Annotated in this window: 88 protein-coding genes, 6 tRNA genes and 2 pseudogenes (2 of these 96 cut by a window edge); 38 read left to right on the top strand and 58 right to left on the bottom strand. The window is 65.6% G+C overall.

All coding sequences use genetic code 11. The features are described 5' to 3' along the window. The 3 genes in view from guaB to MF609_RS11070 are tightly spaced (at most 37 nt apart) and all read right to left on the bottom strand, a layout consistent with a single transcriptional unit that may run on beyond the window. Positions 1-456, bottom strand: the 5' portion of a protein-coding gene (guaB, locus tag MF609_RS11060; RefSeq protein WP_242416378.1) for an IMP dehydrogenase. It extends 1,002 nt beyond the left edge of the window; only the first 456 of its 1,458 coding nucleotides appear in the window; it begins with the start codon at positions 454-456; its stop codon lies beyond the left edge, outside the window. 18 nt (positions 457-474) lie between these two features. After that, positions 475-1,923, bottom strand: coding sequence for a M28 family peptidase (locus tag MF609_RS11065; protein ID WP_242416379.1), 1,449 nt, complete (start codon positions 1,921-1,923; stop codon positions 475-477). A 37-nt stretch (positions 1,924-1,960) separates the two neighbouring features. Next, positions 1,961-2,761: an HpcH/HpaI aldolase/citrate lyase family protein gene (locus tag MF609_RS11070; protein ID WP_277991191.1), complete on the bottom strand. Its 801-nt coding sequence runs from the start codon at positions 2,759-2,761 to the stop codon at positions 1,961-1,963. Positions 2,762-2,812: 51 nt separating this feature from the next. On the opposite strand from MF609_RS11070, the gene MF609_RS11075 reads away from it, so the two are divergent. From MF609_RS11075 to MF609_RS11085, 3 genes are read left to right on the top strand one after another with little or no spacing between them, the layout of a single operon-like run. Beyond that, the gene (locus tag MF609_RS11075; RefSeq protein ID WP_242416381.1) at positions 2,813-3,796 is read left to right on the top strand and encodes an SPFH domain-containing protein; all 984 of its coding nucleotides are present in this window, start codon (positions 2,813-2,815) and stop codon (positions 3,794-3,796) included. Continuing rightward, positions 3,793-4,227: an NfeD family protein gene (locus tag MF609_RS11080; RefSeq protein ID WP_242416382.1), complete on the top strand. Its 435-nt coding sequence runs from the start codon at positions 3,793-3,795 to the stop codon at positions 4,225-4,227. The genes MF609_RS11075 and MF609_RS11080 overlap by 4 nt, the downstream gene beginning before the upstream one ends. Before the next feature lie 57 nt (positions 4,228-4,284). Next, positions 4,285-6,105: a DUF885 domain-containing protein gene (locus tag MF609_RS11085; protein ID WP_242416383.1), complete on the top strand. Its 1,821-nt coding sequence runs from the start codon at positions 4,285-4,287 to the stop codon at positions 6,103-6,105. Between the two features lie 34 nt (positions 6,106-6,139). Here MF609_RS11085 and MF609_RS11090 read toward each other — a convergent pair whose 3' ends face one another. Next, positions 6,140-7,270, bottom strand: coding sequence for a mechanosensitive ion channel family protein (locus MF609_RS11090; RefSeq protein ID WP_419723097.1), 1,131 nt, complete (start codon positions 7,268-7,270; stop codon positions 6,140-6,142). A gap of 98 nt (positions 7,271-7,368) precedes the next feature. Here MF609_RS11090 and gyrA point away from each other — a divergent pair, with 98 nt between their 5' ends. Next, complete coding sequence (gyrA, locus tag MF609_RS11095; protein ID WP_277991192.1) at positions 7,369-10,152, top strand: DNA gyrase subunit A; 2,784 nt, start codon at positions 7,369-7,371, stop codon at positions 10,150-10,152. Continuing rightward, complete coding sequence (locus tag MF609_RS11100) at positions 10,149-10,496, top strand: DUF952 domain-containing protein (RefSeq protein WP_242416384.1); 348 nt, start codon at positions 10,149-10,151, stop codon at positions 10,494-10,496. The genes gyrA and MF609_RS11100 overlap by 4 nt, the downstream gene beginning before the upstream one ends. A gap of 24 nt (positions 10,497-10,520) precedes the next feature. On the opposite strand, the gene MF609_RS11105 is transcribed toward MF609_RS11100, so the two are convergent. Next, a complete protein-coding gene (locus MF609_RS11105; protein ID WP_242416385.1) occupies positions 10,521-10,952 on the bottom strand; it encodes a DUF488 domain-containing protein in 432 nt (143 codons plus the stop codon). A gap of 95 nt (positions 10,953-11,047) precedes the next feature. Here MF609_RS11105 and trmFO point away from each other — a divergent pair, with 95 nt between their 5' ends. Next, positions 11,048-12,367 carry a methylenetetrahydrofolate--tRNA-(uracil(54)-C(5))-methyltransferase (FADH(2)-oxidizing) TrmFO gene (trmFO, locus tag MF609_RS11110; RefSeq protein WP_242416386.1) on the top strand — a complete coding sequence of 440 codons (1,320 nt, stop codon included), beginning with the start codon at positions 11,048-11,050 and terminating at the stop codon, positions 12,365-12,367. Here the strand turns inward: trmFO and MF609_RS11115 are convergent. From MF609_RS11115 to MF609_RS11130, 4 genes are read right to left on the bottom strand one after another with little or no spacing between them, the layout of a single operon-like run. Further along, positions 12,364-12,615, bottom strand: coding sequence for a DUF3325 family protein (locus MF609_RS11115; RefSeq protein WP_242416387.1), 252 nt, complete (start codon positions 12,613-12,615; stop codon positions 12,364-12,366). The two genes, trmFO and MF609_RS11115, sit on opposite strands and share 4 nt — an antisense overlap. Continuing rightward, positions 12,612-14,198 carry a PepSY-associated TM helix domain-containing protein gene (locus MF609_RS11120; RefSeq protein ID WP_242416388.1) on the bottom strand — a complete coding sequence of 529 codons (1,587 nt, stop codon included), beginning with the start codon at positions 14,196-14,198 and terminating at the stop codon, positions 12,612-12,614. Before MF609_RS11120 ends, MF609_RS11115 begins: the two co-directional genes overlap by 4 nt. Continuing rightward, the gene (locus MF609_RS11125; protein WP_242416389.1) at positions 14,195-14,491 is read right to left on the bottom strand and encodes a hypothetical protein; all 297 of its coding nucleotides are present in this window, start codon (positions 14,489-14,491) and stop codon (positions 14,195-14,197) included. The genes MF609_RS11120 and MF609_RS11125 overlap by 4 nt, the downstream gene beginning before the upstream one ends. Positions 14,492-14,505: 14 nt before the next feature. After that, complete coding sequence (locus MF609_RS11130) at positions 14,506-16,674, bottom strand: TonB-dependent siderophore receptor (protein ID WP_242416390.1); 2,169 nt, start codon at positions 16,672-16,674, stop codon at positions 14,506-14,508. Between the two features lie 194 nt (positions 16,675-16,868). Here MF609_RS11130 and MF609_RS11135 point away from each other — a divergent pair, with 194 nt between their 5' ends. Then, entirely contained in the window at positions 16,869-17,495 is a 627-nt protein-coding gene (locus MF609_RS11135; RefSeq protein ID WP_242416391.1) for a DUF4198 domain-containing protein, read from the top strand. Positions 17,496-17,533: 38 nt separating this feature from the next. Here the strand turns inward: MF609_RS11135 and MF609_RS11140 are convergent, their stop codons facing one another. Both MF609_RS11140 and MF609_RS11145 read right to left on the bottom strand, forming a co-directional pair. Further along, the gene (locus MF609_RS11140) at positions 17,534-19,492 is read right to left on the bottom strand and encodes a sialate O-acetylesterase (protein WP_242416392.1); all 1,959 of its coding nucleotides are present in this window, start codon (positions 19,490-19,492) and stop codon (positions 17,534-17,536) included. 89 nt (positions 19,493-19,581) lie between these two features. After that, the gene (locus tag MF609_RS11145) at positions 19,582-20,331 is read right to left on the bottom strand and encodes a FadR/GntR family transcriptional regulator (RefSeq protein ID WP_242416596.1); all 750 of its coding nucleotides are present in this window, start codon (positions 20,329-20,331) and stop codon (positions 19,582-19,584) included. A gap of 318 nt (positions 20,332-20,649) precedes the next feature. On the opposite strand from MF609_RS11145, the gene MF609_RS11150 reads away from it, so the two are divergent. Genes MF609_RS11150 through MF609_RS11160 form a run of 3 tightly spaced genes read left to right on the top strand, consistent with a single transcriptional unit; the run spans position 20,650 to position 25,258 of the window. After that, positions 20,650-22,233 (top strand): glycoside hydrolase family 43 protein, encoded by a 1,584-nt coding sequence (locus MF609_RS11150; RefSeq protein WP_242416393.1) that lies wholly within the window; start codon positions 20,650-20,652, stop codon positions 22,231-22,233. Position 22,234: 1 nt separating this feature from the next. Beyond that, positions 22,235-23,584: a glycoside hydrolase family 27 protein gene (locus MF609_RS11155; RefSeq protein ID WP_242416394.1), complete on the top strand. Its 1,350-nt coding sequence runs from the start codon at positions 22,235-22,237 to the stop codon at positions 23,582-23,584. A gap of 33 nt (positions 23,585-23,617) precedes the next feature. Further along, positions 23,618-25,258, top strand: a complete 1,641-nt coding sequence (locus tag MF609_RS11160; RefSeq protein WP_242416395.1) for a glycoside hydrolase family 43 protein — start codon at positions 23,618-23,620, stop codon at positions 25,256-25,258. Between the two features lie 58 nt (positions 25,259-25,316). Here the strand turns inward: MF609_RS11160 and MF609_RS11165 are convergent. Further along, positions 25,317-25,393, bottom strand: a tRNA-Arg gene (locus MF609_RS11165). 135 nt (positions 25,394-25,528) lie between these two features. After that, positions 25,529-25,605 (bottom strand) — tRNA-Arg (locus tag MF609_RS11170). Positions 25,606-25,688: 83 nt separating this feature from the next. Between MF609_RS11170 and MF609_RS11175 the strand changes: the two genes are divergently transcribed. Then, positions 25,689-26,183: a hypothetical protein gene (locus MF609_RS11175; RefSeq protein ID WP_242416396.1), complete on the top strand. Its 495-nt coding sequence runs from the start codon at positions 25,689-25,691 to the stop codon at positions 26,181-26,183. A gap of 3 nt (positions 26,184-26,186) precedes the next feature. Here MF609_RS11175 and MF609_RS11180 read toward each other — a convergent pair whose 3' ends face one another. The 3 genes from MF609_RS11180 to hemB are packed head-to-tail and all read right to left on the bottom strand — an operon-like array spanning position 26,187 to position 29,892. Beyond that, positions 26,187-28,382, bottom strand: coding sequence for a spermidine synthase (locus MF609_RS11180; protein WP_242416397.1), 2,196 nt, complete (start codon positions 28,380-28,382; stop codon positions 26,187-26,189). Next, entirely contained in the window at positions 28,379-28,909 is a 531-nt protein-coding gene (locus MF609_RS11185; protein WP_242416398.1) for a GNAT family N-acetyltransferase, read from the bottom strand. The genes MF609_RS11180 and MF609_RS11185 overlap by 4 nt, the downstream gene beginning before the upstream one ends. Next, positions 28,906-29,892, bottom strand: a complete 987-nt coding sequence (hemB, locus tag MF609_RS11190; protein ID WP_242416399.1) for a porphobilinogen synthase — start codon at positions 29,890-29,892, stop codon at positions 28,906-28,908. The genes MF609_RS11185 and hemB overlap by 4 nt, the downstream gene beginning before the upstream one ends. Before the next feature lie 83 nt (positions 29,893-29,975). On the opposite strand from hemB, the gene MF609_RS11195 reads away from it, so the two are divergent. After that, entirely contained in the window at positions 29,976-30,860 is an 885-nt protein-coding gene (locus tag MF609_RS11195; protein ID WP_242416400.1) for a diacylglycerol/lipid kinase family protein, read from the top strand. A gap of 16 nt (positions 30,861-30,876) precedes the next feature. Here the strand turns inward: MF609_RS11195 and MF609_RS11200 are convergent, their stop codons facing one another. Both MF609_RS11200 and MF609_RS11205 read right to left on the bottom strand, forming a co-directional pair. Beyond that, a complete protein-coding gene (locus MF609_RS11200; protein ID WP_242416401.1) occupies positions 30,877-31,926 on the bottom strand; it encodes a Glu/Leu/Phe/Val family dehydrogenase in 1,050 nt (349 codons plus the stop codon). Positions 31,927-31,952: 26 nt separating this feature from the next. Further along, positions 31,953-32,029: transfer RNA gene (locus MF609_RS11205), tRNA-His, on the bottom strand. A gap of 81 nt (positions 32,030-32,110) precedes the next feature. On the opposite strand from MF609_RS11205, the gene MF609_RS11210 reads away from it, so the two are divergent. Further along, positions 32,111-32,782, top strand: a complete 672-nt coding sequence (locus tag MF609_RS11210; protein ID WP_242416402.1) for a prolyl hydroxylase family protein — start codon at positions 32,111-32,113, stop codon at positions 32,780-32,782. Between the two features lie 55 nt (positions 32,783-32,837). On the opposite strand, the gene MF609_RS11215 is transcribed toward MF609_RS11210, so the two are convergent. The 5 genes from MF609_RS11215 to lon all read right to left on the bottom strand — a co-directional run bounded on the left by MF609_RS11215 (position 32,838) and on the right by lon (position 40,731). Continuing rightward, complete coding sequence (locus tag MF609_RS11215; protein ID WP_242416403.1) at positions 32,838-35,645, bottom strand: TonB-dependent receptor domain-containing protein; 2,808 nt, start codon at positions 35,643-35,645, stop codon at positions 32,838-32,840. A 105-nt stretch (positions 35,646-35,750) separates the two neighbouring features. Continuing rightward, positions 35,751-37,400 (bottom strand): hypothetical protein, encoded by a 1,650-nt coding sequence (locus MF609_RS11220; protein ID WP_242416404.1) that lies wholly within the window; start codon positions 37,398-37,400, stop codon positions 35,751-35,753. 265 nt (positions 37,401-37,665) lie between these two features. Beyond that, positions 37,666-37,740, bottom strand: a tRNA-Val gene (locus tag MF609_RS11225). A gap of 52 nt (positions 37,741-37,792) precedes the next feature. Continuing rightward, on the bottom strand, positions 37,793-38,065 hold the full coding sequence (locus MF609_RS11230) for an HU family DNA-binding protein (RefSeq protein WP_055756411.1): 273 nt from the start codon (positions 38,063-38,065) through the stop codon (positions 37,793-37,795). A gap of 182 nt (positions 38,066-38,247) precedes the next feature. Further along, positions 38,248-40,731 carry an endopeptidase La gene (gene lon / locus MF609_RS11235; protein WP_242416405.1) on the bottom strand — a complete coding sequence of 828 codons (2,484 nt, stop codon included), beginning with the start codon at positions 40,729-40,731 and terminating at the stop codon, positions 38,248-38,250. A 94-nt stretch (positions 40,732-40,825) separates the two neighbouring features. On the opposite strand from lon, the gene MF609_RS11240 reads away from it, so the two are divergent. Continuing rightward, complete coding sequence (locus MF609_RS11240) at positions 40,826-42,505, top strand: M1 family metallopeptidase (protein WP_242416406.1); 1,680 nt, start codon at positions 40,826-40,828, stop codon at positions 42,503-42,505. Beyond that, positions 42,502-42,747 (top strand): hypothetical protein, encoded by a 246-nt coding sequence (locus MF609_RS11245; protein ID WP_242416407.1) that lies wholly within the window; start codon positions 42,502-42,504, stop codon positions 42,745-42,747. Before MF609_RS11240 ends, MF609_RS11245 begins: the two co-directional genes overlap by 4 nt. Here MF609_RS11245 and MF609_RS11250 read toward each other — a convergent pair. From MF609_RS11250 to MF609_RS11280, 7 genes are all read right to left on the bottom strand, one after another. Next, positions 42,731-43,897, bottom strand: a complete 1,167-nt coding sequence (locus MF609_RS11250) for a calcium:cation antiporter (RefSeq protein ID WP_242416408.1) — start codon at positions 43,895-43,897, stop codon at positions 42,731-42,733. The two genes, MF609_RS11245 and MF609_RS11250, sit on opposite strands and share 17 nt — an antisense overlap. Positions 43,898-43,956: 59 nt before the next feature. Then, positions 43,957-44,652, bottom strand: coding sequence for an HAD family hydrolase (locus MF609_RS11255; protein ID WP_242416409.1), 696 nt, complete (start codon positions 44,650-44,652; stop codon positions 43,957-43,959). Positions 44,653-44,795: 143 nt separating this feature from the next. After that, on the bottom strand, positions 44,796-46,061 hold the full coding sequence (gene clpX / locus MF609_RS11260) for an ATP-dependent Clp protease ATP-binding subunit ClpX (protein ID WP_055756400.1): 1,266 nt from the start codon (positions 46,059-46,061) through the stop codon (positions 44,796-44,798). Positions 46,062-46,190: 129 nt separating this feature from the next. After that, the gene (locus MF609_RS11265) at positions 46,191-46,820 is read right to left on the bottom strand and encodes an ATP-dependent Clp protease proteolytic subunit (RefSeq protein ID WP_242416410.1); all 630 of its coding nucleotides are present in this window, start codon (positions 46,818-46,820) and stop codon (positions 46,191-46,193) included. A gap of 94 nt (positions 46,821-46,914) precedes the next feature. After that, the gene (locus MF609_RS11270) at positions 46,915-47,853 is read right to left on the bottom strand and encodes a glycosyltransferase family 2 protein (protein WP_242416411.1); all 939 of its coding nucleotides are present in this window, start codon (positions 47,851-47,853) and stop codon (positions 46,915-46,917) included. Between the two features lie 105 nt (positions 47,854-47,958). Then, positions 47,959-49,569 carry a trigger factor gene (gene tig, locus MF609_RS11275; protein WP_242416412.1) on the bottom strand — a complete coding sequence of 537 codons (1,611 nt, stop codon included), beginning with the start codon at positions 49,567-49,569 and terminating at the stop codon, positions 47,959-47,961. Between the two features lie 67 nt (positions 49,570-49,636). Beyond that, a tRNA-Leu gene (locus MF609_RS11280) sits at positions 49,637-49,721 on the bottom strand. A gap of 137 nt (positions 49,722-49,858) precedes the next feature. On the opposite strand from MF609_RS11280, the gene MF609_RS11285 reads away from it, so the two are divergent. Then, a complete protein-coding gene (locus tag MF609_RS11285; protein ID WP_242416413.1) occupies positions 49,859-50,098 on the top strand; it encodes a hypothetical protein in 240 nt (79 codons plus the stop codon). Then, positions 50,091-50,309 carry a hypothetical protein gene (locus MF609_RS11290; protein WP_242416414.1) on the top strand — a complete coding sequence of 73 codons (219 nt, stop codon included), beginning with the start codon at positions 50,091-50,093 and terminating at the stop codon, positions 50,307-50,309. The genes MF609_RS11285 and MF609_RS11290 overlap by 8 nt, the downstream gene beginning before the upstream one ends. 49 nt (positions 50,310-50,358) lie before the next feature. Here the strand turns inward: MF609_RS11290 and MF609_RS11295 are convergent, their stop codons facing one another. The 4 genes from MF609_RS11295 to gatC all read right to left on the bottom strand — a co-directional run bounded on the left by MF609_RS11295 (position 50,359) and on the right by gatC (position 54,390). Next, positions 50,359-50,988, bottom strand: coding sequence for a peptidylprolyl isomerase (locus MF609_RS11295; RefSeq protein ID WP_242416415.1), 630 nt, complete (start codon positions 50,986-50,988; stop codon positions 50,359-50,361). Beyond that, positions 50,985-52,469 carry an Asp-tRNA(Asn)/Glu-tRNA(Gln) amidotransferase subunit GatB gene (gene gatB, locus MF609_RS11300; RefSeq protein ID WP_242416416.1) on the bottom strand — a complete coding sequence of 495 codons (1,485 nt, stop codon included), beginning with the start codon at positions 52,467-52,469 and terminating at the stop codon, positions 50,985-50,987. The genes MF609_RS11295 and gatB overlap by 4 nt, the downstream gene beginning before the upstream one ends. Positions 52,470-52,621: 152 nt before the next feature. After that, the gene (gene gatA / locus MF609_RS11305) at positions 52,622-54,103 is read right to left on the bottom strand and encodes an Asp-tRNA(Asn)/Glu-tRNA(Gln) amidotransferase subunit GatA (RefSeq protein WP_242416417.1); all 1,482 of its coding nucleotides are present in this window, start codon (positions 54,101-54,103) and stop codon (positions 52,622-52,624) included. After that, on the bottom strand, positions 54,103-54,390 hold the full coding sequence (gene gatC, locus MF609_RS11310) for an Asp-tRNA(Asn)/Glu-tRNA(Gln) amidotransferase subunit GatC (RefSeq protein WP_242416418.1): 288 nt from the start codon (positions 54,388-54,390) through the stop codon (positions 54,103-54,105). Before gatC ends, gatA begins: the two co-directional genes overlap by 1 nt. A 108-nt stretch (positions 54,391-54,498) precedes the next feature. Here gatC and MF609_RS11315 point away from each other — a divergent pair, with 108 nt between their 5' ends. The 5 genes from MF609_RS11315 (at position 54,499) to MF609_RS11335 (ending at position 60,035) form a co-directional block, all read left to right on the top strand. Further along, positions 54,499-55,608 carry a DUF3089 domain-containing protein gene (locus MF609_RS11315; RefSeq protein WP_242416419.1) on the top strand — a complete coding sequence of 370 codons (1,110 nt, stop codon included), beginning with the start codon at positions 54,499-54,501 and terminating at the stop codon, positions 55,606-55,608. Beyond that, positions 55,605-56,075, top strand: a complete 471-nt coding sequence (ruvX, locus tag MF609_RS11320) for a Holliday junction resolvase RuvX (protein WP_242416420.1) — start codon at positions 55,605-55,607, stop codon at positions 56,073-56,075. The genes MF609_RS11315 and ruvX overlap by 4 nt, the downstream gene beginning before the upstream one ends. Positions 56,076-56,181: 106 nt before the next feature. Then, positions 56,182-57,762 (top strand): outer membrane protein assembly factor BamB family protein, encoded by a 1,581-nt coding sequence (locus MF609_RS11325; RefSeq protein ID WP_242416421.1) that lies wholly within the window; start codon positions 56,182-56,184, stop codon positions 57,760-57,762. 84 nt (positions 57,763-57,846) lie between these two features. Further along, a complete protein-coding gene (locus MF609_RS11330) occupies positions 57,847-58,836 on the top strand; it encodes an aspartate carbamoyltransferase catalytic subunit (protein ID WP_242416422.1) in 990 nt (329 codons plus the stop codon). Next, positions 58,833-60,035: a dihydroorotase gene (locus MF609_RS11335; protein ID WP_242416423.1), complete on the top strand. Its 1,203-nt coding sequence runs from the start codon at positions 58,833-58,835 to the stop codon at positions 60,033-60,035. Before MF609_RS11330 ends, MF609_RS11335 begins: the two co-directional genes overlap by 4 nt. Positions 60,036-60,076: 41 nt before the next feature. Here MF609_RS11335 and MF609_RS11340 read toward each other — a convergent pair whose 3' ends face one another. From MF609_RS11340 to MF609_RS11350, 3 genes are read right to left on the bottom strand one after another with little or no spacing between them, the layout of a single operon-like run. Continuing rightward, positions 60,077-61,387, bottom strand: coding sequence for an SPOR domain-containing protein (locus MF609_RS11340; protein WP_242416424.1), 1,311 nt, complete (start codon positions 61,385-61,387; stop codon positions 60,077-60,079). After that, on the bottom strand, positions 61,384-61,779 hold the full coding sequence (locus MF609_RS11345) for a hypothetical protein (protein WP_242416425.1): 396 nt from the start codon (positions 61,777-61,779) through the stop codon (positions 61,384-61,386). The genes MF609_RS11340 and MF609_RS11345 overlap by 4 nt, the downstream gene beginning before the upstream one ends. A 4-nt stretch (positions 61,780-61,783) precedes the next feature. Continuing rightward, a complete protein-coding gene (locus tag MF609_RS11350; RefSeq protein WP_242416426.1) occupies positions 61,784-62,491 on the bottom strand; it encodes a ParA family protein in 708 nt (235 codons plus the stop codon). Positions 62,492-62,646: 155 nt separating this feature from the next. Between MF609_RS11350 and MF609_RS11355 the strand changes: the two genes are divergently transcribed. Beyond that, positions 62,647-63,561 carry an SPOR domain-containing protein gene (locus tag MF609_RS11355; RefSeq protein ID WP_242416427.1) on the top strand — a complete coding sequence of 305 codons (915 nt, stop codon included), beginning with the start codon at positions 62,647-62,649 and terminating at the stop codon, positions 63,559-63,561. A gap of 4 nt (positions 63,562-63,565) precedes the next feature. Here MF609_RS11355 and serB read toward each other — a convergent pair whose 3' ends face one another. Further along, complete coding sequence (gene serB / locus MF609_RS11360) at positions 63,566-64,447, bottom strand: phosphoserine phosphatase SerB (RefSeq protein WP_242416428.1); 882 nt, start codon at positions 64,445-64,447, stop codon at positions 63,566-63,568. Here serB and miaA point away from each other — a divergent pair. The 5 genes and pseudogenes from miaA (at position 64,446) to MF609_RS11385 (ending at position 69,879) form a co-directional block, all read left to right on the top strand. Continuing rightward, positions 64,446-65,378: a tRNA (adenosine(37)-N6)-dimethylallyltransferase MiaA gene (gene miaA / locus MF609_RS11365; protein ID WP_242416429.1), complete on the top strand. Its 933-nt coding sequence runs from the start codon at positions 64,446-64,448 to the stop codon at positions 65,376-65,378. The two genes, serB and miaA, sit on opposite strands and share 2 nt — an antisense overlap. Positions 65,379-65,462: 84 nt before the next feature. After that, a complete protein-coding gene (locus MF609_RS11370) occupies positions 65,463-67,208 on the top strand; it encodes an acetolactate synthase 3 large subunit (protein WP_242416430.1) in 1,746 nt (581 codons plus the stop codon). 110 nt (positions 67,209-67,318) lie between these two features. Next, on the top strand, positions 67,319-67,834 hold the full coding sequence (gene ilvN, locus MF609_RS11375; RefSeq protein WP_242416431.1) for an acetolactate synthase small subunit: 516 nt from the start codon (positions 67,319-67,321) through the stop codon (positions 67,832-67,834). Between the two features lie 30 nt (positions 67,835-67,864). Beyond that, positions 67,865-68,911, top strand: a pseudogene (ilvC, locus tag MF609_RS11380) (ketol-acid reductoisomerase); the annotation flags it as partial. 362 nt (positions 68,912-69,273) lie between these two features. Beyond that, complete coding sequence (locus MF609_RS11385; RefSeq protein WP_242416432.1) at positions 69,274-69,879, top strand: YceI family protein; 606 nt, start codon at positions 69,274-69,276, stop codon at positions 69,877-69,879. A 19-nt stretch (positions 69,880-69,898) separates the two neighbouring features. Here MF609_RS11385 and MF609_RS11390 read toward each other — a convergent pair whose 3' ends face one another. After that, positions 69,899-70,282 carry a BLUF domain-containing protein gene (locus MF609_RS11390; protein ID WP_242416433.1) on the bottom strand — a complete coding sequence of 128 codons (384 nt, stop codon included), beginning with the start codon at positions 70,280-70,282 and terminating at the stop codon, positions 69,899-69,901. Between the two features lie 258 nt (positions 70,283-70,540). On the opposite strand from MF609_RS11390, the gene leuA reads away from it, so the two are divergent. After that, positions 70,541-72,217: a 2-isopropylmalate synthase gene (gene leuA, locus MF609_RS11395; protein WP_242416434.1), complete on the top strand. Its 1,677-nt coding sequence runs from the start codon at positions 70,541-70,543 to the stop codon at positions 72,215-72,217. 217 nt (positions 72,218-72,434) lie between these two features. Here the strand turns inward: leuA and MF609_RS11400 are convergent, their stop codons facing one another. Genes MF609_RS11400 through MF609_RS11415 form a run of 4 tightly spaced genes read right to left on the bottom strand, consistent with a single transcriptional unit; the run spans position 72,435 to position 77,966 of the window. Continuing rightward, a complete protein-coding gene (locus MF609_RS11400; RefSeq protein ID WP_242416435.1) occupies positions 72,435-75,110 on the bottom strand; it encodes a valine--tRNA ligase in 2,676 nt (891 codons plus the stop codon). Positions 75,111-75,156: 46 nt separating this feature from the next. Then, positions 75,157-75,696, bottom strand: coding sequence for a DUF2497 domain-containing protein (locus tag MF609_RS11405; protein ID WP_242416436.1), 540 nt, complete (start codon positions 75,694-75,696; stop codon positions 75,157-75,159). Positions 75,697-75,716: 20 nt separating this feature from the next. Continuing rightward, on the bottom strand, positions 75,717-77,288 hold the full coding sequence (locus tag MF609_RS11410; RefSeq protein WP_242416437.1) for a TolC family outer membrane protein: 1,572 nt from the start codon (positions 77,286-77,288) through the stop codon (positions 75,717-75,719). Positions 77,289-77,294: 6 nt separating this feature from the next. Further along, complete coding sequence (locus MF609_RS11415; RefSeq protein WP_242416438.1) at positions 77,295-77,966, bottom strand: protein-L-isoaspartate O-methyltransferase family protein; 672 nt, start codon at positions 77,964-77,966, stop codon at positions 77,295-77,297. Positions 77,967-78,310: 344 nt separating this feature from the next. On the opposite strand from MF609_RS11415, the gene MF609_RS11420 reads away from it, so the two are divergent. Together MF609_RS11420 and MF609_RS11425 are read left to right on the top strand one after the other, a co-directional pair. Further along, complete coding sequence (locus tag MF609_RS11420; protein ID WP_242416439.1) at positions 78,311-79,441, top strand: acyltransferase family protein; 1,131 nt, start codon at positions 78,311-78,313, stop codon at positions 79,439-79,441. Positions 79,442-79,594: 153 nt separating this feature from the next. Further along, a tRNA-Cys gene (locus MF609_RS11425) sits at positions 79,595-79,668 on the top strand. Between the two features lie 1,051 nt (positions 79,669-80,719). Here the strand turns inward: MF609_RS11425 and MF609_RS11430 are convergent. The 9 genes from MF609_RS11430 to MF609_RS11470 form a co-directional block, all read right to left on the bottom strand. Further along, a complete protein-coding gene (locus MF609_RS11430; RefSeq protein ID WP_242416440.1) occupies positions 80,720-81,574 on the bottom strand; it encodes an HNH endonuclease family protein in 855 nt (284 codons plus the stop codon). 56 nt (positions 81,575-81,630) lie between these two features. Beyond that, entirely contained in the window at positions 81,631-83,679 is a 2,049-nt protein-coding gene (locus MF609_RS11435; RefSeq protein WP_242416441.1) for an AAA family ATPase, read from the bottom strand. A gap of 202 nt (positions 83,680-83,881) precedes the next feature. Further along, positions 83,882-85,030: a cysteine desulfurase family protein gene (locus MF609_RS11440; protein ID WP_242416442.1), complete on the bottom strand. Its 1,149-nt coding sequence runs from the start codon at positions 85,028-85,030 to the stop codon at positions 83,882-83,884. Next, positions 85,027-90,246, bottom strand: coding sequence for an FtsK/SpoIIIE domain-containing protein (locus MF609_RS11445; RefSeq protein WP_242416443.1), 5,220 nt, complete (start codon positions 90,244-90,246; stop codon positions 85,027-85,029). Before MF609_RS11445 ends, MF609_RS11440 begins: the two co-directional genes overlap by 4 nt. Positions 90,247-90,284: 38 nt before the next feature. Further along, the gene (locus MF609_RS11450; RefSeq protein ID WP_242416444.1) at positions 90,285-91,844 is read right to left on the bottom strand and encodes a hypothetical protein; all 1,560 of its coding nucleotides are present in this window, start codon (positions 91,842-91,844) and stop codon (positions 90,285-90,287) included. Further along, the gene (locus tag MF609_RS11455) at positions 91,841-93,718 is read right to left on the bottom strand and encodes a hypothetical protein (RefSeq protein ID WP_242416445.1); all 1,878 of its coding nucleotides are present in this window, start codon (positions 93,716-93,718) and stop codon (positions 91,841-91,843) included. The genes MF609_RS11450 and MF609_RS11455 overlap by 4 nt, the downstream gene beginning before the upstream one ends. Before the next feature lie 8 nt (positions 93,719-93,726). Beyond that, positions 93,727-94,536 carry a phosphoadenosine phosphosulfate reductase family protein gene (locus MF609_RS11460; RefSeq protein WP_242416446.1) on the bottom strand — a complete coding sequence of 270 codons (810 nt, stop codon included), beginning with the start codon at positions 94,534-94,536 and terminating at the stop codon, positions 93,727-93,729. A gap of 49 nt (positions 94,537-94,585) precedes the next feature. Continuing rightward, entirely contained in the window at positions 94,586-98,017 is a 3,432-nt protein-coding gene (locus MF609_RS11465; protein WP_242416447.1) for an ATP-binding protein, read from the bottom strand. Then, positions 98,010-98,969: a DUF4007 family protein gene (locus MF609_RS11470; protein ID WP_242416448.1), complete on the bottom strand. Its 960-nt coding sequence runs from the start codon at positions 98,967-98,969 to the stop codon at positions 98,010-98,012. The genes MF609_RS11465 and MF609_RS11470 overlap by 8 nt, the downstream gene beginning before the upstream one ends. A gap of 155 nt (positions 98,970-99,124) precedes the next feature. Here MF609_RS11470 and MF609_RS11475 point away from each other — a divergent pair, with 155 nt between their 5' ends. After that, positions 99,125-99,418, top strand: a complete 294-nt coding sequence (locus MF609_RS11475; RefSeq protein ID WP_242416449.1) for a DUF736 family protein — start codon at positions 99,125-99,127, stop codon at positions 99,416-99,418. Between the two features lie 492 nt (positions 99,419-99,910). On the opposite strand, the gene MF609_RS11480 is transcribed toward MF609_RS11475, so the two are convergent. Both MF609_RS11480 and MF609_RS11485 read right to left on the bottom strand, forming a co-directional pair. Then, a complete protein-coding gene (locus MF609_RS11480; RefSeq protein WP_242416450.1) occupies positions 99,911-101,074 on the bottom strand; it encodes an acetyl-CoA C-acyltransferase in 1,164 nt (387 codons plus the stop codon). Between the two features lie 55 nt (positions 101,075-101,129). Further along, positions 101,130-101,330: pseudogene (locus MF609_RS11485) on the bottom strand (3-hydroxyacyl-CoA dehydrogenase); the annotation flags it as partial. Between MF609_RS11485 and MF609_RS11490 the strand changes: the two are divergent. The 5 genes from MF609_RS11490 to MF609_RS11510 all read left to right on the top strand — a co-directional run bounded on the left by MF609_RS11490 (position 101,320) and on the right by MF609_RS11510 (position 107,890). Continuing rightward, complete coding sequence (locus MF609_RS11490; RefSeq protein WP_242416451.1) at positions 101,320-101,556, top strand: hypothetical protein; 237 nt, start codon at positions 101,320-101,322, stop codon at positions 101,554-101,556. The pseudogene MF609_RS11485 and the gene MF609_RS11490 sit on opposite strands and share 11 nt — an antisense overlap. A 388-nt stretch (positions 101,557-101,944) precedes the next feature. Beyond that, the gene (locus tag MF609_RS11495; protein WP_242416452.1) at positions 101,945-103,207 is read left to right on the top strand and encodes a nitrilase-related carbon-nitrogen hydrolase; all 1,263 of its coding nucleotides are present in this window, start codon (positions 101,945-101,947) and stop codon (positions 103,205-103,207) included. A gap of 43 nt (positions 103,208-103,250) precedes the next feature. Next, positions 103,251-104,090 carry a hypothetical protein gene (locus MF609_RS11500; protein ID WP_242416453.1) on the top strand — a complete coding sequence of 280 codons (840 nt, stop codon included), beginning with the start codon at positions 103,251-103,253 and terminating at the stop codon, positions 104,088-104,090. 53 nt (positions 104,091-104,143) lie between these two features. Then, the gene (locus MF609_RS11505; RefSeq protein ID WP_242416454.1) at positions 104,144-104,632 is read left to right on the top strand and encodes a hypothetical protein; all 489 of its coding nucleotides are present in this window, start codon (positions 104,144-104,146) and stop codon (positions 104,630-104,632) included. A 1,398-nt stretch (positions 104,633-106,030) separates the two neighbouring features. Further along, entirely contained in the window at positions 106,031-107,890 is a 1,860-nt protein-coding gene (locus MF609_RS11510; RefSeq protein WP_242416455.1) for a hypothetical protein, read from the top strand. 977 nt (positions 107,891-108,867) lie between these two features. Here the strand turns inward: MF609_RS11510 and MF609_RS11515 are convergent. Beyond that, on the bottom strand, positions 108,868-109,425 hold the full coding sequence (locus tag MF609_RS11515; protein ID WP_242416597.1) for a nucleoside deaminase: 558 nt from the start codon (positions 109,423-109,425) through the stop codon (positions 108,868-108,870). Between the two features lie 259 nt (positions 109,426-109,684). On the opposite strand from MF609_RS11515, the gene MF609_RS11520 reads away from it, so the two are divergent. Then, a complete protein-coding gene (locus MF609_RS11520; protein ID WP_242416456.1) occupies positions 109,685-110,017 on the top strand; it encodes a hypothetical protein in 333 nt (110 codons plus the stop codon). A gap of 426 nt (positions 110,018-110,443) precedes the next feature. Here the strand turns inward: MF609_RS11520 and MF609_RS11525 are convergent, their stop codons facing one another. The 3 genes in view from MF609_RS11525 to MF609_RS11535 are tightly spaced (at most 3 nt apart) and all read right to left on the bottom strand, a layout consistent with a single transcriptional unit that may run on beyond the window. Further along, positions 110,444-110,731 (bottom strand): hypothetical protein, encoded by a 288-nt coding sequence (locus MF609_RS11525; RefSeq protein WP_242416457.1) that lies wholly within the window; start codon positions 110,729-110,731, stop codon positions 110,444-110,446. 3 nt (positions 110,732-110,734) lie between these two features. Then, positions 110,735-113,983, bottom strand: coding sequence for an error-prone DNA polymerase (locus MF609_RS11530; RefSeq protein ID WP_242416458.1), 3,249 nt, complete (start codon positions 113,981-113,983; stop codon positions 110,735-110,737). After that, positions 113,980-115,343 carry the 3' portion of a DNA polymerase Y family protein gene (locus tag MF609_RS11535; protein ID WP_242416459.1) on the bottom strand. Its footprint extends 427 nt past the window's final position, so only the last 1,364 of its 1,791 coding nucleotides appear in the window; its start codon lies off the right edge, out of view — the gene reads right to left on this strand; the stop codon is at positions 113,980-113,982. The genes MF609_RS11530 and MF609_RS11535 overlap by 4 nt, the downstream gene beginning before the upstream one ends.

The raw sequence follows: 115,343 nt of genomic DNA on the forward strand, positions 1-115,343 counted from the left end.
CGTCATCAGTTCGGCGACCGGCTGGTTCGGGTTTTCGGCGAACCGGACGTCGCGATTGGTCAGGATGCCGACCAGCTTGCCCGACGCCTCGACCACCGGGATGCCGCTGATCCGATGCCGCTCCATCAGCGCGCGGGCGGCGCTGAGCGGCCCGTCGGCGGTGATGGTGATCGGGTTGACGACCATGCCGCTCTCGAAGCGCTTGACCGCGCGGACCGCAGCGCATTGTTCCTCGATGGTCAGGTTCCGGTGCAGCACGCCGATACCGCCCAGCTGGGCCATGACGATCGCCATGTCGGCTTCGGTTACCGTGTCCATTGCCGAGGACAGGAACGGGATGTTGAGCGCCAGGTTACGGGCGACGCGGGTGCGCGGGTCGGCCTGGCTGGGGAGCACGTCCGATTCCTGCGGAACCAGCAGCACGTCGTCGAAGGTCAGGCCGAGGGTGATATCCATGGGAAGCGTCGTCTCGTATCAGTTGGCGGGGTAGCGGGCGGGATCGGCAAGCGCACGGGCGAGCGCCACGTGCAGGTCGGCGTCCTCGGCAGCACCCGAAAGGTCGATGTGCGCGAGGTCGTCATTCGGTTTGTGGTAGGGACCGTCGAGATAGGCGAACAGCCGCTTCATGTCGCTGACCGATCCGGTCGCCATGACGGCGGGGATACCGCGCTTGCCGAACGCCCAGCCGTCCTGCCGCTGGATCATGATGTTGGCTTCGGTGTCGGTATCGACCTTGCGACCGATGGAACGGGCGGTGGCGTCGACGATCGCGTCGATCTGCGGATGCAGTCCGCGCCCGACCATCGCCACCGGCATACCGGTCGGGACGATCGCCGCGGTATCGATGTTGAGGTTCGCGACGACCTTCAACGGGGTGTCGGCGATGGCGGCGGCATAGGCATCGGCGCCGAGCAGCCCCTTCTCCTCCGCCGTGGTGGCGACGAAGTAGATGCTTCGTGCGGGCCGCGGCCCCTTCGCAAGGATTTTGGCGACTTCGATCAGGATGGCGGTGCCGCTGGCATTGTCCGCCGCGCCGTTGCAGATGCGGTCGGGCGCACCCTCTGGACGGCATATGCCGATATGGTCCCAATGCGCCGACAGCAGGACGGCTTCGTTCGACCGCTGCGCGCCCGGAATCATGCCGACGATGTTGGCGGTGGTGTAGCGGCGGGTGGTGCCGGTCGCGGCGATGTCGATCGTCGCCTTGGCCCGAAACGGACGGAAGTCGGGCGCGATCGCCGCCTTGCGCAGATCGGCGGCAGAGCGACCCAACAGCGTCTCGGCCAGACTGGCGGGCACGACGCCGCTAAAGTCCGGCCGGCGCGGCGTGCCGGCGATGGTCGCCGAATCATAGCTGTGCGCGACGTCGGTCCATGGTGCCGTGGGCGGCGCGATCAGCAGGACGCCGACGGCGCCTGCCGCGAGCAGTGCGGCGTTGCGATCGGCGGCCGGCACCTGCGGCGCTTCGGGCGCAGTCCCGCCGATGACGACCGCGACCGCGCCGTTCAGCTTCGTGCCCTGCATCTGCGCGGGGTCGCCGCGTCCGACGAAGACCAGCGGTGCGCGCTGGATCGCGGTGGTGGAGGACAGGCCGAGACCGGCAATCTGTTCGGGGGACAGCGACGTGCTGCGCCCGCCCTGTCGCACGGTTGCGCTGATCGTCCCGGCGCGATGGTCCGCCATCGCCACTTCCTGCCGCCAGCGGCCATCGGGCGCGCCCGGCTGCAATCCGGCATCGGCGAACGCCTGCAGCACATAGGCTTCGGCACGGTCGCCGCCTGCGGTGCCGGGTTCGCGGCCCTCATAGGCATCACTGGCAAGGACGGCGACATGGTCGCGCAGCATCTGCGGCGTGATCGACTGGGCAAGGACCGACGTGCTGCACAGCAGGGCGGCGAGTCCGAGGATCGGGCGGAGCGTCATGCGCCCCACTATCGACCCGAACCGTTACGGGCAAGCGTCAACGCGCGCGTTGCAGCACCCTGCGCGCCATTTCGACGTGCATATCCTCGATCATCCGGTCCTGAAACCGTTCGGCCCCGCCCCGCGCGGCCGTGATGATGGCATTGGCGTCCGCGACTTCGGCGGCACTGGGCGAGAAGGCGGTATTGGCGATGGCGACCTGGTCGGGATGAATTAGCGACTTGCCGTCGAACCCCAGCATCCGGCCTTCGCTGCATTCGCGCGAGAACCCTGCCGCGTCGTTCAGCGCATTATACACGCCGTCGATCGCCCAGCCGCCAGCCGCCCTTGCTGCAAGGACGACCGCCTGTAACGCATGGGACATGGAGGCACGGCCAGCGCCGGGCGGCAGCCGGAGCGATGCCGCGAGGTCATTGGTGCCGACCATCAGCCCGACCACGCCGGGTGTTGCCGCAATTCGCGCCGCCGCAAGCACACCTTCCGGCGTTTCGATCATCGCCAGCACCGGATAGCCGGCAAGCGGGGCCAGATCGTCCGGCGATTGGACCTTGGGCACTACCGCCAGCGCGACACCGGCCGACCCGATCATTGCGACGTCGTCAGCGAAATATATGGTGTCGGGCGCATTGATCCGCACTGCCGCACAACGGCCGTGCAGCAGTTCGAGCGATACCGGTAGCGCTTCCCGCGCGGCCGCCTTGTCGCCGTCCCGGACCGAATCCTCCAGATCGAGGACGATCAGGTCGGCCGCCAATCCGGCCGCTTTCGCGATCATGCTGGGCCGGATCGCCGGCACGAACAAAAGGCTTCGCGGGGCGAGAGTTACTGCTGCTTCCATGATCCGCCCATGCTAGACAACGATGGACAAAACACAAGCAGGGGACGACCGATGCTCTTGGGCCTGATTGCGGCGATCGTATTGATGGTCGTGCTGTACCTGTTCGCAAGCGTGAAAATCGTCACGCAGGGCCATCAGTATACTATCGAGCATTTCGGACGGTTCACGGCAGTCGCGAAGCCGGGGTTCAACTTTTACCCCGCCTTCTTCTATCGCGTCGGCCGCAAGGTGAACATGATGGAGCAGGTGATCGACATTCCCGGGCAGGAGATCATCACCCGCGACAACGCCATGGTATCGACCGATGGCGTCGTCTTCTTCCAGGTACTGGACCCCGCCAAGGCGGCCTATGAGGTGTCCGACCTGTACGTCGCCCTGCAACAGATCACGATGACCAACCTGCGCACCGTGATGGGGTCGATGGACCTGGACGAGACGCTGTCCAAGCGCGACGAGATCAATGCACGCCTGCTGGGCGTCGTCGATCATGCCACCAACCCATGGGGCGTGAAAATCACCCGCGTCGAGATCAAGGACATCCGCCCGCCCGCCGATATCGTCAACGCGATGGGCCGACAGATGAAGGCCGAGCGCGAGAAGCGGGCCAACATCCTCGAGGCCGAAGGCGCCCGCGCGTCCGAAATCCTGCGCGCCGAGGGGCAGAAGCAGGCGCGCATCCTGGAGGCCGAAGGGCGGCGTGAATCCGCCTTTCGCGATTCCGAGGCCCGGGAACGTGCAGCCGAGGCAGAGGCCAAGGCGACGCAGGTCGTCAGCGACGCGATCGAAGCCGGCGGTACGCAGGCGATTAACTATTTCATCGCGCAGAAATATGTCGAGGCGGTCGGCAAATTCGCGACCAGTCCCAATGCGAAAACGATCCTGTTCCCGGTCGAGGCGACACAGCTGATCGGCACGCTGGGCGGTATCGGGCAACTGGCCAAGGAAGCGCTGGGTGAGAGCAAGACTCCTGCCCCCACCCCTGCCCAACCGGCACGCGAACGCCCCGCCGGACCGTTCGAGCCGCCCGCGCGATGATCGACAGCGGCTATGCCTGGCTGTTGCTGGCAGTCGCGCTGGGCGTGGCGGAGCTGGCGGTGCCGGGCGTGTTCCTGGTGTTCATCGCCCTTGCGGCGGGGATCACCGGATTGCTGACGCTGTTGTTCCCCGCGCTGACCCTCCCGGCGGAACTGGCGGTGTTCGGCGCGTGGAGCGTGGTGACGGTGCTGGTCGGGCGGCGCTGGTACACCGACTATCCGGTCGACAGCGACGATCCGCTGCTGAACGATCGCGGCGCGCGGCTGATCGGGCAGACGGTGACCGTAGTAGAACCGATCGCGGGTGGCACGGGCCGGGTACGGGTCGGCGATAGCGAGTGGATCGCGCGCGGTCCCGACCTGGCCGTCGGAACGCGGGTGCGGATCGTCGGCGTGTCCGGTGCGGTGCTGAGCGTCGTCGCCGACGATTGACGGGGCGGGCATGGCGCGGGACACAGGCGGCTTGTCGTTCGCTTATAGGATGTCCCCATGGAACTCACCCGCCGCGACTGGATCGCCGGTGCCGCCGCCTCGACCTTCGTCACCGCGCTGCCGGTTCGTGCGCAAAGCCAGGTCGGCCCGACGGACAAGGCCGCCGAGGCGACGCTGTCGAAGATCGCCGACGCGATGCTGCTCGATTCGCCGGAGACGGCCAGCGGGCTGGGCATCGACACGGGCGCGCGGGCGGCGCTGAAGTCGCGGCTGGGCGACCGGTCGGCAGCAGGGCAGCGCGCCATTGCCGACCACCTGCGCGGGCATGTCGCGACGCTCAAGCGGATCGATACCGCACCGCTGTCACCCGCAACACGTACCAATATCGATGTGGTCCGAACCGCGTTCGAAACCGCGCTGGACGGCTTCGCCCTGCCGTACGGTGACGTCGCGGTCGGCGGGTGGCGCAACACGCCCTATGTCGTCATCCAGAATGTCGGCGCGTATCTCGACGTGCCGCGTTTCCTCGACAGTGACCACAGCATCGCGAACCGTGCCGACGCGGAGGCCTATCTCGCCCGGCTGGAGAGCTATGCCACGCAGCTGGATGGCGAGACGCAGCGGGTGCGCGGGGCACTCGCGCTGGGGGTAGTGCCGCCGGACTTCCTGCTCGATAAGACGATCCGCCAGCTCGAACAATCGGTATCGGGCGACCCGGCCGGATGGGACATCGTGACCTCGCTGTCGCGCCGGACGAAGACCATCCCAGGCGACTGGGCGGCGAAGGCGACCGCCATTGCCCGCGACCGGGTGAAGCCCGCGCTCGAACGGCAGCTGGCGACGATCCGCGACAGCCGAAAACAGGCGAAGTCCGATGCGGGCATGTGGGCGCGGCCCGATGGCGATGCGTGGTATGCCTGGGGCCTGCGGGCCTCGACCACCACGACGATGACCCCGGACGAGGTCCACGCGCGCGGCAAGGAGGAACTGGCCGCATTGCAGGCGCAGATGGACATGATCCTCAAGTCGATCGGCTACACCAAAGGCAGCGTGGGAGAGCGGATGACGGCCCTGGGCAAGGACCCGCGCTACACGTTTCCCGACAACGATGCCGGTCGTGCGCAGATCATGGCGCTGGTCCAGAACCGTCTGACCGACATCCGCGCCCGGATGCCGCGGGCGTTCAACACGCTGGCACCCGGTAACGTGGAGGTGAAGCGCATCCCGGCGGTCGAGGAAGCCGGTGCGCCGGGCGCATATGGCGGCGCGGGATCGATCGACGGCAAGGTGCCGGGCAAGATGTGGATCAACCTGCGCACCACCGAACTATGGACCCGCTATTCGCTGCCGACCCTGGTCTATCACGAGGCGATTCCGGGCCATGTCTGGCAGGGCGAATATAGCTTCCGCCTGCCGCTGATCCGTTCGCTGTTGCAGTTCAACGCCTTTTCGGAAGGTTGGGCGCTCTATTCGGAGCAGCTGGGCGACGAATTGGGGGCGTATGACGGCGATCCGGTCGGGCGGCTGGGCTATCTCCAGTCGATCGCGTTCCGCGCGTGCCGGATGGTCGTCGACACCGGCCTGCACGCCAAACGCTGGACCCGCGAACAGGCCGTGCAGTGGTTCGCCACCACCAACGGATCGAGCGTCGAGGAAGTGTCGGGCGAGGTCGACCGTTATTGCTCATGGCCCGGCCAGGCCTGCGGCTACAAGGTCGGCCATTCGGAAATCAACCGCCTGCGCGACCGGACAAAGGCGGCGCTGGGAGGGCGCTACGACTTCAAGGCGTTCAACGACATGGTCGTGCAGGGCGGCGGGGTGCCGATGACGGTGCTGGGGCGGAACGTCGATGCGTTCGTTGCGAGGCGGAAGGCCTGACGCTCCACCCCGTCTCCGCGAACGTCATGCCAGCCTATGCTGGCGTGACGTTCGTGGCTGACGCGACCGAGTGGTCTGAAGCGTCCACCGCCACCCGCCGTCGCGGCAGCGCTTCGGGCATTTCGTCGCGAATATAGGCCAGCATCCCTTCGCGGAGCGAACAGCGCAGGTCGAAGGCACGGGCGGCGTCGGCGGCGGTGGCGAGGATGCGAACCTCGATCGCATCGGGCTTGGTATCGGTCACCTGCAGCACATAGGCGCGGCCGTCCCACAGCGGATCGGCCTTCACCAGTTCCTCGAATTTTGCGCGTAGCCGGGGGATATTGGTCGTGGGGTCGAGCCAGAAGAATGCCGACCCCAGCAGGCCGCTGGTCGTTCGGGTCCAGTTCTGGAAGCTGGATTCGAGGAATTTCGATACCGGCACGACCAGACGCCGCTCGTCCCACAGGCGTACCACGACATAGGTCAGGCGAATTTCCTCGATCCGGCCCCATTCATTCTCGATGATGACGACATCGTCGATGCGGATCGGTTCGGTGAATGCCATCTGCACACCGGCGATGATGTTCTTCAGCGCCGGTTGCGCGGCGGCACCGACCGCGAGGCCGGCGAGACCGGCGGACGCCATCAGCGTCACGCCGATCGACCGGATGCTCGGGATCGACAGCAGCATCAGGCAGACGGTGATGAAGCCGATGGCGATGATCGCGATCCGACCCAAAATCGCGCTACGCGTCCGGCGGCGACGTGCGCGAAGATTGTCCGCGACGGTGATATCGGTCGCGACCTCTACCGCCTTCACCGACGCACGGATCATGGCGATCGCCAGCCAACCCATGAGCAGCGGCACGATCAATCCCGCCATCTGCGTCCACAGATCGTCCCAGCGGTCGGGCAGCCGCAGCGGCCGGCGGACGCTCGCCAGTGCCATCGCGACCAGGATCCACCGCATCGGTCGCCACGCATGCTCGACATACACATCGTCGACCGACCCCGGTGTCCGCGCGGCGAAGCGACGCAATACCCGAAAGGCAGCGGCATGAAGCAGGAGCGCGGCCAGCACCGACAGGGCGATGGTGCCAAGGTCGACGGCGGCCGGCGGCAGGCTGTTCAGGAGACGTTGAAGATCGCGCATCGCCTTTGCCAACACGCTGCGCCGCACCATGTTCCGAACCGTGCCAAACCCGGCGGCGAGACTTGGCTTTCGCCCCCCGACCGGCTAGGTTGTCGCCCAACCGAAACATTCCCCGAAAGCATCGAACTTTGACAGACGCGACGCTGATCGCCGACCCATCCGACATCGCCCCCATCTCGATCGTGGACGAGATGCGGTCGAGCTATCTCGACTATGCCATGAGCGTCATCGTCGCCCGCGCGCTGCCCGATGTGCGCGACGGGTTGAAGCCGGTGCATCGCCGCATTCTCTATTCGGCGCAGGAAAGCGGTTTCGTACCGGGCAAGGCCTATCGCAAGTCGGCCCGCATCGTCGGTGACGTGATGGGTAAATATCACCCGCACGGCGACATCGCGATCTATGACGCCCTGGCGCGCATGGCGCAGCCCTGGTCGATGCGGCTGCCGCTGATCGATGGTCAGGGCAACTTCGGATCGATGGACCCCGATCCGCCTGCGGCGATGCGCTATACCGAGGCGCGTCTGGCGAAGTCTGCAATGGCGCTGCTCGACGATCTGGAAAAGGATACGGTCGACTTCGTGCCGAACTATGACGGGTCGGAACGCGAACCCGCCGTGTTGCCGGCGCGTTTCCCGAACCTGCTGGTCAACGGCGCGGGCGGGATCGCGGTCGGCATGGCGACCAACGTGCCGCCGCACAATCTGGGCGAAGTCGTCGACGCCTGCCTTGCCACGATCGACCGCCGGGTCGAAGGCGGCGAGCCACTGACCCACGACGAACTGTGCGAGATTGTGCCCGGACCGGATTTCCCGACCGGCGCGCTGATGCTCGGCCGGGCCGGTGCGCGCGCCGCCTATGCCGGCGGCCGCGGGTCGATCATCCTGCGTTCGCGCCATATGGTCGAGGCACGCGGCGAGCGCCGCTCGATCGTCCTAACCGAAATTCCGTTCCAGGTCGGCAAGTCCGGGCTGGTCGAGAAGATCGCCGAAGCCGCCAAGGACAAGCGGATCGAGGGCGTAAGCGACATTCGCGACGAATCGAACCGCGAAGGCGTGCGGATCGTCATCGACCTGAAGCGCGATGCGACCCCCGACGTCGTGCTGAACCAGTTGTGGCGGCACACCCCGGCGCAGTCGAGCTTTGCCGCGAACATGCTGGCGATCCGCGGCGGCCGGCCCGAACTGCTCAACCTCAGCCAAATCATCGACGCCTTTGTCGGTTTCCGTGAGGAGGTCATCACCCGCCGATCGAAATACGAACTGGCCAAGGCGCGCGAGCGGGCGCATCTGTTGCTGGGTCTGGTGATTGCGGTCACCAACCTCGACGAGGTCGTGCGGATCATTCGCGGGTCGGAAAGCCCCGCCGCCGCCCGTGCAGCCCTGCTGGCGCGCGAATGGCCGGTGGCGGAGATCGCGCCCTATCTGAAACTGGTCGAGGCGGTCGAATCCGACACCACCGGCGATTACTACCGCCTGTCGGACCTGCAGGTTCGCGCGATCCTTGACCTGCGCCTGCATCGCCTGACCGCGCTCGGCCGGGACGAGATTGGCGAGGAGCTGAAGGAGCTGGCCGGATCGATCGGCTATCTGCTCGACATCCTTGCCAACCGTGCCAAGCTCTATGCCGTCATGCGGCAGGAACTGGTCGACGTCCGCGCCGAGTTCGCGACGCCGCGCCGCACCGAGATCGCTGGTGCCGCCGACGGCATCGACGACGAGGACCTGATCGAGCGCGAGGACATGGTCGTCACCGTCACGGTGCAGGGCTATATCAAGCGCACCCCGCTCGACGCGTTCCGCGCGCAGAAGCGTGGCGGCAAGGGCCGCGCCGGCATGGCGACTAAGGATGAGGATGCGATCACGAACCTGTTCGTGACCAGCACCCATACTCCGGTGCTGTTCTTCTCGACCGCCGGCAAGGTGTACCGCATGAAGGTGTGGCGCCTGCCCGAAGGCGGTCCCGCCACGCGCGGTCGTCCGATGGTCAACCTGCTGCCGCTGGCCGCCGGAGAGACGATTTCGACCGTCCTGCCGCTGCCCGAGGACGAGGAACGGTGGAGCGACCTGCATGTCATGTTCGCCACCGCCAACGGCACCGTCCGCCGCAACTCCATGGATGCGTTCGCGAATATCCCGACGGCGGGCAAGATCGCGATGCGGTTCGACGACGACAGCGACGATCGCCTGATCGGTGTGGCGCTGCTGACCGAGACGGACGACGTGTTGCTGGCGACCAAGGCGGGCAAGGCGATCCGTTTCGCGGCCACCGATGTGCGCGAGTTCCAGAGCCGTACTTCGACCGGTGTGCGCGGCATTTCGCTGGGCAAGGACGACGAGGTGATCTCGCTGTCGATCCTGGGCGGTTTCGAAGCGACGGCGGAAGAGCGCGAGCAGTATCTGAAGGCCGCACCGTGGAAGGAAGGCGACCGCGAAGTGACGCTTTCGCCGGAACGCATGGCCGAGTTCGAGGCGGCGGAGGAATTCATCCTGACCGTCACCGCCAACGGCTTCGGCAAGCGCACCTCAGCCTATGAATATCGCCGCACCGGGCGCGGAGGTCAGGGGATCACGAACATCGTGACGTCGGATCGCAACGGATCGGTCGTCGCGAGCTTCCCGGCGCATAACGGGCAGCAGCTGATGCTGGTGACCGATCAGGCCAAGCTGATCCGCACGACCGTAGGGGATATTCGCGTCGCCGGCCGCAATACGCAGGGGATCACCATCTTCCGCGTGGGCTTCGGCGAGCAGGTCGTCTCGGCCGCGAAAATCGACGAGGACGAGACGCCCGAGAACGAGGCCGAAGCGATCGTCGCCGAGGAACGCGCCGCGATGCCCGCCGCCGAGGGCGATATCGTTCTGGACGACGGCACCGGCCCCGACACGATCAGCGAGGGGGATGTCGAGGAATGACTCCGACGACCGCGTTCAAAGTGCTGACCGGAGAACAGATGGCGGCGCTGGAGAAGGACGGCAGCTTCGCCGGTGCCCCGGTCGATCTGGCGGACGGCTATATCCATCTGTCGACCTTCGAGCAGCTGACCGAGACGGTGGACAAGCATTTCGCCGGGCATGACGATCTGCATGTGGTGGAGGTCGACCTCGAAGCGCTTGGCGACGCGGTGAAGTGGGAGGAGTCGCGGGGCGGGCAGTTGTTCCCGCATCTGTACGGGCCGCTGACACTGGACGTGGTAGTCGCCTATGGCCCGCTGCATCGGGATGGAACGGGACAGGTGCAGCGGCCGATAACCGGCTGAGGCTCTTCCCCGGCACGGGGGGATTTAGGCGTACAACTCCACTATCTCCGCCCCCTGCCCCACTGCTTCGAGCAGCAGCGTCCGGTGGCAATGCGCCGGCTCCCGTTCGAAGCACAGCAGCGCGGACGGCATCTCCGCCGCCAGCCCAAGCATGATCGCCGCCTGCGCCTGCGCTTCGGGCAGTTCCAGCTGTTCGTCATAGACGGCGCGCAGCGTCGCGACGTCGCCCTTCTTGGCCGCATCTCGTCCGCGCTTCGGCGTGCCGAGCGCCTTGAGATGCACATAGTCGATGCCGTGCGTCGCGAGTTCGGCCGCCAGCGAGGATTTGGAAAAGCCCGGGCGGCGCGACAGCGGCAAGGCGCGGACGTCGATCACCCGCCGCACGCCCGCCGCATGCAGCGCCGCGACGAATTCGGCCATGGTTACCGCCTCATATCCGATCGTGTAGATTTTCATGCGTTCGTCCTGTCGTCCCGCCATTCCGTCCCTAAAACGTCGGTCCGTTGCGGACGTTCATTGCCCGTTGTCGTTCGGCCCCCTAGACGCCTGCCATGCGATACGACGTTCACATCATCGGCGGTGGCCTCGCCGGTTCCGAGGCTGCATGGCAATTGGCACAGGCGGGCGCGAAGGTGCGCCTGTCCGAAATGCGCGGCGGTGGCGACACTACGCCGGCGCATCAGGGCGACGACCTGGCCGAGCTGGTCTGTTCGAACAGCTTCCGTTCCGACGATGCCGAATCGAATGCGGTCGGGCTGCTCCATGCGGAAATGCGGGCGCTGGGATCGCTCATCATGGCGAAGGGCGACGAACACAAAGTGCCAGCAGGATCGGCACTGGCCGTCGATCGCGACGGGTTCTCCGCCGGCGTCACCGCCGCGCTGGAGGCACATCCTAACATCACCATCGTCCGCGAACGCGTCGACACCCTGCCCGATGCCGGCCTGACCATCGTCGCGACCGGCCCGCTGACCGCCCCGGCCCTAGCCGGCGATATCGGCGGTGCGACCGGCGCGGAAGCGCTGGCGTTCTTCGATGCCATCGCCCCGATCGTCCATTTCGATTCGATCGACATGGAACAGGCATGGTTCCAGAGCCGGTGGAACAAAGGTGACGGCAAGGATTACATCAATTGCGCGATGAACCGCGAGCAATATGAGGCTTTCCATGCCGGACTGATCGCCGGTGAAAAGGCCGAGTTCCGCGAATGGGAGAATGTCCCCTATTTCGAAGGCTGTATGCCGATCGAGGTCATGGCGGAGCGCGGGCTGGACACGCTGCGCTTCGGCCCGATGAAACCGGTCGGGCTGGACGATCCGCGCACCGGGCGCTGGCCGCACGCGGTGGTGCAGCTGCGCCAGGACAATGCGTCGGGCACGCTGTGGAACATCGTCGGGTTCCAGACCAAGCTGAAGCATGGCGAACAGGTGCGCCTGTTCCGCACCATTCCGGGCCTGGAGAATGCCGAATTCGCGCGGCTGGGCGGGCTGCATCGCAACACCTTCATCCGCTCGCCCGAACTGCTCGACCCGACGCTGCGGCTGAAGGCTCGGCCGCATCTGCGCTTTGCCGGGCAGATGACCGGGTGCGAGGGCTATGTCGAAAGCGCCGCCGTCGGCCTGATGGCGGGTCGTTTCGCCGTCGCCGAACTGGCGGGCAGGGAACTGACCCCGCCGCCGGTCGAAACGGCGCTGGGCGCGTTGCTGCACCACATCACGGGGGCGGCGGTGGCCGAGACCTATCAGCCGATGAACGTCAATTTCGGCCTGATGCCGCCCATTCCCGGCCGGACGAAGAAGACCGACCGCAAGAAGATGTACACCGCACGGGCGCGCGATGCGTTCGGGGAGTGGACGGCTGCCGCGCTCTAACGCTGGGTGAGGTTGAGGGCGAGGAAACTCGCCCCCGCCCCCAGCATCAGCAGCCCCATGCCACCGATCGCGCCATAGACCGGCCCCCACGCGGCGAAGGCGGCGACGACCGTGAGCGCAACCAGCGCCCAACCGCCGCGCCGCCGCCACGCGACGTCGACTCCGGTCCAGCGGTGGCGGTGTCGGTCGCTGGCCAGCGCTAGAAGGGCGAACGCGCCGAGGGCGCTCAACAGTGCAAGGACGATCATTCGGCGGGTGCCAGGTTGGAGGAAACGATACGTGCGCTGCGGGCGGGGCGTCGCGCCTTGGGACGGAAGCGGTGGACGCGCCATGCGGCGAACCCGAACCCGGCGCCGAGCGCGAGGAACGTCAGGTCTGCCCCGGCCAACACCCAGTCGCCCGCCGCCATGGTCGCGAACAGGCCGGTAGGCAGCGCCATAAGGTTGTACAGCGGCAGGGCGAGCAGCAGCACCGCCTGTACCGCCAGCAACTCGACCCAGGCGCGTGCCGGTCGCCGGGCAAGCGCGTAGAGGAAGATCGCAGCCCAGCCGGCGAACAGCGCGTTGATCTCCGCATCGGCACGGGCCGCAAGCCCGGTCGGCAACAGACGATTGGCCCAGAGATAGAGTGTCATCGCAAGCGGGAAGCCGGCGACGAAGCCAATGTTCAACCGTTCCACCACCCGGAACCCGAAGGGCGGCCGTGTCGGGTCAGGCAGGCGCTCGCGCCGCTTGACGGTCCACAGGACCAATCCGCTTGCGACCATCAGCGATCCCGCAATACCGCACAGGAAATACAGCCAGCGCATCGGATAATCGCCGAACCGACCGGCGTGCAGGCCGACCATCACCCCCTGCGTTTCGACCGCGCCGCCGGGCGGCGCGGCCTGCCACAACATACGCCCGGTCACCCCATCATAGGCGATGCTGGGGCTGCGCGCCGACAGCATCGAAGTGCCCGACCGGGTAAGTGTGATCCGTGCCGCCGCATCGCCGGGATTGAACACCGTGACATAGCCCGCGGTCCCGCCCATGCGCCGTTCGGCATCGTGCATTACCGCCACCAGATCGGTCAGCGGTGCCGGCCGCCCCGTCCGCTCGACGGCGGGCGCTTCGGGGAACATCGCCGCATAAAGCTTCGACTCGTCGCTGTAATTCGCCACGATCGCCCATGGCATCAGCATCGCGATCAACGTGACGAGGCCGGTATAGGTGATCATCAGGTGGAACGGCAGCGCCAGCACCGCCGTCGCGTTATGCCCGTCCAGCCAAGAGCGCTGCCCCTTGCCGCGACGGAGCGTAAAGAAATCGCGGAAGATCTTCTTATGGGTCACGATGCCGGTAAAGATCGCGACCAGCATGAACATGGCCGCGATCCCGACGATCCAGCGCGCCCAGAAGACCGGCATGTAATGCAGGTCGAAATGGAAGCGGTAGAAGAAGTCGCCGCCGCGCGTCTCCCGTGCAGTGCCCTGTTGGCCGTCACTACCGATAAATGCCCGCGTATCGCTGCGTCCCCGTCGACCGCGGCGCTCCTCGCCCGGTTTCTCCTGCGGTACCCAGAACAGGTCGGCACCGGCACTGGCGGTCGTGGGAACGGTGATGAACCAGCTTTGCGCATCCGGCGCCTTGCGGGAAAGGAACGCCACCGCCCCTTCGATCACGCGGTCGGGATTTTCGATCCGGGCCAGTTCGGGCCGCGCCCAGCGGTTCAATCCCTCGCGCCAATAGGCGGCCGTTCCGGCGACGAACACCGCGAACAGCAACCAGCCGAGCAGCAGTCCCGACCATGTGTGCAGCGTCGACTGCGACTGGCGAAATCCCTTGCTCATATCCGGCCCCAGATCGCGATCGATCCCCAACAGATGCCGGCGGCGACCGCCCCGGCTACGACCAGCGTCCACAGCGCGCGCCAACCGCTGCGCGCGGCATATGCCCACATCGCCGCCGCCGCGCAGATCACCAGGGCAATCAGCGCCGCCGCGACCGTCGTCTGCACCGGATCGCCGGGCAGGATACGCGCAAGCGCCATCGACCACAGGCTGGCGACCGCATAGCCGAGCGGCAACGCCGCGATCAGCCGCAGCGCGTTATCGCCGACCCGCCGCCACAGCACGTGGCGCACCTGCCCGTTCCCACTCATGGCAACGTTACGCGGATGCTGGCGAACACGGTGCGCGGCGCTCCATAATAATTGCCCCGCCCGGTCGACGAGATACGGGCATAATAGCTGCGATCAAACAGATTGTTGACGTTGAGCGCCAGCGAAAGATTGTCCGTCAGCCGGTAACCGGCACGCAGGTCGGCCACGGCATAGGCTCCCTGCCGGACGATCGACGACCGGGTGCGCAGGGTGCCATCGGCATTGAGAATCGCCGGATTGCCGCTCCAGGTCGAATCGAACCACGTCACGCCGGCACCGATGCTGGCACCGGCAAGCGACCCGTCCGATACCTCGTAGTTGGAATACAGCTTGACCATATGTTCCGGGATTACCGGCAACAGGCTCAGCCCTTCCAGTACCGGATTGGCGTCCTCCAGATATTTCGTCCGGGTGAAGCTGTACCCGCCATTGACCCGCCAGCCGGGCAGGATTTCGCCGCTGGCCTCCGCCTCGACACCACGCGCGCGGACCTTGCCGGCCTGATAGACCAGAGTCGGTAGGTTCGGATCGTTGATGGTGCGGTTAGTCTGCGTGATCTGGTACAGCGCCGCTGATAGCAGCAGCCGCTTGTCCATCAGCGACAGCTTCGTCCCGGCTTCATATTGCTCGCCGATCAGCGGTTCCAGCTTGCGTCCGTCGGGGCGGACCCGGCCGGGTGAGGATTGCGGCGTGAAGCTGTCGGCATAGCTGGCATAGACGTTCAGGTCGGGGGTCACGTCCCAGACCACCCCGGCATAGGGCGTGAAGCGTTCGTCGAAGCCGTACCGCGTCGGCAGCGGGATCGCGCCGCTCGCGACGCGGGTCGTAATGATGGTCGTGTCCCACCAGGTCATGCGACCACCGCCAACTAGTGTAAGACCCGCCAGCGGGCTCAGGCGCAATTGACCGTAGATGCCATATTGTTCGACGTCCGTCGCCGACCCGCCATAGACTTGCCGAACGAGGCCGTTCGGCCCCTGATAAGCAGGCAACGGGCCATAGGGATCGAGCGGCGGTTCCGCCGGCGAGACCGGGTTCAGGACGTCGATCTGCGCATAGTTGGACAAGCGGGTATAGTCCGACGTCGCGGAACTCGCCTGATAGTCGGCGCCGACGATCAACGTTTGTTCCCGCCCGAAGGCAGGAAAGCTGCCTACCCCGTTGAAATCGAACGACCGGGTCTGCATCCGGGTGTCGCCGCGATAGGCGATATGGTTGGTACGGCCGTTTGTCGGCGTGATCGGCTGATTGCCGATATAGCTGTATATGTCGGTGCGGCCGACCTCGGTCAGCATGGCCGTTCCCCGCAGGGTCCAGCGATCGCCGATCCGGTGTGCTACCTCGACAAAGCCGTTCCAGCTTTCGGCCCGGAAGCGATTCCAGTCGGCACCGAGATAGGTCGAGCGTCGCACGTCGAGCAAGCGGCCTTCGCTCCCGTCCGCCCCGCCGATATAGCCGGGCAGACCGGACTGTATCGCAGGCTTGAACAAGTCGTAGTTCCCGCCGACCGTGATCGTGGTGCTGTCGCCGATTTCGGTATCGGCAACGCCGAACGCGCCGAAGCGATAGCGATGGGCGACGTCGAAGAACTGATCCTCATCGAGCAGCATCGCGCCCAACCGGACACCGGACCGATCGTCCAGTGGTGTCGACACGTCGACCTCGCCGCGAAACTTCTGATAGCTGCCATAGCCGGCCATGGCAGCGACCCGGCGCGTGTCCAGCGGCCGTTTACGCACCAGATTGATGCTTCCGGCCGGATTGCCTGCCCCGCTGAACAATCCTGCGGGACCGCGCAGCACCTCTACCCGGTCATAGATGAACAGGTCCGGCAGCACAGAAGGCAAGGACAGCGTCGGAACGCCATCGACCAGATAGTTGCTGATGGTGAAGCCGCGCGACAGAAAGGACGGATCCTCGCTGCTGATACCGGTGATCGTGACACCGTTGGTGATCGTCAAGGCGTCTTCGAGCGTGAACAGGTTCCACTGCTGCAACTGTTCCTGAGCGATCACAGTGATCGTATTGGGCACATCCTTAAGCGGCGTCACCGTCTTGCCCACGGCTTGGCCATAGCTCTTGCCCACGACGACGATGTCATCGGCGCGCTGTTCTTCCGTCACCTCTTCCGTCGCCGGTTCGGCGAAGGCCGGTGCGACTGGCATAACACACGCTCCGAAACCCGCCAGCAACTTGCAACGAACCGAATGCTTCACCCCAACCCCTTTTGCGAATCGCTTTCAATATCAACGGCACTTAACGGGGGTCGCTGTTGAATGCAACGCTATTGCGAGCTACTCTCATTATTACTACTATCGGATGATCGGGCGGTTCGGTTTGCCCGTTGCAGGAGAATAATATGCGACGTTTGGCTGCGGTGATCGCGCTGGCAGTGCCGGCGACGGCAAATGCGCATGAGGTATGGGTCGAACGCGATGGCGCGGGGCCTGCGCGAATCTATCTCGGCGAACCGGCCGAAATCATGCCGACCGGTGGCGATCCCGAGTTCAGGAACCTTGTCGCGCCCCGGATCGTCGGTCAAACTGCGACTAGGCAGGTACGTCGAGCGGGATTTATCGAGGTCGAAGTCGCGCCGGGCGATGTGCGCGTAACGGACGATTCCGTGTTCAAACCATGGGGCGATCCCGGCCCGAAGGAAGGCGTGGTCTATTACGCCCGCGCCGGGCGCAGTGAACCGGCTACGAAAATGGCGTATGAGATCGCGCCGCTAGCGGCCGGATCGAACCGTTTCGCCTTGCACCGCAACGGCAAGCCGGCCGGCGGGGCGAAGCTGACCCTGGTGACGCCGGAGCGCCGCAGCGTCGAACTGACCGCCGACGCCGACGGCAGCGTGGATGTGCCGGTGGCGGGAAAGGGCCGCTACCTGCTGACGGCGGCGCAGGTCGAAACCGGGAAATTGCGGGTCGCAGGTGGTGCGGTGGACAAGCTCCACCATATCGCCACCACGACGTTCGTCGTGGACTGACGGCGGGGCGGCGGGGCTGACACCCCGCCGCCCGACAATCAGCGCACTGGCAGCGTGAACGGTGCAGCCGGCAGGTCGGCACCGTCGAACAGGTTCACGAACGGCGCATCGGACCACGCATAGCGGATCGCCGTCACCTCCGGCCAATTGGCACCGGGCAAGACGACCGTATCGCCCTGAACCGTCCCGTCGACGAAGCTGCAGGTTGTTCCCGTACACCGTTCGAAACCGATCGCCGACGCGCCGCCATAGCGCTGCAGCCCGTTCGTGACATTGCGAAAGCGAACGACGATATCGCTTCCCTGTCGTACCGCGTCGGCCGCTTCCGGGCCGCTGCGCAGGCCGGGGTGGCGATAGGCGACGACCCGTGCCAGCCGGGCGAGGCGTTCGCCCACCACCTTTTTCTGTGCGGGGTGAATGTCGAACCGATCGCCGATATCGAGCGTCACGGCCAGCCCGGCATGGGCGTCGGCTGCGACTGCCTCTGCCTCCGCCTGACGCAGGGCCGCCCAGCCGGAATCGATGGGTACCGTCTGCGGCTTGCCGAACGCGGTCAGCTGCACGACGAAAAAGGGCAGATCGGGCTGCGCGAAGTTACGCCGCCAGTCGGCCATCAGGTTGGTCAGCAAACCGCGATAGGCCCCCGCCTCCCCGGTATTCGACTCGCCCTGATACCATGCCGCGAGCTTCAGACCGTATCCGGAAAGCGGGGCGATCATGCCGTTGTACAGGGTCGTGAGGCTGTTGGGCACTTCCCACGGTGCGGGCGCGATCTGGGCATCCTTGATGGGGCTGCCGAGGCGATAGCGCCATGGGCCGTTCAACGGGACCGAGCGGCCATCGTTCAGGCCGATCGCGCGGTTGGTCGTGTTGGTGAACGCCATGCGCCCATTCGCCCCGACCGCACGGATCGCGACTACGTTGCGTCCCGGTTTCAGAACGCCGGCCGGAAATTCGTAATTGCGCCAGACCCAATCGACGCTGCCACCACCGACATAGCGCCCGTTGATATAGGTTTCGTCGAACTTCCCGATCGGCCCAAGCTGAATGCGCTTCGCCGCGGCAACCTGTTCAGATGTCAGGTCGACGACGGTCCGCAGCCAGACCACGCCGTCCAGCCCGGTGCGGTCGGCGGCGGGTAGCTGGCCGTCATCGGCGGGCAGCGTCGTCCAGCTTCGGTCGTCGAAGGTCGCGGCACGGAACGCCAGCTCCTGCTTCGCCGCCGGGTCATAGGCTTCCCACGCCCGTTCGCGGCGCGCGCCTTCCCGTGCGATCGCCTCGGCCGGGTTGGAGCCATAGGTAGCGACGGTGGCCAAGCGATCGGCGAAGCCCGGCAGCTTGCCGAGCGAAGGCGCGCTGATCCAGCTTTCGATCCGGGTGCCGCCCCATTCCGACGCGATGAACCCCATCGGCACCTGTTCGGTCGCGCGGAGTGAGCGCGCCATGAAGTAGCAGACCGCCGACGCATCGCCGACGGTTTCCGGCGTCACCGCCTTCCACTCCGCCCGCGTCGGCAGGTCGGCGGCGGGCGCCGGAACACTCGTGTCGGGGATCGTCACGAAGCGGAGTTGTGCATCGTTCGACGACGGTACGACCTCCAGTCCGGTGGCATGACGAATCTGGAATTCCATGTTCGACTGCCCGCCGCACAGGAATACGTCGCCGACCAGCACGTCCGATATCTGCTGCGTGGGCGCACCCGTCGCGCCGCCGATCGACAGGGTATAGGGGCCGCCCGCCGTCATCGCCGGCAACGTCGCGCGCCATTTGCCATCGCTTGCCGCGCGCGCCGTGACGCTGCGTTCGCCAAGCTTCACCGTCACCGTCTCTCCCGGCGCGGCGGTGCCCCAGAGGGTGATCGGCCGGTCGCGTTGCAGCACGGCGTGGTCGCCAAAGATATTGGCAAAGGCGGGCACGGTCGACTGCGCCAGTGCGGGCGCGCTTCCCGCCAACAGTGCGGCGGTCAACCCTGCCGCCCATACCGTGAACGAACGCATATCCTCTCCCCGATTCGCTGTGAGCGCTACCATGGCAAAGGCTGCGTGCCGGCGCCAGTCGGGGCACGTACCCAAGCGGGGAATGGCGCTCAGCCCATGGCGGATCGCGTATCGTCGAGCGCGAGCGACACCAGTGCGGTCATCGCCTCTTCCGCCGCGCGCGGATCGCCTGCCACCACTGCGTCGAACACCCGCGCATGGTCGGGCACCGGATCCCGCGGCAAGGCGCGTTGGCGCTGCTTGAACTGGGTCGTCCAGTTGACCGCCGCGCCGATACTGGCGCTGAGCGCGACGAACGTCTCGTTATGGGTGGCATAAATCAGCGCGTCGTGGAAATCGCGGTCCGCCGCCCGTCCGGCTTCGGTCGCCAGCGTGTGGCGACGCATCCCGGCAAGCGCGGTCTTCAACGCCTTGATGTCGTCCTTGTCCCGCCGTTCCGCCGCGAGCCGGGCCACTGCCGGTTCGACCACCGAGCGCAATTCGAACAGTCCGCGCACGAATGCGATGTTCGGTTCCCCTTCGAATGCCCAGGCGAGAACCGTCGGGTCGAGGAAATTCCAGCGTCGCCGCGGCAGGACGCGGGTACCGATCTTCGGACGGCTTTCGACCAAGCCCTTTGCCGTCAATACCTGCACCGCCTCACGATACGCACTGCGCGATACGTCGAGCGCCTCGGCATTGGCGACCTCTCCGGTCAGCAATTCGCCTGGTGCGATCCGACCGGACACGATGGCCGTGCCCAGATAGTGCGCGACTGCGCCACGCAGACGACGACCGGACCCCTTGCGCGATGATCCGGCATGGTCGCCCAGCGCGCCAGTGGTTTCCGAATCCGCCATGGCGGCGTCGTCCAGTGCGTCGTCCGTGTTCACGAAGCTTCCCTCACCCTTGGTCCCGATCAACGCGAAACGCCGTCACCGAATTGTACAACTAAAGTCACGCTGCCGTCCGACGGGACGGTGGCATCGGCACGCTAGGCACGCGAACCGCCGCCGTCAAACGTCAGGCCAGTGCAGCACCACTAACCGACGGAAAGATCGATCATCGGTTGGGCAAATCTCAGCCGGAACCGCCCGACAAAAGGCGTTGACCGATGGATGCGACCCAAATACCCAGACTAATAGCGAGCGTCAGACATCGCTGTCAGGGGGGATGCAATGCGGGGTTCGACTGCAGCGGGCATGGCGTTGGCGACACTCGCGCTGCTGGCGGGCGGCTCAAGTTCGGCCCAAATGTGGCGAGCGGATCAGGGCGACGGCACCTATCGCAACCCGTTACTGTTTGCCGACTATCCCGATCCCGACATCATCCGCGTCGGCAACGACTATTATTTCGTCACCACGACCTTCGCCAATGCGCCCGGGCTGACGTTGCTGCGTTCGAAGGATCTGGTGAACTGGCAGATTTTCAGCCATGTCGTGCCGCGATTGGACGACCGGCCCGAATATTGGCTGGCCGAGGGCAAGGATGCGTATCGCCGCGGTCTGTTCGCCGCCAGCCTGCGCTTCCATGGCGATATGTTCTATGTCGTGGTTACCCCGGTCGGACAGAACACCCGCATCTATCGCGCCCGCGACCCACGCGGTCCGTGGGTAATGAACGAGTTGGACCGGGAAGCATTCGATCCCGGCCTGTTCATCGAAGGCGACGGGACCGGCTATATCGCCACGTCGATCGGATCGGACGGTACGATCCGCCTGCTGAAACTGGACCCCGCCTTTCGGCGGGTCGTCGACGATCGCAAGGTGCATTATATTGCCGGCGCGGAAGGGTCGAAGATCGTCCGGCGCGGCAGCTATTATTATCTGTTCAACGCCATTCCCCGTCGGCTGGGGCTGACGGTATCGCGTGCCCGAAGCCTCTATGGCCCATGGGAGACGCGGCCGCAGATCGACGACCGGAGTGGCGGGCATCAGGGCGCGCTGGTCGATACCGCCGATGGTAGATGGGTCGGCTTCGTCATGCTCGATGCCGGCGCGATCGGGCGAACGACGAATTTGAGTCCAATCTTTTGGCAGGACGACTGGCCCGTGTGGGGCACGCCCGACGCGCCGAACCGGGTACCCGTCCGTGCGGCGAAGCCGATTGACGGCTTCCCCTTCGCCGAGCCGGCGACATCCGACGATTTCTCCGCCCGGCAGCTGGGCAGTCAGTGGCAGTGGAACCATAACCCGGACGACGCCCGCTGGTCACTGCGTGAACGACCGGGCTTTCTGAGGCTCCGGCCGACCCGTGCCGAGGGCCTCTGGTCCGCGCGCAACACGCTGACGCAAAAGGCACAGGGACCGCGCAGTCGGGCGGAGGTCAAGCTGGACATCGGACATGTCGCACCCGGCGATCGCTGCGGCTTCGGTACGTTCGGCCAATATAGCGCAACGTTGGCAGTCACCCGCGACGCAGCGGGCAGGCCAAGCCTGTCGATGGACGTGATCGAAAGTACCGACAAGGGACCTTCGATCGACCGTCGTGTCACGGCGGTGCCATTTGCCGGCAGGACGCTGTGGATCGGTCTCGACCTCGACTTTACCACCGACCGCGGTCGGCTGTCCTATAGTGGCGACGGGGTAGAGTGGCAGGCTGCGGGTGGCGACTTCCCGCTCGCCTTCGCATGGCGCACCGGCACCTTTCAGGGACAGCAGATGGCGCTGTCCTGCTACAATCCTGCACCGGGCAAGGGCTATCTCGACGTGGACAGCTTCCGCTTGCGGGCACTGCCGGACAGCAAATCGGGGAACAAGTGACGTGACCGCAGACATTACCCGCCGGACCCTGATCGCCGGGGCTGCGATCGCACCCGCCATTGCCGGCCCCGCCCGTGCAGCGCCGCGCACCCGGCCACAGCTCGCCCCGACGCCACCGATGGGTTGGAACAGCTGGAACAGTTTCGCGACGACCATCACCGAAGCACAGGCGATGGAGACGGCGGCGATCATGCGCGACCGGCTGCTGCCCGCCGGCTATTCGATCTTCACCATCGATATCCAGTGGTATGAGCCGGGCGCGACTGGATATGCCTATCGCGCCGATGCCGTGCCGGTTCTGGACGATCATGGCCGGTTGCAACCCGATTCCGTTCGCTTCCCGTCCGCCGCCAATGGCAAGGGCTTTCGCGCCATCGCCGACCGGGTCCATGCGATGGGCCTGCAATTCGGCATCCATCTGATGCGCGGTATCCCGCGCGAAGCGGTGCGGCGCAACCTGCCCGTCCTCGGCACCCGTTACCGTGCGCAGGACATCGCCGACCGGACCAGCATCTGTTCGTGGAACAGCGACATGTATGGCGTCGACATGCGCCATCCCGGAGCGCAGGCCTATTACGACAGCGTGTTCGCGCAATATGCCGATTGGGGCGTCGACCTGGTGAAGATGGACGATATGAGCCGCCCCTATGACGCCCATGCGCCGGAGATCGAGGCGGCGAGCAAGGCGATCGCCAACTCCGGCCGCCCCATCCTGCTGAGCCTGTCGCCCGGCGAGACCCCGCTGGCCAGCGCCGACCATGTCCGGGCGCACGCGCAGATGTGGCGGATCAGCGACGATTTCTGGGACGAATGGCCGCTGCTCGACGCGCAGTTCGTCCGGCTCGAAAATTGGCAGCGCTTCGCTGGTCCCGGTGGCTGGCCCGACGCCGACATGCTGCCGCTGGGTCGGCTGGCGCTGGGCCAGCGCGATACGAAGTTCACCCCCGCCGAACAACGGACGCTGATGACGCTGTGGTCGATCGCGCGCTCGCCGCTCATCATGGGGGGAGACCTGCGCCATCTCGACACGGCGACGCTCGACCTGCTGACCAACCCGGAAGTCATTGCGGTCAACCAGACTAGCTCGGCGAACCGCCCGCTGTATGTGCAGGACGGGATGCGGGCGTGGACCGCGCGCAGCCCCGGCGGGTCGACCTATCTGGCGCTATTCAATCCGGGCGACAAGCCGTCGCGACCCGGCGTCGATCTACGCTGGCTGAAGCTGCGCGGGCCGGTCCGGGTACGCGACCTGTGGGCACGCCACGACATCGGTACCGTGGCGAACCGGGTCGAAGCCGATGTAGCACCGCACGGCGCGGCACTGTTCCGCCTCGACGGTGCCAGTGCCTGATCCTTTCCGAAGATCGAATCGAAAGACCTGCCGATGCTGCGCACCCTGATGACCGGCCTGCTCCTTACCACCAGCCTGGGCACGGCGTCCGGCGAACCCGCCCGGTTCAGTCGCTTCACCTATGACGGGCACAGCGTCGAACGGGCCACGCCCGGCCCCGACCAGTATCGCAACCCGATACTGTCGGGCTATTACCCCGACCCGTCGGTCATCGGGGTGGGCGAGGACTATTATCTCGTCCTGTCGTCCTTCGCCCATTATCCGGGCCTGCCCATCTTCCATTCGCGTGATTTGGTGAATTGGACCCAGATCGCCAATGCGATCGACCGACCCGAACAGCTGGATTTCAGCGGACGTCGCGTGTCGGAAGCGGTGTTCGCGCCCGACATCAGCTTTCATGACGGCACCTTCTACATCGTCAACACCTGCGTCCAGTGTCGCGGCAACTTCGTCATCACTGCGAAGGATCCGAAAGGTCCGTGGTCGAACCCGATCTGGCTACCGTTCGAAGGGATCGATCCGTCAATCTATTGGGAGGGCGACCGGGCCTATATCGTCAATAACCGCGCGCCCGACGAAACCCTGCGCTATGACGGGCATCGCGCGATCTGGATCCAGGAATATGACTGGCGTGCGGGCAAGATGGTCGGCCCATCGACCCAGATCGTCAACGGCGGCGTCGACCTGTCGAAAAAGCCGGTCTGGATCGAAGGGCCGCACATCTTCCGCAAGGACGGCTGGTATTATCTGACGGCGGCCGAAGGGGGCACCAGCGTCAACCATTCGCAGGTTGTATTCCGGTCGAAAAGCCTGCGGGGACCGTTCGTGCCGTGGAGTGGCAACCCGATCCTGACGCAGCGCGACCTGCCGAACGATCGCGTCGATCCCGTCTCGGCAGCGGGGCATGCCGAACTGGTCCAGACCCAGAAGGGCGACTGGTGGGCGACCTTCCTCGCCGTCCGACCCTATGGTGACGATTATTACAATATCGGGCGCGAGACGTTCCTGCTGCCGGTGACGTGGAAGGATGGCTGGCCGACGATCCTGCCCGCCGGACAGCGGGTGCCGTTCGTCGCACAGCGCCCGAAGCTGCCACGCCAACCGGCCCCCAAACTGCCGACCAATGGCGACTTCGGCTATGTCGACGAGTTTGACGGCACCAAGCTGGCGATGCAGTGGATCGGCGTCCGCACCCCGAAGTCGCCGGTGTATCGACTGGCGAAGGGGGAACTGCTGATCGATGGCGCTGCTGCGATCGGCGACCAGAACGGCGTGCCCGGTTTCGTCGGGCGGCGGCAACAGCATCATATCGCGAACATCGCTACCACCGTTCGCTTCACCCCTCGCACGGACGGCGACCGCGCCGGACTGGTCGCGATGCAGAGCGACGACAGCTATCTGTTCTTTGGCTTGACGAGTATTGTCGGAAAGCCGGTCGTCGCGCTCTACACCCGCGCCAAGGGGGCGGAGCAGTTGGTGGCCAGCGCACCGGTCGACGGCAACGCGCCGGTGACGCTGACCCTGCGGGCGGATCGCGGCAAGATGGCGGTGGACTATGCAGTCGGCGGAAAGGCGCGCACCCTTGCCAAGGATGTCGATATCCGCTTCCTCAGCACGCGCATGGCGGGCGGTTTCACCGGTACCGTCGTTGGCCCCTACGCCTATCGACGCTGACGGCGGAGCGCGCACAAAGAAAACCCCGCCAAGTCAGCCGACCTGGCGGGGTTTTCCATGGCGCACCCGGAACGATTCGAACGTCCGACCCTCAGATTCGTAGTCTGATGCTCTATCCAGCTGAGCTACGGGTGCCCGGTGGAGGCCGCCTGTTAGAGAGGCTTTCGCGATCTTGCAAGTCGTTACGGCAGAGAATTTTCACCGCGCCAACGCCCTGCCAGCCACACAAAGAAAACCCCGCCCAGTCAGCTGACCCGGCGGGGTTTTCCATGGCGCACCCGGAACGATTCGAACGTCCGACCCTCAGATTCGTAGTCTGATGCTCTATCCAGCTGAGCTACGGGTGCCCGGTGGAGGCCGCCTGCTACAGGCCGCTTTCCCGGCTGGCAACCCCGTTGTGTCAATTTTTTTGCATGGGTATCGGTGGCGCATGACCCGCTCCGCGATCCCGCTCATCCTGCCCGCCGCTCTGTTATCGGCCTGTGCCGCACCGGCCGGGGATTACCCGTCGCTCCTCCCGCGCCCGATCGAGAAGATCAGCCTGGCCGAACCGGTCCGGCCGGTACCGGTGGCAACGCCCGATGCGACGCTGGACGCGAAGATCGTGACGCTGGCGCGCGAAGCGGCAGCGGCGAAGGCAGCGTTCGACGCTGCCGCCGCGCGTGTCGGCAAGACCGTCAATGCAGCATCGGGCAGTGCGGAAGGGAGCGAACGCTGGCTGGGCGCGCAAGTGGCGCTGGCCGAGCTGGACGTCGCACGCACCGCTATCGACGTCCCGCTCGCCGAACTCGAACGGCTGGCGGTCGATCGCGCGACGGCAGGCCAGCCGCCCTACCCCACGCTCGACGCGACGCTGGCAAAGGCCAATGCCGACGCGGCTGCTCAGCGGACGACGATCGCCACGCTGAACAGCCGGTTGAAATAGCCGCTATTTCAGCGCGCGCAGTACCGGCAGGATCGACGCATAGTCGTCGGTCCACGGTGCGGTGTCGGTGACGGGCAGCGGTTCCCAGTGACCGCCCGACGCAAGCAATCCGCCCAACACCTCCGGATCACGGGTCAGCGCGATCCAGACCGAACCGGTTTCCGTCGGATCGGCGGTGGCGGGCTGGTACGGCAACTGCGCCGCCGTCCACCCGCTCGCCGTGCGCGCGACGACGGGCGGCAGGTCGAGATAGCGGTTCGACACATGCACCAGCAGCAGGCCCCGCCGCCCCAGCACGCGGCCATAGGTTGCGAACGCCTCCCGCGTCATCAAATGCATCGGCACTGCGTCGGAGGAAAATGCGTCCAGTGCCAGCAGGTCGAGGCTGCCAGCCGGCTCCTCCGACAGGGTCAGCCGCGCATCGCCGATCGCGATCTGGGCATCGGGAGCGCAACGACGCAGGAAGGTGAACGCGCCCGAATCGCGCGCGATCCGCACGACGACCGGATCGATCTCATAGAAGCGCCAATGCTGGCCCGGGCGGGCGTAGCAGGCGAGCGTACCCGTACCCAACCCGACGATCCCGACCCGTGCCGCTGGCCCGTACAGCGATGGCACGGCCTGCAACGCCTGCCCCACCCCCGAGTTCGGCACATAATAGGTGGTCGGCGTCCGCTCCCGCTTCGGCGTGCCGGTCAGCTGGATGCCGTGCAGGGTCGTGCCGTGCTGCAGTTCGTTGACGTCCTGCCCGCGCATGATGGTGTAGACGCCGAAATAGCTGCGGGTCCGCGCACCCGGCTCCAGTGAGAGGGCGATCGCGCGATAGCCGCCGAACAGGAATAGGGCCGATATCAGAGCGAAGACATAGGGCGCACGCGCACCGATGGCGAACAGTCCGACCGTCACGATGGCGAAGAAGGCGACGGCATCGGGCTTCGCTCCCAACACAGCGCCGGGATTCGCCATGCCGATGGCGACCAACGCGGCGATGACGAGGATCGTCGCGACTCGCAGCTTCACGCCCCCCGCAACCCATAGCCGCTCGGTCACCGGCAGCAGGAACGGCAGCGGTGCCAGCATCCCGGCGGCGAGGATCAGCAGCGGATATTCATAGGTCCAGTCGAACAGTACCGGCGCGACCAGCCCGGCAAAGGCACCACCAAGCGCCCCGCCCACGGACATCGCAAGGTAGAAGCCGGTCAGCCGCCCGGGAGCCGGACGCAGCGCATACATATGCGCGTGCAACGTCACCGAAACCGCGAACAGCAGGATCAGCGCCGCCAGCGCGCTCAGCAGCGGAAATTCGTGATGGCCGCCGATCATCATTCCCCCGAAGACGAGGATCGTGATCGGCGCATAACGCGTGATCGCGTCGGCCATCGTACGCCGGGCGGAAAACGCTACGGTAAAGCTCAACAGATACAGCCCGAGCGGCAGCACCCACAGCAATGGCACGGCGACGATATCGGTCGTGAGGAAGGTGGAGGTCGCGAGCATCAACCCCGAAGGGACCAGCGCCAGTACGATCCAGTGCAGCACCCGCCGCGCGCCGGGCGCTTCCCCCTTCTCAAGCGGCATCGCCTGTTCGCGCCGATGCGGCAACAGCCAGCCGCAACCGATGACCAGCACGAACACGACCGCGTAACCGACGCTCCAGCCCCAGCTTTGCGCCCGCAACGGCAGCAGCGGCTCGACGAGCAATGGGTAGGCGAGCAGCCCGGCGAAACTGCCGACGTTCGACGCGGCATAGAGTGCGTAGGGGTCGCGGCCCGGACAGATGCAGGCGAACCAGCGCTGCAACAGCGGTGCCTGCGCCGACACCGCGAAGAACAGCGGTCCGATCGATGCGGTGAGCAACCAGGGCGTCCATAACGCCGGTTCGATCCCGGTCGGCGTCGGTGTGCTGTTGACGCCGATCGGCAGCCATACCGCGGCGCACAGCAGCACGAGGATATGCACCGCCGCCTGCGCCTTCGGCATCAGCTTGCCCAGCAGATGCGCATAGGCATAGCCGCCGAGCAGCAACGCCTGATACACCAGCATCGCCGAGTTCCACACCGCCGGCGCCCCGCCCAGCTGCGGCAGGGCCATGCGCGCGACCATCGGCTGAACCAGAAACAGCAGAAACGATCCGGCGAGGATCGTCGACACGAAGATCCAGCGGATCGGCCAGCCGGCAGTCCGTTCGGGTGTCGTCACGGACGCGCTTTCCAATAGGTGATGTGCGGGTTCAGCGGGCTGTCGGCGGGAATGGCCGGGTGGATGAAATCCTCATCGACCGACCGGACCATGCCGATCCGCTCCATCAGGCCCCAGCTGCGGGAGTTGGCTAGGACGGTGATCGCGCCGATCCGATCGACCGGCAGGTTGGCGAACCCCCAGGCGAGTGACGCCTCCGCCGCCTCGCGGGCGAAACCCTGCCCCCAATTCTCCTTGCCGAACCGCCAGCCGATCTCGACGCCACCTTCCAACGGCGTACCCTCGGCACCGGGCTTCAAGCCACAGAAGCCGAGCATCCGCCCGGTCGCCCGCTCCTCCGCGACCCAGAAGCAATAGCCATGGGTCGTGGCATAGCCATCCTGTCGCGCGATTGCCGCGTCGACTTCGGCGCGAGTCATCAAGGCCGGGAAGTAGCGCATCACGTCGGGATCGGCGCAGTGCGTGTAGAAGGTTTCGCGGTCAGCATCCTGCCAGCGCCGCAGGACCAGCCGTTCGGTTTCGATCATGCGCCCAGCAGCCGCGCGGCATGGGCGGCGTGATAGGTCAGCACGCCGGAACATCCCGCCCGCTTGAACGCCAACAGCGTTTCCAGCACCATCGCGTCGCGATCCGCCACGCCCGCCGCGACACCCGCCTCGATCAGCGCATATTCGCCCGACACCTGGTAAGCGAAGACCGGTACCTCGAACGCCGCCTTCACCCGGGTGATGATATCGAGATAGGGCATCCCCGGCTTGACCATCACGCTGTCCGCTCCCTCGGCCAGGTCCAGCGCGACTTCACGCAGCGCTTCCTCGCTGTTGGCGGGGTCCATCTGATAGGTCTTCTTGTCGCCTTTCAGCAGGCCATGCGTGCCGACCGCGTCGCGGAACGGGCCGTAAAAGGCGCTGGCGTATTTCGCGGCATAGGCCATGATCTGCACGTTATGATGGCTGTCGGCCTCCAGCGCGTTACGGATCGCGGCAACGCGGCCATCCATCATGTCCGACGGCGCGACGATGTCGCTGCCCGCCGCTGCTTGTACCAGCGCCTGTCGCACCAGCGCATCCGACGTCACGTCGTTCAGGACATAGCCGGCCGCATCAACGATGCCGTCATGGCCGTGCGAGGTGTAGGGGTCGAGCGCGACATCGGTCAGCACGCCGATCTCCGGCACCGCATCCTTGATCGCGCGGATCGCACGGCACATCAGGTTGTCTGGGTTGAACGCCTCAGCCCCATCGTCGCTGCGCAGTTCACGCGGCGTGTTGGGGAACAGCGCGACGACCGGAATGCCGAGATCGCGCGCCTCTCTCGCGCGCTCGACGATGCCGGCGAGGTTCCAGCGCGATACGCCGGGCAGTGCCTTGACCGGTTCGCCATCGCCTTCGGTCACGAACAGCGGCCAGATCAGGTCGGCCGGCGTCAGGATGGTTTCGGCGTGAAGCCGGCGGCTCCAGGCGGTGGCGCGGGTGCGGCGAAGGCGCAGCGCGGGATAAGCAGCGGACATGGCGCGACTTGTGGGCCATGCGGTTCGGCCGATCAACCGAAAGTCGCGTGGGTCCATTTTCGTTACGGAACGTTACCGACGCCATGAACCGCATCCGTAGTGCCGCTATGATCGTCAACGCCCGGTCGCGCAGCGGGCAGGACCAGTTCGCGCAGGCGTGCAGTGCGCTGCAAGGCGCTGCGTTCGAGGTGGACGCACATGCCGTCGAGGACCCCGACCAGCTCGTCCCGACGCTGAAGCGCGCACTGGAAGCAAAACCCGATCTCGTCATCCTTGGTGGCGGCGATGGCACGATCAGCAGCTTGGTCGACTATCTGCTGGGGCATGACGTCATCCTGGGCGTGCTGCCGTTCGGTACCGCCAACAGCTTTTGCCGGACGCTCGGCATCCCACTCGATATTCCCGGTGCGGTCAAGGTGCTGAAGACCGGGCAGCCACGGCGAATCGACCTGGGCATGATCGACGGGGACTATTTCGCGAACTGCGCCGCGATCGGCCTGTCGCCGCAGATCGCCAAGACCGTGCCGCACGGCGTCAAGAAGCTGTTCGGCCGGGTCGGATATCTCGCATGGGCAACGCTGCAATTCGCGAAGTTCCACCCTTTCGAACTGATCGTCGGACAGGGGGATACCGCCAAGCGGATGATGGCGACCGAAGTACGCATTTCGAACGGTCGCTTCCATGGCGGCACCGAACTGGTCGAGGAAGCCCGGCTCGACAGCGGGGAGATCATCGTTCAGGTCGTGGCCGGCAAGGGCAAACGCAGTCTGGTGCGCAACTGGGCGGCCGGCTTCTTTCGGCTCGACTCGCGACGCGTCGATACGGTCACCTTCCACGGCCAATCGCTGCGCATTGAAACCAACCCGCCGCTGCCGATCTCGATCGACGGCGAAGTGCTGGCGAAGACGCCGGTAATGGCGAAGATCGCCGCAGGCGTTATCGAGGTGATGGCACCGGTCGAGCGCTGACGCCCGACCGGCCGGATCAGCCGCGACCGATCAGGCGGCGGGCGATGGCGTCGGCGACGTCCGAATGCGGCTTGCCGCTGGCGTCGCTTTCGTCCCAAACCTGCACCAGCCGGTCAGGAATGCGCGCGATCCGCGCCTCGACCTCGGCACGGTCGCCTTGCCCGAGATATTCGAGCGCGACGTTGATGATGCCGCCGGCGTTGATGACGTAATCGGGTGCATAGAGGATGCCGCGATCCTGCAGGCGCTTGCCCTCCGCCGCCGTCGCCAGCTGGTTGTTGGCACCGCCGGCCACCGCCTTGCACTTCAGCGCCGCGATCGTCGCTTCGTCCAGCACCGCGCCCAGCGCATTGGGGCTGACGATGTCGGCCTCCAGCGTCAGGACGGTCGCCGGATCGGCGGTGGTCGCGCCCAGTTCGCTCGCCAATGCCTCGGCGCGCGCTTCGTTTACATCGGCCAGGGTCAGCACCGCGCCGTCCTTCGCCAGCAGGCGGGCAAGGCCGCCGCCGACCGAACCGACGCCCTGCACCGCGACGCGCACGCCGCGCATGTCGTCGCTGCCCAGTGCACGCTTCGCTGCCGCACGCACGCCCAGATAGACGCCCATCGCGGTGAACGGCCCCGGATCGCCCCCGGCATTGCCCGCCGCGACCGGCAAGCCCGAGACATATTTGGTCGAACCGGAAATGGTGATCATGTCGGCTTCGGACATGCCGACATCCTCGGCCGTCACATAACGACCGCCAAGCGATTCGACCGCACGGCCGAACGCAGCGAGCAGTTCCGGCGTCTTGGCGCCGCCTTCGGGTGCCAGCACCACGCCCTTGCCACCGCCCATGGGCAGTCCGGCCATCGCATTCTTGAAGCTCATGCCGCGCGACAGGCGCAGCGCATCGGTCACCGCCGCGTCGCTATTGGCATAGCGCCAGAAACGAACACCGCCCGCCGCCGGGCCGAGCGCAGTCGAATGGACCGCGATGACGCAGCGCAAGCCGGTCTGGTGATCGGAAAAGAGGTGGATGCCCTCGTGTTCGTCGAAGTCGGGATAACCCCAATCGGTCTGCACGGCGGCGGCTCCAGCGCTGTAAGGGATGGGGCGACCGACGGGACTTGAACCCGCAACTTCCGGCATCACAAGCCGGCGCTCTAACCAATTGAACTACGGTCGCCGTGGAGTGGCGCGCTTAGCGGGGTGCCGCGCATCGGTCAAGCAGTGGCGTAACGATAATCGTTCTGGCAGGAAATTCTCCATGCAAACGCCCCCTGCCCCCGCCCCGCCGAACCTCGGCTCCGGCCATCCGTCCGAACCGGTCGTCGCCCATATCATGGCCCAGAGCGGCGTGCAGCGCGTGCCGAGCGCGAAACTGTCGCTGTTTATCCGTCGCGGATTGATTCCGACCGAACTGTGCGCCGCGCTGATCGACCGGATCGACGCGAAGCATCGGCCATCGACGATCGCCGACGCGAATGGCGACCCGACCTTCCGGACGAGCGAAACCTGCGACCTCGATTCGTCCGATCCGGTGGTGGCGGCGGCCGAAGCGCTGATCCTCGATTTCTGCGGATTGGACCCGGCCCATGGCGAACCGCTACAGGGGCAGCGCTATGCCGTGGGTCAGGAGTTCAAGGCGCATACCGACTATTTCGACCCGCAGGGCGGCGACTTTGCGAAATATTGCTCGGTCGCGGGCAATCGGACCTGGACGGTGATGCTGTACCTGAACGAACCGGGCGCTGGTGGTGCAACGCGGTTCAAGGCGATCGACAAGATCGTGCAGCCCGAAACCGGCAAGCTCCTCGCTTGGAACAATCTGCGCGCAGACGGTACGCCCAATCCCGCGACGCTGCACCACGGGATGAAGGTGCGCGACGGCACCAAATATGTGCTGACGAAGTGGTTTCGCGAACGCCCCTGGGGATAAGCGAACGGGCCGCCGGCATCGCTGCCGACGGCCCGTCCGATCGCTCCGAACCGGATCAGAACTGGGCGGTGATGCCCAGCGAGAACATCCGGCCGAGATCGTAGCGGTTGATGTACACCGGATTGCCGCCGAAATTCTGGCTTTCCGAATAACGCTGGCCCGTCAGGTTGCGCGCTTCCGCTTTCACTTCGAGATTGGCGCCGGCCACTTCGAAGCCCTGCCGCGCGACGAGGTCTAGGCGGATGCCCGGACGCTCAACGATATCGGGCTGGAACCCCTGCCCCGACAGGTTCGACGGACCACGATTGGTCACGCGGTCGCTGGCATAGTTGAACAGCAAGGTCAGCTGCGAAAGGTTGGCAGTGTCCTCCAACCCGACCTGGACGTTCACCAGATGGTCCGACTGCCCGGTCAGCGGCGCACCGTCGCGGAACAACAGGTTCGCGCGACCGAAGCCCGCCCCGCAACCGCCGATGCCCGGCGATCCCAATGCCGCCGCCGGATTGGGCACGCAGCTGCCGTCCGCGGTGATCTGCGACTGGGTATAGGTATAGTTGGCCAGTAGCAGCAGACGACGCGTCGCGAAGAAATTGCCGAGGCTTTCCAGCGGAATGTACTTCTGCGCCTCGATTTCCCCGCCCCACAAAGTCGCCTTGGGCAGATAGGTGAAGCCGGTCTGCAGCGTCGCGTCGGGGCTGGGGTAGAAACCGGCCTGTTCGATCGGGCGATCGATCCGCTTGTAGAAACCGGCTGCAGTGAAGCGCTGATCGCGACCGAAGAACCATTCGTAGCGCGCTTCGAGGTTCCACAGTTCGGAATCGCGCAGGTTCGGGTTACCGAAGAACAGACGGTCGGAGTCGGGATCGCGGAACTGCTGCGGGGCCAGTTCGCGGAACTGCGGCCGCGAGATCGTCTTCGCCCCGCTCAGCCGCGCCTGCATGTCCGACGCGAAGTTCCACGTCAGCGTACCCGCCGGCAGCCAATAGCCGTTCTTCAGGATCGTCGACGGGTTGCCGATCGGCGTCACGATCTCGCGCGCCGTTTCGTACCGCACGCCCGCCACCGCGCGCAGGCCGTCGCTGACCTCCGCCTCGGCCTGGACATAGCCGGCATGGATTTCCAGGCCCGCGTCATAGGCATAGGCACCATTCTGCGTATTGAACTGCAGCTGGATCGTACAAGCGCCCCTACCGCGCTGCGGGCAGGCGTTGAACAGCGAATCCGGCGAAAGCAGATAGTCGGGCCGCAACAGGTTGTTGGGGAAGCCCGGCGCGGTGCCGGCACCATCGCTGGTCTGGTAATTGAACTGCAGCCGGCGCGAATTGCGGTCGGTGTTCGAATAGAAATAACCGGTCGACAGCGTCAGCGGCCGATCGGTCGGCAGCTTGTACGACAGGTCCGCCTGCCCGGTGTACAGGTTCTCGTTCAGCTCGCTGAACACCACGCTGGCGAACGGCGAGAAGCGCTGCGTCACCTGATACGCACCGTTGCAGTTGAACCCGCGCGAGAAGGGCGCGCCGTCGCTGGTGATCGGATAGCCGTTGGTGGTGCGGTTCGAACAGAGATAGTCGAACTGCCGCTCGTACGGCGCGTTGCGCTTCGAATTGGCATAGGCACCGCGCGCATCGAACTTCAGCGCATCGGTCAGCTTGAACTCGCCGACCAGCTGGCTTTCGATCAGCTGGCGTTCGAACCAGTTGGTGTTCTGTTGCAGGCGCAAACCGCTGAAATTGTTATATGCATCCGATCCGGCCAGACGGCCCTGCTTCAGCGTGTCGTGGATGTAGACGTTGGTCCAGCGCAGGGTGTTGTCGTTGAACTCATAGCCCAGGCCGACGAGCGCGTTGGCGACGATGCGGTTGTCGGTCAACACCGTGCGGAAATCGTTGCGGACGGTGCCGTCCTCGCTGACACTGTCCTGCTGGATGGCATCGCGGGTGCGGAAGGTGTTCGACAGGCCCAGCGAGGCGATGACGCCCAGCCGATCGCTGCCGATATCGAACACCGATCCACCGGCGATCTCGCCCGACAGGTTGGCGGGCAGCTGGTTATTGACCTGCAGCAGGGTCGTGCGTGCGTTGTTCAGCTGCGCGACCTGGTCGGCGGTGAAGATGCCCGATCCCTTGTCCGCGTTGCGGATGAACGTCGGAATGCCACGCGTGCCGTCGTCATAGCCCAGCCAGTCGGCCTTGCCGCCGGCATAGACATAACCCAGCTCGCTGGTCGTGACCGTATCGGCCGCGATCGAGCCGCCGATCGACAAAAAGTTCTTCTTCGGGATCGCCTTCGACGTCAGGTTGATGACGCCGCCGCCGAATTCACCGGGGAAATTGACCGAATAGGTCTTCTGCACCAGCGCCGAGCCGACGATCGAGGTCGGGAAGATGTCGAGCGGGACCGAGCGGCGCAGCGGTTCCGGGCTGGGCAGTGGCGATCCGTTGAGCAGCGACGACGAATAGCGATCGCCGAGGCCCCGGACATAGACGAAGCCGCCGCCGACGACCGACAGACCGGTCACGCGGGTCAGCGCGCCGGCGATGTCGCCATCGCCGGTGCGGGCGATGTCGGCTTCCGACAGCACCGACACGATCTGCGGCGTGGCACGCACGACGTTCGGGATGTTGCGGCCGACGACGACGATTTCCTCCGCCGCCGATTCGTCGAAACCGGGCGAGGAAACTTCGGCGGGTGCGTCGGCGGTCGTGCCGTCCTGCGGCGCGGTCCCCGCGTCGGGCTGGGTCCCGGTCTGCACGACCGGCGGGGTCGCGGCCGATGGCGCGGGTGCGGTCTGCGCCAGCACGGCCGGCGCGACCAGTTGCGATGTCAGGAGAAGAAGCGTTGCATAGGCGCGGCGGTGCTGCATGACCGTGGATCCACCTGTTAAATCGTAAAGAGCGAATGCCGGGACGGGCGTATCGGCCCGCCCCGGCATCGGCGTGTCATCGCTTGGTTGCGATGGTGTCGCGGATCAGCGCCCGTTGCAGGCGAAGTAGACCGAGCTGAACGACGGCGGGCCGAACTCCTGCGGACCGCCATTGTCGGTCGGGCCGGTGTTCGCCGCGCGGATCGTCGAGCGATCGCTGGTCGATGCCACGAGGTTGAGGCAGGGCACGTTCGACGCCGACTTCACGATACCGTTGACGTAGCGCATGTCCGATCCGCCGCGCTGACGGATCGCCGCGGGCGCAGCAGCGGTCTGGATGAAAGTGAAGTTGGCATAGGTAGAGAAGGTGCGCGGCAGCAGATCTTCGGCGCCGTTCGAGTCGATCTCGGTCGAGAACGAGTCGGCGGTCGCGCCGAGTACGCGCTGTGCAGCGATCATGAACTGCATGAACCCGCGATAGCCATTGTCGATGTCGAAACCGTCATCGTCGGCACCGGTGATCGCGATATATTTCAGGTTGGTCGTGCCACCGAAGATTTCGATGCCGTCATCGGCCGAGTTGTGGCTCTGGATATGGTCCAGCACCGTGCCCGAACCGGTGCCGCCCAGCGTCAGGCCCTGCAATTCGTTGCCGTCGGTGATTGCGATGCCGGAATAGCGGATCTGGACATAGGACATCTGGCCCGAGCTGTCGGTCGCGTTGGGCCCGCCATAGAAGCGGCCGGTAACGCCTTCGATCGCCTGCTGGCAGGTCGTCGACGAACCGGCGGCGTTGTTCGGGCCGGTACCGGTCGCACAGACTGCGGTCGGCGCACGGCCGAGCAGGATGATGCCGCCCCACTGACCCTGGGTCGCGTCCGACACGCCGTTATTGGCGAGGTTCTGCTGCGAGGTGAAGATGATCGGGGCATCGCGCGTGCCGATGGCAACCAGCTTCGAACCGCGATTGACGAGCAGCAGGTCGTTGGTGGCTTCGGTCGAGTCAGCGGCCACGACGGCGCCCGCCGCGATGGTCAGCGTCGCACCGGCGCCGCCGGTCGAGCCCAGGTCGGTGCCGACCTCGGTCTGGCCGCGCAGGCGATAGACGACACCGGCGATCTTCGGCAACGAAAGGTCGGTGGTGATGGCTCCCGGCAGGCGGCAGAGGCGATAGGAGGGTGCCGATGCGCCGCTCGGCGTCACGGTGCCGTCATCCAGCGTGCCGGTCGGGCAGACCGACGTAGCGGCAGCATAGGTGCCGATCGACGGCACCGCCGTGCAGCGCGCGCCCGAGCCGCCGAATTCGGCCGAGGTCGAGTTGCAGGTCCACCCCTGGAATGCGGTATCGGTCGGACCGTTGAGCGCGCCGACATAGTTGGTGCTGGTGAAGAAACGGTCGATCGTCGACGGATCGATCGCGGTGGTCAGCGAAGCGCTGCCGACCGGATAGACGCCGTTCATCGTCGAACCGACGCCGCTTACATTGTTGTTCGCGCCGGCATTGACAATCGCCAGCTGTTCTTCCGACGTGATCGTCACGCCGCTCTGCGTCGTCGCCGTCGCGAACTGCGCGGCGGTGATCGCGCTGGGCGTGGCCGACGGCGTCGGGGTGGGCGTGGGGGCCGGTGCGGGGACGGTCACGTTGATGCTGCCGGCACCCGGCGAGGCGACGCCATCGGCGCCGCTGCACCCGGCGAGCGCGGCGCAGGCCGTCGATGCCATGAGAATAAAGCCGATGCGCTTGCTGCTGGCCATCACCGAAAAACTCCCGAGAACCTGGTTGTCGTTGTGCGGGCGCTGTGGCCCGGCGATCGTCCGAGGTTCCCCCCCCGGTCGATCCACGACTGCCCCGTTAGGCGCGCCGGATGACGGGACCGTGCGATTTCGGTGAAGTTTCGGAGACGTTACGGTTTCGTTTTTATGACAGCACTTTGCCCCAAACGAAGTCGGCCAGAATCAGAAACGGCCGCCCGGCACGACACCTCTGATACGAGGTCGAAGTGCCGGACGGCCGTTGATCTGGTGGGCGCGACAGGGATTGAACCTGTGACCCCACCCGTGTGAAGGGTGTGCTCTACCGCTGAGCTACGCGCCCGGAAACCCGGAGGCCGGCTCCCTAGATGGGTACGGCCACCGTGTCCAGAGGTTTAATTCACCGAATCCTTCAGGCCCTTGCCGGCCTTGAACTTCGGCTGCGACGACGCCTTGATCGTCATCGGCTCGCCGGTACGCGGATTGCGGCCGGTCGATGCCTTGCGCTTCGATACAGAAAACGTGCCGAATCCGACCAGACGAACTTCGTCACCCTTTTTGAGCGCCGCCGAGATGACGTCGAACACCGCTTCGACCGCCTTCATCGCATCGCCGCGGGTAAGCCCCGAATGGTCGGCGACCTGCCCGATCAGCTCCTGCTTGTTCATCCCGTGGAACCCCCTTCATCCGTATGCCAATATTGAAAACTCAAGCGCGGCACTAAGGCCGCGCAAACGCGCGCTGTCAAAGCAAATTGGGCGAACCGATGCAATCCAATGCTTTGCACCCGGCCGCCCGCGCAATCCGAACCGTCGCGGAAGGGGACAGCCGGCCGCTCCCCCCTCCCCGATCAATGCGGTCGCGACTCGGCGATGCCCGGCACCGGGACCGGTGGCTGTGCCGCCAGGTCATCCGCCTCGGTCCAGTCGATCGCGGTCAGCGGTTCGGTCAGCGCCAGCCGCAGCACCTCGTCGACATGGGACACCGGCACGATTTCCAGCCCCGCACGGATATTGGCCGGGATTTCCGCCAGATCCTTTTCATTCTCGACCGGGATCAGCACCGTCTTGATCCCACCGCGAAGCGCCGCCAGCAGTTTCTCCTTCAAGCCCCCGATCGGCAGGACCCGGCCGCGCAGCGTCACCTCGCCGGTCATCGCCACCTCGCGGCGTACGGGCACACCGGTCAGCGTCGAGACGATCGACGTCACCAGCCCGATGCCGGCCGACGGACCGTCCTTCGGCACCGCACCTTCGGGCAAATGGATATGGACGTCCTTGCGATGGAACAGGCTCGGCTTGATGCCATAGCCGGGAGAACGCGCCTTGACGTAGCTCCACGCCGCCTCGACCGATTCCTTCATGACGTCGCCGAGCTTGCCGGTCGTCTTGACCGAACCCTTGCCCGGTACCGTCACGCTTTCGATCGTCAGCAGTTCGCCGCCGACTTCGGTCCAGGCGAGGCCGGTGACGGCACCGATCTGATGCTCCTCCTCGCCCACGCCGAAGCGATATTTGCGAACCCCCGCGAACTCGGACAGGTTATCCGGCGTGACCACAACAGACGTCGCCTTGCCCTCGAGGATGCGCCGCAGCGCCTTGCGGGCGAGCTTTGCAATCTCGCGCTCCAGCGTGCGGACGCCGGCTTCGCGCGTGTAGAAGCGGATCAGGTCGCGCAGGCCGTCCTGCGTCAGTTCGAACTCGCCCGGCTTCAATCCGTGCGCATCGATCTGTTTGGCGACCAGATGCCGTTCGGCGATCTCGACCTTCTCGTCCTCGGTATAGCCCTCCAGCCGGATGATCTCCATCCGGTCGAGCAGCGGCTGCGGCAGGTTCAGCGTGTTCGCGGTGCAGACGAACATCACATCCGACAGATCGATATCGATCTCCAGATAGTGATCGTTGAACTTCGCATTCTGTTCGGGGTCGAGCACTTCCAGCAGCGCCGACGCCGGGTCACCCCGGAAATCCTGACCCAGCTTATCGATCTCGTCGAGCAGGAACAGCGGGTTCGATGCGCCGGCCTTTTTCAGGTTGGTGACGATCTTACCCGGCAGCGACCCGATATAGGTGCGGCGATGGCCGCGAATCTCGGCCTCGTCGCGCACGCCGCCCAGCGACTGGCGGATGAACTCGCGGCCGGTCGCCTTGGCGATCGACTTGCCTAGACTCGTCTTGCCCACACCCGGCGGGCCGACGAGGCACAGGATCGGACCCTTCAGCTTGTTGGTCCGCGCCTGCACCGCCAGATATTCGACGATCCGGTCCTTGACCTTTTCCAGCGCATAATGGTCCTGGTCCAGCACGCCCTGTGCGACCGCGATGTCCTTCTTCAGCTTCGACTTCTTGCCCCAAGGCAGGCCCAGCAGCACGTCGAGATAGTTGCGTACGACGGTCGCCTCGGCACTCATCGGCGCCATGGTCTTGAGCTTCTTCAGCTCCGCCGTAGCCTTCGTCCGCGCTTCCTTGCTGAGCTTGAGCGTCGCGATCTTCTGCGTCAGCTCGGCGACCTCGTCGCCCTCGCCATCCTCGCCCTCGTTGCCGAGTTCGCGCTGAATCGCCTTCAGTTGCTCGTTCAGATAATATTCGCGCTGCGTCTTTTCCATCTGCCGCTTCACGCGGCTGCGGATCTTCTTCTCGACCTGAAGGACGCCCAGTTCGCCTTCCATGAAAGCGAACACCATCTCCAGACGCTTCGACGGATCGGCTTCGACCAGCAGCGCCTGCTTATCGGCGACCTTCACCGAAATGTTGCCGGCGACCGCGTCCGCCAGACGCGACGGATCGTCCAGTTCGGACAGCTGCACCGCCGTTTCGGCCGGCAGCTTCTTGTTGAGCTTGGCGTAATTCTCGAACTGGTCGACGACCGAACGCATCAGCGCCTTGAGTTCGGGGCTGGGCTGCGCGACTGCTTCGGCGACGCGCTCCTCCATACCCTCTTCGGCATCTTCCAGAGTCGTGTCACCCGCTTCGGTGGGCGTCACCGTCGCGACCAAATAATTGTCGACCGATTCGAGTTCGGTCAGCGTTGCGCGCGCCTTGCCCGACACCAGCACCCGGACGGTGCCGTCCGGCAGCTTCAACATCTGCATGACTTCGGCCGACACGCCGACATCGTACAGGTCGTCGCGCGACGGATCGTCCTCACCGGGATCGAGCTGCGCCACGAGGAAGATTTCCTTCGATCCCGCCATCGCCGCTTCGAGCGCGGCGACCGACTTGTCGCGCCCGACGAACAGGGGCACGATCATATGCGGAAACACGACAATATCGCGCAGCGGCAATACCGGCAGCTTCAGCGGCTCGGACGAAACGGAATTGGTAATCTCGGACATGGACACTCCACGACCCGGCCGAAGCGCCGGACCCAGCACCTTATATGGTGGTGATTGCCGCGCCATCAATCTCCGTTCGACGGCACGCTGACCCATGATGGCATCCTTCGCGCTGCTACTTGCCGCCGCGTTGCAGGCGACACCCGTCGATGCGGGGCCGCCGGTCCATCCGATGACGCTGCGGTCGGGCGGACCGGTTTCCGCCGATCGTGCGGCATTACGGCTCGCTCATGCCGATCTCGCCATCGAAGCGCTGCCCGACCGGCGGATGCTGTCAGCCCGCGCGACGCTGACGCTGACCGCCCACGCGACGACGCCGCGCATTCCGATCGACCTCGACGACGCGCTGCAGGTACGTTCGATCCGACTTGACGGACAGGTGGTTGCGCAAACCCGCTGGCGACAGGCGGGCGGACAGGTCGTGATCGACGCGCCGCTTGCTTCTGGCCAGCGCGCCGTTGTGGAGATCGTGTATGCCGGTAGCCCGCACGTCGCAAAGCGCGCGCCGTGGGACGATGGTTTCGTCTGGAGCGAGTGGCAGGGCAAGCCTTGGTTCGGCACCACCGCACAGGACAGTGGCTGTGACCTGTGGTGGCCGTGCCTCGACTTTCCGGCCGGCGAACCGGCCAGCGTCGATCTTCACCTGACCGTACCCGCCGGCCTTTCGGCGCCCACCAATGGCGTACTGCGCGGGATCGACACCCTGCCCGATGGCCGCACGACCTGGCACTGGCACGCCGGGCCGACCAACCCCTACGCCTTGGCGATCAGCGTCGGACCTTATCGCGAGATAAAAGGCAGCTATCGTAGCCGATTCGGCAACGTGATCCCGCTGCATTTCTGGCATCTGGCGGGCAAGGAAGCACAGGCACGGCAGTTGTTCGACGAATTCGCGCCGACGCTCGACTTCTTCGAATCGACCATCGGCCCCTACCCCTTCGGCAACGAAAAGGTCGGCGTGGTCGAGACACCCTATCTCGGCATGGAGCATCAGACGATCAACGCTTACGGCAACGGCTACAAGGCCGCGCCGGAGGGGTTCGACTGGCTGTTCCAGCATGAGTTCAGCCATGAATGGTTCGGCAACCAGATGACGGCAGCCGATTGGGACGATTTCTGGCTGCACGAGGCGTTCGCCTCCTACATGCAGCCGTTGTACGGCAAATGGCGGGAGGGCGATGCCCGCTATATTGCGATGCTGCTGATCCAGCGACAACGGGTCGCCAATCGCGCGCCGATCGTGTCGGGCAAGTCGCTGACGACGCGTGAGGTGAATGGCGATACCGGCCCCGGCACCGACGTGTATTTCAAGGGCGCGTGGATGCTGCATAGCCTGCGCCACCTGATCGGCGACCGCGCCTTCTTCGCCGCTACCCGGCGGGTCGTGTATGGCCGACCCGATCCACGGCCGGGCAACTTCACGCCGCGCTTCGCCACGACCCGCGACTTCGAAACCGCAGTTGCGCAGGAATCCGGGCAGGATTTCGGCTGGTTCTTCGACGTGTATCTCCGGCAGGCGGCACTGCCCGACCTGATCGAACGGCGCAGCGACACCGGCCTCACCCTGCGATGGCAGGTCCCGGGCGACGGGCCGTTTCCATTGCCTGTCGAAGTTGAGGTAGACGGCGTGCGCCGGACGGTGCCGATGACTGACGGTACCGGCACCGTCCCTGCTCCTCGCAGCGCCCATATCGTCGTCGATCCGATGGCATGGCTGCTACGTCGATCGCGGGCGATCGAACGGATGCAGACGCCGCGCGTTGCCACCCCATGACCCAGCTTTCCAGACGTGCCGCCGAAATGGCGGCGACCTTCATGATCGGCGACGGACTTCTCGGCCTGCTCCAGCCCGATCGCCATGTCGCGCTGTGGCAGGAGCGGGCGGGCGGCGCGGAATGGCTGGTGCGACCGTTCATCGGTCGTCCTAATCTGCGCCGGGCCTATGCCATGGTGCAGATCGCCGCCGGACTGGCACTGGCTGCCCGGCAACGACCGACGCTTACGGAACGACCGTGATGAACAGATAGGCCGCGAAGATTGTCAGGTGGACGATCCCGGAAAGGACCGTCGTCCGCCCGTTGCCCAGCGTCAGGGTCGACACCAGCAGCGACAGCGCGAACAGCACCATCGACTTGGCATCGATGCCGAGCGACAGTGGCCAGCCCATCACCAGCGACACGATCGCAACGCTCGGGATCGTCAGGCCGATCGTCGCCAGCGCCGACCCCATGGCGAGATTGAGGCTGGTTTGCAGCCGGTCCTTCCGCGCCGCCTTGACGGCCGCAAGGCTCTCAGGGGCAAGGACCAGTCCGGCGATCAGGATACCGACCACGGCTAGGGGCAGTCCCGCACCCAGCACGGCCCCTTCGATTGTCGGCGACAAATCCTTCGCGAGCAACACGACGCCGACCAGCGCGACCAGCAGCACTGCGAACGCGATCCACGCCGTACCAACGCTCGGAGGTTCGGCATGGGCGTCCTTGGGCAACGACCCGTCAACTGCCGGCAGGAAATAGTCGCGGTGCCGTACCGTCTGCACCATCACGAACGTCGCGTAGAGAATCACGGAAATGATCGCGACGAAGGTGAGCTGTGATGGCGACAATGTCGGCCCGGCGACCGTGGAAGTATAGTTGGGCAGGACCAGCGACATGACCGCCATCGCCGCCAGAACCGACAGCGCGGCGCTCACCCCACGCAGCACGAACCGCTGCTCATGATGGCGAATGCCGCCGACCAGCAGGCAGATGCCGACGATGAAGTTCAGGATAATCATGATCGCCGCGAACACCGTATCGCGCGCCAGTGTAGCCACGTCGCCCGATCCCGACAGCATCAACGAGACGATCAGCGAAACCTCGATGACGGTCACGGCGACTGCTAGCACCAGCGTCCCGAACGGCTCGCCAACCTTGTGCGCGACCACTTCGGCGTGATGGACCGCCGCAATCACGCAACCGATCATGACCGCTGCCGCCAGGCCTGCCCCGACTCCGCTCGACTTCGCGAGGTTCAGCAGGATCGCGACCAGTCCGAGGAGGGGCACGACCAGCGACCACCATGGCAAGGCGGTCCGGTCGAGTAGTGCCCGTTTCGTTCCGGGAGTAACCAAGGCTTCGCCTTGTTCCGCCGCCGCCATCGCTTCCTGATCTCTCGCCGCCGACATCATCACTCCCTGATCGTTACGGAAAGCCAATGCTTGGGAGGCCATGATGTTTCCATCGGTCAACCGATCGCGTCGACCCAGTCGGGCAACGCCGCCAGATCCGGCAATTGGCGAAAGCGGGGATGGTCGCTCGGTGTCGCCGCCGCCTCATGCGACCAAGCCAAAGCCTGCGGGACATAGGCGGCCCAGGCACCGGCTGCGAGCGCGGGCAGCACATCGGACCGCATCGAATCACCCGCCATCACGGCGCGGTCTGGTGCGACACCATAGCGTTCGAACAGCCGGGCAAAGGTCTCGCTCGTCTTGTCGCTGACGATCTCGATCCCGGCAAAGCGGTCACCCAGCCCCGACGCGGCAAGCTTCGCCTCCTGGTGCAACAGGTCACCCTTCGTCACCAGCACGAGCCGGCCTCGCTCCGACAGCGCGTCCAGCGTCGCTTCGATGCCGTGGAGCAGTTCGACAGGATGCGCCAGCAGGCGTCGTCCTGCCGCCAACAGGTCGGCAATGACGCCGCTCGGCAATCTTTCGCCGCCCAGTTCCAGCGCGGTCTCTATCATCGACAGCGTGAACCCCTTGGCACCGTAGCCATAGAGCTTCAGGTTCCGCGCCTCGCACGCATCCAGCGTTTCCAGCGCAACGTCGGCCGCCGCAAAGGGGCGGAGCATCGCCGTGAAGGCATGATGCACCTCCTCGAAATGGCGCATATTGTGCCACAACGTGTCGTCGGCATCGAGGCAGATGAGATCGATCGGCATGGACGCTGCATAGCGGTCGGGAGTTGGCGAGGAAAGTCATCGCCCCCTTCGTCATTCCGGCGAAGAGGGCGAGTGCCCGAAACGCAAAACGGGCGCCGGTTGCCCGACGCCCGCTCGCTAGACGTAGAAGACCTGTCCGCGGCTTACGCCGCGTCGCCCGCCTTCTTCTTCTCGGCATAGACGCGCACCGGTTCCTTGCGGCCCTCGATCACGTCCTTGTCGACCACGACCTCGTCTACGCCGTCCATCGACGGCAGGTCGAACATCGTGTCGAGCAGAATGCCCTCAAGGATCGACCGCAGCCCGCGCGCGCCGGTCTTGCGTTCGATCGCCCGCTTGGACACCGACACCAGTGCCTCGTCGTTGAAGCCGAGTTTCACGCCCTCCATGTCGAACAGCTTCTGATACTGCTTGACCAAAGCGTTCTTCGGCTCCGTCAGGATCTTGATGAGCGCGGCCACATCGAGATCCTCGAGCGTCGCGATCACCGGCAGACGGCCGACGAATTCGGGGATCAGCCCGAACTTCAGCAAATCTTCCGGCTCGGTCTGACGCAGCACTTCGCCGGTGCGGCGTTCCTCCGGCGCGGCGACATAGGCGCCGAAGCCGATCGACTTGCCCTGCAAGCGATCCGCAATGATCTTTTCGAGACCCGCGAACGCGCCGCCGCAGATGAACAGGATGTTCGTCGTGTCGACCTGCAGAAATTCCTGCTGCGGATGCTTGCGGCCACCCTGCGGCGGAACGCTGGCGGTCGTGCCTTCCATCAGCTTGAGCAGCGCCTGCTGCACGCCCTCACCCGACACGTCGCGCGTGATCGACGGATTTTCGGCCTTGCGGCTGATCTTGTCGATTTCGTCGATATACACGATGCCGCGCTGCGCCCGCTCGACGTTGTAGTCGGATGCCTGGAGCAGCTTCAGAATGATGTTCTCGACATCCTCACCGACATAGCCGGCCTCGGTCAGCGTCGTCGCATCGGCCATGGTGAACGGCACGTCGAGGATGCGCGCCAGCGTCTGCGCCAGCAACGTCTTCCCGCAACCGGTCGGACCGACCAGCAGGATGTTCGACTTCGCCAGTTCGACGTCGGCACCCTTCTGGCCATGGTTCAACCGCTTATAGTGGTTGTGGACCGCGACCGACAGCACGCGCTTGGCCTGCTTCTGACCGATGACATAATCGTCGAGGACGTTGCAGATTTCCTGCGGCGTGGGCACGCCACCGTCCTTCTTGGCGACCAGTGCCGACTTCGTCTCCTCACGGATGATGTCGTTGCACAATTCGACGCATTCGTCGCAGATGAACACGGTCGGACCCGCGATCAGCTTGCGTACCTCATGCTGCGACTTGCCGCAGAACGAGCAGTACAGGGTGCTCTTGGAGTCGCCGCCGCTGAGCTTCGTCATTCAATTCATCTCCCGCGCCGCCGTGACGCGTCTTTGCGCCTGTCAGGATACACACAGGCTTGTATCCGGCAATGCATTAAAACTTTGCCCGCCCGAGCCGCCGGATGGGGCGTCGGGCGGGACGACCGCTTACGCGGCCGGGGTCGCCTCTTCGGGCGCGCCCGGACGCTTGTCGAACACCTGATCGACCAGGCCGAACGCCTTGGCTTCGTCCGCTTCGAGGAAGGTGTCGCGGTCCATCGCCCGCTCGATCTCCTCCAGCGGCTTGCCGGTGTACTTCACGTACAGCGCGTTCATGCGATCCTTGATACGCTGGATTTCCTTGGCCTGGATCTGGATGTCCGACGCCATGCCCTGCGCCCCGCCTGACGGCTGGTGGATCATGATGCGGGCGTTGGTCAGCGCGACACGCATCCCCGGTTCGCCCGCGGCCAGCAGGAAGCTGCCCATCGATGCCGCCTGCCCGATGCACACCGTGCCGACGCGCGGACGGATATACTGCATCGTGTCGTGGATCGCCATGCCGGCCGTCACCACCCCACCCGGCGAGTTGATGTACATCCAGATGTCCTTCTTCGGATTTTCCGATTCGAGGAACAGCAGCTGCGCGGTGATGAGCGAGGCCATATGATCCTCGACGCCGCCGGTCACGAACACGATGCGTTCGCGCAGCAGGCGCGAATAGATGTCGAAGCTGCGCTCGCCGCGGCTCGATTGTTCGATGACGATGGGGACGAGGCCGTCGTGGATATCTAGCATTGGGTTCCCGCTGAGTAGGTTTCGACGCCCTACATCGGCGCTCCCGCCTGACCGCGCAAGAGGCGAGCGCATCGCTACGCGCCCGGAATGATGGTTATCGCGCCGTCCTGGTGCCGCCCGGTGCCGGATAGGCAAGATATGCCAGCCGCCGGACCTCCCGCCGCCCGCGCACCACCGTGTCGAGGATCAGGCCGGAAAACAGGCAGAGCGATGCGAGGATGACCAGGCCGGTCGCGAGGATTGCGGTAGGAAATCGTGGTACCAGCCCGGTATTCAGGTAGGTTATGGCAAGCGGCACCGCCAGGATCACAGCGGCGAGTGCCAGCAACAGTCCGATCGCGCCGAAGAACCAGAGTGGACGCTCGATCCGGTACAATGTGGCGATGGTCCGTGCGATGCGGAAGCCATCGCCATAGGTCGAAAGCTTCGACGCGGACCCTTCCGGCCGTGCGAAATAGCGAGTCGACACCTCCGCGACCGGCATCCGCAATTCAAGCGCATGGACGCTGATCTCGGTCTCGATCTCGAACCCGGCCGACAACGACGGAAAGCTCTTCACGAACCGTCGCGAAAAGACGCGGTAGCCCGACAGGATATCGGTAAAGCTGCGCCCGAACAGCCGCGCCAGCATTCCCGTCAGCATCGCGTTGCCGAAGCGATGCCCCCGGCGATACGCCAGCGCGGCATCGCTCACCCGCTGCCCCACCACCATGTCGAGCTGCTCGTCCAGCAGTCGCGCAACCAGTTCCGGCGCAGCCTCGGCGTCATAGGTCGCGTCGCCATCGGCCATGACATAGATATCGGCATCTACATCGGCGAACATCCGCCGGACCACCGCGCCCTTGCCCTGGATGCGTTCGCTGCGCACCACTGCACCCGCGGCTCTCGCAACCTCGATCGTGCGGTCCGACGAATTATTGTCGTACACATAGATGGTCGCATCGGGCAGCGCCGCGCGGAACCCCGCGACGGTCGCGCCGATCGCGGCTTCTTCATTGTAGCAGGGCAGCAGGACGGCGACGGTCGTGGACATGGTCCGCGTACAACACCGGATGCGGACGAAAGCAAGCGCCGGACATGCAAAGGCCGTCCGCTCCCCGTGGAAGCGGACGGCCCATTGCCTTTCGGGATCGGACAATCAGCCTTCGCTGGCTTCGGTCTCGACCTTCTTCTTGGCGCGCGGCTTCTTGGCCGGAGCCGGGGCGGCCTCGCCCTCGGCGGCTTCGGCCGGCGCGGCTTCAGCCTTCTTTGCCGGAGCCTTCTTGGCCGGCGCCTTCTTCTTCGGCGCTTCTACCTCACCCGCCGCTTCCGCCGGGGCGTCGGCAGCCGGCTCGGCCTTGGCGGCCTTCTTCGCCGGCTTGGCGTGGTCATGGTCATGATCGTGGTTGCAATCGGGGCCATGCACATGCGGCACGGCGCCTTCTTCGCTCTCGATCTCAGCTTCGAGTTCCTCGCGCGTCACTTCGCGGTCGGTGATCTCGGCCTTGCCGAACAGGAAGTCGACGACCTTGTCCTCGTACAGCGGCGCACGCAGCTGCGCGGCGGCCATCGGCTCCTGCTGCACATACTGCATGAAGCGCTGCCGGTCCTGCGGGCCGTACTGCTGCGCGGCCTGCATGATAAGGCGCTGCATTTCCTGCTGCGTCACTTCGATGCCGTTCTGCTGGCCGATTTCCGACAGCAGCAGGCCGAGGCGAACGCGGCGGATGGCGATCTGACGATAATCGTCACGCTCGGCTTCCAGCTCGGCGCGCGCCGCTTCCGGGTCGGCTTCGTGGCCGGCTTCATGCTGCAGCTGTGCCCAGATCTGCTCGAACTCGGCTTCGACCATCGATGGCGGAACGTCGAAATTGTGACCGGCGGCGAGCTGGTCGAGCAGCTTGCGCTTCATGTGGGTGCGGGTCAGGCCGTTCAGTTCCTGCTCGACCTGCCCCTTGATGAGGCCGCGCAGCTGCTCGAGGCTCTCGAGGCCGAGCGACTTGGCGAACTCGTCGTCCGGGCCGCCTTCGGCCGGAACCTTCACGTCGGTGATCTTCAGGTCGAAGGTCGCTGCCTTGCCCTTCAGGTTTTCGGCCTGATAATCGTCGGGGAAGGTTACGTTGATCGTCTTCTCGTCGCCCTTCTTGACGCCGACCAGCTGGTCTTCGAAGCCGGGAATCAGACGGCCCGAGCCGATTTCGATCGCCATGCCTTCGCCGGTGCCACCGTCGAACGCCACGTCGTCGACCTTGCCGACGAAATCCATCACGACCAGGTCACCGGTCGCGGCTTCATGACCTTCCTCGGCGTCGTTGTGACGCTTGTTGTTGCTGGCGAGCTGCTCCAGCTGCTCGTCGACCACCTTTTCATCGGCCGGAACGGTCAGCCGCTCCAGCTTCAGCGCGTCGATCGCCGGGGTCGGCACGTCGGGCAGCACTTCGAGCGATACGGTGACGGCGGCGTCCTTGCCCGGGGCATATTCGCCTTCGAGCGACACCTGCGGCGCGGTTGCCGGCCGCAGCTTCTGCTCGGCGATCAGCGTCTGGATACCGTCCTGGATCGAGCTGTTCAGCGCGTCCTGCGACAGCGCTTCGCCGTGCATCTTGCGGATCAGGTTCGCGGGCACCTTGCCGGGGCGGAAGCCGGGCATCTTGATCGTCGGCGCAACCCGCTTCACTTCGGCGTCGACCTTGGCGTCGACCTCCGCAGCGGTGATGGTCAGCGTGTAGGCGCGCTTCAGGCCCTCGTTCAACGTCTCGACAGTCTGCATTCTCACGGCTTTCGTCAAAAGAATCGAATGGAGCGGCTCCAGCTTCGACAGGCGCTGGCGGCGTCACTGGTGCGGGCGAAGGGAGTCGAACCCCCACATCTTTCGATACTGGAACCTAAATCCAGCGCGTCTACCAGTTCCGCCACGCCCGCCGAGCGGACGCCGCCGGCACGGGCGCGTCTATAGCAGTCGTGCGCGTCGGGGCAAGTCGCCAAGCTTCGCAGAGTTGCATCGGGTCCGCAACCCGGCCGCGTGGCGGACGTTGGGAGGTGTGAAGGAGAGATCAATCATGCCCGTCGAACCCCCGATCCCCGCCGAAACCCCTGCACCCGAACCCGGCGTCGCGCCGATTACGCCGCCGCCCGAGCATCCGGCACCGCAGAGCGAACCCGGCCAGCCGACCGCGCCGCCGCCGGAAATCGACGTGCCCGGTCCCGATATCGACGTGCCTAGCCCGATGCCGGGCGGTGATCCCGGCGTAACGCCGGTCCCCGGCCAACCCGTGATGGAAGGAAACCGACATGAGTGACCGCGATCGGAGCATGCATCCCGACAGCGCACCGCAGGACGATACGGATCGCCGCAGCGATATCGAACGTGCGGTCGACGCTGTAAACGGCGACGTCGAGCGTGGCGGCACCGGCAGTGGCGCGACGTCACCGACCGAACCAACCGTATCGCCGGATACCGCAGGAGGTTCCGGCGGCGTCGTGCGCAATCAGGAGGGCGACGGGCAATAGGCTTGTCCCGTCCGGCTCCCCTGCTGCATATGGCAGGGGAGCGGTTCGGCTATTTCGCGATCCGCCGCGCGGTGATGACCTTCACCGGCGCGGCGGGCATCTCCCCTTTGAACGCGCCGTTGCTGGCCTTGACCGGATCGACAGGCGTATCGAGGATCTTCAACAGCACATCCCGACCGCCGACGATCCGCGCGAACGCCGCATAGCCCTGCCCGTCCGCCGGAACGCCCGGGGCTGCGTCCAGCGCGCGCCGCTGGTCACCCACCGAAATCGTGAATTCGCCACGCGCAGTCCCGACGCCCAGACGCGCTACCGAAAGCGTGCCATCGGTATGCGACAAACCGGTCTGGGTAGTCGGTTCGTGCTTGATCGGGGGCAGCATCTTCTTCGCATCGGTGTGCGGCCCGAACTGGACGAACCCGAATTCCGGCCCGACCTTCACGATGCGGTAGAAGCTTGTGCCGTCCAGCCGCTTCTGGTCGACATAACGCAGGAAATTGGCTGCCGTGATCGGCGCACGCTTTACTTCGACCTCTACGGTCAGCGTGCCGGCGGTGGTGACGATCGCGACGCGCGGCAGGGGCGCTTCGTCTACAGGCTGCGGAGCCGGTACCTGCGCCAGCGCCGGACCGGCGAAGGCCAGCGCAACCAGCAGCGCGCGTCGCGTCGTCTTCATCATCCCAACGCCTTTTTCAGCAGGTCGTTGACCACGCCCGGATTGGCCTTGCCGCCCATAGCCTTCATCGTCTGTCCGACGAAGAAGCCGAACAGCTTGTCCTTGCCGCCACGATAGTCGGCGACCTTGTCGGCGTTCTTTTCCATGACGTCGGCGATCACCGCCTCGATCGCGCCGGTGTCGCTGGTCTGCTTGAGGCCGCGTTCCTCGACGATGGCGTTCGCGCCCTGCCCGGTTTCGAGCATGATTTCGAACACCTGCTTCGACAGCGTCCCCGACAGCGTGCCATCGGCTACCAGCTTCAGCAGTTGCGCGCCCTGCGCCGGTGATACCGGGCTGTCACCGATGCTCTTGCCGAGGCGGTTGAGCGCGCCATAGAGATCCGAAATCAACCAGTTGGCGGCCGACTTTGCCGGGACTTGCGAACCGCATTCGGCGAGCAGCGATTCGAACCAGCGCGCGGTTTCGACCTCGGCCGTCAGGACCGCCGCGTTGTACGCCGACAGGCCAAGCTCGCCCTCATAGCGCTTGCGCTTGGCATCGGGCAATTCGGGCAGCGACGCGCGGCATTCGTCGAGGAAGGCATCGTCCAGCTCGAGCGGCAGCAGGTCGGGATCGGGGAAGTAGCGATAGTCGTGCGCATCCTCCTTCGACCGCATTGACCGCGTCACACCCTTGTCCGGATCGAAAAGGCGGGTTTCCTGCACGATGCGGCCGCCATCCTCCAGCACCGCGACCTGGCGGTTGGCCTCATATTCGATGGCGGCCATGACGAAGCGCACCGAATTGACGTTCTTCGTCTCGGTCCGCGTGCCCAGTTCCTCGCCCGGACGCCGCACCGACACGTTGACGTCGGCGCGCATCGAACCCTGGTCCATATTGCCGTCGCACGACCCGACGTAGCGCAGAATCGTCCGGAGCTTCGACAGATATGCCCCAGCCTCGGCGGGCGAGCGCATGTCGGGACGGCTGACGATCTCCATCAGCGCGACGCCCGACCGGTTAAGATCGACATAGGATCGCGTCGGATGCTGGTCGTGCATCAGCTTGCCGGCATCCTGCTCGACATGGATACGCTCCACGCCGATCGTTTTGGTCGGGCTGTTCGGATCCTTCTCGTCGAGAACGACGGTGATTGACCCCTCACCCACCAGCGGGTGGTAGAGCTGGCTGATCTGATAGCCCTGCGGCAGATCGGCGTAGAAATAGTTCTTGCGGTCGAAGCGCGACCATTTGTTGATGACCGCATCGATCGCCATGCCGGTACGCACCGCCTGCCGGATGCATTCGCGGTTCGGGGTCGGCAACATGCCGGGCATCGCCGCATCGACCAGCGACACCTGCGTATTCGGCTCCGCGCCGAACGCGGTCGCCGCGCCGGAGAACAGCTTGGCGTTCGACGTGACCTGCGCATGGACTTCGAGGCCGATCACGACCTCCCAGTCGCCGGTGGCACCACGGATGCGGTAGGTGGATTCAGTCATTTTGAGTGCAACTTCCGTTCAGCGCGCTTCGCGCGGCGCTTCTTCGAATAATAGCCCCATCCAAGCCCGATACAGACTCCGAACAGGTCCGCCACCAACATGGCAAGCGGAAGCGCCGCCATCGCTACGACAGCGATGGCGGCTTCCTCCATTTACCACCACTTGTCCGCACGGGCGACGAAGCCGGCACGCCGCTCGATCGCCAAGCCCGCGTTCAGCACGCCCTGCTCGTCCAGCGGCTTGCCGATGATCTGCAACCCCAGCGGCAGGCCATCCTTGTCAACGCCGCCCGGCACGCTCATCGCCGGCAAGCCGGCCAGCGACGACGGCACGGTGAACACGTCGTTCAGGTACATCGCAATCGGATCGGCGCTCTTTTCGCCCAGCGCGAACGCGGCCGACGGCGCGGTCGGGGTCAGCAGCACGTCGCACTGCTCCCAAGCCTGTTCAAAGTCGCGCGCGATCAGCGTCCGCACCTTCTGCGCCTGCGTATAATAGGCATCGTAAAAGCCCGCCGACAGCACATAGGTGCCGATCATGATCCGGCGCTTCACCTCGTCGCCGAAACCGGCGGCGCGGGTCGCGGCGTACATGTCCTGCAACCCCGCTCCATCGGGCAGCACCCGCTGTCCGAAGCGTACGCCATCATAGCGGGCGAGGTTCGACGAAGCCTCCGCCGGTGCAATGATGTAATAGGCCGGCAGCGCATATTTGGTGTGCGGCAGCGAAACCTCGACGATCTCCGCCCCCGCGTCCTTCAGCCACGCAATGCCCTGCTGCCACAGTGCCTCGATCTCGACGGGCATCCCGTCGACACGATATTCCTTCGGAATGCCGACGCGCTTGCCGCGCAGGTCGGCGTTCAGGCCCGCCTCCCATGCCGGGACCGGCAGATCGAGCGAGGTCGAATCCTTCGGATCGAATCCGGCCATTGCCTCCAGCATGATCGCGCAGTCGCGGACGTCGTGCGCCATCGGCCCAGCCTGATCGAGCGAGGAGGCGAAGGCGACGACGCCATAGCGCGAGCAGCGGCCATAGGTCGGCTTGATGCCGGTGATGCCGACGAATGCGGCCGGCTGACGGATCGAACCGCCGGTGTCGGTGCCGGTCGCCGCCGGGCATAGCCGGGCCGCGATCGCCGACGAAGACCCGCCGGACGACCCGCCGGGAGCCATCGGCGCGGTGTCGCCCGGACGCCGCCACGGTGAGATCACATTGCCGAACGCGCTGGTTTCGTTGGACGACCCCATCGCGAACTGGTCGAGGTTCAGCTTGCCCAGCATCCCCGCGCCTGCATTCCACAGATTGCCCGAAACCGTCGACTCATACTGCGGGACAAAGCCCTTCAGGATGCCGCTCGCCGCCGTCGTCTCTACGCCCTGCGTGCAGAACAGGTCCTTCATGCCGATCGGCACGCCAGCCAATGGCTTGAGCGTTTCGCCGGCCGCGCGCGCATCGTCTGCAGCCTTGGCCGCGGCAATGGCGTGATCGGGTGTTTCCACGAGGAAGGCGTTGAGCGGCTTCGCAGCGGCGACCGCGTCAATGAATGCATCTGCCACGTCGCGCGCGGAGAAATCGCCACCGCGCACGCCGTCGCGGATCGCGGCGACGCCAAGGTCGGTCAGGTTCGACACTATTCGATCACTTTCGGAACGGTGAAAAAGCCATGCTCGCCCTGCGGCGCATTGGCCAACACCTTGTCGCGCACGTCGCCATCGGTGACGACGTCGTCGCGCAGGCGCAGATGATTGGGGATGACGGCGGTCATCGGTTCGACGCCGCTGGTATCGACCTCGCCCAATTGCTCGATCCAGCCGAGGATGTTGCCGAGTTCGGGTGCCAGCTTTTCGGCTTCGGCATCGGTGATCGCGATACGGGCAAGGCCGGCCACGCGTTTGACGGTTGCAGGTTCGACGGACATGGGAAGGGCGGCTAGCATTACGGCACGCCCCCCACAAGCACCCGCAAAGCGGTTGCGCACGTCCGCGCCTTCCCGCATCGAGTGGCCGCAATAGCGGTGGAGTCCCGATTGGCGCGCAAATTCCTCTATGTCGTGGCGACGCTGATCGTCCTCGTGATCGCCGGAGCGGTCGCGTATCGCATGTTCGGTAACGACCTGCTGCGCCGCGCACTGGTGCCGAGCGTCGCGTTCCGCACCGAACCGTCCATTCCGTCGCGGCTCTATGCCGACAGGACGATGTGGTTCGCCCGGCCGGGCCTGACCAACACGCCAGTCGACTGGCTGCCTCCCGGGATCGAGCGCACGACGTCGGGCAACGCCGAAATCTTCTTCATCCATCCGACCTCGTTCGTCGGGACCGACCGCTGGAACGCCGTGCTCGACGACGCGGAAACCAATGACCGCGCGCGCATTTTCCTGCGCGGACAGGCCAGCGCCTTCAGCGCGGCCGGGCGGGTCTGGGCCCCACGCTATCGCCAAGCGACGTTCGGCGCATTCCTGACCAGCGAGGACGCAGCGGAGCAGGCACTGGACCTTGCCTATCACGACATCGAATCGGCGTTCGACCACTTCATCGGCGAGATCGATCCGAAGCGCCCGATCATCCTCGCCGGGCATAGCCAAGGCGCGTTGCATCTGACGCGGCTGTTGCGTGAAAAGGTCGCTGGCAAACCCCTCGCCCGGCGGATCGTCGCGGCCTATGTCGTCGGCTGGCCGGTGTCGCGCGCGACCGATCTCGCAGCCCTCGGACTGCCCGAATGCAAGGCGGCCGACCAGACAGGATGCCTGTTGTCGTGGCAAAGCTTTGCCGAACCCGCCGATCCGTCGCTGGTCGTCGAGCAATATGACGCATCCACCGGATTCGACGGACGACCACGCGCGAATACGCCGATGGTCTGCACCAATCCGCTGACCGGCACCGCCGATGCGCAGGCGCCGGCGAGCGCCAATCTCGGCACGCTGATCCCCGACGAATCGCTGCAGAATGCGACGATGACGCCAGGGCTGGTGCCGGCCGCCTGCGGCCCGCGCGGGTTCCTGTCGATCGGCGACAGTCCGCCGGACCTGGGACCCTATGTGCTGCCGGGCAATAACTGGCACGTCTATGACTACAGCCTGTTCTGGGCGGATGTCCGCGCCGACGCGCTGCGTCGCCTCGCAGCGTGGGAGAAGAGATGATTACCGAAGACCGCGCCGTCTTTCGCGACGCGCTGCCCGAAGGCGGTCGGCTGATCGGCCTCGACGTCGGGACCAAGACGATCGGTACCGCGCTGTGCGACGCCGGATGGAGCTTCGCCAGCCCCGCCGTGCTGGTGAACCGCACGAAGTTCAGCGCGGACAAGGCGCAACTGGCGACGCTGATCCGCCAGCAGTCCGTGCGCGGGATCGTGATCGGCCTGCCGCTTAACATGGACGGCAGCGATTCGCCGCGCACGCAGTCGGTCCGTGCCTTTGCCCGCAACCTCGACGACATGAACCTGCCGGTCTTCCTGTGGGACGAACGCTGGTCGACGGTCGCGGTCGAGCGGCAGATGATCGCTGAAGATCTGAGCCGCGCCAAACGCGCGGAGCGGGTGGACAAGCTGGCTGCTGCGTACATCCTGCAAGGGGCAATTGATGCACTGGTCAATGTGCCCCTTGGCTGAGCGCTGACGAAGGCCTGCCCTCGACACCGAATGGCTCGACAGATGCCCGGCGACCCGCCACACGGTGGCAAGGCGCCCACAGGGGGGCGACGGTCAAGGGGCGGACATGATCAAGAGACAGACTTCGGCTGCGCTGGCGATATTGTTGGCGACCACGGCGTGCGGTGGCGGGGGTGGCGGCGGCGGGACGGTTACCACGCCGCCGGTGGCTGTGGTGCCAACTTTGGGCGTGTCGATCGCGCCGGCGACTCAGACTACGGCGATCGACGATTTGGGGAATGGAACGGCATTGGGATTTGCCGCGACCGTTGCCGGTTCGACCAGCGACACGGTCGTCGCCGACCTGAAATACGATAACCGGCAACTGGTGCTCGACGGGGACGTTACGCGCGGGACGGACGGCGCCTATCGCGTCCGCTTCAAGCCGGTCGCCGGCCTCGCGAACGGAAACTACACCGGATCGATGACCTTTCGCCTGTGCCGTGAAGCGGCCTGCAACACGGTGTATCCGGGATCGACCCAGTCCTTTGCCTATACCCTGACGCTGCAACTGGGCGATTGGGCGACGTTCCAACGCAATGCCGCCCATACAGGGTTCGTCCGCGCAACCTTCGACCCGGCTGCCTTCCGCAAGGCATGGGAATGGGCGCCGACCGGCGTATATGGCGTAAGCCCCATCGCATCCTCCAACGGGCTCGTCTACGTCACGGCGCGCGATCCCGACGGCACCGCCGTACTGCGCGCCTTGTCCAGCAGTACAGGCGAACAACGCTGGAACTACGCGATTGGACGAACCGCCTATCACAGCGGTCCGGCGGTCGGTAACGGGCGGGTATTCGTGACGACGATGACCACGTCCTCTACCGAGAACGCCATCGTCTCGGTCAACGCGGTGACCGGGGAATTCGCGCCCCCGAACGCCACCTTTGCGTCACAATGGGCCGATTTCCTGCAACCGACCCCGTACAAGGATGGCCTCTACATCGCGGCCGGCTATTACGGCAATTTCGCCTATGGCTATAATTATTCGTCCTATACGGCGTGGGCCACCGATACGAAGGGGTCGATCTGGGACGGCCAGACGCCGGCAGTCGATGAACAGACCGTTTATTATTACTCAGGCAAGGCGATCGAACTGATCGATCGTCAGACGGGTGAGATCAAAGGTAGCCTGACCGACCCGTTTTTCCAAAGCAGCGGCTATGATTACCATGGCGCACCGATCCTCGGATCGACGGGTAACGTGATGGCCTATTCCGGCCATCGTGGTCCGTCGTCGCCATCGATCCTCGTCAACTGGTCCATCGCCGACAAGGCCTATAAGTGGCGCAGCGCCAATACCTATTCGACGACACCGGCCGTTGGTGGCGGGCGCATCTACTTGTCGAAGTCCACGCCCGGCGAGTTGAACGTCCTCGACGAGGAAACGGGCCGGCTCCTATGGGGTTGGGCACCGCCGGTGGATGAACGGATGATCGGCAATACCATCCTGACCGAGACGATCGTGTTCGTCAGCACCAACAAGTCGATCTATGCCATCCCGATCCAGGGTAGCAGCCATGTCCCGGTCTGGAGCGCGCCGGGTGGCGGCGAGATGGCGATCACCCCCGATGGCATGCTGATCGTCACCGGACAGGCGCCCGAATATGGCTATCCGCGAGCATTGACCGCCTATCGTCTACGCTGATCGGTTCGGCGGCGGCTGGAATTCCCCTGCCACCGCCGCCGCGACCTTGCGCATATTCCCGGTGCGGCCTAACCGGTCGCCTCGATGCCTATTTCAGACCACCGCCCCGCCGCCATGATCGATGGCGGCGCCGTTTTCCCGCATCGGCACCTGACCGGGATCGAGGGATTGCAGCCCCATGAGATCCTGTTCCTGCTCGATGAGGCGGAACAATGGATCGACGCCAATCGCAGCCGCGCGCCCGGCGACCAGCGGCTCAAAGGCGTGACCCAGATCAACGCTTTCTTCGAGAACAGCACCCGGACGCTGCTGTCGTTCGAAATTGCCGGCAAGCGGCTGGGTGCGGACGTCGTCAACATGCACGCCGCCCAATCGAGCGTGAAGAAGGGCGAGACGCTGATCGACACCGCCGTCACGCTCAACGCGATGCGGGCGGACGTGATCGTCATCCGCCACAGTTCGTCGGGCGCGGTGCAACTGATCGCCGACAAGGTCGACTGCCCGGTGCTCAATGCGGGCGATGGCTGGCACGAGCATCCCACGCAAGCGCTGCTCGACGCGCTGACCATCCGCCGCCGGCTGGGCGAGATCGCGCACAAGCGGGTCGTGATCTGCGGCGATATCCTGCACAGCCGGGTCGCGCGTTCGAACATCCTGGCGCTGACGACGCTCGCTGCCGAAGTGCGCGTCGTCGCACCGGCGACGCTGATGCCGCACGCGATCGAATCGATGGGTGTGACGCCGTTCACCAATTTCGATGCCGCGCTGGAAGGGGCAGATGTCGTCATGATGCTGCGCTTGCAGAACGAGCGCATGAACGGCGGTTTCATTCCGTCGACCCGCGAATATCACCTGCGCTACGGCCTGACCCGCGAACGGCTCAAACGCGCCGAGCCGCACGCGATCGTAATGCATCCCGGGCCGATGAACCGGGGGATCGAGATCACGAGTGATGTCGCCGACGATCCCGAACGGTCGACGATCACCGAACAGGTGGAAATGGGCGTAGCAGTCCGTATGGCCTGTCTCGACGTACTGACCCGGCGCAGCCGTGACGTGGAGGGCTGGGCATGAGCAAGCGGTTCACCGGCGGCACGCTGGTCTGTCCGGTCGGCGGTATCGTTCCGCGCGACCTGATCGTCGACGGCGACATCATCGTCGCGGACGCGGCGGATGCCGAAACGATCGACGCGTCGGGCAAGCTGATCGCGCCGGCGATCGTCGATCTGGGGGTGTTCGGCATCGATGTTGCCGCATTCCGCGCCGGCGGCATCGTCCGGGTCGGCCTGATGCCCGATCAGGCGCCGGTGCTGGACGATCCGGGGATCGTCGCGCGGGCGGCCCATATGGGCAAACCGGACATCTGGATTCACCCGATTTCGGCCGCGACCCAGGGTCTGCGAGGCACCGACCTCGCCGAGATGGCGATCAATGCCGAAGCGGGGGCGGTGGCGGTGGCGACCGGGCGGCGCTGGATCGCCGACAGCGGCGTGATGCGCAAGGTACTGGCCTATGCCCGCGATTGCGGTCTGGTCGTCATCGCCCATGCCGAGGATGGCGGAATGGCCGGGGACGCGGTGGCGACCGCCGGGGAAACCGCGACCCGGCTCGGCCTGCCCGCCGCGCCCGCCATGGCCGAGGCACTGGCGATCGCGCGCGACGTGATGCTCGCCGAGGAAACCGGCGCGCGGCTCCATTTCCGGCAGGTGACGACCGCTGCCGGGTTCGACCTGATCCGCGCGGCGAAGCGGCGTGGTGTCCGCGTCACCTGCGGCATTACGCCGGCCCATCTTTATCTGTCGGATATCGCGATGAGCGACTTCCGCACCTTTGCACATCTTTCGCCGCCCTTGCGCAGCGAAAGCGATCGGCAGGCGGCGCGCGCGGCGCTGGCCGACGGAACGATCGACGTGCTGTGTTCGGGCCATGACCCACGCGGACCGGAGGCAAAGCGCCTGCCCTTCGCCGATTCGGAACCGGGCATGGCGGGCGCGGAAACGTTGCTGCCGCTCGGGCTGGGGCTGGTGCGGGACGGGCTGATCGCGCTCGACCGGCTGTTCGCGCTGCTGTCGCGCAATCCCGCCCAGTTGCTCGGGCTCGAATCGGGCACACTAGGGAATGGTGCGCCGGCCGACCTGATCGTGATCGACCAGGACGCGCCATGGCAGGTCCGCGCGGATGCCTTGGCGGGCAAGGCCGCGAACACCCCGTTCGACGGCCTGCCGGTGCAGGGCCGCGCGGTCCGTGTCATGAAAGGTGGCGCGTTCCTGTAACGGAACGCGCCACCACCTCCTGGGAGAGGACCGGGAAAGACTTAGCGCGAGGCGAGACGGTCGGGACGCGCCCAGCTGGCGAGCTGTTCGCCGGCATGGGTGCGCACGAAGCAGCGGTCGCCCTTCGCCCGGATGCTGCCGCACAGCGATGCGGCGTCGCCGCGCGCGAGGCCACCGACCGACAGCCGATAGAAGCTGGTCCCGCGCACGCTAGCCTGCATCCCCTGCGGCGACAGGGCGGCAAGGCGGGGCACGTTCCGGCTCATCCGGCGCCATGCGTTGCGCGCCACGCCGGCATTGTCGAAGGCACCGAGCTGGACATAATAGTCACCCTTGGCCGGCGTGATCGCCGCGACCTGCGTGGGCTGGGCGACCGCGCGGGTACGGGCCGCCAGGCGTACCGGCTGCGCGCCGCGGCGATAGTCGCTCGGCAGCGCCTGAACGATCTCCCGACGCGGGGCAAAGGTGATGGCAGGCCGCACGACCGCCGCCAGTTGCACTGGCGCGGGTACGGCGGGAACGACCGGCGTAGCGCTGACCGGCTCGACCGCGACGACCGCTGTCTGCACTTCGGGCACCGGATCGGCCTGCGCCAACGCGACCGGGGCCGCCCCCACCGGTTCGGCCAGCGCCAGTTGCATCGGCTGACCCCGGTCCGATGCCGCCGGCGTGACGCCCAGCAGGGCGGCGACCTGTTGCGCGGCATGTTCGGGACGGGCGAACGCCGCCCAGTCGAGCAGCCGCTGATCCACCTGCGCCGGTGCCATATCGACCGACGCCACCGTGCGGGCATCGACCCAGCGCCCATCCAGCGCCAGCGCGAGCGCCAGATTCTGCCGCACCGTCGCCGTCGCCGCCGGATCGCGTGCGGCCTCGCTCAACAACGCAATGCCGCCCGCCGGATCGCCCGCCAGCGCCAGCGCCAGCCCGCGGTCCGCCGGCGCGATACGCGCGGCATGGGCGGCCAGCGTCTCCCGCGCCGCGACCCACTCGCCAGTCGCGGTCTGGGCAAGCGCGAGGTTGAGCGCCGCCCGCGCATCGGCCGGGTTCAGCGTCAGCACGTCGGTGAAGGCCTGCGTGGCTGAGGCGAAGCGCCCCGCCGACAGATACGCCCGGCCGAGCAGGGTGCGATAGGCCGCGTCGCGCGGCGACAATGCCACCGCCTGTTCGGCGAAGGTGACGGCATCCGCCACCCGCTTCTTCGCCAGTGCCTTGGCAGCCTTCACAGCGAACTTGCGTGCCGCGCCGTCCTCCGCCGAGGCGACCGCCACGGTGCCGCTGCCGACCAGCGCCAGCGAACCGCCGAGCATAGCCGTCGCAAGGCCGATCGATACGAGGAGATGGGTCTTCATGGCTTGCCCTTCGTTGCCCCGTCGGGGCTAAGGCGCTGAACGAGCGCCGCAATGTCGGAAGTGGATGGAAGCGCGCGATCCAGCGCCTCACGCACGAAGGCTTCCGGGGAAATGTCGCGCACCGTCGCCGCCAGCTTCAGCCGAAGCATCCGGTCGGGATCGAGCGCGAGCAGGATCGATTCACTGGCTGGCACCGGTGTATCCGGCACGGCCTGCAACTTCGCCCGTTCGCGCAGGACGGCGGGTTTGGTATCGCCCAGATCGTTCCAGCCGAGATCGTCACCGTCCCGGCTGTCCGGCCCTGTGCCATGCGGGCGCATCGCCGGACGAGCCTCCCCCTTGCGCGCCAGTAGGGACGAATGAATCTGGGCCGGGGGGCGCTGGTTCGTCATCCCCTCACCCCTGCCCCCGGCGACCGAAGCCGCCGGCGGGTACGCGCATGGCGGTTGGCAGCGTCGGCACGGCAAAGACGGTACGGCGGAAATTCTTTTCGAGACGATCCTGCAGATAGAGCCACAGCGCCTCGATCTCGGCGCTCGACTTCGATGCCGGATCGATCTCCATGACGGTGCGGCCATCGACCATCGACGATGCGAAATCGACTCGGTGATGGATCGTTACCGGTGCGACGGTGCCATGCTGCGAAAGGGCCATCGTCGCCTCCGTCGTGATCCGCGCGCCGGGCGTTGCGGCGTTGACGACGAAGACCAGCGGCTTGCCGGCGCGATCGCACAGGTCGACCGTTGCTCCCACCGCGCGCAGATCATGTGGGCTTGGCCGCGTCGGTACGACGATCAGTTCGGCGACGGCGATGACGCTCTGGATCGCCATCGTGATTGCCGGCGGCGTGTCGATGATCGCGAGCTTGAACCCATGCGCGCGCAAGGTTTCCAGATCGGCGGCAAGGCGCGCGACCATCGTCTGGGCAAAGGCCGGTTCGTCGGTGACCCGCTCGTTCCACCATGCCGCCAGCGACCCTTGCGGATCGATGTCGATCATCACTACCGGCCCTGCGCCTGCGCGTTCCGCCTGCACGGCCAGATGCCCGGACAAGGTCGTCTTGCCCGAACCACCCTTTTGCGAAGCCACCGCCAGAACGCGCATTACGTCTCGATCTCCCCGTACTCTGCGGATCCGGATGCCATGGATGCGGATAAGAACCGGTTAACGCGGCGCTTTCCTCCGCACTGACTCGAAAGGCTTTCCGAACATGGTGAACGGCTGATAGGGAATGGCACGAGGACGCAGAGGGGATCGTGATGCGCGGATTGGTTGGGCTGGCGCTGGCAGGCGCGCTGCTGTCGAGTGCGGCGGGGGCGGATGTGAAGGCCGGGGTCGATGCCTGGGCGCGCGGCGACTGGGCTACCGCCGTTCGCGAATGGCAGCAACCCGCCGCCGCCGGCGATGCCGATGCGCAGTTCAACCTCGGTCAGGCATATAAACTCGGCCGCGGCGTGAAGATGGACATGGCGCAGGCCGAGCGCTGGTACGCACTCGCCGCGCAACAGGGACATGCACAGGCCGAGGATAATTACGGCCTGATCCTCTTCCAGAACGGCAAGCGCGCCGATGCGGTGAAATGGCTGGAAAGATCGTCGCAACGGGGCGAGGCGCGCAGCCAGTTCGTGCTGGGTACCATGCTTTTCAACGGTGACGCGGTGCCCAAGAACTGGCGACGCGCCTATGCGCTGATGACGCGGGCATCGTCGGCCGGCCTGCCCCAGGCATCGGCTACGCTGGCAGAGATGGATCGCTATGTTCCATTGCCCGATCGGCAGGCGGCGCTGGTGATGGCGCGCGACCTGGAGCGCAATGCCGGGCGCCCCGTACTGGCGTCGGTACAGCCGACATCTGTCCCGCCGAAGGTCGTCACGCCGCGTCCGACGCCGGTGGCAGCGCCTGCTCCCAAACCGACGCCTGCTGCCCGCGCGTCCGTGGCCCCGAAACCCGTCCGCGACGGTGGCTGGCGGGTACAGCTCGGCGCGTTCAAGGATGCCGGCAACGCGCGTCGCCTGTGGAGCAGCGTGTCGGGCAAGTTCACCGGCCGGCAACCCTATTATGAACAGGCGGGGGCCAATACCCGCTTGCTGGTCGGCCCGTTCGCCAGCAGCGCGGAGGCTACGAGCGCATGTGCCGCCATCCGCCCCACACCCTGCGTGCCGATGAAGCGCTGAGCGATCAGCCCGCCGCCCAATCGGCGCGGGCGACCCCCTGGATATAGAGCAATGCGGTCAGGTCGTTGTGATCGATCCGCACACCTGCTTCAGCGGCAACGATCGGCTTGGCGTGATAGGCGACGCCGAGGCCAGCGCGGCGGATCATCGGCAGGTCGTTCGCGCCGTCGCCCACCGCCAGCGTGGCCGCCGGATCGATGCCCAGTTCGTCGATCGCCGACAGCAGCGTCACTTCCTTGGTCGTTGCATCGACGATCGGCTTGCGAACCTCGCCGGTCAGCCGCCCGTCCTCGATCAGCAGCCGATTGGCGATCATCCGATGGAAGCCCAGCTCGGTGCCGACCGGCTCGGCAAAGCGGGTAAAGCCGCCCGACACGAGAATCGTCGTAGCGCCCCGCGCCCGCATGGTTTGGATCAGCGTCTTCGCGCCCGGCATCAGCTTGACCCGTTCCTCGAGGCAACGCTGGATCGCGGCTTCCTCCAGCCCCTCCAGCAGCGCCACACGAGCGTCCAGCGCCGATGCGAAGTCCAGTTCGCCACGCATCGCCCGTTCGGTCACCTCGGCGATCTGCGCCTTGATCCCGGCATAGTCCGCCAGTTCGTCGATGCATTCGACGGTAATCATCGTCGAATCCATATCGGCAACCAGCAGCTTCTTCTCGCGGTTCGCGGCGGGCTGGACGGCGACGTCGGTTCGGTTGAATGCTCCCTCCAGCACCGGCCGCGCTGCCGCGACCTCGCTGGCGAACCGGATATCGGCAGCGCTCCCCTCCTCGATCCAGGTCCAGCCCTCGACCTGACAGCCAGCGCTGTCCAGCCGGTCGGCGGCAGCGGAAATATCGCCCGCAGCGATCGATTTGGCTGCTATCAGCGTGGCGATGAACATGGCGAACTCCCCTGACCTACCTCGGGTCGCGCTCATTGCAGGACCGACCGCCAGCGGCAAGTCCGCACTGGCGATCGACGTCGCGCAGCGGCACGACGGCGTGGTCATCAACGCCGACAGCGCACAAGTCTATCGCGACCTGCAAATACTTTCCGCCCGCCCTTCGCGGCAGGAAGAGGCACAGGCTCCGCACCGCCTGTTCGGTCACGTCGACGGTGCCGATCCCTATTCCGCCGCCCTGTGGGCGCAGCAGGCGACGGCCGCGATCGACGCCGCTCATCGCGCGAACAAGCTGCCGGTGCTGGTCGGCGGCACCGGCCTGTATCTGCGCACGCTGATCGACGGCATCGCGCCTGTGCCGGAGATCGCCCCGGACATCCGCGCCCGTGTCCGCGCGCTGCCACTCGAACAGGCGGTCGCCGAACTGGGCAAGCTCGATCCCGACGCCGCCGCCCGACTGCGCCCGACCGATACGACCCGTATCGCGCGCGCGCTGGAGGTCGTCACTGCCACCGGTCGCACGCTCGGCGACTGGCAGCGCGACCGTGTTGGCGGCATCGGTCACCGGATCGCCCTTTCGGCCATGCTGCTGCTGCCCGACCGCGCCTGGCTGACCGAACGGTGCGATCGCCGGCTGGCCCAAATGTTCGACGGTGGCGCGGTCCAGGAAGTTCGCGCGCTGCTGACCCGTGACGATATCGGTCCCGACGCCCCCGTCCGCCGCGCGATCGGGGTCGCCGAGATCGGCCGGTGGATAGACGGCAGCATCGGTCGCGACGAAGCGCTTGCCGCAGCGCGCCATGCCACGCGCCAATATGCCAAGCGGCAATATACGTGGTTCCGCAATCAGCCGCCGCCCGGATGGCTTCGCACCAGCGAAACCGAAAAATACGCTCTAGCTTCGCAATTCGACACTTTATTACGAATTTGAATGTTGACACGCATATTTCATGCGACTAGCGACGCCGCTCCAACGGTGCTATTGCGCCCGCGAAATAGTGAGGAGTGAATACCCATGTCCGAGAAGAGTGGAGCCGCCATTTTGGTCGAGGCCCTCGTCGACCTCGGCGTGGAAGTCGTATTCGGCTATCCAGGCGGCGCGGTGCTACCGATCTACGACGCGCTGTTCGAACATAGCCGGATCAAGCACATCCTCGTCCGCCACGAACAGGCGGCGACCCATGCGGCAGAGGGCTATGCCCGATCGACCGGCAAGCCCGGCGTCGTGCTGGTCACGTCCGGCCCCGGCGCTACCAACGCGATCACCGGCATCACCGACGCGCTGCTCGATTCGATCCCGATGGTGGTCATCACCGGGCAGGTTCCGACCGGCCTGATCGGCACCGATGCGTTTCAGGAGGCCGACACCGTCGGCATCACGCGCCACTGCTGCAAGCACAACTATCTGGTGAAGGACCCGGCCAAGCTCGGCCATGTCATTCACGAGGCGTTCCATATCGCCACCGCCGGCCGCCCCGGCCCGGTCGTCGTCGACATTCCGAAGGACGTGCAGGTCGCGACCGCGCGCTACACCAAGCCCGGCCCGATCCAGCACAAGACCTATCGCCCGAAGGTGAAGGCCGACCGCGCGCAGATCGAGCAGGTCGTCGACATGCTGGCGGCGGCTGAGCGTCCGGTACTCTATACCGGCGGCGGCATCATCAATTCGGGTCCGGCCGCGTCGCAGTTGTTGCGCGAACTGGCTCGGATTACCGGCGCGCCGGTCACGTCGACGCTGATGGGCCTTGGTGCCCTGCCCGCGTCCAGCCCGCAATGGCTGGGGATGCTGGGGATGCACGGCACGTACGAAGCGAACCTTGCGATGAACGAGGCCGACTTGGTCGTCGCCATCGGTGCGCGCTTCGACGACCGGGTGACCGGCCGGCTCGACGCGTTCAGCCCGCGCAGCCGCAAGGTCCATATCGATATCGATCGTTCCAGCGTGAACAAGATCGTGCGCGCCGACCTCGGCATCATCGCCGATGCGGGGCACGCGATGGAGGACATGATCCGCGTCTGGAAATCGCGCCAGCATCCGAAGCCCGATCTGTCGGCATGGTGGGCGAAGATCGACGGCTGGCGCGCCAAACGCTGCCTCGACTTCCCCGAAAGCGCGACCGAGATCATGCCGCAGCGCGCGATCCGGGCGCTGTATGAGGCGACCAAGCATCGCGCCCCGATCGTGTCGACCGAAGTCGGCCAGCACCAGATGTGGGCCGCACAGCATTTCGGCTTCGAAGCGCCGAACAAGTGGCTGACCAGCGGCGGTCTCGGAACGATGGGCTATGGCCTGCCCGCCGCGATCGGCGCGCAGCTCGGCAACCCGGGCGCCTTGTGCATCGATATTGCCGGCGAAGCGTCGATCCAGATGAATATCCAGGAACTGGCGACCGCGACCCAATATCGGCTGCCGGTCAAGATTTTCATCCTGAACAACGAATATATGGGCATGGTCCGCCAGTGGCAGGAGCTGACCTACAGCTCGCGCTACTCGAACAGCTATTCGGACTCACTGCCCGATTTCGTGAAGCTGGGTGAGGCCTATGGCTGGAAGGGGATCCGCATCGAGCGGCCGGACCAGCTCGAGGCGGGGATCCAGGCGATGCTCGACCATGACGGCCCGGTGATCGTCGACTGCATGGTGGCGAAGCTCGCCAATTGCTTCCCGATGATCCCGTCGGGTGCGGCGCATACCGACATGATCCTGCAGGCGAACGAAGTCTCGGGCGAAATGGACGACGAGGCCAAGGCGCTGGTGTAACCAACAGCTCCTCCCCGCTCCGCGGGGAGGGGGACCACTCGCAGAGCGGTGGAGGGGCGTCGCCGCAAGCGAAACGCTTGGCGCGACGCCACCGACGAACAGGGACCGACATGCACATCAAGACCGAACAGACCGAACGGCATACGCTGGCCGTTCTCGTCGACAACGAACCCGGCATCCTGGCGCGCATCGCCGGGCTGTTCTCCGGCCGCGGCTATAATATCGAAAGCCTGACCGTGTCGGAGATCACCGTCGACAAGGCGGTCAGCCGGATCACCATCGTCACCAGCGCGTCGCCGCCGGTGATGGAACAGATCATCGCCCAGCTCGACCGCCTGGTGCCCGTTCACAAGGTCGTCGACCTGACCGTGCAGGGCCAGCATGTCGAGCGAGAGCTGGCGCTGGTCAAGGTCGTCGGTACGGGCGAGCATCGGATCGAGGCGCTGCGTCTCGCCGAAGTCTATCGTGCGCGCGTGGTCGATGCGACCGTGTCGAGTTTCGTGTTCGAGGTGACGGGATCGATCGAAAAGATCGACAAGTTCACCGAGTTGATGGCCGAAGTCGGTCTGGTCGAGGTTGCTCGCACCGGCATCGCCGCCATCGCCCGCGGACGAGAGGCCGCCTGAACCCATCCATCGCGTGCCGCCGCTGCCGGTCGCGCCAATTTTCGAAAGGGAACCCACATGCGTGTCTATTATGATCGCGACGCCGATCTGAACCTCATCAGCGACAAGAAGATCGCGATCCTCGGCTATGGCTCGCAGGGCCATGCCCATGCGCAGAACCTGCGCGATTCGGGCGTGAAGAATGTCGCCATCGCACTGCGTCCCGGCTCGGCCAGCGCCGCCAAGGCGGAAGGGGCCGGCTTCAAGGTCATGCCGAACGCGGAAGCCGCGGCCTGGGCCGACATCCTCATGATCCTGGCGCCGGACGAGCATCAGGCCGCGATTTATGCCGACGACATCCATGCGAACCTGAAGCCGGGTTCGGCGCTCGCCTTCGCGCACGGCCTGAACGTTCATTTCGGCCTGATCGAGCCGCGCGCGGACGTCGACGTCATCATGATCGCGCCGAAGGGTCCGGGCCACACCGTGCGCAGCGAATATGTGAAGGGTGGCGGCGTGCCCTGCCTCGTCGCGATCCATCAGGACGCGTCGGGCAACGCGCATGACATCGCGCTTGCCTATGCGTCGGGCGTCGGTGGCGGCCGTTCGGGCATCATCGAAACCAATTTCCGCGAGGAATGCGAAACCGACCTGTTCGGCGAGCAGGCCGTGCTGTGCGGCGGCGTCACCCACCTGATCCAGGCCGGGTTCGAAACGCTGGTCGAAGCGGGCTACGCCCCCGAAATGGCCTATTTCGAGTGTCTCCACGAAACCAAGCTGATCGTCGACCTGCTGTATGAAGGCGGCATCGCCAACATGCGCTACTCGATCTCGAACACCGCCGAATATGGCGACATCGTCACCGGTCCGCGCATCATCACCGACGAGACAAAGAAGGAAATGAAGCGCGTTCTGGCCGATATCCAGTCGGGCCGCTTCGTGAAAAATTTCGTCCTCGACAACCGCGCCGGCCAGCCCGAGCTGAAGGCGGCGCGCAAGCAGGCGGCGGCGCATCCGATCGAGAAGACGGGTGCCGAACTGCGCGCGATGATGCCATGGATTGGTGCAAACAAGTTGGTCGATCAGACCAAGAACTAACGTCGCAGCGCGTCCTGACCGTAGCAAAGCTGAGGTCGGCGCGCGCCAGACCGGCCGGCGCGACGAAGCCCGCCCTTCGGGGCGCGGCTTTGCCGCGACCGACGGGCGGGTAGCGATCTTTCACCCTGGCATCCCGGCGGAGGCCGGGATCCATTGTGTCGGGTGGCATGAATGGATCGCGACGGAGCCGCGTCCATGGATCCCGGCCTTCGCCGGGATGACGTCCGTTGCAGTACCGTCCCCCCCCCCACCCACGGCACCCAAACCGAAACCATCCGTTTCGCATCCGGTATTTGACCCGAAGCCCGCCCCGGCCGACAACGGCGGCATCCTGACTTCGCCTCAACCGGAGAGCCTATCCCATGCGCACCCCCCTGATCCTCGCCGCCGCCCTGTTCGCGGTTGCCGCCCCGACCGTCGCTCAGATGCCGGGCGCACCCGACAAGGCCCGCGTAACCGCCGGCAACTATACCGTCGACACCGCCCATACCCAGGTCGCATGGCGCGTGAACCATATGGGCTTCACGATGCTCGACGGCCTGTTCGGCGCGACCGGCGGCATGGCGACGTTCGACCCGAAGAACCCGGCGGCGACCAAGGTGTCGATCGACTTCGACATCGCCAAGTCGCTGACCGTCACCAGCCCGCAATTCGCCGAGCATCTGCAGTCGAAGGATTTCTTCGACGTCGCGAACCACCCGACCGCCAAGTTCGTGTCGACCCGCGTGCAGCAGATGGGCGACCACTGGATGCTGGCCGGCAACCTGACGATCAAGGGCCAGACCAAGCCGGTGCAGCTGACGGTTCGCTTCATGGGCGCGGGCCAGAACCCGATGAACAAGAAGACCAATGTCGGCTTTACCGCGACCGGCAGCATCAACCGCAGCGATTTCGGGGTGGGCGCTTACGCCCCGGTCGTGTCGGACAAGGTCGACCTGACGATCAACGCCGCGTTCGTCGCCGCTTGATCGGTAAGCTGCGCGCGGTTCAGGCCGCGCGCAGTCCGGCAAAGCCCTCGAAGGTGCCACGCACGCTCGGTGCCGCACCTTCGACCAGGGTCGCGACCTGTGCGATCACGCCGCCGCTGCCGTCATCGGCCGCCATCGCCCAGTCGCCGAACTCACGGGTTCCGACGGTCCGGCGCGACAGCACGACCAGCGCGAAATGACGCGGATCGGCCGCGATCCGGGTGAAGGCCGCTTCGACCTGCGCCGCTTCCCCTTCCAGAGCCTGTAGAAACCGACGCCCCTTCACATGGAGCAGTCCGGTAATCCCGTCGCGCCGGTTATTATGCTGCGACTTGGCGAGAATGTCGTCGAGATTGATCGCATCTCCGCGCCGCGCGGTACTGACATAGATTAATTGCAGCATGACATCCTGACGCTTGCCAATCCAAATTGTTGGTATTGAACCGCAAAATATTACCAACACGTATCTCTGCCATCGGCGCTGGACTTTCGGTCGGCTTTTGCCCACAGAGCCGTTCATGGTCCGCGCGTTCGCAAACCTGCTACGACTTAGCCGCCCTTAGGGCAGGATCGCACGCGCGTGCGCCTTCCCTGAGGGAGTATCGAACCTTTTCGGCAGATACCGGCGTCCATAAGACGCCCCAGACAGGCTGTAGACACCATGTTGCGCGATCCTTCGACGAAATACCGCCCCTTCCCGACCGTGAACCTGCCCGATCGCCAATGGCCGTCGCGGACGATCACGACTGCGCCGCGCTGGCTCTCCACCGACCTGCGCGACGGCAATCAGGCGTTGATCGACCCGATGGGTGCGGAAAAGAAGAACCGGTTCTTCGACCTGCTAGTAAAGGTCGGCCTCAAGGAAATCGAAGTCGGATTTCCCTCTGCCGGCGCTACCGAATTCGACTTCATCTCCGGCCTCGTCAAACAGGACCGTATTCCCGACGACGTATGGGTGCAGGTGCTCACCCAGTCGCGCCGCGACCTGATCGAACGCAGCTTCGAAAGCCTCGATGGCGCGAAACAGGCGATCGTCCACCTCTACAACGCGGTCAGCCCGGCATGGCGGCGCATCGTCTTCGGCATGGAACGCGCCGAAGTCCGCGAGATCGCGGTCAACGGCGCAAAGGTGCTGCGCGACGAAGCGGCAAAGCGTCCCGACACCGACTGGCGCTTCGAATATAGCCCCGAAACCTTCTCGACCGCCGAACTCGATTTCTCGGTCGAGGTCTGCGCGGCGGTGATGGACGTGCTGCAACCGACGCCCGACAAGCCGCTGATCCTGAACCTGCCGGCCACGGTCGAGGCGGCAACGCCCAATGTCTATGCCGACCAGATCGAATGGTTCTGTCGCAACGTGCCGAACCGCGACAGCGTCGTCATCTCGCTCCACACCCATAACGACCGCGGTACCGGCGTTGCCGCGGCGGAACTGGGGTTGATGGCGGGTGCCGACCGGGTCGAAGGCTGCCTGCTCGGCAATGGCGAGCGCACCGGCAATTGCGATCTCGTGACCGTCGCGCTCAACCTCTACACGCAGGGCGTCGATCCGCAGCTGGATCTGTCGGACATCGACGAGGTCGTGAACACGGTCAATTATTGCACCCAGTTGCCGGTGCATCCGCGCACGCCCTATGCCGGTGACCTGGTGTTCACCGCCTTTTCGGGCAGCCATCAGGACGCGATCAAAAAGGGTATGGCGGCGCAGGTAGTCCGCAACGACGGCCTATGGGAAGTCCCGTACCTGCCGATCGACCCTGCCGATCTCGGTCGCAGCTACGAAGCGGTCATCCGCGTCAATTCGCAGTCGGGCAAGGGCGGCGTCGCCTGGGTGCTGGAACAGGACAAGGGCCTGAAACTGCCCAAGCGATTGCAGGCCAATTTCAGCCGTCATGTGCAGGCGATGGCCGACCGGCTGGGTCGCGAGTTGAACGCCGCCGATATCTGGTCGGCGTTCCATGACGCCTATCTGCCGCAGGGCAAGGATCGCTATGCCCTGATCGACTATGCAGAAACCCATGCGCCGGGCGGCGGCCCGCCGCGCACGTTCGTCGGCCGCGTCCGGCTGGACGGCGAGGAACGCTCGATCTCGGGCAAGGGCAACGGCTTGCTGTCGGGCCTGCTCGCGGCGCTCCGGGAAGAGGGCGGCATCGACATGGACGTGGTCGATTATAGCGAACATGCCATCGGCCATGGTGCCGATGCGCAGGCTGCAGCCTATCTCGAATGCAGCCTGCCCGATGGCCGGCGGGTGTTCGGGGTCGGGATCGATGGTGACGTTGCTACCGCAACCGTGCGGGCGGCGCTGAGCGCGGCAAACGCGACGATGCGGGACTGAAGGAACGGCGCAGGCGGCTATCGAAGCGACGCCTGCGCCGCTCTCTCGAAAGACAGAACGTCACCCCAGCGAAGGCTGGGGTCTCTCGCGGTCCATGCTCCGCGCCATTACCGGAAGATCCCAGCCTGCGCTGGGATGACGTGGCTTGACCAAGTTGGCGACACACGCCCGGCGCCCGTCATTCCAGCTTTCCCCAGAATAACGGGCACGGCCGCGCTTAGCCCAGCCGACCCAACGCCGCGTGCAACCGCGCCGCCTCGGCCATCTTGTCGGCATGGTCCGCCCGCGCCTTTTCGACCGCTTCAGGCTTGGCGCGTTCGACGAAGCTCGCATTGCCCAGCCGCCCCGCCAGCGCATCGCGCTCCTTCTCCGCCGCCGCAATCGCCTTGGTCAGACGGGTGCGTTCCGCATCCAGGTCGATTACGTCGCCCAACGGCAGGACGAAGGTCGCTTCGTCCGCCACGATCTGCAACGCGCCGCCCGCCGGTGCGTCGCCGTCGACGCGATCGACACGGGCTAGCCGCGCCAGCACCGCTTCCTGCCGCGCAAGCCGCTCGGTCGTATCTGCCGATTCGTCGCGAACGTGCAGCGGCAGCCGCGCCCCCGGCGGCACGTTCAATTCGGTGCGAGCCGCCCGAATTTCGCTGACCAAGCGGATCAGCCAATCGATCTCCGCCCGTGCCGCCGGATCGATCGCCCGCGCATCGGCCATCGGCCAGCGCGCGACGATCAGGTCGTTCGAACGCTCGCCCAGCGCGTGCCACAGTTCCTCGGTGATGAACGGCATGAACGGGTGCAGCATGACCAGGATCTGGTCGAGCACCCATCCCGCGACGGCGCGGGTTTCCTCGCCCCCCTCGGCCCCACCCTGCAGTACCGGCTTGATGAGTTCTAGATACCAGTCGCAGAACCGGCTCCAGGTGAACTGGTAGATCGTGTTCGCCGCACCGTCGAAGCGCAGGTCGGCCAGCGCGAGGTCGAGCGCCTGGACCGTTTCGATCGTCTCGGCGATGATCCAGCGATTGACCGCCAGCTCTGCCTTGGGCGGTTCGATCGTCGCGGACGCCCCGATGCCGTTGGCCTGCGCGAACCGGGTCGCGTTCCACAGCTTCGTCGCGAAGTTGCGATACCCCTCGACCCGCTTCTCATCCATCTTGATGTCGCGGCCTTGGCTCTCCATCGCCGCCATGAAGAACCGCAGCGCATCGGCGCCGTAGCCGTCGATCAGACCCAGCGGATCGACGGTATTGCCCTTCGACTTCGACATCTTCGCGCCATCGGCGGCGCGGACGAGGCCGTGGAGGTACAGCGTCTTGAACGGCACCTCCTTCATGAAATGGATCCCCTGCATCAACATCCGCGCGTCCCAGAAGAACAGGATGTCGAAGCCCGAAATCAGGACGTCGTTGCTGTAGCGCCCGCCGAGCGTCGGGTCGTTGTTCTCGGGCCACCCCAACGTCGCGAACGGCCACAATGCCGAGGAGAACCAGGTGTCGAGGACATCCTCGTCCTGCTTCAGGACGACGCCCTCGCCCGCTTCGGCCTGCGCCTCTTCATAGGTTTCGGCAACGAACACGCGACCGTCATCGGCAAACCACGCCGGGATGCGATGCCCCCACCACAGCTGGCGCGACACGCACCATGGCTGTATATTCTCCATCCAGTTGAAATAGGTCTTTTCCCACGACTTGGGCACGATCTTGACCGCGCCCGATCGCACCGCCTCGATCGCGGGCTTGGCCAGCGTCGCGGCGTCGACATACCATTGATCGGTCAGCCACGGTTCGATGACCACGCCCGAACGGTCGCCATAAGGCGTCTGGATCGTGCGCGGTTCGGCATCATGCTCCGCACCGTCCTTGTCGATATGCGGAATCAGGACATCTTCGTCCTTCAGTCGCGCGACGACCGCCTTGCGCGCCTCGGCGCTCGACAGGCCGAGAAACGCGTCGGGAATCAGCCCATCCGCGGTCTGCACGATGTGGGCCTTGGCATCGAACATGTTGAGCATGTCGCGCGCTTCGATCCCGGCGCGGCGACCGACCTCGAAATCGTTGAAGTCGTGGCCCGGCGTGATCTTCACCGCACCCGATCCGAGTTCGGGGTCGGCGTGTTCGTCCGCGACGATCGGGATCAGGCGACCCGTGATCGGCAGCCGGACCTGCTTGCCGATCAGCGCAGTATAGCGCGCATCGTCGGGGTGCACCGCGACCGCCATGTCGGCGAGCATCGTTTCGGGACGCGTAGTCGCGACCTCGACAAAGCCCGATCCGTCGGCCAGCGGGTAGCGCAGCCGCCAGAAGCTGCCCCGGACCTCGCGCGTCTCGACCTCCAGGTCGCTGATCGCGGTGCCGAGACCCGGATCCCAGTTGACCAGCCGCTTGTCACGATACAGCAGGCCCTGCCGGTGCAGCTCGACAAAGACCTTGAGCACGGCCTTCGAAAAGCCTTCGTCCATGGTGAAGCGTTCGTTGGCCCAGTCCATCGAACAGCCGAGCCGCCGGAGCTGGCCGGTAATCTGCCCGCCGCTTTCCGCCTTCCAGTCCCAGACCTTCGCGACGAATTCGTCGCGCGAGAAGTCGGTGCGCTTCTGCCCGGCCGCATTCATCTGCCGTTCGACGACCATTTGCGTGGCGATGCCGGCATGGTCGGTGCCGACCACCCAGCGCGCGTCCTTGCCCTGCAGCCGGGCGTGACGGACGAGAATGTCCTGGAGCGTATTGTCGAGCGCGTGGCCGATATGCAGGCTGCCGGTCACGTTGGGCGGCGGATTGACGATGGTCCACGGCGTCGCGTTCGGACGCTCGGGCCGGAACAGGCCGTCCTGTTCCCAATGGGCATACCAGCGCGCTTCGATGGCGGCGGGGTCGAAAGTCTTGGGCAGTTCGCTCATGCACCGCCGCATGGCGCGGATGCGGCGGCGTTGCAAGAGAGCGGCGTTATTCGCGCCCGCTGATCCGCGCGATCTCCCGCGCGACCATCGATTCGACGATGCCGGGCAGCTGCGCGTCGAGCCAGTCGCGCAGCATCGGGCGGAGCATTTCGCGCACCAGCCCTTCGAGCGAATCGGACCCAGGCGTTTCCGGCTTCACCAGCATCCTCGACAACTGGTCGAGCGCACCCCGGCTCGCCTCTGCGGCACGTTCCGACACGATCGACGGATCGACCCTGGGTGAAGGCGCAGCGGCCACCGGTTCGGGTTCGCTCTGCGGTTCGGGCGCGCGGACGCGTTCCGCACGCGGCGGCTCGGCGCGGATCGCTTCGACGCGCGGTGGCGGAGGTGGAGCCGCGACGCTCTGGTTCAGTTCCAGCACCTCGTCCCGGTCGTCGATGTCGCGGACCTGCGCCGTGCGAATCGATTTACGCCCGCGCAACGCCTGGGCCGATCCTTCGCCCTCTTCGGCGATGATCCGCTTGATCGAGGACAGGATGTCCTCCATCGACGTTTCGTTGCTGATATCCCCCATCGCAACCCTCATCTCTATCGCCTCTCGAACGCTTAGCTGTCGGGGTTGGCGCGCGGCGTGTCAACGCCCTGCGTGGCGCGCGGGGCGCCGCCCTGCCGATTGGGGGCGTCGATCCCCTGTGTCGGTGTGTACGGATTCGGGCTGCGTTGCAGCGACGGATCGAGTTCCTTGGTGACGACCGGCGTCTGTGCCGGGGTGTTCACCGTGCCGGGCGCGACCGGTACCGGCGCGGGATCGCCGCTCCAGTCCCAGATATTGTTGCGCACCCGGCTATAGTTGACGGTCGGATCGTACAGCGCACCACCATCCAGCCCCAGGTCGCGCGCTTCGGCCCGGCCCATCGCCGCCAGCAGCGCGAAGCCCGCGACATAGGCGTCACGGCGCGCCGAAACGAGCTGGACCTGCGAGTTCAGCAGTTCCTGTTCGGCGTTCAGGATGTCGAGGATCGTGCGGGTGCCCACGCTGTTCTCGGCGCGCACGCCTTCCAGCGAAAGGCGGTTGGCGGCGACCTGTACTTCCGACGACTGGATCACGCGGAGCGCCGACTGCCACGCAGCAAAGGCGGAACGCGCATCGGACACGACCGAGCGTTCGACCTGCGTCACCTGCTCGATCGCAGCCCCTTCCAACGCCTGTGCCCGGCGGATCTGCGCGCTGGGGCGACCGCTCTGCCATAGGGGCAGGCTCATCTGCACGCCGACCTGCGCCTGCCCGCCATCCTGCTGCAGCACCGTGCCGTTGACCGACTGGGCCGAGCCGAGGAAGCTGGCATAGCCCCCGCCCCCGACCGCGCTGATCGTCGGCAGGCGGCTGGCGCGCGCCACGCCGACGTCGAAACCGGCGGCATCACTGGTACGACGCGCTGCGATCAACGACGGGTTGTTGGCGATGGCCACACCGACCGCCGCATTGGGATCGACCGGCAGGTTGGGCAGCACCGGCGGCGTGTCGAGCGTGGATGCCGGAGCACCCGTCGTCGCGACATAATTTTCGCGGCTGCGGATCAGCGAGGCTTCGGCATTGCGCAGCTGCGCCTGTGCCGATGCCAGCCGCGCCTCCGACTGGGCAACGTCGGTGCGGGTCAGGTCGCCGACCTGGAACCGGTCCTTCGACGCCTGAAGGTTCACTTCGAGGACGCGGACATTCTGCTGGTTCAGCCGCACGATCGCTTCGTCGCGGATCACGTCGTTATAGGCGGCGACGACCAGCGTGAAGACGTTCGCTTCGGTGCTGCGCAGATTGGCGCGACCGGCATCGACACGTGCGTCCGCCGCGCGGACGCCGTTGCGGACGGCACCGCCGGCGAACAGCGACTGCGACACCTGTACCTGCACGCTGCCCTGACGGGGTGCCTGGGTAAAGCCGCGGCTCGACGGGGTCAGGACGTTCTCGATCACCGAGCTTTGCGTCGTCACCTGCGGCAGGCCCTGCGACCGCGCCAACGGCACGCCCTCGTCCGTCGCGCGCTGGTTCGCCCGCGCACCGGTCAGCTGCGGATTGGTGGCATAGGCCCGAGCCAATGCTTCCCGCAGCGTCTCAGCATTCGCCGGCCCGGCCAGCAGCGCCAGCGCCGCGACCCCTGCCAAGAACGTCCCCCCCCGCATCGTCTCTTACCTTGTAAACTGAAAGGTCTTAGGCTTGGCGAAGCCGGGCAGTTCGACACAGCCCAGATCGGCGAAGTCCACCAGACCGAACCCGCCTTCGGTCCGCCGGCCCAGCGCAAGCCGCGTCACGCCCCGATCGACGATGCCGGTGGTCAGCCGGCCGCCGGGGGCAAGCTGTGCGACGATCGCGTCCGGCACGACCTCGACCGCGCCGTCGATGACGATCACGTCATAGGGTGCGCCCTGCGCCCAGCCGGCGTTCAGCGGCCCTTCGACCAGCTCGACCTTCGCATCGGCAATCGCGTCGCGCGCGGCGGCAGCCAGCGCCGCATCCTCTTCCAGCGCGACGACCGATCCGACCAGTCGCGCCAGCACCGCCGCCGCATAGCCCATCGCGGCCCCGACCAGCAGCACGCGGTTGGTCGGCAGCAATTCGGCGGCGGTCAGCAGGCGACCGGTGATGAGCGGCGGATTGATGGCGCGGCCACCGCCCAGCGGCAGCGGCGCGTCGCGATAGGCGACCTCTGCCTGGGCCGGCGGCACGAAGCCTTCGCGGGGAACGTCGCCCATGGCGGTCACGACGCGCGGGTCGCTGACGGCGCTGGTGCGCAACTGGCTGACCACCATCGCGTGGCGCATCGCATCGAAATCAGAACGGGTCGGGATCGAATCGGTCATGGTGCAATCCTGTCGCACAACTGTTTTATCCGCGCAACACACATCGCGCGTAAATCGCTGTCTATCGCGCGACGGGGCCATCGCCAAGGACAGGCCAGACAGAATCTGCAACGCTTTCACGTCGCCGAATGTCGGGCAAGGAAGCCACTAGGAACGCGTTCTGGCACCCCTCCAACCGTGAAGGATAAATACGTGTTTATCTATTCAATAGCTACCCTTCCAATACTACATATCGAATAGATGCTTTCGCATTTACACTATAAACATACAGTTTTGCACCGCTTTTTGTTGACTGCCGTCGTAATATCGACCTAATTGGCCGAACATGTTACCGGGGGGTGCACATGAATGACCGAAAGATTGCTTCTCTGCAGGTGCTGCGCGGAGTAGCGGCGTTGATGGTGGTTTCCCATCACGCGGGACGTGCGGTATCGGCCCGCCGCCCAGAAGATCTTGTTTATACGGACTTTTCCATAATCCTGTCCGAAATAATCGAGCTTGGATCGGTTGGTGTCGATCTGTTCTTTGTCTTGAGCGGCTTTCTTATGCTGCATATCGCCGAGCCGTATTTCCGTGGACAACGCAGCGTCTTCGACTTCCTGTTGCAGCGCGTAGTGCGCGTCTGGCCGCTCTATCTGGTCGCGACGTTCGTTGCCCTGATCCCGGCACTGGCTACGTTGGTCAGGACCGGCGTGATGGGCTACGACCTGACGCCCTATCGGCTCCTGGGCCTCGTATTTGTTCCGACGTTCAATGCCAATGGCGGCATTCAGCCCATACTCGGCGTCGGCTGGACGCTGAGCTACGAGTTCCTGTTCTATCTGGCCTTTGCTGCGATCCTGCCGTTCGGACGCCCACACGCATTGGTTCGGCTTGCTGCGGTGCTGCTGGCGCTTCACGGCGTAGGGCAAATACTGGGTTCGAGCGCGATGGGACACTTCCTGCGATCCGATCTGTTGCTGGAGTTTTTCGCGGGCGGCACGATCGCGATACTGTTCCAGCGGGGCCTGCTTCGATTCGGCGCCGGTGCCGCCTTGATTGCTGCAGGGGGCGTACTGTTGCTCGGCTCGACACTCTTGCCTGCATCAAATGTCCCTCGGGCCGTCGCCTTCGGCGTGCCCGCCTGTCTGGCATTCACCGGATTCCTGACGCTCGAAGGACGCGTCGCATGGCCAAGCTGGTTGCTGCTCGTCGGCGATGCCTCCTACGCCCTGTATCTTTTCCATACCTTGCTGCTCTACCGGGTCGCCAACGCGGTCATGCGTCCGCTGTTCGCGCACGGCCATCCAGAGATCGGCATGGTCGCGGCGTTCGCTGCCGCCGTACTGACGGCATTGGTGGTCGGGATCGGCGCACATTTCGCGATTGAACGGCGATTGCAGGCAATCATCGCCGGATGGCTCCGCGAGAACCGCAATGCCAATAGTCGCAAAAGCGTGGCTCCTCCATCCGTGGCAGGTGGGACGACAGCATAGCTGCTACACGAAGCAGCCATTGGCCGGCGTTTGCCTCGCCGGGGTCTTCGTATGGGCGTGACTATCGATTGCAGAAGAACGCAGACGAAAAATAAGGCTGGTGGGTTGACGTGGCGGCGAAAACCGGGGAATTGCCGCCTCCCACCGTATCGAGGCGCGATGGCGGAGTGGTGACGCAGAGGACTGCAAATCCTTGCACCCGGGTTCGATTCCCGGTCGCGCCTCCAACGGTGTGACGTTTTCGTTAGCGACTTCGCAATATTGCGTTGCGCGAAGTCGATGCGTACCGTTGGAATGCTGGCTGATTTCGTTATTGGCGGCTTCAATCGATCCGGTCTGCTCGAGGAGCTTGATCAGTACGCGACGCGATGCTCGCAGCGACTGACCGACAGCCACCTTTACGCGGCCTGTCGGTCGGCCCTCCTAATTCACTGATTAGTCGATTCGGCATTCACAGCGTGCGAATGAATGGAAGGAAGTCGAGCCCTACGGTGCAAAGCCGGTCCCCCAGCGATACACGAGGGTCCGAACCTCCACGCCCTGCAACGGATCGCCTAGTGAGCCAATGGAGACTTGATCGATGGCGGACGATACGGACCGGGCTTCGTAGCGATGGCCGACGAAGGCGCGCAACTGGTCCGGTCGCGCCGTGGCGCCGTGGCGCCGTGGCTCTGAACGCGAATTGCTCCAAAGCGCTGCACATGCGGGATTTCGAAAAGAACGGACGACTGCCCACCACGATACGGGCCGAAGTGGATGCTTCCATCGCGTGGATCTCGGCCGTCCGGGCCAGCGTATCTGAGAACCCCGCCGTCGGTGCCGCGCGTACCGTCGCCTCCGTTCTCCATCGGTCATCCGTCGCGCCTTAGCGAGCGAACCCGGAGCGCCGATGCCGTCGCCTCCATCCGTTCGTCCCCTCGAACGGCCCCCGTCTCGATGGCGTTCGCGGTCCTCGTCACGGTCGCCCCGCGAATCCACGAGACGCGCCGTCCTGCACAGCTCTGTGGAAGAGGTCGTCGAACGTCACCGCTAGGCACGGGCATGCAGGAACGGACGGCGCCCCCCCGCCCGCAGCACCGCGAGCGTCCGCCCGGCGGCCCAATCGCGCTTCGACATCCATGCGGCGCCTTCGCGTCGGGACCTCAAGGACAGCGCCGCTCCTCTCGGACTCCGTCGCCAGCGGTCCGCCTCCGAACAACGTTCGCATGGGCGGAGCGTCCGCTCGGATCATGACCGGACGAATCGGATCCCTTTACGGCGGACCGGACGCTCTGAAATTCAAGATCGTCCGACATCTATGCTCAGCAGTTCCTTCTCGAACGCGTCGACGAAGGCCGTGGCCAATGCGGTGTACGGTCTGTCCGGCAGCGCGAACCTGCGAAGCTGAGAAGCCCGCCGCTTCGCGTTTGCGACCGCCTGTTCGGTCTGCGAGGGGTCGTCCATTCCCACCCGCAGGTCCTCCAGGATCTGCTCGCGCTGATAGCGTAGTTCGTTGAGAAGCTGCGTCCGTTCCTTGACCAGAAGAACCCGGTTCAATGCGAACGTCCTGATCGATTCGGCACCTCGCGGGCACCTTCCGCCGGGAACTGGTCGCGCCTCCACGAGGCTTTGTTCGCCATCAAGTCGCCACGTCAGATGGTTCGTCGGATCTCGCCTGGCGGGATCGATCAGAAGCGGATCCTCGGCCGACAGATCGCCCTTTCGCGTCATAGCTCGCACGCCTGCGATCGGGAAGTGGTTCATCTTTCCGACACTGCGCTCGGCTCTGCGACGCAACAGCCGCTTGAACTCTTCCAAGCTGACCATTTCCGTCAGCACCGCGAAACGTCTGCCTTCGTTGCAGGAGGCGCAACTCGGAAGGAGGTTCTCCCAGTCGTGGGCGAGCCACCAGTATCCTGGATGATCCGGAACATCGAGGGCTCCGCCCTTAGGTCGGAAGTGTTCGATCCGTGCAGTGCCGGTACCTGCTACCGATGTTTCGCAGTACGCGCACTTGTCCTCGAACATCTCGGCGAGCGCTCTCGCGACCGAAGGATGACGGTAGGCCACGTATTCGTAGGCCTTGAACCCGGCAATGCCCGGCGTCTTCCGGAAGTAGTGCCTCGCGCCCCGAAGCCGCTCGAGTGCTACCACGGCGGATGGCAGGGAGAGATGATCGGGTATGGAACCGTTTGGCCGCTCAACGTACCTCACGCGTCATCACCTTCCGGTGCGTCGCCTTTTCGCAGCACGTCGAGCACCGCCTCCACCGCGTCACGACGACCGAAACGCGTGAAGCGCCGCGCCCGCCGGGACGCGAGATACCGGTCCAGAGCTTCGTGAATCAGCTGTTCCCGGACGGTGTCGCCGAGCACCAACCTTCGCACCAGCGCCGTGTCGCCCTCGGTCTCCGAAAGCCCCATGTCGTCCGATCGGGCGAGATGATACTCCAGTTCCGGATCCGCAGTGCTCCACAGACCGAAGTATTCGGACGTGAGAAGCTGCTCGGCCGACATGCCACGAACCCCTGGAAGTTCGGTCAGCTGATGGACGCGTCCGTCCCGATCCTTCTCGAGGACATGCACCTCGCCATCGTCCATCCCCCTCAGGCACAGGGGATCGTGCGTGGTCACGATGAACTGGACGCCGGGCAGCGCCTCTCGAAAGGCGGACATGACACGCATCTTCCAACGCGGATGGAGGTGGGTTTCCAGTTCGTCGATAAGGACGATCGCCTGCGCCCGTTCGAGATCCGGCCAGTAGAGCAGCAGATTGCGGACGATGTCGGCAACCAATCCGAGCAGCGAGCGGTACCCTTCGCTCAGCTTCTCCACGGGAACCGGACGACCAAGAGACATGACGCACATCCGCCCGGCGGCATCGACCGTCAGTTCGTCCTCGTCATCCAGTGCAAGGACGATCCGCAGGGCGCGTGCGACCGCGTCGAAGACGGCGGGATGGGCAGACAGGCTGCGCAACCAGTCCTCCGGCGGCGACAGCGGCCGGTCGACTCGGAACAACGGCACGACGTGATCCGCCACGCTGCGTCCGGCGCCCCGCTCCCTCTTCGCGAAGCGGCGCCGGGCGCCGTAGGCGAGAACGAGCGCGGAGGGTCCATCCGTACCGCGGTAGCGCCTTCCGATCCCGTCCACGTGCATCACCGCACGGTGATCGTCGTCATGGAACGTCACCTCGACGAACGCGTCCCTGTGCTCGAGGACGTTCCACATCTCGGGATCATCCCGCCGGATGAACTCGCTCGGCGCTATGTCCAGCCGACGGATCGAACCAACGCCTGCCAGCGCTCCGGCCACCGCTTCGAGCACCGTGCTCTTGCCCACGGCGTTCTCGCCGAGGAGCATGACGCAGGGCGGACCGGGATCGGCCTCCCTGCGAACGGGCAGTTCGATCCTGATGGCGTCCAGCGACTTGAAGTCGCGGATCTCAATGCTCGCTATCCGCCGGGAGGGCGGAGGCGTGCGGAGACCGATTCTGGGCGGTCTCGAGACGGGGGCCTCGTGCGCCGACGCGACCGGCTGCTCCGATGATCGATGCAATGGAAGCAGCGACTCCTCCGTGCCTAGTTCTACGCAGACGCCGGCCAGTTCGGTCCTTTCCTGGTCCGTCGCCTCGGACAGGCGGGCCTTCAGCGACCGCATCGCCGACGATCGATTGCCGGTGAGGCGCAGCCCTTTCCATCGCCGTAGCACGCGGTGTAGAAAAGCTAGGCGGATCCCGACGAATTCGCGGTCGAGATCGAAGAGGACGTCGAGCTCGGAGAACCTCGCGTCCTGAACCGATCTGGCGAGACGACCCGGTAGGTCGGCCAAATCCCTCTCCCGTGCCTCCACTAGGTCCGGAGAAGCAAGGTCGAGAACGGCGATCGTCATCTCGCCGACGCGATCGAGAGCCACGCAATCGCCGTTTGCCGGAAACCGGAGATGCCGTGACGGCTCGTCGCGCCTGGGATCCACGAGTTCCGCCCGTTCGACCGCGAGAACCTCGTCGTACGAGGAATTCGGTACCGCTCGTTCACCGGCGACCGGAAATGCCGAACCTTTCGCCTTGTCGCAGCGCTGGCAGACGAGAAGCAAGTTCTCCCAGTCGTAGGCCAGCCAGGCATAGTGTTCCAGCGATGCCCCCGCCTCCTCCGATCGACCGGTCGCTTGTCCGAGGGGGCGGAAATGATGGACGCTTCCATCGCTGCGGCGCACCTCCCGCTCGCAGAAAGCGCACTTGTCGCGGCACAGGCGGCTCAACGCATCCCGGACCTCGTCGTTAAGGAAGAGCCTATGCCTAACCGGCGGCCGTTGCCTGGCGCGATGGACGGGGTCGAGGCGGAGATACCTCGTCATCTCCCGTCTGGCCTCCCGCGCTTCAGGGGAAACGAGAATCGCTGGCGCCTGCGTTCCGTCCAGTCTCAACATGCCGGTCGGCCCATGCCGTCGCACGGCTCCCGTCTCATAAGACGATGCCCCCCATGTCGGCCATCGAAGCGCGAAACCGTTCTTCAAAGAACGCGAGTTCGTCATCGGTGGTGTAGGCCGACAGACTGATGCGGATGGTCGATCTCGCATCGGCCTCGCTCAGCCCCATCGCGACCAGCGTCGCCGAAGCAGCTTCGGCGCCCGAGCTGCACGCGGAACCCGTCGATATGCAAACGCCCGCCTGTGCGAGGCGATCGACCAGATCGTCGGCGTCCACCCCGGGCATCGTCAGCGAGATCGTGTTCGGAAGTCGAGGGGCCCTCGCCCCGTTCACCCGCCAGCCGGCGTGCAGACCGAGCAGCGCCGTCTCCAACCCGTTGCGGCGGCCGCGTATCAGTTCCGCGGCAGCCGTAATTCTGGACGAGGAGACCCTTGCGGCCTCAGCGAGACCGGCAGCGGCAGGAGTGTTGTAGGTTCCTCCTCGGCGTCCGCCCTCCTGTTCGCCGTGCACTATCGGCGGCAGCGCGATGCCGGGACGAGCGAATAGCGCGCCAATGCCCTTGGGTCCATGGAACTTGTGGGCAGAGAAAGACACCAGGTCGACCTCCGCCAGATCGTCCATCAGATCCACTGGCAATCGTCCGACCATCTGCGTGGCGTCCGTATGGAACAAGGCTCCGCACCGTTCCCGAACGGCACGGGCGAGATCGCGGACCGGTTGAATGACGCCAGTCTCGTTGTTCGCCAGCATGACGGACACGAGCGCGGTCTCCGGTCGCAACGCATCCAGCAGCCCCTCCGCAGAGACGACGCCATCGGAATCCGAACCGATCCAGCTTACCACGGCACCCGAACGTTCCGCATGGCGGGCCGCTCTGACCAACGACGGATGCTCCATCCGACTCAACACCACGTGGACCCCGGGACGAGCGAATGCCGACATGACCCAGCTGTTGGCTTCGGACGCACCTGACGTAAGTGTGATGTCCTCCGCGAAGTCGCGGGATCCGAGCAGCTTGGCCGCTTCGATCCTCGCCCCGCGGACGGGATCGTCGTTCAGGAGGATCGCCGCCGCGGCCGACGACGAGTTGAAGAACGCCTCGTCGAAGTACGGCAGCATGGCGTCCAGAACGCCCGGAGCCAGGGGAGTGGTGGCGTTGCAGTCCAGATACGCCGCCATCATGCGTCACCCCCGATGCGGCTATCCTCGGCGATCGCCTTGACGAGCTCTGCTAGTTCCATTTCGTCGATATAGGGGACCTGAGCGAACTGCGGCGACGCGTCGCCCCCCGTCAACGCCACCATATGGCCCTGACCGAGCAATCGTTCCGCACCGCCGCCCTTCACGCCGAGCGAGAGGTCCGACGTTCCCGCGCTATCGACCCGCAGCACAAGTCGGTTCCCAAGATTGCTGCGAAGCTGCATCGGGAAGACGGTATTGTCGGGCCTCTGCGCCGCGAATATCAGATAGATGCCGGCGGCACGCGCCTTCACGCCCAGCCGGCTGACGGCCGTTTCCACCTCCGCCCGGTAGCTGTCGATCTGCATCCAGTCCGCGAACTCGTCGTGCACGAGCCAGATAGTCGGAAGGGGATCGTCCGCCCTGGAGTTGTAGCCGGTCAGATTGCTCGTCCTCATCGTCCGGAACAGCTGGTAGCGACGATCCATCTCGACCACCAGTTCACGCAGACGGTCGAGTGCCACGTCCGGCTGATCGATTATCCCGCCGTCGAGATGGGGCAGATCCTCGAACGCGAAGTAGTCAACGCCGGCCTTCGGATCTATCAGTATCAGCTTCGCCTGGAGGGGCGTGTTGGTCGCGGCGATGCCGAGGATGATGTTCTGCACAAGCACCGACTTTCCGCTCCCGGTGCTCCCCGCCACCAGCGTGTGGGGCGCCGGCTGGGGCTCGAGGAAGAGCGGCGCACCGTCGTCCTCGCGCACGGCGATCATCAATCTGTTGTTCGCTAGATCCGGTTCGGGCCGCCAGTCCTTCCAAGCTCCGGCAAGCAGGACGCGCGCACGGTCGGGACGCCTGATCACAATCACGACCAGTCCCGGTTGCGCCAAGACGTTGAGAACCTCGAGACCATGCGTGGTCTTCAGTTCGACGATCCGGTTCTCCACCTTCGCGACGGTTAGCTTGTCGCTGCCCTGGAACCTCAGGAGCGCCGAGTTCGGCGTGAGAACGGAGCCGACGAGGTTGGCCGACAGGCCGTACCGGAGGAGCGCGTTCCGGCACCGACCCGCCACCTCGTCCAGCCATCCGTCGGGGGCGGCCTGAGCCTGCTGGGCGTCGGCGTAGGTCTCCAGCAGGGTTCGGAAGCGGCTCGGCCCGTTCCTCGGCTCTCCGTCCGTCGACGCGGGCGGCCCGAGCAGAGCGGCAGGTTCGTCCGCTTCCGCCCGTGGGTCGCCCGCAGGGTCCCCGGTCGACACCTCCGCAGCGACCGCTTCCACATCCTCTTCCCGCGGGTTCGTCGGACCGGATCCATCGTCGGGGTCCGGTTCGAACGCCAGCCCGCCACGCACCCGCATGCGGACGGCCGTGGCGTCTCCACCGGCAGCGTAGGCCCGGATGATCTCGCGAAGGCTGTCGGGAGCATAGCGCTCCTGTCCGCCGCCCGTGTCCTTGACGCCCACGAACAGATCAGCAGCGCCCGCGACGTCGTCCGGTCCGCCATGACCGAACACGTGGGAGTATCCCCGGACCCGGATTCCACAACCATCCTCCTCCCGCAGGACGGCAGCCCAGTCCACGCCGCTCAGATCCTGCGACGGCTGCCCCCGGAGCCCGTCCATCAGCATTTCGGCAAGTCGGGCCCGCCAGATCCTGCGGTCGGCGGGCGGACTGTCAGGTGACAGAGCCGACTCCAGACGCTGCAGGGTGTCGCGAAGCTGGCGTGCGGACTCGGCCGACTTGGAACTCATCCCGGCCGCCGCGACGAACTTCGCCTCCGTCACGACGACGTCGAGGAACGGTCTCCCGTCCGGACCGAATCTCGGCGACAGGCACAGGAGATCCGCCATCTTGCGCTCGTCCTGCCCGAGCCAGGCCGCATAGTCGTCCAGGAACAGCCATGACGAACGGCGATCCGCGCCGAGTTCGGTCTCGACGAGGAACCGGCTCAGGACGACGCCGATGAGTTCGCCCGCGTTCGCTCCACGCCGTGCGGCGCGCAGCACCAGATCACCCGACGTGAGGTTCGCGTCATGGATCAGCTTCCCGGCCAGTGCTCGAAGCTCCTCCTCCGCAAAGGTCGGATCGATGTGCCGAAGGCGCGCCTTCAACGTCTCGCGCAGCAGCGTGTCCGACGCCGCCGACGAGACGATCATGCTGCGACCGCCGGAACCGGCACGGCGGTGCCGTATCACCGAGACGCCGCTGTCTAGAAGCTGACGGCGATCGAGGAGGTCATCGACGTTCACGACCCATTGTCCAAGCCGATGCGTCTCGTCCAGCACCAGCTTGGTCCGGGCCGAGCGGACGTCGGTCATGCGGGCGGGAACCCGCGGTCTCGACGACGGCGCACGACCCATGTCCGCATCCACCAGCGCCGCCATGGATGCGAGATGCGCCCAGCCCTCGCGAGGCTGGACGGGACAGGCCAGCAGCACGATGGCATCGCGCTCCCCGGGACGAACCGGAATGCGGCGAGGCCAGTGCGCCGACATGATCTCGTCGTACGGCATCTCCCGCCGTTCCGTCTCGGTCCATGCAAGACGTGCCTGCCGGGATATCACGTCGTGACAGAACACGATGTCGAACGGCGGTCCGTCGCTGGCCGAGGTGGGCCCCTGGGTCACCATGATCGATATGCGGAGCCTGGACATGAAGTCCCGTGTCGCCTCGGATCCGTGCGACACGTCGTCGCCGGAGTCTCCCACAGAGAGCTGCTGATAAACTTCGCGAAGCCTCGCCTCGTCCGTATGGCGAAGCGTGACCTGACACATCGCCTCGCCGTCCTCGCTCGCCGTGCTCCTGATGCATTCGACCACCGCCCTCGGAAGCGTCGCGGCATCGCAGTTGTAGAGAACGATCGAGAGGTTGTCGCGTTCGTGCGGCTGGAGACGGAGGTACTGCGTGACCACCTCGGCAACCTGCCGCGCCTCGGCACGGACGTCGTCGCTCGTGGCGCCGCCGCCCCCGAAGATCGCTACCGGCGTCTCATGAAGCGAATATCCGCCGTGGCTCGAGACGGTCGATAGCACCACGACCTTCTCGCCGAGCCAGGCCGGCACAACTTCCACTCCCACCGGGCCGCTCAGATCGCGGCGCAGCTCGTTGAAGAACAGCGCTCCGTTGTCGGTGAACGTCACGAGTCCACCCGCGAACAGCGGAGCGATCAGATCCCGGCACCGCAACCAGCGCGCCCGCGATGCCGCGAGCCGCAACGGATGCCATGGACACAGGACAGCGGCCGGTTCATGGCCCGGAACCTGCTCCACTTGGGCGACGCCGATCTCGAGAAGGGGCCGCTGCAGGCGTTCCAGCGCTTCCGGACTGTCGCTGGCCGAAAGGGCGTAGGACAGCAGCTCGCCGTATGCCGTCGCCTGGTCCGCGATGCTGACCGCGTGCCAGCCGACGACCTGGACGTCTTCGAGGGCCCGTCGGTAGGCGTCCTCGAAGTCGCGGAAGAGCTCACGGATTCGCACGGACGTGGGCGCGGCGACCAGCTGCGACCCGATCAGCCAAGCGAGGTCGTCCCGCCATGCGGATGCCAGGGACTCGCAGCGGCTGGCCGCGGGCACGAAGCTTCCGCGGTCCCGGCTGGCGGTCGGCTCGAGCGTTCCCATGTCCAGAAGGTCGACCTCGCCGGATCGACCGCGTCCGATGCCTGCGCGACGACCGGCCATGCATCGGACCAGCGGCGTTCCCCGCCTGTTGGTCCGAAGCCTGGACAGATCCGTCGTCAGTCCCATGCCCACCGCGGCAAGCGACGCCTCCCAGACGAGCAGCAGCTCGACGCTCTTCTGCCCCTCCCCAGCCTCATCGTCCTGCAACCAGACCTTGAACGACAGCTGTCGCGCCTTGCGCGCGGTCGACGTCTTGTTGCGGCGGCTCCAGTCCTCGATGTCGTTCGCGATCTCCGGGTAGCGGAAGGCCTCAAGCCTGCGGAACTCCACCACGCCGTCGAATGCCGGCTTCAACCCCCGATACGCCGTAGCGAAGTAGCGGCCCACCTCGTCGTTGAGGCCGAGGAACGAGGCAGGGGTGGCCTCAACGCCTTCGACGACGAGCTTGCGTCTCCCGGATGCGGAGGGTTCGTAGAGGCGGCGCACACACTGTACGATGCCATCGACCAGGTCGTCGCACTCCACGCGCTGACCGAACACGAACCGTTCCCATAACGCAGCCAGCCGCGGATCCTCGCTGCGCATCTCCCGACCGTGCGACGCGAAGAAGGCCTCGTCCTCGGGACCCCGTTCGGGCTTGACGCTGCGGTGCTGCGCGAAGTTCCGGACGTAGGCGAGTTCGTCCTGCGTCAGCAGATCCGGTTCCCGCTGACTGTAGAACGCCAGCGTCCGCTTTCCCAGGGACTCCCGCTCCGGACGACCCGCCTCCTCGAAGAAGCTTCTGAGTTCCGTCCAGTCGTGATCGAACGGCGCGATGGAGGCCTCGCTCACTCCGTCCTGAGCATCGACGTACGCTTCGAGCGCGGCGACGACCTCGTCGCGCATGTCTGCCTTCTTCTCGTCCAGTCGCTCCCGCAGCCTCGATCTCGCGATGGGCAGCTGCTGCAGGTCGCGCTTCGCGAGGTAGCTCGCCCTCCGCCAGTGCGAGGCATAACGCTGCTTCCACTGCGACGTCTGATGACGACGCTGCGGCAGTATCTCCTCGAAGAGGTCGTCGTATCGGGGGATCCGCAGAGCCATCAGGGAGGAACCCAGGGCCCTTGCGGGCGTCGCCCCCGCAGCCGCCTTCTCGGTCACGTCGACCACGTACTGCGAGAAGCGGCGCAACGGCACCCGGTCGATCTGGATGACCGCACGAAACGCGGCTTCGAACTGGCGCACCAGCATCTCGTCCAGATCTGCTCCGACGTTCGACTGGGCGATCCAGTCCCTCACCAGCGACTGGTCGAGGAGGGCGTCCGCGTCCACCCGCACGAGCTGCGAAAGCGACTGCCGCTGGCTCTCGTCGGTCAGCACCATCAACCTGCCTTCGCGTTCGCAACGCTCGTGGCGCAGCACCGTCACGTTCAGGTCCGTCAGCAGCGACGCGTCCACGCCGGCATCCGCGAACCGGTACCTCGGCAGCTTGATCTCCATGCGTCCCGACAGTTCGGGTTCCGAACGAACCGCGTCGACGATGGACAGGACCTCGTCGTCCGACAGCGCGCTGACGAGGAAGCGGGCGAAGCCGGCATCGCCGGAACCTTCGTCCAGGGTACGCAGCATGGAACGGGCGGCGACCCTGCCCATGAGTTGGAGCGGCGTCACGGACGGGCCATTCTACGTGCGAACGGATTGACGACGTACGCGCAGCCGTCGGAAAGACGGTTCAGCAGCCCCATGCTCGCCAACCGCGCTTCCAGCCGCTCGCGGTTCCGCTCGAAGGACGACAGGTCGTAGCCCTCGGGATTCAATGCCCGTTCCGCCTCCACGGGACCGATCACCAAGCCGTAGAACTCGTACAGGCCGGCGAGGAACTTCCCGAACTCGAGCCGGACCGGCACCCTCGCCAGGACGAACGTCTTCAACAAGGCGTCCGTCGGGGCGTAGCGGTTCCGGTTCGTGCCGCGACTGGACACGAGCCCGACGTTCCGACCGTAGCTGAGATGTACCAGACCACCGTTCTGATCGAGCTTGGCGTCGACCGCCGCGTCGAGACCGGCTCTCAATTGCTCGATGGTCCTCGCGTTCGCCTCCTTCGGCGAGTACGCGAACTTCTCCTTCAGCATCTCCTTCATCTCCTCGAGACGCTCGTCGGGATCGACCTCATCCAACCCTGGAAGCCAATGGGCCAAGCGATCCGCCAGATGGGCGCCCACGCCCCGCCGCAACAGCGCGTCGTTGCCGAGGAACGACGCGACGGACCGCTGACGCACGAGTTCGCGCCTGGGCGATATCATCTCGCACACAAAGGTCGGTCTCGGCGCGGACGCGAGGGCCGCAGCGGTCTCCAACTGGTAGATCATGACGTGCAACGCCGCCAGAGGTGCGAGATGGGCAAAGGCGTCCCGTTCCGGAAGGGAGAGGTCCAGCACCGCGAGCCAGTCCTCGGCGAGGCGGTCGAACGCAGGATGGCTCACGTACGGCAGGAACATCTGTCCGCCCTCGGGCCGGTCGGGCCGCTCGTCCGTGGGCGCGCAGAGAAGCGACACCAGCCGATGCTTCGGATCACCTGGGTCGAAGAAGCCATCGAAACGACTCCGGAGGTCCGCCGCCCGCCGCGCACGGCTGAGCATCAGGTACACGAGTTCTCCTGTCCTGCCGAACACCGTGTAGTCGCGCGTCACCCGACCACGTTCGAAAGTCGCATCGGAGTACAGCCCGGCCGTACCGAGCGGGAAGATGAAGCGCGAGGACCAACGCTTGTTCAGACCCGACTCGATCGAGGTCTGCCGCACCAGGGCCACGAGGCTGGCGAAGTGTCCGAAGTCCCGGAAGCGCTCCTGCAGATAGCCGAATCCGTTCGGCGGCATGCCCTCCACGTCCTCCATCCCCTCGAGCCATTCGCGCCAGGCCGACGCGTGATCGGTGTTCCTCGCGGCGATGCGTGCCACGTCGCCCGAATTGAACAGCACGTGCCGCAGTCCCATCCGGAACCGCAGCGAATACGGATAGCTGCTCCCGGGGATGGTCGGCGCGAGGAACCCCCCTTCGCGGTGAAAGGCCTCCGCCACGTTCAGGAACTCGAGGAAGATCAGCCAAGGCGTCTGGCGATACCAGATCCTGTGACCGAAGACTGCCTCCTCGAGCCAGATCGACACATCGCGGAAGGCCGCGGAGGTTCTGCGTACCTCCATGAGGTTGGCCGGGGTCAGGTCAATCATAGCGGAAGGTTCAGCGACTTGGGCTGCAGGACGTTGCCCGGCCCGGGATGGATGAGAGTGAGCTCGTTCGCCGGCGACTCCTGGGCCAGTGCGTGGTATTCCGTCAGCAGACGGCTCTTGAACGCCATCACGTCCTCGTTGCACTCCTTCGAGAAGCTCGCGGGAAGAGCTCCGTCCGCGACCCGCATTAGGAACTCGAACCGGAAGAGATGGAGGGGATAGTCGATGCCTTCCCGATCCGGACGCAGCGTCACCCGCAGGACGGGGAGCATGCCATCCGGCGACACGATCTGCACGCCGCCGCCCGCCCAGCCACGACGAAGCGACAGCTCGAGAAGCAGGACGTCGCTGATCGGTGCCGAACTGTAGTCGAGCCCGGTGCTGAGATAGAGCGTATCGCATTCCGCCACCAGCATGCCGGTCCAGATCCGGTTCAGACCGCAGACCAGCGACCGGATGACCGATGGTTCGATCGGGCGTTCCGCTCGCAACGGCGTCAGAACGGCGCTGCGGTACCGCTGAGCGGTCTGGAACATCGTGAGGCGCCAGGGATCGTACCGCTGATCGCCTTCCGGCAGCCTGAAGAAGAGCCGTCGCCGCTCATCGGCGAGCGCAGCGAGGAACTCCGCCACGTCCTGACGATCGTCGTCGCCGTTGACATACGCGCTCCGCAGGCGTGCGAAGCCTTCGGTCGCGCCGAACACCGGATCGTCGCCGAGAAGAAGGCGGTGATCCTCCGCCAACGCATCGTGCCCCTCCCCGAAGACGATCAGCGTATCGAGGAGGTTCGTGGTTTCCTGCCCCACGCGGAAGCTGCCGAGATGTCCGAACACCGCGAACTGTCCGCGACGGTTCGCCGGAAGGTTGAAGCCAAACAGGTTGCGGTAGATCGACGCCTCCCACCCCCGTTCGGAGATCGCGGAAGCCCGCAGGTCGTCCACCCGCATGACGTGCTCGCGAACGTCCGCGTTGCCGAGCAGCGCGTTGACGAGCAGCATCAGGACCTCGCGGATCGACACGTGAAGTCCATTGGCGTCGCACAGGTCGGCCAGTTCGAGCAGCCGCTTCTGGAAAGTCGGATCGCCGAGGACGCCATGGTTCCTCCACAGAGGAGACGACCGGGAGAACGCGGGATCGCTCCCCTCATCCTCGAAGCAGTCCCACTCCTCGCGGTCGAGCAACGCCTTCAGGGCTCTATCCAGCAGGTCGGCGGTCCGCATCCGGCTGAGGTTCAGGAACTTCAGACGCACGCCCGCCAGATCGCGGGTACCGGTCGCGAGCAGCTCCTCGAAGACCGCGCCGAAGGCCTTGGCCGGATGTGCATCCGGCAGCGAGTCCCAGGCCTGCACGAGCTTCCCGTCGTTCACCGCCAGGACGAAGTACTCGCCGGTGTCGTCGCGCATGGAGGCTGCGAACCGTTCCAGCAGGTCGAGCTTCCCCTGCGGCCAGGCCTCGCCGGCCGGCGGAGCGAAACCGCTGAACTCGAAGATGAAATGGACTCGTACGGTTCGACCGTGCCGTTCCACCTCCAGTTCGAGATGGTCGTCGCGGTTCTCACCGGACGCCCGTCGGTCGTCGCCCCCGAGCGAGGCCCAGAGATCATTGCACAACGTGGTCTTGCCATCCCCGGCCGTCCCGGTGAGCACGACGTTCGACATGCTGCCGGACGCCGCGCCGAACGTTCCCATCAGCTCATCGAGTACCGGGTGCTCGAACCGCAGAGGATCGACGCCGTAGGCGTCGGCAAGGTCCCGGATCGTCTCCGCGTACATCCCGTCGACGCGGTTGACCGGTCCGTATCCCCTCAGGAACGAGACCCATGCCTCCCCGCGGCTCAGGCGCGTCCGCTCCTTCCTCCTGGCGGCAGCAGCCATGCCGACGCTCAGAGCTGACAGATCATGCAGCCTTCGCGCACCGGCGAAGGCACGTCCAGACCGCCGAGCACGGCCACCAACGGTCTGGCTGAACGGTCGCGGCGCGTCGCCTGCGCCCGTCGGTGACGCTCCTCGATCTCCGCCATGCGCTCCGGACGCTCCAGGTCCGCGAGCGGCTCGTCCGTCCAGTAGAACACCTTTCCGTTCACCCGGTTCGGCCGTTCGTAGGCCTTCGCCTCCTCGAACAGATGCGGATAGGCCTGCTTAAGCCGGACCCACTCGATCTTCTGCTGGTAGAAGCAGAAGAAGCAGCCGGAACGGGTGCGTCCCCATTCGGTGTAGGGCGGAAGGCCCAGACCCGCGTCCTCTAGGATCCGGACCACACCGGCATAGTCGATGCCGTCCTCGCGGAACGGGAACACGGCCTTCAGGTTCGGCTTGTGGCTGATGTAGCCCACGCGGTCCTCGTCGGCCCGGATGCCGACGTAGTTAATGCAGGGTTCGTCGCCGATGTACTGTTCGAACGGCTTGAGCTTCAGAAGATCGGTGCACCACCGACGACGATTGGACGGCAGCATGCCGCCCTTCGAACGCAGGACGTCGTCGAAGCCCTCGCGAGTGGTCGTCCGGATCACCCGCTTCCCGAGATAGGCCTCGAGCCGTTCGATGTACTCGATGGTATCGGGAAGCTCCTTGCCCGTGTCGTGGAAGATGTACTCCATGCCTTCCACGCGGTCCCGCATGTAGACCGCGAGGGCGGTGCTGTCCTTTCCACCTGAGAGGCTGAGGATATGCCGTACGGGAGGGTTCTCTGTCATCCCCTCACGTTAGCAGGACGACGGCGTATCGCCAACTTGGACGAGACCGTCAATCGATCCGATTCTCGAGGCTGGCCATGAGCATACGGGTGGCGGCGAAGGCCCCAGCCCGCCCGTTGCGTTCGAGGAACGCCGCTATCTCGCCTTCCAGGGCAGCGAGTTCCTCCCCCTCCAGTCCGACGGGACGCAGCACCTCCTCGAGCTCCCGTCCGTTCGACGAGGTGACGACCAGCCGGTAGGCATCGGACCCCGCCCCCTCGTCCGAACGTCCGTCGAACGCAGCGGCCTCCACGCGTCGGAACCGCCGGGAGAGTTGCGGCACGCGATGCAGAAACTCGACCTCGTCGCCGTCCCCCCATCGTTCCGGCGGCTTGCGGGCGACGGTGCTCGCCAGCGATTCGAGCCAGGCACGATCATCGAGAACGGTGTCCGAGAGGCGCAGGAGGAAGGTCTTCAGCTCAGGCTCCGTGACGTTCTCCACGAGTCTGCGCGCCCGGTCGCCCGCGACGGCTCGGATCCCGGCAGGCTTCGTCTCCCCTACCTCCAACGCACTCGCCAACCCTTCGAACAGGCGTCGCAGAAGATCCGGATAGGCGTCCCGCAACTCCCGGACCGCCGTCCTGACCGTGGCGACGAACACCTCCGCGTCACGATCCGGCATCGCGTCGACCACGCCCACCGGGTCGAGGCCGCAGGCGCGTGGCATCTCGGAGAACAGCAGCGCAGCGGGATCGCGTGCCGCCGTCAGAGCGTCCCGCAGGGCGACGGTCGCGGCCGACAGGCGACGCGTACGGCGCGCATAGTCGGGGATCGTAGCCACGAACCGGCTCAACGGTCGCACGACGTCCAGCAGTTCGAGATCCGCCCCGTCCCGCTCCACGCCGATCGCTTCCGCCAGACGACCGAACACGCCGGCCCGGACCCCTACGATCGAGCAGTGCTGCAGGGTGAAGTGTTCCGACTCCTTCACCATCCGGACGAACTCCGGGCCCCCTACCTGATCGAGGTAGGTGCCGTCCTCGTACACCGCGGTATGGTGCCAGTGCGCAGCCAGATAGATCGCGACGACGAGCGGAACGAGGCCTTCCCTGATCCCCAGCCTACCTCCTCTCAGACGGGCCACCACGTCCTCGTAGGGGACCCTGGCGTCAGGAACCGCGAGAAGCAGGTCATGGATGGCATCCAGCGCGGGACGCAGACGCAACGGGTCGTCGTCCGCCTCGGGTACCACGACCGCCCATCCGCCATCGCGTTCGACGTGGACGCCGCCGCGGCGCAGCACCGACAGGTAGATCGCGCGCTCCGGCGGCGTGCCGGTCGACGGGATGCCGAGATCCGGAACGTGCGACCGCGTCGCGAGCGCTTCGATGACCAGCGATCGCGCTCTAGCAGCGGCCGAACTGAGGACGCGACGATTGATGAGTTCGTTCCGGATGATCGGCGACTCGTCGAAGGCGTTGTCGCACACGTCCGAAAGATGCGTGATGAGCTCGCGTTCGGTCGACAGGCCGAGCCGCCTCCCGCCGCCGAACCACTCCGTGGCACCCGATCCGCCCTCGACGAGGCCCGCTATCGCGCGGCCGAGTCGATCCTCCGACAAAGCGAGTTGGCGGGACGCCTCGGCACGGGCGAACCGGTCGCCCGCCAGACCTTCCGCGTTGTCCCGCACCCATCGCCAGGCCTGCACGTCCCGAAGCATCGGATCGATGCCTCCAATGGGCAACGGCACAGCGATGATAAAACGGGGATCCAGCACTTCGGACGCGCCCTCAATGAGATCGATCGCGACGTCCCGCTCGGTACGGTCGCGCGTCAGCACCACCAGGACCCGACCGTCCGCGGCGGCGGCGCCGTCCGGTATCGGGCTCGCCAAGGCCTCCGCTAGACGTTCGGTGCCCACGTACACCCGTTCGAAATGCCTCAACGCACCAGTCTCCACGTAGTGGCGACGGGCGACCAAGGGATCGCGCGGCAACGAAGGCAGCAGCGATCGGACGCTGTCGTCGGTGGACACCGCCCTCAGCCCGAGCTCGAAGCTCGCTTCGAGGTCGACGCTCGTGTTCGGCCAAAGCGACAACGTGCCGGAGGATCCGCGACGATGCAGCACGCGATTGGCGGCCATGAAGCGCGCCACCGCTTCCCGTGCCTCTTCGGCCCTCCGCGCGTCGCTTCCGGCCACTGCGAGGACGACTGCTTCGAGATTGGAAGGGAGTGCCGGATCGTCGAGCACGTTCAGAAGCGCCACCGTCTTCAGCACGGCCAGTTCGATCGGGGAGGAGACAGCCGACGATCCGACCACGGCGGAGACGATCGCCCAGCGCGAGTTGGTTGGCCCGAGGGAAAGGACTCCGGCGAGATTGGCGTTCACGTAGTCGTACAGGTCCGCGATCCGGTAAGGCGTCGCACCGCCCAACGGACGACGCACGTACTCCGCCAGACCGCCGGGCTCCGATGATGCGAGGAAACCGAACAGCGACCTTTCGTTCTGTCCGAACCGCCGGAACACGCGCGAAAGCAGCGGCAGCGTCGTCGGATCGAGCGGAAACAGACGTGCGGACAACGCCACGAGTTCCCGCCGCGACGCTCCGGCTCCGAACCACCCCGCATCGACGGCGGCCCGCATCGTCCCCTCCGCCTCATCGACCAGTCGATCCGGAAGACCATCCACCCGCACGCCCAGCGCGGCGGAAACCAGAACCGCGATCTCGTCCAGGGGCGGAGAGTAGACGATCTCCTCGAACCTGCCCGCAACCTTCTCCCATTCCCGACGGGCCATGCTCGGCAGGCCGGCGGCATAGCCCGCCACCGACTGATGGAGGATAGCCACGACCATGATCGGAGCGGTGCCGCTCCGGACTGCGGCTTCCGCGAGAAGCTGCAAGAGGAACACGTCGTCCAGGCCGCCACCGGCCCACGCCGCATGCTCCAGGTTCTTGCCCAGCTCGTCCAGGACGATCAGGACGCCATCGCCCGTTCCAGACGCCCGGCACAGTCCGGCGATCTCCTCGATCGCTCGAAGCACCCGTTCCGTCTCCGGGGCGTCCGCGTCGCGCAGGAGCGCCTTCGTCCTGCGATCCAGCGCGAAACCGAAGCGCGAGGCGCTCTCCCGGAGCCCCCGCAGCAGCGAACGACCGATCGGTTCGCGCTGGCCGGCCGCCACGATCGGAAGGAGGCGGATCCGCTCCGACGCCTCGTCTCGGTCGACCGGAACGCCCGCGTCGGCCGCCATGCGGCAGAGCGCCAGGGCGACGCTCGACTTCCCCGATCCGTAGTCCCCGGTCAACCGCCACGCGCGCTCCGACGAGCGCGGCAGAAGGCCGCGGGCCAGCCGGCGAAGCGACGCCTTCGCGAAGGGCGTGGCCACGAAGCGTTCGCTTGCCGCGGGATCGTCGAGATCGCGGTCGATCCGTACCGAACGAAGCCGACCAGCACGGATGTCCAGAACGGAGGAGATCGGAAGGTCGTCCGGTGCCTCAAGCATCGCCCATCCCCGCGACGGGCGCGTCCCGCCAACCGTACACGTCCCTGAGCATGGCATCGACCGGAACCGTACCGACGCGCCGGACCGTGGTCTGCACGTTGCTCTCCCGCAGTTCAAACCCCGCTTCGGGCCGGGCGGCCAGATCCTCGAGTCGAGCGAACGTCTCGTGCTCGGACAACCGGAACACCTGACCCGGGCCACCCTTGGCGAAGGCGATCTCGCGGAGGGGCGCCGTCTCCTCGTCGGGCTGGCAGGCGTCCCACCACTTCGACAACGCGTAGCGGAACATCCCCTGCCCCAATCCCCGCTTGGGCAGTCGATCGAACGCGTACATCGGCTCTCGCCTGCCGCCGGTCGCCTCCCGCTCCCCTGCGAGGGCGACGAGCCGCAACGACGCGAGTGGACTGTCCAGTCCGTCCTCCCCACGTCCCGAACCGCTGGGAAGGTAGGTGTGGAGCCAGACGTCAAAGTGCTGCCGCGCCGACACTGGAGACAGACGCCTGCCCGTGCGCTCGGCCTCGTCGAGGAACGCGGCTACCGTCCCCGAAGGGGTGAACGTCGGTTCGACGCTGCGGTTCACCAGATACTCCCATGCGAAGAACCGGCCCGTCGCGGCGGTGGAGATCGTCCAGTGTAGCCACCACATGGTCTGAACGTCCTCGAGGAACGGATCGCGTCCACTGGTTCCGAAGATGGCTTCACCCTCCGGGGTGAGCGCCCAGGCATCCTGGCGGCTGGCGACGCCGTACGCCTCGATCCAGCAACGCAGCGCCTCTACCATGTTCTTGCCCAAGCCCAGATCCACTACGCCGCGAACCGGATCGGTGAACACGTCCTCGCCAGCCTCGATGGCCGCCACGGCCTTTGGCAGCCACGGGAAGCGCAGCGCAAACGATTGATGACCGCCGAAGCGGTAGCCTCCGCCCTGCGCGGGCTCGGCGTCGATCTTCATTTCAGAACCAATGCTTCAATAGTTTCAAATTCGACCCCCCTGCGGGGACATTCGACGATTTCCTAGCTGCGGATCGGAGCTTTGTCATCTCGGACATGAAGGTATCGCATGGGCGAGGAGACCATGGTCGAAGGAACCGCGAAGGAGGAAAAAGCATGGAAGTGGAAGCGGGTTGGCTGGAGATGCAGCAGGACGGGTGCCTTACAGGCGTGCTGCGCACGCTCACCCTCAACATCCATATGGAACTGAGACCCGTCGTGGCTGGCACGTACCAGGTCCGCGTAGCGGGCGGGTGGATCATGGGCTCGGCCGCGATGCGTCCGACGACGCGCACCATCGATATCGACATTCGGTCGCCGGAACTGCATGGCCCCATCCGTCTTCGTGCCGAGATGCCGGACGATGGTCGCGAATGGCGCCTCGCATGGACGCCACCTGCCGAACCCTGAACGCCACGCCGCCGATCTCCGGTCAGTTTCTCCTTCGGGGCCCCGGACGGGCAGGCCTAGGCTTCGTTCGCAATAGGCGAGCGGACAACAGGAACGGCCGACTACGTTATGCCCGCTCCGAGACTAACTAGCTCAAACGGCAGCCTGCTGTCGTTTGACGTCCGTTGCATCTCTCCACGAACTGGTCCGACACTGAAGCGAACGCATGGCGTAGCATGATCTCGAAGCGGGCTTCGTGGGGAGTACGGCGCCGTCATCCACCGGTGGTACGGATCATTCGCGGTAGCGCGAATGAATGCTATTGAACAGTCGATTCCTGCACGGAGCCTACTTACCCTTAACGGGAAAGGCATGCACCGCTTGTGGCGCGGGGCTGCTAATGGGCGATCGGTCCGTGGCCTACCCCCTCGCAAACCACAACCGAACCTCCCGGAGTGCGGCATTCCGTCGGTCGCCCTGCAGTTTCCACGTCAACGGAGCTCGATCCGAGCGCTAATAGAGAGCCTCTCCGATGGTAACATTCGCGATGCCTCCGCCCTCGCACATCGCCTGAAGGCCGAACCTCAGATTCCTCGCACGAAGAGCATGGACCAGCGTAGCGAGCAGCTTCGTTCCGCTCGCCCCGAGCGGATGTCCCAGCGCGATCGCGCCTCCGTTTACGTTCATCCTATCGTGTTCCACCGACAAAGCCATGGCCCACGCCATCGGAATCGACGCGAATGCCTCGTTGACTTCAAAGAGATCGATGTCGTCGAGCGTCAATCCGACGCGGGCCAGCGCCTTCCGCGTCGCCGGGATCGCTTCCTCCAGCATCATCACGGGATCCCCCGCCGATACGGAGAGACCGTGCACTCGGGCGATCGGTGTCAGACCGTGCTCTCTCAAGGCCTTCGCGCTGACGACGAGCGCGGCCAAGGCTCCATCCGCCATCTGGCTGGCGTTCGCCGCAGTGATCGTCCCGTCCGACACGAGCGGTTTCACCGCCGCGATCGCCTGGAGGGATGCGTCGTATCTGATGCCCTCGTGGCGATCAATCGTCGCGCCGTCGATCCGTATGGGAACGATCTCCGCGCTGAACGCGCCCGCCAAGGTCACCGCCGCGGCGCGGCGATGGCTCTCCAGAGAGTACGTATCCATCGCATCCCGGGACAACCGATACTTGTCAGCGACTGCCTGCGCCCCTTGGAACTGGCTAAATTCCTCAACGCCGAACCGGCTGCGTATCGATCGGCTCCATGGACCCTCTCCGATCCCAGCCTGTTCGTGAAGCAGGTAGTTGGACCCCATCGGAACACGCGTCATGCTTTCGGCACCGGCGGCGACGACGACGTCCTGCGTACCGGACATGACTGCCTGCGCCGCGAAATGGAGCGCCTGCTGCGAGGAACCACACTGCCGGTCGATGGTGACCGCAGGCACGGTCTGTGGCAACCGGGAAGCCAGAACGACGTTCCGGCCGAATGCGAACGCCTGTTCGCCGGTCTGGCTGACGCAGCCGACGATGACGTCCTCGATCGCCGCGGGATTCAAGCCGGTCCGATCCAAAAGGCCGTCGATGACGGCAGTTCCCAGATCGGCCGGATGCATGCTCGAGAAGAACCCCTTGCGCCGCCCGCCGGGCGTACGAACCGCGTCAACGATGTATGCGTCTGACATTCTCAAAATCGCCCTCCGGTTTCTACGATCGTTCCTGGACCACGCGTCCTGCAGATCAGCGCGGAGCCATCCGGATCGCTCCATCCAACCGGATCGTCTCGCCGTTCAGCATTGGATTGGCGACGATAGATGCTACCAGCTCGGCGTACTCTTCAGACCAGCCAATTCGGCTCGGATGAGGGACCTGCCTGCCCAGACTCTCCTGGGCTGCTTCCGGCAGTCCCTCGAGCATCGGCGTCCAGAAGATGCCCGGTGCCCGCAGCTTCGGTGCGCTGACGTCGGCCGGCTGCTCGAACCGCGACGACTACCAGACCCTCATGGGCTGGAAGGACGTGTTCGTATGCCTGTCCTGCATCGAGCACATCGAAGAACTCAGACGATGCGGCTGGTGCGGAGACGCGACCAACGGTGACATGGCGGGGTCGCCCGTCCTTGGCTGCAGCGCCTGCGACGGCAACATGAAGCTGCTGTACAAAGACTAGGTTCCGGGCCAACGGTGTCGGCAATTTGACGGCCCCCGGACACAACGGGCGGCATACTCGGCGCCCGGCAGGCGGCTCTTTCCACCGTACCCGAGGAAGCGGTAGACCTGCGGAACGTGGGGGTCATGCTTGCGCTGCCGTCGGTGCACTGTGCACGCAACAGCCGTCCGTCAGATCCGTCCCCAGAAAGCTACGGAAGCTTACACCTGGAGCAGGCGCGGTTTGATCTCGTCACGCATCGCGACGCATGCACTCCCACGAGCCATGGTACCTTCCTGTCAAGCGGCGAGAACAGTGCTACTAAAATCGACCCGTTCCGATTCGCGGACCGGAAACCGAACGCGAGCATGGCGGAATGACACCGGGGGAGTGGGAAACGGAGGCGAGGTTGATCGCCGCGGAACAGGCTCACGAAGAGGACCAGGACGTCGACAGCGTCCGTACTCGGCTCGTCGCGCTCGATCGGTTGATGCGGAGGATGCCGAAGAAGACCGCCCAGCGGTACAAGGCCATTCCCGAACCGATGCTCAGGGACCTCGCGGTGAAAGCGGGTGATCGCCTTCAGACGGGACTCTCGGCCTGGCTTCCGATCGACATCCTCGATGCGGCGGCCGCTCAGGTACGCGCTCTCGACCACTTCCTTTTCCACCATCGCCCAGTACGCGGGAGACCGAACGATCCGAACGAGGACTTCCTCTGCTACGACCTCGGGGTGCACGCCATCCCACGCGCGGCCGCGTCACCGCCGTCGAATCCGGACGACGTAGGGACGAAGACCTACCGGCGAAGGGGCGTGATATGGCACCGGCTGCTTCCGCGCGTCACCTCTAGCGGCCATGTTATCAACCTGCAGTGGCATCGCGACATGTTCCATTCTTTCCGGAGCACGGGCGCCCAAGTCGTCTCCGCGCTGTTCGACGGACTGTTGCTCGAACGTGACGAGACGTTCGAACGGTTCGTCGTGAGCAGCGCGCATTGTTCCGACGAGCATGGAGCGCTCGAGCAGCACGTCGCTGCCGCCTTCACAGAAGGGGCCGTCATAGCGGTCTGGCCCGAACTGACCATGCCGGAGCCCCGGCGTCGCATGCTCGCAGATCTGCTGAAGGCGATGTCGGCTGCCGCTCCGCTCGGTACCGGTCCGTCGTTCGCCGCTGCGGGAAGCTGGCACGAAGTCGAAGACCGGAAGGTGCGAAACCGGATGCACGTACTCTCGCGTTCCGGGCAGCCGCGGTTCCATCATGACAAATCCATTCCACTCGAAAGCAAGACTCTGGGTACCGAAGAGCTCGAGGAGAGCGATACCCTGGCGGTCCTCATCATGGAGGACGCCCTGGTCGCCTTCGCGATCTGCCGCGACTTCTGTGAAGACCAGATCGCCCGCGCCTATCTCGAACTGGACGTGGACCTCGTCGTCGTGCCCTCTTACGGCGACGTCAATACCATCGACGCGCATCGACACATGGCGCAGACCCTCGCGACTGATTTCGGCACGCGCACGTTCGTAGTGCAGCAAGTCGTCCCTGAGGAGGTGTCCTCGTCCGGACTGGGCTACGTCCTGCCTCCGGAGACGTCCCCCACGGCCGCGTCCACCGCGAGCCTTGTAGTGAACGATTTGGCGAGAAGGCATCCAATCTCGTTCAAACGAGTTTAAGGATGGACATGCTACTGAACAATCCTAAAAGGTTTGGAGGCATATGAAAGACAGGGCCGCAATGGCGAACCCGCAATTGATTGGTGCGATCCGGCAGGGTCAGATCGCGGCATCACAGGCATGGACGATACTGGGACCGATCATCGAGACGGCCGATCGGTCTTTGGCGACGAAGGTGTGCGATGCCTTGCGGTCGTGGGTCTGGAAGGCGTTGGACCGCAGACGCCGAGACCCCGAACTGCGTCAATGGATCGATCTGCTGAACAGAGTTGAAGCGTTCTTCACCGAACGCTTCGCCAATCTGGCGGCCAAGCTCGAGGTCTTGGCTGACATGCTGCACGAGTCCCTCGCGGTCGCGGACTTCGCCGTACCCCAGGATCTGCTCAGCCGCCGGCACGTCGCCGCGATCCTCCGGACGCTCGCCGATCGGCAGGGGTCATGGGTGGAGCGGAGCGAACTAATGCGCGAACTGGAACTGAAGCCCGCGAACACCACACGGCTCATGGCACTGCTGCTCGATGTCGGATGGGCGGAACAGGTCGTCAACGGGCGTGAAGCGCGGTACCGTGCCTCCACGGAAGGAATGCTCCAGGCTCGTTCCGTGGAGATCGCACCCGTGACCGACCACCTGCGCGCCCACATCGGAGACATCCGCTGGTTCGGCCACGAGGGCGGTGGCGACATCACGTTCAGCGGCAATCCTGTGACCTTCGCCCTCATCGAAGGTCTGGACAGGATCACGATCGACCACTGGAGCGCATCCGAACTTCCATCACGAATAAGACCGAGGCTCGATTTCGAAGAGACGGCGAACGACGAAGATTCTGACGCCGAACGACGCATCCAGCCGCCCAAGCTGCAACTGAAGGTAGCGGTGTCGTGACAGACGTCGGGCGACGCCCCGCAACGCCTTCCCCGAAACGGCGAACCAAAGTTATGCCGAACCGTGTTCCCGAACGTCCGCATCGGCCCGACGACCCGCCACAGGTGAGCGTCAGCGGCAACATAAGCGACAGCTTGAGCATCGTCGCCCAGACGAACGCCAGCCTACACCTGATCACAGGTCGCCTGCAGGCGGAGGAAGGGCGTCCTGGGGACAAAGTCCTTCTGCCGTTCGCGGAGTTTCGCATTGGCGGTGGCAGCGTCGAGCAGGTGAAGGAAATCGCTCAGGACGACGATCCGCCGACTATGCTGTCGGCGACCCTGACGCTCGAGAACATGGCCTTCATGGTCTTCGATCTGGCCAGTGATCTCCGGCGCGTCTGCGACGAGGCCTCGTCGCTCGCGAAGGGCGATCTCAAGGTTGACGGTACGCGCATGAAGATGGTGAGGTACTTCGTGACCCATCTCGAATGGGAGGCAGCTGCCTGCCGCCATCGACTGGACGAGGCGTTCGCCCCGCAAGAGGACGCCGCGGACCAGTGAACTGCCGCGGCACGCCCATCCTTCCGCCAATCAGGACTTGCCTTACGCCAGGACACAGCACGAACGCGGTGGACCGCTTCCTCGCGCAATGCACGATCTGCGATGATGGGTTCGCCTCCACGGGCCTCGCCGAGATCTGGCGCATGGGCTTGGTCGCGGAGATCGGACGTGGATCAGAGGTGGTCCTGGTGCGAAAGGCGCCGGATCATCGACCGGGGTACGAGTTCGGCGCCATGTGGGCACTGCCCGGTGGGGCGGTGAGGGGACCGCCAGCGTCGAACGTCGCTGCCGCGGCAGCGACATCTCTCCACGACCGCCTCCTAGCCGAAACCGGCGTACCGTCGGCGGAACTGGTAGACCGGGGACTGTCGGACGAACTAGGGCCGCTGATCAGCAGCTACACCACAGCGACCGGGAGACGGCATACCGTGATCGCGGTCCGACGCTACCTTGACCACCAAGCCCACATGCTCGAACCGTCCGATCCTTCGATCAGTCATGCGGCATGGACGAAGCTTCCGCCGGTGTGGTCGACCCTCGCCCCGGCTAACCGGGTGGCAATCGCACACCTCCACTGGCGGTCTTTGAAACCCGGGCAGCGGTCGGCGGGCAAGCCCGCGATTGAAGAGGCTGTCGGGCTATGCTCGTGTTGGGCTGCGGAGATCGGGCTACCAGCGATCCCGGCACCATGGGCGACGGAAGCCGAACTAGCCGACTGGCGGACGGAATGGTCACGGCTCGCTGAACGACGCCGGGTCCGTCGGCCCTGACCGTCCGAACGCATCATCGCCGACGAGGTGATCCGTCGGCATCCGACGTTCGCTCGATCTCGGTGCATATCAAGACCAGCGCCGACGCCGGAAGCGGCTAACCACGGCATTGCATGACGGAAGCCGTCCCGAAGCGTCCGCAGCGCCCAAACGCGCCTCCCGCACTTCCTCATGACCCGGCCACATACGGAAACCCCTTACGCCAGCCGAGAGGCAACGGCGCCGAGACCATGTCTCAGGTCGTACGAAGGTTTCGATCGCGCGGCTTCGTGTCGGGAGCCTACTCCGTCTGCGGCCATCGCGCCTTGAGCGATGCTCGGACGGTATCAGCCCGCCCGAGCGGTGCATCGTCGCGCTATTCGACGTTTCCAGGTCGTCCGACGATCTTGAGGACTCAACCACTTCGCACCAGTACACCCACCCCGCCCCGCCCTTCCTCCCAGCCGTGAGAGGCAAGCACGCGGCACGGGCTCGGTATGGCGGAGTTCCGGAAGCATTTGCCGAGCAACATGCGGCCCGGACTTGTCGCCGTCGACGTCCGACCGATCGAATCCATGCGTGAGCAACGGAACGCGATTTGCGCCTCCTATGACCTTGCTCGCGAGCACGTGTTGGTGAATGAACTCGCATGGTCCAAATCAACTTCGTTCGATCCAAACTCCGCCCGGTCGAAGGCGGTCTTTCCGTTCAGCTGTTCCAGGACGAGATCGGGCGTCGTCTCCTTGGCGATCGGGACGCCTTGAGAGGCGCGCAGGACGTCAGGGACGTCGGCACGGCCGAGGCCAATATCTTCGCGGACCGCCTGGCCCGTACTCGAGAAGGTTGGCTTTCAGTGCTTTCCTATCATCGTGGGGTGGCAGGCAGCCGAAAAAGGCTTGAGGAGCTCAGCCTCGATAGAACGATCGTCACCCTCGGCGGCATCGATGCTCAGGGCAACAATCTCGCACTGGTCGCGAGTGCAGGATGCGTGTACGAACAGGCCAAGGCCTCCTTGTCGTCCCAAGACGGAGACGATGGCGTCGTCGCAGGTGACGCCCTCAATTTCTTCACCGACGATGAAGACCCGGAGATGGTCCGCTGGGCCGTGATCAACTGCCACGAATACACTCATGTCGACATCGTCCGTCATCTTCTCGATCAACGCATCGAGCTTCTGGTGGTCCTGACGATGAACACCGCGACCCAGCTGTATTGGGAGTACGCGACTGCGGACGTCCATCGCCTCTTCTGCTTTATCGTGATCGTGAACGTCGCCGAACTGGGCGGCTCGGCCGTGTTCGTTCCCTTCAGGCGCATCGGAAAACAACCCAATGCGACCTTCAAGACCTCCGGGCAGATATTCTCGACCCGAGGCCCTTCGGAAACCAGTGCGGTCGTAGAACTCGATTTCGCCGAACTCCGTCGGCTCAGAAGCCGCTACCGGGAACAGGGTCTTGCCGGCCCGAAGGGGATGGAAAGCGAGCGATACTTGCCGCTCGCTCCGTCGGAACACTTCATGCACACCTACGACAGAAGCGCCGGGTCACCTCAGGTCGATCATATTCGCGACGTGCAAATGCGATGGAACAGTGATGAACCCCTAGTGGCGTTGGCTCAGCTCAAATCGGTCCCGGTCGACGACTACGTCGCCTGTCGCTATCGCCTCGACGACCTTGCGGCCTCGGCCGATCGCGCCGGAGTCTTGAACCGGTTCGAAGAAAGCGTGAAAATCCATCTGGAATCGCTCGAGCGACGGCTTTCGCTCGACGCCAACGGACTTACAGGGTTAGACTTCCTGGTGATGCCGGAGGTGTTCGTGTCACGCCGCTTCGCAACCGACGTCATCGCGACTTTCTGCGCCAAATTCAACACCGTGGCGATTTGCGGGGTCGACTACCCCATGGGAGAGAACGCCGAAAACCGGAACTCCGCGATGATAATCTCGTCCGACGGCGTAATTGAGGAAGAATACGACAAGATTACGCGCTCACAGTACGATGCGTTGGCCCTCGACAAAAGCTCGTCATTGCCGATGCAAAGGGGCGGCACCCTCTATCGCTTCACGAACTTGAACGGCCATGCCTTTGGTGTACTGATATGCTACGATTTCAGCCACTTCGACCTCGTCCATCGCATCAATCTCGAGGGGCGTGACACCCCGCTGGATGTGCTGTTCGTCATCGCGCACAACCCGTTTGGTGATCTCTACCGAACCTGTTGCGTCGCCGACTCACACCGCTTCTATCAGCACGTCGTCCTTTGCAACGTCGCCTCGTACGGCGTAAGCGGCGTGTATGCTCCGGTAAGAACGGATGGGCCGCGACAGACACTTGTCGATGCTGGAATGCGGAACGAAACGATCGCCTTGGTCCGTCTCCGTCTGAATGAGCAGCGCGCGGCTCGCTCGAAAACGGACGCACAGCTGCATTCCGAGGCTGCGAACGGCGGCAGAATGATGCGTCGTCCCGGCGTCTTTGCACGCCGGCTGCTTGATGCGGGCTGGCTGTAAAATCAATTCACGCTCTGTCCAGTGACTATGGACGCACGTTGCAACGGCGACGAGCGTTCGTGAACCGTAACCTTGTCCAGTAGGCCGCCTTGCGGTAGCGCGGACAGTGAGGAAGTCTCTCGTATGGGTGAGAGCGCGGGCGGTGAGGGATGCTGTTGGTTCCGTTACGGGTGATACGTAGGCGACGTGCGCTGACCCCGTGCGACGGAAGTAAACGCTGCCTTGCCGCGGCCTTCCCGGGCCTCATGGGAAATGCTGTTTCGATTCGTTTCTCGACTGACGGCCGACGATACGCGCTCCATGTCAATCGAGGATGCAGATTCCCGAGCTGCCGGAGTACGAGGTAGTCCTTCTCCGGTATGCCTCTTCCGAACACGATGCCCGCCGCTTCGTCTTCTTGCCACAACGCATACGTTCAGGTGTACTGAATGCTTTCACGATGGGTCTGGGCGGATTCCAGGTATACGCCAAGTTGGATCAGCGACCGCTTGAGCGTATCATCGCCCCATTCGCCCTTAAAGCTGCGGATGAACTGCGGGCTCCCATCACGCCTCTCGAGACAACCGCGGAGTTCAAATTCCTTGTGAAGGCTGCGAGCGGCGATCGATCGAGGAAGCGACGCACCGAAGTCTGAGCGGCGAAGGTGCGGCTAGGCGTCATGGAGCGTGCCATTCCGTACAAGCCGTGACCACGGGCCATCTTCGTCATAAAGACCTGCGGGAACCCTTCCGACCCGAGCGCCCGCCGCGACGGCACGAACGGGGGTCGATCGAAACTGGACGATGGCGGGCGGCGCGCGCACCATGACGTGGCGATCGCCCAGTCGCTGCAGCGTCCATGGACGACCGGCGATGGCAGGATGCCTGCCGAGTCCGCAGGACTGGCCCGCATGAGACGGGCGCCATCGACCGCCGTTCGCTCAGCCGGGCGACGTCGAATCGCTTGCCCGCCGGACGATCCGTCGAGGTTCCGCGTTCCTACGTACTAGCGCGAGCGTGCAGCTCGCGCACGACGTCCGCGAACCGGGCTTCGGGACCCGAAACGTCCGCATCCGGGAGCACGTCGGTTATCCGCAGCGAAGCGATGGGTAGAGTCGGCCTCCCCAGTTCCGACAACCACTCGTCCAGCTGTGACGTGGAAGTCGCGTAGACGATGCGCCCAAGTCCGGCGAGACCGTGGGCGGCCGAGCACATCGCGCAATGTTCGCCCGACGTGTAGACGGTCGCCGAACGACGTTGCGATGGCGATAGGTTCGCGATGGCCCAGCGCACGACCGCGAGCTCGGGGTGGCTGGTCGGGTCACCACCGCCCTCCCGGTTGCGATCCTCGAACAGGACCTCCCCGGAAGACGAGACGATCATCGATCCGAACGGCTGGTCCCCCGCCTCCACCGCCTGCCCTGCAAGCTCCACGCATCGCGCGAGACGATCGATGTCCGCTTCGTTCATGAAAACGCTCTCCCTTATGAACCGTTTGCTGAATGCCCGAGGGCGCATCGGGTTGCCGGCGCTCTGAGGTTCGTCATCACCTGCCATGCGTTCCACGAGCCCGTCTGTTCGGTCCACGACCGGTCGAGCGATCGCTTTGGAGGTTCGGACGCATACGCCCTCAGCACACCGATCCAGATCCGCCGCCGACGACATGCACCGCGGAAGAGCGATCGCCGGCGAAGGGTGACGACGCACGATGGGGTTTCCGGGCGAGGAACACCTACGCCCGTCCGCGGCGAGCATGCCTGGGGGCAAGGAGGGAAGGGGGATCCGAAGGTAGAACGAAATACGAAAGGACCGGCCGTTGTCAGCCACTTCGCATAAGAGAACCGTTGAAACGTCCAGGAACGACGAGGCGTCGGGAGGTCGTCCGGCAGCGTCGACGCGCGCATCGATCGGAACGGCCGAGCCGAGTGCGCATCCTACATACTCCGACCCCATCGTGGATCGGGGCACGGGTCTCATCCTGCTGGCCGCGCTACTCGCGGCCGCCGGCGTCGCATGCACGGCGACCTCCGTCACGCTGCTCCTGCGCGCCGCGCGGCCCGGCCGCATCGCGCCCCACGTCATCGGCTTCGCGGGAATGACGCTGCTGGCCTCCTCGGCCCTGTGCCTCATATTACTCTCGGCGCGGTGAACGGAGCCCTCGCTCTCGTCCACTAGCATCGAGATCCGTCGCTCGTGCTCGAAGCGGCCGCCGATCCGTCGACGATTCGCACGTCGTTCGGGCCGATGCGGAAGGATGCGTCCTGCCCGCCATTGCAGTGGACGACGCCGGACGGCGAGGCATCCAACGGACGTCCGGCAGGGCGGTAGAGGATCCGCCGGTCTGACCTCATCACCGTCTGGCACCACAAACTTCCCAGATGCGATCTGGTTCGCGATGACATCGACGATCGACACCGCGACGCGTGCCACACCGGCGGCGGAAGGAATGGCGGCATCGCCGGCGACATGCGTCACAAGGACGGATTGCAAGGCGCACAACGATGCCCGACCACGACCGACCCGTTCCACGCGTGGCGCTCAGACGAGCATGAGGAGTTGAGAGGACCCGAACTACTTAGGCATCGAATACGTCCTCGTATCTTCCCGCCCTCCGCAGCTGACGGACGATGCCGTTGAAAGCGGCCGTGACGCCCTGGGCCCGTCCGATGTCGTTCGTCTGGGCCGCCGCGTCCCAGTACAGTTCCAGCGGCCACCGCTCGGGGCAATGCGGCAGGAGGCACCGCAGCGCCAACCTGATCTCAGGCCCGTCGACCTTCGCTTCCGAACATCGCGCCACGCCCGACCGGAGGATGTGCACCGACAGGGCGATCACGACGCGCTGATGTCTGGGCAGGTTCGACACGGGTCAACGGAAATCGTGCGATCTGAAGCGCACGACCGCTTCCGGATCCATGCCATCGGCGTGCGGAGGCCAGTAGCAGTCGCGCGGTTCGGGGCTCCATCCCTCGTCGCCGCGATCCGGCGAACCGGGATGCCGCGCGGCATCGCCCCGCCCGGTCCGGTGCGGGAACTGCATGTCGCCGACGCGGTGCAGCAGGTCGCCATGATCGACGATGCGATCGCAGATGACGTGGATCACCTCGCCCTCCTTCTGCACCCTGCCCTTCAGTCCGACCATGGAGGCCGACATGATCGTGCGGCGCTGCGCCTCGAAGCGGTCCGGCCACAATATGCCGTTGGCGATCCCCGTCTCGTCCTCGATCGTGATGAACAGGACGCCCTTGGCGCTGCCCGGCTTCTGGCGGACCAGGACGATGCCGGCGACCTCGACGTGCCGCCCGTCGCGGACGTTCGCGAGATCCGCGCACCGCGCGACGCCGCGCCGTGCTAGATCGTCGCGGACGAAGGTCAGCGGATGCGCGCGCAGCGACAGCTGGAGATTGCGGTAGTCCTCGATGACCTCGCGTCCGTCCGTCAGCGGACGCAGCGCGACCTCCGGCTCGCCCCCCTCCCGACCGGACGCCCCGGCGGCCCGGTCGGCGGCGGCGAACAGCGGCAGCGGCGCTTCGCCCAGTCCGCGGACCTTCCAGAGCCCCTGCCGGCGATCGGCACCGAAGCCGTGGAAGGCGTCCCCATCGGCGAGCTTCTCGATCGAAGCGCGCGGGACGCCCGACCGCCGCCACAGGTCCTCAATGCCCTCGAACTTCACGGTGCCCCGGGCCGCGGCGATCCTGGCGCCATCGGCGTTGGACAGCCCGCGGATGACGCGCAGCCCGAGGCGGACCGCCAGATACCGCCCCCCGGTCGGCTCCAGCGTCGAATCCCAGCGGCTCGCGTTGACGCACGGCGGACGAACCTCGACGCCGTGCTCCCGTGCGTCGCGCACGATCTGGGCGGGAGCATAGAACCCCATCGGCTGCGCGTTCATCAGCGCGGCGCAGAAGATGTCCGGATGATGGTGCTTCATCCAGGCCGATGCGTAGGCGATCTTGGCGAACGAGGCGGCATGACTTTCCGGGAAGCCGTACGAACCGAAGCCTTCCAGCTGTCGGAACGTCCGTTCGGCGAACTCGCGAGGATAGCCGCGCTGCACCATCCCCTCGACCAGCTTGTCGCTGAAGTGACTGACGCCGCCGGTGAACTTGAAGGTCGCCATCGCGCGGCGCAGCTGGTCGGCCTCGGCCGGCGTGAAGCCGGCGCCGACGATCGCGACCTTCATCGCCTGCTCCTGGAACAGCGGGACCCCCAGCGTCTTCTCGAGCACGGCGCGCAGCTCCGGTCGGGGGTATTCCGGCTTCTCCAATCCCTCGCGTCGACGGAGGTAGGGATGGACCGGTCCGGGCCGCACGATCGCGACCTGGATGACGAGGTCGTAGAAGCGACGCGGCCTCATGCGCGGCAGCATGCTCATCTGCGCGCGGCTTTCGATCTGGAAGGTCCCGAGAGTATCGGCCTTCCGGATCATCGCGTAGACCGCCGGATCGTCGTCCTGGAGATCCTTCATCTCGAGGCGGACGCCCTTGTCCTTCTCGAGCAGGTCGAAGGCGCGGTTCATGCAGCCGAGCATGCCGAGCCCCAGAACGTCGACCTTCATGAACTTCAGGGCGTCGATGTCGTCCTTGTCCCATTCGATGATCTGCCGGTCGTCCATAGCGGCAGGCTCGATGGGCACGAGGTCGTCCAGCCGGTCATGGGTGAGGACGAATCCGCCAGGGTGCTGGCTCATGTGACGCGGCACGCCGATCAGCCTGCGCGCGAGGTCGAGCGTCAGCCGCAGCCGACGATCGCCGATGTCGAGATTGAGCTCGTCGACCTGCTTCTCGCCGACGCCCTCGGCCGACCAGCCCCAGACCAGTCCCGCGAGCGACGACGTGAGATCCTCCGGCAGTCCCAGTGCCTTGCCGACGTCCCGCACCGCGCCCCGCGCCCGGTAGCGCGTCACGACGGTCGTCAATGCCGAACGGTCGCGGCCATACGTCTCGTAGATCCACTGGATGATCTCCTCGCGGCGCTCGTGCTCGAAGTCGACGTCGATGTCCGGCGGCTCGCGTCGTTCGCCCGACACGAAGCGCTCGAACAGCAGCTCGTGCCTGATCGGATCGATGGAGGTCACGCCGAGCACGAAGCAGACGCAGGAGTTGGCCGCCGAGCCGCGCCCCTGACAGAGGATGCCGCGCCGCCGCGCCTCTCGAACGATCGAATGCACGGTCAGGAAGTACGGCGCGTACCCGAGCTCGCCGATCAGGCGCAGTTCGTGCCCGATCTGGTCGCGGTACGCCTGCGGCACCTCGCCGCCGAACATCCGCTCCACGGCGTCGGTAGCCAGCCGTTCCAGCGCCTGCTGCGCGGTCAGCCCCTCGATTACGCGTTCGTGCGGGTACTGGTACGACAGCTCGCCGAGATCGAAGGTGCACAGCGCGGCGATGTCGACGCTCGCCCGAAGCGCATCTGGATAGGCCCGGAACCGGCGCACCATCTCGTCCGGCGACTTCAGCGCCCGGTCGGCGTTGACCTCGCGGCGGTAGCCGAGCTCGTCGACGGTGCACCTCTCGCGGACCGCCGTCACGACGTCCTGCAGCAGTCGCGCCTCCGGCGCGTGGTAGAGGACGTCCCCGGTCACGACCGCGCGCACACCCGCCCCGCCCGCCTGCCGCGCCAGCGCATCGATGCGCACCGCGTCGCCCGGCCTGCGCCTCTGGAACAGCGCCATGTGTCCCCGACGCCCGTAGACCGCCTTCAGATCACGAAGCGCGGTCAGGTTCTCGTCGTCGGCCTCGTGCGGCAGCAGGATCGCGACGACGCCCTCCGACCACGGCTCGAGATCGTGCCAGTGCAGGAGGCAACCGCCCTTCCCCGCCCGCTTCTTGCCGACCGTCAGCAGCCGCGTGATCCGCGACCAGGCAGGACGATCGGTCGGATAGAGCAGCAGCCGTCGCCCACAGGAAAGATCGACGCGCGTGCCCGCGATCGAGCGCACGCCGGTCGCCTTCTGCGCCTCCCACGCGCGCACGACGCCGGCGACCGTGCCGATGTCCGCGACGCCGATCGCGGGGTAGCCGAGCAGCGCCGCCGCCGAGAACAGCTCCTCGGGCGACGACGCGCCGCGCAGAAGCGAGAAGTGCGTCAGCACCTGCAGTTCGACGTACCGGGTCATCCGAAGACCCCGTGCATCCACCAAGACAGGTCGCCGGTCGCTTCCTCGACGCCGTCGCCGCGGCGGAACACCCAGTAGCGTCCGCCCTCCCGGTCCTCGATTCGGTAGTAGTCACGTACCGCCCACACCTCGGCGTCGCGCCGCCACCATTCGCCGTGCACCCGCTCCGGACCGTCGCCGGCCACGACGTCGTAGGTCCTCCCGCGCCATTCGAAGCGGCGCGGCGGATGATCCGGCATCAGCGCGATCACCTTGGACAGCGGCTCGGGCCGCGCGAACAACCGTATCGGTCGAGGCCAGACCGGCCAATCGCCCGATGGGCCGTTCGGATCCGATCGGACGACGGCGCGCTCGGGAACGTGGTTCTCCGCCGGAGCCAGCCGGAAGATCGACCGTGGACCGATCCGGCCGGCTAGGACGTCGATCAGACGTGACGGATCGCTCGACCCGTGATCGCCGGCCAGGACCGCGCCGAGATCGACGGGATCGAGCGGCTCGGCGTGCGGTGCGGTCATGACGAACCGCTCGATGCCCATGCCCGGATCGATCCTCTCGATCCGCAGCTTCAGCAGCCTGAGCAGATGGGCGACCTCGCGAGTCGGTCGGGACGTTCCGATGCCGACGACCTGCTCGCTCCCGTCCACCACGAGACACGTCAGGCGCAGCGACCGCGCGCCCAGGCCCCGCGCGCGCAGGACGTCGGCCATGTCGTGAAGCAGATCCTCCATCGCCTGCCCTATCGCCTTGGCGGTGAGGATCGGCTCCAGCAGTCGGCGCTCCACCGATGGCGTTTCCACGTCCCGGTGCGGAACCAGCGGTTCGGCGACGGCGCCGAGGGCCTGATCGAGACGGACCATGGCCGGCAGGCCCAATCGCCGCGCCAACGGCCCGCGCGCCACCGGCAGCAGGTCCGCGATCCGATCGAAGCCGAACCGTCGAGCGGCGGCGACGGCGGACGGTGCCAGCCGCAGCGCCTCGATCGGCAGCGGCGCGATCGCGTGGGCGGTCATCCCCGGCTCGGCACGGACGAGATCCGAGGTGCCGTACCGCGCCAGGGCGAACGCCGCACCGGGCGTGTCGGCGATGGCTACCCTTGCGGTGAGACCCGCCCGCTCGCAGAACGCGATCAGCCGGCGGCAGAACCGCTGCTCGCCGCCGTGCAGGTGCGCGCAGCCGGTCAGATCGATCCACAGACCGTCGTGGGGCGTCGCCATCACGATCGGAGACCAGCGGCGGACCGCCAGAAGCGCCAGGCGTTTCAGGAGAACGGCGTCGCCCACCGGGTCGGCCGGACGCAGATCGAGATCGGACACCAGTGCGCGGGCGTGCGTCGCCGCCATCCCGACCTCGATGCCGAGCG

It is taken from the genome of Sphingomonas panni (assembly GCF_022664435.1).
GTDB lineage: Bacteria > Pseudomonadota > Alphaproteobacteria > Sphingomonadales > Sphingomonadaceae > Sphingomonas > Sphingomonas panni.

Excerpts from the sequence above, each read along its gene's own strand:
- MF609_RS11065 (WP_242416379.1), bottom strand. The coding sequence starts at position 1,923 with ATGACGCTCCGCCCGATCCTCGGACTCGCCGCCCTGCTGTGCAGCACG.
- MF609_RS11070 (WP_277991191.1), bottom strand. The coding sequence starts at position 2,761 with ATGGAAGCAGCAGTAACTCTCGCCCCGCGAAGCCTTTTGTTCGTGCCG.
- MF609_RS11075 (WP_242416381.1), top strand. The coding sequence starts at position 2,813 with ATGCTCTTGGGCCTGATTGCGGCGATCGTATTGATGGTCGTGCTGTAC.
- MF609_RS11080 (WP_242416382.1), top strand. The coding sequence starts at position 3,793 with ATGATCGACAGCGGCTATGCCTGGCTGTTGCTGGCAGTCGCGCTGGGC.
- MF609_RS11085 (WP_242416383.1), top strand. The coding sequence starts at position 4,285 with ATGGAACTCACCCGCCGCGACTGGATCGCCGGTGCCGCCGCCTCGACC.
- MF609_RS11090 (WP_419723097.1), bottom strand. The coding sequence starts at position 7,270 with ATGGTGCGGCGCAGCGTGTTGGCAAAGGCGATGCGCGATCTTCAACGT.
- MF609_RS11100 (WP_242416384.1), top strand. The coding sequence starts at position 10,149 with ATGACTCCGACGACCGCGTTCAAAGTGCTGACCGGAGAACAGATGGCG.
- MF609_RS11105 (WP_242416385.1), bottom strand. The coding sequence starts at position 10,952 with ATGAAAATCTACACGATCGGATATGAGGCGGTAACCATGGCCGAATTC.
- trmFO (WP_242416386.1), top strand. The coding sequence starts at position 11,048 with ATGCGATACGACGTTCACATCATCGGCGGTGGCCTCGCCGGTTCCGAG.
- MF609_RS11115 (WP_242416387.1), bottom strand. The coding sequence starts at position 12,615 with ATGATCGTCCTTGCACTGTTGAGCGCCCTCGGCGCGTTCGCCCTTCTA.
- MF609_RS11120 (WP_242416388.1), bottom strand. The coding sequence starts at position 14,198 with ATGAGCAAGGGATTTCGCCAGTCGCAGTCGACGCTGCACACATGGTCG.
- MF609_RS11130 (WP_242416390.1), bottom strand. The coding sequence starts at position 16,674 with ATGCCAGTCGCACCGGCCTTCGCCGAACCGGCGACGGAAGAGGTGACG.
- MF609_RS11135 (WP_242416391.1), top strand. The coding sequence starts at position 16,869 with ATGCGACGTTTGGCTGCGGTGATCGCGCTGGCAGTGCCGGCGACGGCA.
- MF609_RS11140 (WP_242416392.1), bottom strand. The coding sequence starts at position 19,492 with ATGCGTTCGTTCACGGTATGGGCGGCAGGGTTGACCGCCGCACTGTTG.
- MF609_RS11145 (WP_242416596.1), bottom strand. The coding sequence starts at position 20,331 with ATGGCGGATTCGGAAACCACTGGCGCGCTGGGCGACCATGCCGGATCA.
- MF609_RS11150 (WP_242416393.1), top strand. The coding sequence starts at position 20,650 with ATGCGGGGTTCGACTGCAGCGGGCATGGCGTTGGCGACACTCGCGCTG.
- MF609_RS11160 (WP_242416395.1), top strand. The coding sequence starts at position 23,618 with ATGCTGCGCACCCTGATGACCGGCCTGCTCCTTACCACCAGCCTGGGC.
- MF609_RS11175 (WP_242416396.1), top strand. The coding sequence starts at position 25,689 with ATGACCCGCTCCGCGATCCCGCTCATCCTGCCCGCCGCTCTGTTATCG.
- MF609_RS11185 (WP_242416398.1), bottom strand. The coding sequence starts at position 28,909 with ATGATCGAAACCGAACGGCTGGTCCTGCGGCGCTGGCAGGATGCTGAC.
- hemB (WP_242416399.1), bottom strand. The coding sequence starts at position 29,892 with ATGTCCGCTGCTTATCCCGCGCTGCGCCTTCGCCGCACCCGCGCCACC.
- MF609_RS11195 (WP_242416400.1), top strand. The coding sequence starts at position 29,976 with ATGAACCGCATCCGTAGTGCCGCTATGATCGTCAACGCCCGGTCGCGC.
- MF609_RS11210 (WP_242416402.1), top strand. The coding sequence starts at position 32,111 with ATGCAAACGCCCCCTGCCCCCGCCCCGCCGAACCTCGGCTCCGGCCAT.
- MF609_RS11215 (WP_242416403.1), bottom strand. The coding sequence starts at position 35,645 with ATGCAGCACCGCCGCGCCTATGCAACGCTTCTTCTCCTGACATCGCAA.
- MF609_RS11220 (WP_242416404.1), bottom strand. The coding sequence starts at position 37,400 with ATGGCCAGCAGCAAGCGCATCGGCTTTATTCTCATGGCATCGACGGCC.
- MF609_RS11230 (WP_055756411.1), bottom strand. The coding sequence starts at position 38,065 with ATGAACAAGCAGGAGCTGATCGGGCAGGTCGCCGACCATTCGGGGCTT.
- lon (WP_242416405.1), bottom strand. The coding sequence starts at position 40,731 with ATGTCCGAGATTACCAATTCCGTTTCGTCCGAGCCGCTGAAGCTGCCG.
- MF609_RS11240 (WP_242416406.1), top strand. The coding sequence starts at position 40,826 with ATGATGGCATCCTTCGCGCTGCTACTTGCCGCCGCGTTGCAGGCGACA.
- MF609_RS11245 (WP_242416407.1), top strand. The coding sequence starts at position 42,502 with ATGACCCAGCTTTCCAGACGTGCCGCCGAAATGGCGGCGACCTTCATG.
- MF609_RS11250 (WP_242416408.1), bottom strand. The coding sequence starts at position 43,897 with ATGTCGGCGGCGAGAGATCAGGAAGCGATGGCGGCGGCGGAACAAGGC.
- MF609_RS11255 (WP_242416409.1), bottom strand. The coding sequence starts at position 44,652 with ATGCCGATCGATCTCATCTGCCTCGATGCCGACGACACGTTGTGGCAC.
- clpX (WP_055756400.1), bottom strand. The coding sequence starts at position 46,061 with ATGACGAAGCTCAGCGGCGGCGACTCCAAGAGCACCCTGTACTGCTCG.
- MF609_RS11265 (WP_242416410.1), bottom strand. The coding sequence starts at position 46,820 with ATGCTAGATATCCACGACGGCCTCGTCCCCATCGTCATCGAACAATCG.
- MF609_RS11270 (WP_242416411.1), bottom strand. The coding sequence starts at position 47,853 with ATGTCCACGACCGTCGCCGTCCTGCTGCCCTGCTACAATGAAGAAGCC.
- tig (WP_242416412.1), bottom strand. The coding sequence starts at position 49,569 with ATGCAGACTGTCGAGACGTTGAACGAGGGCCTGAAGCGCGCCTACACG.
- MF609_RS11285 (WP_242416413.1), top strand. The coding sequence starts at position 49,859 with ATGCCCGTCGAACCCCCGATCCCCGCCGAAACCCCTGCACCCGAACCC.
- MF609_RS11290 (WP_242416414.1), top strand. The coding sequence starts at position 50,091 with ATGAGTGACCGCGATCGGAGCATGCATCCCGACAGCGCACCGCAGGAC.
- MF609_RS11295 (WP_242416415.1), bottom strand. The coding sequence starts at position 50,988 with ATGATGAAGACGACGCGACGCGCGCTGCTGGTTGCGCTGGCCTTCGCC.
- gatB (WP_242416416.1), bottom strand. The coding sequence starts at position 52,469 with ATGACTGAATCCACCTACCGCATCCGTGGTGCCACCGGCGACTGGGAG.
- gatC (WP_242416418.1), bottom strand. The coding sequence starts at position 54,390 with ATGTCCGTCGAACCTGCAACCGTCAAACGCGTGGCCGGCCTTGCCCGT.
- ruvX (WP_242416420.1), top strand. The coding sequence starts at position 55,605 with ATGATTACCGAAGACCGCGCCGTCTTTCGCGACGCGCTGCCCGAAGGC.
- MF609_RS11325 (WP_242416421.1), top strand. The coding sequence starts at position 56,182 with ATGATCAAGAGACAGACTTCGGCTGCGCTGGCGATATTGTTGGCGACC.
- MF609_RS11330 (WP_242416422.1), top strand. The coding sequence starts at position 57,847 with ATGCCTATTTCAGACCACCGCCCCGCCGCCATGATCGATGGCGGCGCC.
- MF609_RS11335 (WP_242416423.1), top strand. The coding sequence starts at position 58,833 with ATGAGCAAGCGGTTCACCGGCGGCACGCTGGTCTGTCCGGTCGGCGGT.
- MF609_RS11340 (WP_242416424.1), bottom strand. The coding sequence starts at position 61,387 with ATGAAGACCCATCTCCTCGTATCGATCGGCCTTGCGACGGCTATGCTC.
- MF609_RS11345 (WP_242416425.1), bottom strand. The coding sequence starts at position 61,779 with ATGACGAACCAGCGCCCCCCGGCCCAGATTCATTCGTCCCTACTGGCG.
- MF609_RS11350 (WP_242416426.1), bottom strand. The coding sequence starts at position 62,491 with ATGCGCGTTCTGGCGGTGGCTTCGCAAAAGGGTGGTTCGGGCAAGACG.
- MF609_RS11355 (WP_242416427.1), top strand. The coding sequence starts at position 62,647 with ATGCGCGGATTGGTTGGGCTGGCGCTGGCAGGCGCGCTGCTGTCGAGT.
- miaA (WP_242416429.1), top strand. The coding sequence starts at position 64,446 with ATGGCGAACTCCCCTGACCTACCTCGGGTCGCGCTCATTGCAGGACCG.
- serB (WP_242416428.1), bottom strand. The coding sequence starts at position 64,447 with ATGTTCATCGCCACGCTGATAGCAGCCAAATCGATCGCTGCGGGCGAT.
- MF609_RS11370 (WP_242416430.1), top strand. The coding sequence starts at position 65,463 with ATGTCCGAGAAGAGTGGAGCCGCCATTTTGGTCGAGGCCCTCGTCGAC.
- ilvN (WP_242416431.1), top strand. The coding sequence starts at position 67,319 with ATGCACATCAAGACCGAACAGACCGAACGGCATACGCTGGCCGTTCTC.
- MF609_RS11385 (WP_242416432.1), top strand. The coding sequence starts at position 69,274 with ATGCGCACCCCCCTGATCCTCGCCGCCGCCCTGTTCGCGGTTGCCGCC.
- MF609_RS11390 (WP_242416433.1), bottom strand. The coding sequence starts at position 70,282 with ATGCTGCAATTAATCTATGTCAGTACCGCGCGGCGCGGAGATGCGATC.
- leuA (WP_242416434.1), top strand. The coding sequence starts at position 70,541 with ATGTTGCGCGATCCTTCGACGAAATACCGCCCCTTCCCGACCGTGAAC.
- MF609_RS11400 (WP_242416435.1), bottom strand. The coding sequence starts at position 75,110 with ATGAGCGAACTGCCCAAGACTTTCGACCCCGCCGCCATCGAAGCGCGC.
- MF609_RS11405 (WP_242416436.1), bottom strand. The coding sequence starts at position 75,696 with ATGAGGGTTGCGATGGGGGATATCAGCAACGAAACGTCGATGGAGGAC.
- MF609_RS11410 (WP_242416437.1), bottom strand. The coding sequence starts at position 77,288 with ATGCGGGGGGGGACGTTCTTGGCAGGGGTCGCGGCGCTGGCGCTGCTG.
- MF609_RS11415 (WP_242416438.1), bottom strand. The coding sequence starts at position 77,966 with ATGACCGATTCGATCCCGACCCGTTCTGATTTCGATGCGATGCGCCAC.
- MF609_RS11420 (WP_242416439.1), top strand. The coding sequence starts at position 78,311 with ATGAATGACCGAAAGATTGCTTCTCTGCAGGTGCTGCGCGGAGTAGCG.
- MF609_RS11440 (WP_242416442.1), bottom strand. The coding sequence starts at position 85,030 with ATGATGGCGGCGTATCTGGACTGCAACGCCACCACTCCCCTGGCTCCG.
- MF609_RS11445 (WP_242416443.1), bottom strand. The coding sequence starts at position 90,246 with ATGCTGCGTACCCTGGACGAAGGTTCCGGCGATGCCGGCTTCGCCCGC.
- MF609_RS11450 (WP_242416444.1), bottom strand. The coding sequence starts at position 91,844 with ATGATTGACCTGACCCCGGCCAACCTCATGGAGGTACGCAGAACCTCC.
- MF609_RS11455 (WP_242416445.1), bottom strand. The coding sequence starts at position 93,718 with ATGGCTGCTGCCGCCAGGAGGAAGGAGCGGACGCGCCTGAGCCGCGGG.
- MF609_RS11460 (WP_242416446.1), bottom strand. The coding sequence starts at position 94,536 with ATGACAGAGAACCCTCCCGTACGGCATATCCTCAGCCTCTCAGGTGGA.
- MF609_RS11465 (WP_242416447.1), bottom strand. The coding sequence starts at position 98,017 with ATGCTTGAGGCACCGGACGACCTTCCGATCTCCTCCGTTCTGGACATC.
- MF609_RS11470 (WP_242416448.1), bottom strand. The coding sequence starts at position 98,969 with ATGAAGATCGACGCCGAGCCCGCGCAGGGCGGAGGCTACCGCTTCGGC.
- MF609_RS11475 (WP_242416449.1), top strand. The coding sequence starts at position 99,125 with ATGGAAGTGGAAGCGGGTTGGCTGGAGATGCAGCAGGACGGGTGCCTT.
- MF609_RS11480 (WP_242416450.1), bottom strand. The coding sequence starts at position 101,074 with ATGTCAGACGCATACATCGTTGACGCGGTTCGTACGCCCGGCGGGCGG.
- MF609_RS11490 (WP_242416451.1), top strand. The coding sequence starts at position 101,320 with ATGCCCGGTGCCCGCAGCTTCGGTGCGCTGACGTCGGCCGGCTGCTCG.
- MF609_RS11500 (WP_242416453.1), top strand. The coding sequence starts at position 103,251 with ATGAAAGACAGGGCCGCAATGGCGAACCCGCAATTGATTGGTGCGATC.
- MF609_RS11505 (WP_242416454.1), top strand. The coding sequence starts at position 104,144 with ATGCCGAACCGTGTTCCCGAACGTCCGCATCGGCCCGACGACCCGCCA.
- MF609_RS11510 (WP_242416455.1), top strand. The coding sequence starts at position 106,031 with ATGGTCCAAATCAACTTCGTTCGATCCAAACTCCGCCCGGTCGAAGGC.
- MF609_RS11515 (WP_242416597.1), bottom strand. The coding sequence starts at position 109,425 with ATGGCAGGTGATGACGAACCTCAGAGCGCCGGCAACCCGATGCGCCCT.
- MF609_RS11530 (WP_242416458.1), bottom strand. The coding sequence starts at position 113,983 with ATGACCCGGTACGTCGAACTGCAGGTGCTGACGCACTTCTCGCTTCTG.